Raw genomic sequence first — 115343 nt, forward strand, 5'->3', positions numbered from 1 at the left:
GCCCATAGCCCGGCTATGGGCCAGCGCCGCAACGCCGCAGACCGCCCGCACACGCCACTGCCCGAAGGGTTGGAGCGAAATCGGGCGATTGGACGCCTCCGATGCTTGCATGGGCACGGGCCCATGCGGCGCATCCGAGGCATCCACTCATCCCGATTGCGCTCCAACGCGACCCCTGCGAGATCGTGAACACGTTCTAAGGCATTGTGCGGCCCGCGTGTGAAGCGGCGGCAAAGCCCGCGTTTCCGCCCGCCAAAGCCGGCGCGGCTCATGGCGCCGCAGGAAACGGCGCGGTGACGATCCAGCCTTCGAGCGGGTCCAGGCCGGCGGGCAGGCCATAGAGCGCATCGCCCTCGGCGCGGCGCCGCGCGGCCCAGGCGGCCTGCACCATGCACAGCACGGCGTCGAGGCTATCTCCGCTCGCGTCGCCGGCCAGCGCGTCGCGCTGCGCGTGCGTGAGCGCCAGCCGCAGGGCGAGGCGCGTGGCACCGGCCTCCAGCCCGGCGATCAGGTCCTTGCGCGCGATGAAGCGCTCGGGGGTCTGCCGGGCGGCGTCGTCGCTCTTGTAGCTGCGCCGCCCCAGGATCTCGCGCGCCAGCAGGCCGGGATAGGCCTCCAGCGCCACGCGCGCCGCATCGCCCGCATGCAGGCCCGGCAGGTGCACGCCCGCGTCGATCAGCAGCGGCACGCCGGCATGCAGCATGTAGGCCACGGGCGGATTGACCCATTTCATCGACGGGCTGGAGCCCGCCGGCCCGTCGGTGGCGCGGTGCGCGAACTTCCCGCCCACCGGGCGCGCGGCGCAGAACGCGGCGAAGGCCTCGCGGATCTGCGGTCGGGCCAGGCCACGGTAATGCGCCATGCAGGCCCGCCATTCCAGGGGCCAGCCCAGCGCGGCCAGCAGTTCGCGCGGCAGGCCGAAGGGCAGGTCGAACCCGCCCACCCACGCGCCCGGCGAGGCCAGCCAGCGGCCGAAGGCGCCGAGCGTCTCGAAGCGCTCCAGCCCCGCGAGCACCACGCGCCCGGCGCGCTCATGGCCCCGGGCCAGCACGATGGGCTTGCGCCGTCCCGGGCTGCTGGAGAAGTCGCAGCCGACGAGCATCGGGCCGGCCGCAGCGGCCGTCACGGGGGGCGCCGCCATCGCCCTACCCCAGCGCCAGCGCCGCCACGCCGGCGGCGATCAGCACCGCGCCGGCGATGCGCGCCGCGCGGTCGCCCTCGCCCAGCAGATGCCCGCCGATCAGCGCGGCGAACAGCATCGAGACCTCGCGCGCGGGCGCCACGTGCGACATCGGCGCCTGCTGCATCGCGAACAGCACCAGCACGTAGGCCACCGGGCTCACCACCGCCACGACCACCGCGAAGCGCCACTGCGCGCTCCACAGGCGCCGCGCGGCGGGCACGTCGCGCAGCACGACGGGCGCGAGCAGCGCCACGCGCACGAAATTGCCCATGTAGTCCACGAGGATGGGCGACATCAGCAGCACCTTGACGGCATAGCCGTCCACCACGGTGTAGCTGGCGATGAAGGCGCCCGTGAGCAGGCCGTAGGCGATGCCCTGGTGCAGCCGGGCGCGCGCGGCCGGATCGTGCGGGGCGCGCAGCAGCGCCGGGCCGCCGGCGATCAGGAACACCCCGCCCACCACGCCCGCGATGCCGGCCACGCCCAGCGCGGTGATGCGCTCGCCCAGCAGCGCGATGGCCACGCACGAGGACAGCAGCGGCCCGGAGCCCCGCGCGATCGGATAGACCACGGTGAGGTCGGCCAGGCGGTAGCCGCGCAGCAGGATCACGTAGTACGCCACGTGCAGCACGCCGCTCGCGGCCACGAAGGCCCATTCCAGCACGCCCCAGCGGGGCACGGCGTCCCATCCCAGCCACGCGCCGAGCGGGGCCCACGCGACCATCATCACCGCCGCCGTGAAGAAGGCGAAGCGCGCGTCGCCCCCGGCCTTCTTGGCCACGATGTTCCAGCCCGCGTGGATCAGGCCGGCGAGCAGGATGAGGGCGAAGGCGGAGAGCGACATGCGGTGGCCGGGGTGGTGGAACGGGGAGCGGGGCAGCCCGGGCGGCCCTGAAAAACGCCGCAGCCCGCGAAAGGCGGGCTGCGGCGGGTGCACGGAGCGCGGAGAGTCAGGCGCGGCCGATGATCGATGCCGTGGCCATCAGCTCTTCCAGCAGCGCGAAGGAGACGCGGCCCGAGACCGAATAGGGGTCCAGCTCCGGCCTCTCGGAGTACTTGAGCAGGATGGAATGGTTGATCTTGCCGAGGTTCACCTGCCCCATCGTCCAGCCGCTGAAGCGCCGCGCCTCGATCTCCTCGAAGTGCAGCAGCTCCACGTCCTTGTGGCGGACGTCGCGCTGGATGTGGCCGTAGAGCTGGCTCACCGCGGAGCGCCCGCCCTCGATGGCCTGCAGGAACACGCCGCCGCCATAGCACAGCACGCCCGTGATGCCGCAGGCGGGGTTGTGCTGGCGCGACTGGCCGAGGATGGATTCGATGGCCGCGCTGGAAGTGTCCACCGCGCGGCTCGCGTAGAGCAGGCGTACGAGCATGTCAGCTCCTTCCGGGAATGAGCGAGAGGAATTCGCGGCGCAGCGCGGCATCCTTGAGGAACACGCCGCGCATCACCGAGTTCAGCATCTTGCTGTCCATCTCGCGCACCCCGCGCCAGGACATGCAGAAATGGCTGGCCTCCATCACGATGGCCAGGCCGTCGGGCTGGGTCTTCTCCATGATGAGGTCGGCTAGCTGCACCACGGCCTCTTCCTGGATCTGGGGGCGGCCCATGACCCAATCGACCAGGCGCGCGTATTTCGAGAGGCCGATCACGTTGGTGTGCTCGTTGGGCAGCACGCCGATCCAGATCTTGCCGATCACCGGGCAGAAATGGTGGCTGCAGGCGCTGCGCACGGTGATCGGGCCCACGATCATGAGCTCGTTCAGGTGCTCGGCATTGGGGAACTCGGTGATGGCCGGCGGCGTCGCGTAGCGGCCCTTGAACACCTCGTTGATGTACATCTTGGCCACGCGGCGGGCGGTGTTCCGGGTGTTGTGGTCGCCGGCCGTGTCGATGACCAGGCTGTCGAGCACGCCCTGCATCTTGGACTCGACCTCGTCGAGCAGCCGCTCCAGCTCGCCCGGCTGGAGGAATTCGGCGATGTTGTCATTGGCGTGGAACCGCTGGCGGGCAGCAAGCAGGCGCTCGCGGATCTTGGCCGAGACAGGCGCTCCCTCGGGGCTGGGAGCGGTGTTCGGATCGTCGGCAAGGTGTGTGAACATGCGCGCGATGGTACCAGCGAAGCCGCTTTCGGGTTTCACAAGGGTTTTGGCGGTCATGTCGGCGTCCCCGCTCACTGGACAGCTATTACTTTAATAGCAAACTCTCCGCCTGTGCGGGCCTTCGCGGCGTCTCAATACCGGCGGCCCGTGATCCACAGGGCCATGCGCATGAGGCCGAAGGCGATGCGGTCGCGCAGCCGCTGGCCCCAGGGGCGCGCCTCGTAGGACCGGGGGTCCAGGCGCTGGCCCGCGTGCTCCATCGCATCCACCAGCCGCGCGCGCAGGCCGGCGGCGAAGGCGGCGTCCTCGATCACGACGTTCGCCTCGCGCGCCAGCAGCATCGACAGCGGATCGAGGTTGGACGAGCCCACCGTGGCCCACGGGTGCTCGCCCCGCGCGTCGATCACCGCCACCTTGGCATGCAGGAAGCTGGGTGCGTATTCGTGGATCTCCACGCCGGCGGCCAGCAGCGCCCCGTACACAGGCCGGGCCGCGTGGTACTGCATGAAGTATTCGTAGCGCCCCTGCAGCAGCAGCCGCACGCGCACGCCGCGCCGCGCGGCCAGCACCAGCGCGCGCCGCAGCTTGCGGCCCGGCAGGAAATAGGCATTGGCGATGATGATCTCGTGGCGGGCATTGCCGATGGCGCGGCGGTAGGCACGCTCGATGCGGCTGCGGTTGCGCAGGTTGTCGCGCAGCAGCAGGCCGGCGCGCATGGCGTGCGCGCCGTGGCCCGGCCCGACCGCCGCCTCTCGGGCGCGGCGCTCGGCCTGGCGGGAGCGCGCGGCCTCCCGCAGGTCGCGCAGCAGATCGCCCAGGCGCCGCCGGCGCGCATCGCGCACGGCCTGCAGGCGCCACCAGACCTGCTCCATGGCCTCGCCCGCCTCCTCCACCAGGCGGCCTTCCACGCGCACGGCGAAATCGAAGCGCGGCGCCTCCAGGACGCCGTAGTTGGGGTCGTGCAGGTCGTCCAGCACATTGATGCCGCCGCAGAACAGCACGCAGCCATCCACCACGCACAGCTTGCGGTGCAGCCGCCGCCAGCGCCTGGGCAGCAGCAGCCCGAGCGGGCCCAGCGGCGAATAGACCTGCATGCGCACCCCGGCTTCCTCGAAGCGCGCGGGCCACGGAGAGGCCAGGCGGCCGGTGCCCACGCCGTCCACCACCAGGTGCACGCGCACCCCGCGCCGGGCCGCGCGCACCAGGGCCTCGGCGATGCCGGCCCCGGAGCCGGTGCAATCGAAGATGTAGGTTTCGAACTGGATGTCGGAGATCGCCGCATCCATCTCCTCCACCAGCGCGGCGAACAGTTCCGCCGAGCCCTGCAGCAGCCGCACGTGGTGGCCGCCGCCCAGCGCGGGCGCGGCGGATGCGCGGCGGCCGGGCAGCGGGAAGCGCCGGGGCGGCCGGCCGGGCGACAGTGCGGGGGGCGCGGCAGGGGCTCCGCGGCGGGTCACAGGCGGAATTCCGCGATCAGCGGCAGATGGTCGGACATGCGCCACCAGATGCGCCCGCGCGGCACGTGCAGCCCGATCGGCTCCAGCCTGCGCACGTACACGTGGTCGAGCTGCACCATCGGCAGGCGCGCGGGGTAGGTGAAGGCGCGCGGCGCGCCGTCGTACTCGTGCAGCCCGAAGGCCGCGAGCGCGCGCTTGATCTGCTGGCCCCAGTCGTTGAAATCGCCCGCCACCACCAGGGGCGCCTCGGGCGGCACCTCGCGCGCGATGAAGCGCTGCAGCTGCGCCACCTGGCGCACGCGGCTGCCGGGGATGAGCCCCAGGTGCACCACGATGGCGTGCACGCGGCGGCCCTGCAGCTCGATCTCCACGTGCAGCAGGCCGCGCTGCTCGAAGCGGTGGTCGGACATGTCCTCGTGCTGGTGGCCGATCACCGGCCAGCGCGTGAGCAGCGCGTTGCCGTGCTCGCCGTGGCGGGTGAACGCATTGGTGCGGTAGACCGCCTCGTAGCCCTCCGGGGCCAGGAACTCGGCCTGCGGCATCTCGGGCCAGCGGGCGAAGTGCTGCGCGCCGCGCCGGTGCACCTTGCGCACCTCCTGCAGGCAGACGATGTCGGCGTCGAGCTGCTCCACAGCATGGCCGAGGTTGTGGATTTCGAGCCGGCGCGCCGGGCCCAGGCCCTGCACGCCCTTGTGGATGTTGTAGGTGGCAACCCGCAGAATGCCGCCGTCGCCCGTGCCGTCCGATGGTTCCATGGCGCGATTGTGGCCCAGCCGCCGCCCCGGCCCGGCACGCCCCGGCTTTACCCGGCTCGCGCCGCGCACCGCAAAGCCCTACACTGGGCTCCACCTTCCCTCCTGGCCGCGCACCGCGCGCACGACATGTCCAGCGCCAAAGCCGCCGCTCCTCTTGAATTGCAGGCCCTGGTCATCGATGGCAATGCCACGTCGCGCAGCATCCTGGTGGCGCAGTTGCGCGAATACGGCATCTCGCGCGTCATCCAGTGCAGCCGGGTCCAGGATGCGCGTGCGCGGCTGGAACACACCGTCTTCGACTACGTGCTGTGCGAGCAGTACTTTCCCGAATCCGGCCAGTCGGGCCAGACGCTGCTCGACGACCTGCGGCGCGCGCAGATGCTGCCCTTCTCGACCGTGTTCTTCATGGTGACGGCCGAGGCTTCGTACGCCGCCGTCGCCGAGGCGGCCGAATCGGCGCTCGACGGCTATCTGCTCAAGCCCTTCACGCCCAGCGCGCTGTTCGAGCGCCTGTCCACCGCACGGCTGCGCAAGACGCACCTGCGCCCGATCTTCGACGCCATCGGCGAGGAAGACTTCGAAGGCGCGGCCCGGCTCTGCGTGGAGCGCTTCGAGGCGCGGCAGCCCTACTGGCTCTACGCTGCGCGCATCGGCAGCGAGCTGCTGCTGCGCCTGGGCCGCCACGACGAGGCCCGCACGCTCTTCGAGGCCGTGATCGAGGCGCGCGCCCTGCCCTGGGCCAAGCTGGGCGTGGCCCGCGCCCAGATCGAGGCGAGCCAGGCCCCCCGCGCGGTGACCACGCTGCAGGGCCTCATCGGCGAGGATGCCTCCTTCGCCGACGCCTACGACGTGCTGGGCCGCGCGCAGGTCGAGATGGGCCAGTTCGACGAGGCCCTCGCCACCTACCGCACGGCGGCGCAGCTCACGCCCGATTCCGTGGTGCGGCTGCAGAAGCTCGGCATGATGGCCCACTACATGGGCGACCGCGAGACCGCCGCGAAGATGCTGTCGCGCGCGGCGGTGCTGGGCATCGACTCCAAGCTGTTCGACTACCAGTCGCTGGTGCTGCTCGCGTTCAGCTACTTCGATGCCCCGGACCGCAAGGGCCTGGAGCGCTGCATCGCGGACTTTGTGCGCATCCGCGAGCGGCACCCGTCGAGCCAGCGCCTGCTGCGCTTCGAGAACGTCGTGCGCATGCTGCAGCTGATCCTGCAGCGGCAGTTCGCCCAGGCCGTCGCGGGCGTGCGCGCCATGGCGGCGGAGGCCCGCGCCCCGGATTTCGACTTCGAGGCGGCCTGCAATCTCTCGGGCCTGCTGGCCGTGCTCACCAACACCTCCATCGACCTCGCCGAGGCCCCCGCCTGGATCGATGCGCTGGGCATGCGCTACGCCAACACGCGCGGCCTGTGCGAGCTGATGGCCAATGCCTGCGGCGCGTGCCCCGACCACGCCGCGGCGGTGCGCGCGTGCCTGCCGCGCGTCAACCGCGCGGCCGAGGAAGCAATGGCCCAGAGCCTCGGCGGCGACCCGGCGGGTGCCGTGCGGCAGTTGCTGGAGCATGCCGAGGCCACGCTCAACACCAAGCTGCTGGACCTGGCGCAGCAGGTGCTGGCCCGCCACGCGGCCCGGCTGGAGGCCGCCCAGGTGGCCGAACAGCAGGACGCCATCGATGCGCTGCGGCAGCGCTGCGGCCATGCCGCGGCCCGGGCCATGCTGGGCCACGGCGGCGAACGCAAGCCCGGCGAGCTGGTGCTGCGCGGTGGCCGGGCCGCGCCCGGCGCCCCGGCGCCCCGGCGCAGGCGCCCATGCCGCCCGCCGCCCCGAACGGCAGCGGCGGCGCGGACTTCACCGGCGACTCCGACCCCGCCGGCATGCTGCGGCTGCGCCCCATATGACTACGGGCGCGAGCCCTGCGCGAAGCGCGGCAGCATCAGGCAGGCCTCGGCATTGGACGGCGAGAAGCAGGCCAGCGCGGCCTCGCGCCAGGGCAGCCAGCGCCACGCATCGTGCTCGCGGGGGCTGAGCACCACGGGGGTGCCTCCGGGCACGCAGAGGCCGAAGAGCCGTTCGCGGTTGCGCGCCACGCCCGGCGCATAGCGGTGCAGCCACTGCGGCCAGATGTCGTATTCGTTCTCCAGCAGCCAGTCCGTGAGCACATGCCCCGGCGCCCGCGCGTCGATGCCGGTCTCTTCCCGCACCTCGCGCACGGCCGTGGCCTCGAACGGCTCATCGGGCCAGTCCTTGCTGCCGGTGACCGACTGCCAGTGCTCCGCGCCGCCGCCCGCGCGGCGGATCAGCAGCACATCGAGGGCCGGTGTGTGGATGACCACAAGCACCGACTCGGGGATCTTGAAGCCGGCAGGGGCAGAAGGGGCGGAGGGATCGGTGGTGTGCATGGGCCGTCAGGCGGGGAGCGGAGTGGCGCGGCACGCCATGATCGCCGGGATGGCGAAGCCGTATCAATCGGAAGCCAGCAGGGCCGACATGTCCAGAGGCGCCACGGCGCCCAGCACCCCCATGGCGCACTGCCGCAGCCACGCCATGCCGATGCGGCAGAGCAGGCGCTTGGCTGGTTTCTCGGCGGCAACGGGCACGGAGAGGACCGCATCGATGAGCGGCGACGGCCCGTCGGCGCTGCCTGCCGCGCCCCACGCCACCGGCTGCAACTGCCGCCGGTCCACATCGAGCATGGGGCCGAGCGTGTCCACCCGCAACGCGAATTCGCCATGGCGGCCCGCCTCCAGCGGAATGCGCAGCACGACGAGCTGCCGGTTCGCATCGGCCGTGCGGGACACCTCGCCGCCCGCCCCGGCCCCCGCCACCAGGCTGCGCAGGTCCACCACCGGGCACACCCGCTCGCCGATCTGCGCCAGCCCGAGGAAAGGCGCGCGGACGCCGCCTGCGTGCAGGACCGTGGCATCGGGCGCGGCGGCCACGACCTCGGCCGCGTCGATGCCGAACCAGTGCGTGCCGGCCAGGAAGGTGGCCACCTGCAATCCGAAAGCGGCATCGACGCGCGCGGCGCCCGACTGCAGCGCGGGCATCTGCGCGCCGGCAGCGCCCTCCGCGATGCCGCACAGATGCCGCAGGGCCACGCAGCGCAGGCCATGGTCGTAGCCGTCCTGCGCGCGGAACTCGCGGTAGCCCTGGCCCCGGGCCACGCCGAGTCCGTAGCGGTGGTCCCCCACCACCGGCATGCGTTCGCCGGGCACGGCGCGCAGCGCCGCCATCGCCCCGGGCACGACCCCGTCGGCATCCGCCGTCCCCTGGCCTCCGGACCGCACCACGCCGCCGGCGGCGTCCACGAACGCCAGCATGTCGCGGGCCCCCAGCCCCACGGCACAGTCCGCGAGGATGGAATCGAGCTGGCTGGCCGCATCCCACACCACGGCGATGCCACCCAGCACCGCCGCCTCGCGCCCGCCCGCGGCGCCGCGGCCCGGCGCACGCACCGCCGCCGCGTAGATGAACGTGGGCCCCGGTGCATAGAAGCGGCTCCCGGCGTAGTCGCTCACGGTGTAGGCCTGCTCGGAGGGCAGCCGCAGGCAGCGGCCCACCCACGGCTCGTCCAGCACCTCGCCCACATGGTGCGCCTGGTCTGGCCGGGACACCGCGATCACCCGCCCCGAGCGGTCGAACAGCACCAGGCAGGCATAGACGGTGTAGAGCGCATTGATCTCCTGCAGCACGGCCGTCGCGGCGGCGCAGCCGGGCGCGTCCTGCTGCTCCAGCGTGCGCGCGAACTGCGGGGTGAGCGCCCACCAACGGCAATCGTTTGCGCGCTCGTAGAGATTGCGGTCCAGGATCTGCATTGCCAGCGCCGCCCGGCTCTGCGCGTCCCGCAGCAGGGAGCGCGTCACCACGCCGTAAAGGCCTTCGAGCGCGACGGCGAACGCGCGCGCCGTCTTGCGCGCGGTGGCGCCGATCTCGGAGAGCAGCGTGCGTGCGAAGAGCAGTTCGCGGGGCGCCACCTCCTCGCCGCCGATCTGGTTCAGGTCGAGCAACCCGTTCCACACCGAGCGCTCCAGCGCCGACTGGATCGCCGCGGAGCGCACGGGGATGCCGCGCAGCTCTTCCGACAGCAGGTCCGCATGCCCCGCCACGCCCGCAAGGTCTCCCGATGGGCCCATGCCCTCGTCGAAGGCGCCGTCCAGCGGCAACAGCGCCACGCCGCGCCAGCCCGGCCCGCCATAGCCCTGGAAACCCTGGGTGCGCCGCGCCGCGAGCAGGTAGCGGCGGCCCATGTGGCGCACCACCTGGCCGCCTTGCGGCGCGGAGTCGCCGGCCTCGGGCAGCCGCCAGCCCACCGGCAACTGCAGGACATCGCTCGATGCCAGGATGGCCCCCTCGCCATCGACCAGCGCGAGGACCGGGTCGATGTCCTGCGCCTCCTGCGTGCCCTGGACCGAGGCGAAGATCGCCGGCATCTCGTCGGCCAGCCGGAACTCCAGGCACAGCACGCCGGCGGCCCGTCCCTCCCAGTCCACCCGGTGCGCATACACCAGCGTCGGCGCCTCCTGGCCGCTGAAGCCGTGCCGGGCATAGTGCTCCACATAGGCGGCATCGCTGCCCAGCACCCCGCGCAGGAACGCCTGGTCCTGCGCCTGCCATGGGTCCGGCGGCGCGGGCTCGGCGCCCTCGCCCCCCGGCGCCGCGCCCCGCAGGCTCGCGCGCAGCCCGCCCTGTGCATCGAAGAGGAAGATGTTGCCGTACACGGTGTACTTGCCCGCGTAGGCGCGCAGGCGGGCCTCGATGTCCGCGCGCTCCGGCCCATGGCGGCCCTCGCCCAGATAGCGCGCCAGTTCGCCATCGGTGGCGAAGAATCCGATGTCCGCCGTGCGCTCGAACAGGTTGCGCACCAGCACGTCGATGCAGACTTGCGCGCGGGTGGCCAGATCGTCCAGGCGGTTGCGCAGCGCCTCGCCGGCCAGGCCGCGCATGAGTTCGCCCGACAGCGCGGCGAAATCCTTGCGCGCCCGCGCCAGGTCGCTCCCCGAGGACGCCTTGGCGGACAGCAGGGAGAGCGACGACAGCAGCGCCAGATGGTCCCACGCGCTTTCGACGAGCCGCAGCTCCTGCTTCTGCTGCTGCGCGGCGGGCATGTAGCGCAACCACTCTTCGGGGGATGACATCGGCGATGAGGACACGGTGCAAGGCTCCAGAAAGCCTCCCGGCACCGAATTCGGGCCGAAAGACCGACCCACTGTAAGCAAGTCCCGCGCCCAGATGCACTCGCGTCAACCCGGTGTTCTAGCGCTTTCCAGCGGCCGGAACACCACGCCTTGGCATGGGCTTGCCGCGGGTGAGCGCAGCCCGCCCCCGGGGCCCCGCGCTCAGTTGCCGGCAGTCTTCTTCACCGCCACCGGCGGGGGCAATTCCTTGGCCTGCAGCGCCCGGACCTGGGTCACGAGCTGGTTGTGCGCATCCAGGAAGGCCGCGGCGATCACCTTGCCTTCGTTGGTATTGCTCCAGCCCATGCCCGCGCCGCCGCCCAGCCGGCCCAGCACGAGGCCGCCCACGCCGAGGTCCGTGGTACGCGCCGCGCCCGTGGCGGCCGCCACCTGCTCCGTGGTCTCGTTGTCCGACAGCAGCAGCGCGGTCTGCGCCTCCTTGAACTTCACCTGCTCGGCCAGCCCGATGAGGCCCGCCATGTCGCGCAGCACGGGAATCATCGCGAGGATGCCGCCCAGGCCGCGCCCGGCATCCTGCTCGCTGAACGTGAGGCTGGGCGTGAGCGTGTACTGGGCTTCGTAGCCGTGCCCCTTCTGCACCGTGCCGTTCTTGCGCAGGATGCCGGCATCCTTCAATTCCTGCTCCTGCACCGTGCCGCGCAGCCCGGCGGCGCGGTCCACCACGCGGAAGCACCCGCTCTGCTGCGCCAGCAGCTTGACCAGCGGCACCGGCGAAGGCGGCAACTGGTAGCCCGAGCCCATGATGTAGCCATTGGGGTTCTCGGCCAGCGCCAGCGTGGCCACGGGCGCATCGCAGCGCACCAGCTCATGCGACGCGTTCTGCGCGCCCTGCGGCCCCGCCGAGCCGCGGACCGCCGAGCCACCCTGGCCCAGCTCGGTCTTCTTCTCGCCGCAGCCAGCCAGCAGGCCTGCTACGGACAGCACGGCCAACAACGTGATTCGGAGGTGGGACATCGCCGGATTCCTTCGGTGGAAAAAAGAAAAGCGGCAGGAGCCGTTCGCCCCTGCCGCCCCGTAGCGCCGCGGCCTGACGCCCGCGCGCTATGCCTCAGGCGGCCTTGACCGCATCGGGGTTGCGCAGGCGGATGTGCAGCTCGCGCAACTGCTTCTCGTCCACGGGGCTCGGCGCCTGCGTGAGCAGGCACTGCGCGCGCTGCGTCTTGGGGAAGGCGATCACGTCGCGGATCGATTCGGCGCGGGTCATCAGCGTCACGATGCGGTCCAGGCCGAAAGCCAGGCCGCCGTGCGGGGGCGCGCCGTACTGCAGCGCGTCCAGCAGGAAGCCGAACTTCTGCTGCGCTTCCTCGGGCGTGATGTTGAGGGCGTCGAACACCTTCTGCTGCACGTCGGCGCGGTGGATACGGACCGAGCCGCCCCCCATTTCCCAGCCGTTGAGCACCATGTCGTAGCCCTTGGAAATGCACTTCTCGGGCGCGGTGACCATCCAGTCCTCGTGGCCGTCCTTCGGGGCGGTGAAGGGGTGGTGCACGGCGGTGTAGCGCTGCGAATCCTCGTCGAACTCGAACATCGGGAAGTCCACCACCCACAGGGGCGCCCAGCGGTCCTCGAAGAGGCCGCTCTTCTTGCCGAACTCGCTGTGGCCGACCTTGATGCGCAGCGCGCCGATGGCGTCGTTGACGATCTTTTCCTTGTCAGCGCCGAAGAACAGCAGGTCGCCGTCCTGCGCACCCGAGCGCTTCAGGATCTCGGCGATGGCGGCGTCATGGATGTTCTTGACGATGGGCGACTGCAGGCCATCGCGGCCCTTGGCCAGTTCGTTGACCTTGATCCAGGCCAGCCCCTTGGCGCCGTAGATCTTCACGAACTCGGTGTAGCCGTCGATCTCGCCGCGCGAGAGGCCCGAGCCCTCCTTCGCGCCACCGGGCACGCGCAGCGCCACTACGCGGCCGCCCTTCATGTTGGCGGCGCCCGAGAACACCTTGAAGTCCACGTCCTTCATGACATCGGTGAGTTCGGTGAATTCGAGCTTCACGCGCAGGTCGGGCTTGTCGGAGCCGAAGCGGTAGGCGGCGTCCTGATAGGTCATGACCGGGAACTCGCCCAGGTCCACGCCCAGCGTGTTCTGGAACACCGTCTTGATCATGCCCTGGAACAGGTCGCGGATGTCCTCCTCGCCCAGGAAGGAGGTTTCGATATCGATCTGGGTGAACTCGGGCTGGCGGTCGGCGCGCAGGTCCTCGTCGCGGAAGCACTTCGTGATCTGGTAGTAGCGGTCGAAGCCCGCCACCATCAGCAGCTGCTTGAAGAGCTGGGGCGACTGCGGCAGCGCGAAGAACTGGCCGTCGTGCACGCGGCTGGGCACGAGGTAGTCGCGCGCGCCCTCGGGCGTGCTCTTGGTGAGCATCGGGGTCTCGATGTCGATGAAGCCGTTGGCGTCGAGGAACTTGCGCACTTCCATCGCCACGCGGTAGCGCAGCATCAGGTTGTTCTGCATGTACGGGCGACGCAGGTCCAGCACGCGGTGCGTGAGGCGCGTGGTCTCCGAGAGGTTGTCCTCGTCGAGCTGGAACGGGGGCGTGACGGAAGGGTTGAGCACGTTCAGCTCGTGGCACAGCACCTCGATCTTGCCGCTCTTGAGGCCTTCATTGGTCGTGCCCTCGGGACGCGCGCGCACCAGGCCCTTGACCTGCACGCAGAACTCGTTGCGCACGCCCTCGGCCGTCTTGAACATCTCGGCGCGGTCGGGGTCGCACACCACCTGCACGTAGCCTTCGCGGTCGCGCAGGTCGATGAAGATGACGCCGCCATGGTCGCGGCGGCGGTTCACCCAGCCCGCGAGGGTGACGGTTTGGCCCATCAGGGCTTCGGTGACGAGACCGCAATAGTGGGAACGCATGGCCATGGAGGTTCTTCCTGCGCCCTCGTGGGGCGCGATGAGGGTGAATATTCCACGCGCGCGCCAGGGCGCGGCGGCGATGGAGGGGTTACTTGGGGTCGGCGAGCGTGGGGTCGGGAGGCGCCACCACGCCCATCGAGACGATGTACTTCAGCGCGGCATCGACGCTCATGTCGAGCTCGATGCAGTCGCTCTTGCGCAGGATCACGAAATAGCCGCCGGTCGGGTTGGGCGTGGTCGGCACGTACACGCTGACGTATCCGTCACGCAGGTAGGCGGCCACCTCGCCGCTGGGGGTGCCGGTGATGAACGCCACGGTCCAGACGCCCTCGCGCGGCCACTGCACCAGCACCGCCGTGCGGAAGGCATTGCCGCTCTCGGAAAACAGCGTGTCGGACACCTGCTTGACGCTCGAATAGATCGAGCGCACCACGGGGATGCGGCTCACGAGCGCGTCGCCCCACTCCACCAGCTTGCGGCCGGCGAAGTTGCTCGCCAGCGCGCCCACGGAGAGCAGGATGGCGAGCGTGAGCAGCACGCCGAAGCCGGGGATGTGGAAGCCCAGCAGCCTGTCGGGCTGCCAGTTCTCCGGGAGGATCTGCAGCGTCTGGTCGAGCGTGCTGATGATCCAGTGCAGGACCCAGGCGGTGATCACGCCGGGCACGATCACCAGCAGACCCGTGAACAGCCATTTGCGCAAAGCGGACATCGAGGGGCGTTCAGCTCTTGGAAGAGGTTGAGGAGGTGGAGGGAGCCGCGGGCGCCGCAGCCGGTGCCGGCGCGCTGGCGGGGGCCGGCGCGGCCGCAGGGGACGAGGCACCGCCCGCGCCTTCGGCGGCCGGTGCGGCGGCAGGGGCGCCGCTGTTGCCGCCCCGGAAATCGGTCACGTACCAGCCCGAGCCCTTGAGCTGGAAGCCCGCGGCCGTGATCTGCTTGGAAAAGGCTTCGGCGCCACAGGCCGGGCAGACCGTCAGCGGGGCATCGGAGATCTTCTGCAGCACATCCTTGGCATGGCCGCAGGAGCCGCATTTATAGGCATAGATAGGCATTTTTGACCGGGCTTGGGTGACGCGAAGGAGGGTGTGCAAAACCTTCAATTATAGGCAAGCGGTTTTTGTGCCCCCGCCGGGGCGGTGCCTCATTCCACGTCCACGACGGGGTGGTGGGTGGCATGGCTGTTGGCCAGCCACTGGGGCGAAAGCGAACCGGCCAGCATCCCCGCCAGGGCGGCCAGCAGACCGGCCAGTTGCGCGGGGAACACGGCACCCACCGGCAGGGCGAGGAACGCCAGCCAGGTGCCCAGGCCCAGCACGATCGCGCACAGGGCGCCCTGCGTGGTCGCGCGCTTCCAGTAGAGGCCGAACACCAGCGGAACGAACGCGCCCACCAGCGGCACCTGGTAGGCACCGGACACCAGCTCGTAGATCGACGTGCCCTGCATGTGGATCGAGTAGGCCAGCACCAGCAGGCTGAAGACCAGCGTGCTGATGCGCATGGTGCGCAGGTGTTCGCGGTCGGACAGGGCCGGGCGGAACTGGCGCCAGATGTTCTCGGTGAAGGTGACGCTGGGCGCCAGCAGCGTGGCCGAGGCGGTGGACTTCAGCGCCGACAGCAGCGCACCGAAAAAGAGCACCTGCATCACGAACGGCATCTTCTCCAGCACCAGCGTGGGGAGCACCTTCTGCGGGTCGTCCTTGAGCAAGGCCGCCGTCTCGGCCGGCATGATGATGAGCACGCTGGCCACGAGGAACATCGGCACGAACGCGAACAGGATGTAGCAGATGCCGCCGATGACCGGGCCGCGCGTGGCGGCCTTCAGGTTGTTGGCGGACATCACGCGCTGGAACACGTCCTGCTGCGGGATCGAGCCGAACATCATCGTGATGGCTGCGGCGATGAAGAACGCCACGTCGTGGAACTTCGGCTCGGGCAGGAAGCGGAAGAGGTCCTTGCTGGCCGCAAGGTCGATCACCTTGTCGGCGCCGCCGGCCATCTGGCCCGCGAACACCGCGATCACGGCCAGCCCCACCACCAGGATGATCATCTGGATGAAATCGGTCACGGCCACCGACCACATGCCGCCGAAGAGCGTGTAGGCCAGGATGGACACCACGCCGATGGTCATGCCCATCGGGATGCTCACCGTCCCGCCCGAGAGCAGGTTGAACACCAGCCCCAGCGCCGTCACCTGCGCGGCCACCCAGCCCAGGTAGCTCAGCATGATGATGAGCGAGCAGATGATCTCCACCGCGCGGCCGTAGCGCTCGCGGTAGTAGTCGCTGATGGTCAGCAGCGTCATGCGGTAGAGCTTGGCGGCGAAGAAGATCCCCACGAGGATCAGGCAGAAGCCCGCACCGAACGGGTCCTCCACCACATTGCCCAGGCCGCCCTCGATGAACTTGGCGGGAATGCCCAGCACCGTCTCGGAGCCGAACCACGTCGCGAACGTGGTGGTGATGATCATGTAGAGCGGCAGGTGCCGCCCGGCGATGGCGAAATCCGCCGCGTTCTTGACGCGCTTGGCCGCCATCAGCCCGATGGCGATGGTGATCAGCAGATAGACGATGACCAGGGTCAGCAGCACGGCACGCTCCTCGATGTCGCGAAGTGATGAAGGGAGGGAAAACGAGAGAGAGAGAGAGAAAAGGGGAACCGGGGCCGCGGCGTCAGTAGAGCCGGAACCGGATCAGGAACTGCAGCAGGAGCAGCCCCAGTACGAAACCCACGCCACCGTAGATCAGGCCCTGCAAGAGGCGGTTGGTGCGCTTTTGCTCGGCGAGCAGTTCCAGCAGCTCGCGGCGGTGGTCGTGCGGCTTGTGGTTCAGGTAGTCGTGCAGCAGGCGGGGCAGCTCGGGCAGCATCTTGGCGAAGTGCGGCGCTTCGGCCTTCATCTCGCGCCAGAGGCGCTGCGGCCCCATCTGTTCGAGCATCCACTTCTCCAGGAACGGCTTGGCCGTGCTCCAGAGGTCCAGCTCGGGGTCGAGCTGGCGGCCCAGGCCCTCGATGTTGAGCAGCGTCTTCTGCAGCAGCACCAGTTGCGGCTGGATCTCGACGTGGAAGCGGCGCGAGGTCTGGAAGAGCCGCATGAGCACCATGCCCAGCGAGATCTCCTTGAGCGGCCGGTCGAAGTACGGCTCGCACACCGCGCGGATCGCCGACTCCAGCTCGTTGATGCGGGTGTCGGCGGGCACCCAGCCGCTTTCGACGTGCAGCTCGGCCACGCGCTTGTAGTCGCGCCGGAAGAAGGCGGTGAAGTTCTGCGCGAGGTATTCCTTGTCGAACTCCGTGAGCGAGCCGACGATGCCGAAATCCAGGGAGATGTAGCGCCCGAAGGAACCGGGCTCCAGGCTTACCTGGATGTTGCCCGGGTGCATGTCGGCATGGAAGAAACCGTCGCGGAACACCTGCGTGAAGAAGATGGTGACGCCGTCGCGCGCCAGTTGCCGGATGTCCACGCCGGCCGCGCGCAGCCGCTCGATCTGGCTGATCGGCACGCCCTTCATGCGCTCCATCACCAGCACGTCGGCGTGGCAGAAGTCCCAGAGGATCTCGGGGATGCGCACCAGGTCCAGCCCTTCCATGTTGCGGCGCAGCTGCGCGGCATTGGCGGCCTCGCGGATCAGGTCCAGCTCATCGTGCAGGTAGTTGTCGAACTCGGCCACCACCTGCCGGGGCTTGAGCCGCTTGCCGTCCGCCGAGAGACTCTCCACCCAGCCGGCCATCAGGCGCATCAGGCCCAGGTCGTTGTCGATCACGGGCAGCATGCCGGGCCGCAGCACCTTGACGGCGACCTCGCACTCCACGCCATGCCGGTCCCGCACGATCGCGAAATGCACCTGGGCGATGGATGCGCTGGCGATGGGCACGCGGTCGAACGACACGAACACCTGATCGAGCGGCCGGCGGAAGGCCCGCTCGATGGTCGCCACCGCCACGTCGGGATCGAAGGGCGGCACGCGGTCCTGCAGGAGCGCCAACTCGTTGGCGATGTCCGGCGGCAGCAGATCGCGCCGCGTGGACAGCACCTGCCCGAACTTCACGAAGATGGGCCCCAGCCGCTCCAGGGCCTCGCGCAGCCGCTGGCCGCGCGGGGCATCGAGATTGCGGCCGATGGAGACGATGCGCGCGAGCAGGCGCAGCCAGGGCTTCTGGAAACTCGTCAGTACCAGCCCGTCCAGCCCATAGCGCAGCACCACCCAGACGATGGTGATGCCACGGAACAACCGGCTCATGGCGCGCTGTGGTCCGGGCCCGGCGCCGTCCGCGCAGCCCCCGTGGCGGCGCGGCACCCGGCCACGCGCGTGCCGACGAACTGCCTCAGGGCCTGCGCCACGCGGCGCGCCGCCGTGCCGATCGCATGGGCGGCGGCATCGCCGAGCACGCGCGCCAGATCCTCTTCGAGATCCCAGCGCACGTGGTCCGCGAGCCACTGGATTTCCGCGGCGAGCTGCACGTCGCCTTCGATGCGGATGGCGGGCTTGTCGCCGCGCAGCGCCGCCTGGGCGAGCGCGAGGGGCGAGGTGTCGGTGATCTCGACGCGCAGGTCAGGGGTGGATTCCTCGCCGGCCAGATCGAAGAGGCCCGCCGGCGTCACGCGCAGCGCCATCGAATAGATCCGCCACTGCACCCGGGCCACGCTGCCGCGCTGCCGCACGAGCCGGTCCATGGCCTCGGGCTCCTGCATGAGCACATGGTTGATGAACAGCACGAGCCGGTGCTGCACCTCGTGCACCAGCCATTGCGGGGGCTGGGGGCCGCTGGCCAAACGCTCGAAGAGCCCGTCCAGAAACGAAAAAGGGGACTGTGGTGCTGCCATAAGTCCCCGATTATTCCCCGAACTGGCCGCGGCGCATGCAAGCTTGACCGCACGCACCGCACGCCATTGCGGAAAAACGCGGCCCGCGGGCCGCACCCTGCTTACTGGAGGGCCTGCACGCCGGCCACCAGCCAGCCGCTCGCGCCGCTCTTGGGCTTGGTCATGTTCCAGACCTCGCGGAAGGGGCTGGGGCCCGCCGAGGGTTCCTCGCGGATCATGCCGGAGAACTCCACGCTGGCCATGTAGCCGTCGCCCAGGTCCTCGATGCCCAGGAGCTGCGCCTCCAGCATCACCACGTCGGTGTGGTTGGGCTGGCTCGCGCCGCGCAGGGACTCGCGCTCGGCGAGCTGGGCGCGGATTTCACCCAGCATGCTGTCCGTCATCATGGCGCGCAGGGTGGCGATGTCCGAGCGGTCCCACGCGGCCTGCAGGGCGGTGAAGTTGCGCTTGGCCGCCGACAGGAAGCCCTCGGTGTCGAAGTCCGCCGGAACGCCCCAGTTCTGCGAGCCACCCAGGGCCGAGCCGATCACCACCCCGGAGCCGCCGCCCGCTGCGCGCGAGGCCTCGAAGGCCATGCCGCCGCGCTCGAAGGGGCGGGCCGATGCATCGTTGCCCACGTTCTGCGGGCTGTACTGGCGCGCGACCGGTGCCTCGGAGGGCGAGAGCGATCCGACGCCCGCGCCCTGCAGCGCGAAGGGGGAGCCACCGCCCGAAGATGCGGCCGGCTTGCGCGAGCGCATGACCATCCCGATCACGGCGACGGCGACCAGCGCGAGCAGCGCGATCAGCAGGAACTGGCCGAAGGCCTCGCCCAGGCCGAGCGAGTGGGCCAACCAGGCCAGTCCGAGGCCCGCCGCCAGGCCGCCCAGCATGGCGCCCCAGGGCTTCTTGGGCGCGGCGGCCGGTGCAGCGCTCGGCGCAGCGGCCGGCTTGGCGGCGGCCGCGCTGGTGGCATTGGCGCCGGTGGCGTTCTGCACGGGCGCGGCCGGAGTGGCCGGAGGATTGGCAGCCTCGCGCTGCGTCACGTTGCTCGACTGCTTGCCGACCGACTTGCCGCCGCCCATGCGGCGGGCATCGGCGTCCAGGTGGACCACCGCCAGCATCGCCACCAGGGCCACAGACCAGAGTTTCATCATGTCATCTCCATTCGTTATTGCGAGCTTTCCCAAGCTCAGCACTTGATTCCAACATGGAGCGCCACGATGCCGCCAGTCATATTGTGATAGTCCACATGCCCAAAGCCATTTTTTTGCATGAGGGCTTTGAGCTCTTCCTGGCCTGGATGCATGCGGATCGACTCGGCGAGATAGCGGTAGCTGGCGTCGTCGCCGGCCACGAGCTTGCCCAGGCGGGGCAGCACCTTGAAGGAGTACCAGTCGTAGGGCTTGCGCAGCGGCTCGGCCACCTGCGAGAACTCCAGCACCAGCAGCCGGCCGCGCGGCTTGAGCACGCGGCACATCTCGGCGATGGCCGCGTCCTTATGCGTCATGTTGCGCAGGCCGAAGGCCACGCTCACCACGTCGAAGTGGCCGTCGGGGAACGGCAGCCGCTCGGCGTCGCACACCAGCGTGGGCAGCACCGTGCCGCCGTCGATGAGGCGATCGCGCCCCACGCGCAGCATGGCTTCGTTGATGTCGGTGTGCACCACGAGGCCCGAAGGCCCGACCTTCTTCGCGAAGGCGCGCGCCAGGTCGCCCGTGCCGCCCGCGATGTCGAGCACGCGCTGGCCCTCGCGCAGGTTTGCGACCATCACGGTGTAGGCCTTCCATGCCCGGTGCATGCCGCCGGACATGAGGTCGTTCATGAGGTCGTATTTCGAGGCCACGGAGTCGAACACGCCGCGCACGCGGCGCGCCTTGTCCTGCTCATCGACCGACTGGAATCCGAAGTGGGTGGTGCTCATCCCGCGATGCTAGGCGCCGGCATGCCCGGCGTACAGCGACAACCCCGCATGCGCCTGGGGCATGTGTGGCGATTCGGACCACGCGGCGGGCGTCAATGGCCGCCGCAACCGCCGCCGTGCGCGGAGCCGCCGCGCCGCGGCGGCGGCATGGGCGCGTCGCGGTCCGCGCCCGCCTGCGCGAGGCGCTGCGCGTACTGCGCCCACAGCTCGGCCTCTCGCCGGCCCAGTTCGTAGAGGTAGTCCCAGGAGAAGATGCCGCTGTCGTGCCCGTCGGAGAAGGTGGGCCGGATCGCGTAGTGGCCCACGGGCTCGATGGCGGTGATGGACACGTCGCGCTTGCCGGTCTGCAGCACCTCCTGCCCCGGCCCGTGGCCCTGCACTTCCGCCGAGGGCGAATAGACCCGCATCAGCTCGAAGGGGATGCGGAACGCGGCGCCGTCGGAGAACGCCACCTCCAGCACGCGCGAGGCGCCGTGCGCGGTGAGCGATTGCGGCAGGGGGGTGTCGGGTTTCAGGCCAGCCATGCGGTCCTCGGCGTGTGCGGTGGGGGAAGGAAAGGCATGCGGATTGTCCCGCGCGCCGTGGCCGGCCCGATGGCCGCAGGGTTATCCGCGCTTCACGCGATGCGGTCCAGGTGCTCGCGGATCGCGGACTCCACCGTCGCCAACCGGGCCTCGACGGCCTCTTCCTGCGCGCCCTCGCGCCCGCGCACCGGCGCGGCCCACACCGGCGACGGGAAATGGCTGTCCCAGGCGAACCGCGCGATCACGTGCCAGTGCAGGTGCGGCACCATGTTGCCCAGCGCCGCGAGGTTGACCTTGTCGGGCTGCAGGTGCGCGCGCAGCGCCTGCTCCACGGCGGCCACGGCCTCCATGCACAGCAGGCGATCGGGCGCGGAGAGGTCGGAGAACTCCGCCACGTGCGCATTCCAGACCACGCGGTAGAACGCGGGAAAGCCCGCCTCGTCGGCGCGGATCACGCGCAGGCGCTCCCCGCGCCAGACCAGCGCGCCGCCATCGCCGCTGCACAGGGGGCAGGCCGTCGCCATCAGACCAGCACCCGCTCGATGCCGCCCGCGTTGGCGCGCTGCACGTACTCGGGCATCCAGTTCTCGCCCAGGATCTCGCGCGCCATCTCGACGACGATGTAGTCGGCCTCCAGCAGACCGTTCTGCAGATCGTCCTGATAGCGGTTCAGGCCCTGCAGGCAGCTCGGGCAACTGGTGAGGATCTTCACGTTGTCCTGCGGGCCCACGGCGCCGCTCGCGCGCAGCGCAGCCTCGCCCTTGAGGATCTCCTGCTCCTTGCGGAAACGCACCTGCGTGGAGATGTCGGGCCGCGTGACGCCCAGCGTGCCGGATTCGCCGCAGCAGCGATCGCTCTTGGTCACCTGCGGGCCGACGAGCGCCTTCACGGTCTTGACCGAGTCCTGCAGCTTCATCGGGTTGTGGCAGGGCTCGTGGTAGAGATAGGCGCCCTTGCCCTGCAGGGCGATGCCCTTCTCCAGCAGGTACTCGTGGATGTCGATGATGCGGCAGCCCGGGAAGATCTTGTCGAACTGGTAACCCTGGAGCTGGTCGTAGCAGGTGCCGCAGCTCACCACCACGGTCTTGATGTCCAGGTAGTTCAGCGTGTTGGCCACGCGGTGGAACAACACCCGGTTGTCGGTGATCATCTGCTCGGCGCGGTCGAACTGGCCGCTGCCGCGCTGCGGGTAGCCGCAGCACAGGTAGCCCGGCGGCAGCACGGTCTGCACGCCCGCATGCCACAGCATGGCCTGCGTGGCCAGGCCCACCTGGCTGAAAAGGCGCTCGGAGCCGCAACCGGGAAAGTAGAACACCGCCTCCGTCTCGGCCGTGGTGGTGGCCGGGTTGCGGATGATGGGCACGTAGTCCTTGTTCTCGATGTCCAGCAGCGCGCGCGCGGTCTTCTTGGGCAGGCCGCCGGGCAGCTTCTTGTTCACGAAGTGGATCACCTGCTCCTTGATGGGCGCGGTGCCCACCGTGGCCGGCGGGTGCGCCGTCTGCCGGCGCCCCACGGAGCGCGCGAGCTGCACCACGGCGCGCTGGGCCTTGAAGCCCACGCCCACCATGGCCGAGCGCATGAGCTTGATGGTGTCCGGGTTCGTGGCGTTGAGCATGGCCATCGCCAGCGCATTGCCGGGCCGGAAGGTCTTCTTGCCCATCTTGCGCAGCAGGTTGCGCATGTTCATGGTCACGTCGCCGAAGTCGATCTTGACCGGGCACGGGGTGTAGCACTTGTGGCAGACGGTGCAGTGGTCGGCCACGTCCTCGAACTCCTGCCAGTGCTTGATCGACACGCCGCGGCGCGTCTGCTCCTCGTACAGGAAGGCTTCCACCAGCAGCGAGGTGGCGAGGATCTTGTTGCGCGGGCTGTAGAGCAGGCTGGCGCGCGGCACGTGGGTGGAGCACACGGGCTTGCACTTGCCGCAGCGCAGGCAGTCCTTGACCGAGTCGGCGATGGCGCCGATGTCGCTCTGCTGCATGATGAGCGACTCGTGGCCCATGAGGCCGAAGCTCGGCGTGTAGGCGTTGGTCAGGTCGGCGGCGCGCAGCGCCTCGCGGGACGATTCAGGGGCAGTTTCGCCACCATGTCGCCGACTTTTCTGGGTTTTTTGCTCCTGATTTCGTAGCAGCTTGCCGCGATTGAAGCGACCCTCGGGGTCCACGCGGCGCTTGTAGTCGGCGAAGGGGCGCAGCTCGTCGTCGGTCAGGAATTCGAGCTTGGTGATGCCGATGCCGTGCTCGCCCGAGATCACGCCGCCCAGCCCGCGCGCCAGCACCATGATGCGCGCCACCGCCTCGTGGGCGGTCTGCAGCATCTGGTAGTCGTCGCTGTTGACGGGAAGGTTGGTGTGCACGTTGCCGTCGCCCGCGTGCATGTGCAGCGCCACCCAGACGCGGCCCTTGAGCACGCGCTGGTGCACGGCGACCGCCTCGGCCATGAGGGGCTGGAAGGCGGCGCCGGCGAAGATCTTGGCCAGCGGCTCGCGCAGCTGCGTCTTCCAACTGGCGCGCAGGGTGTGGTCCTGCAGTTGCGGGAACAGCGTCTCCACGTCCCGCAGCCAGCCGGCCCACTGATCGCGCACCCCGTCCACCAGGGCCACGGCCTGGGCCACGCGGTCTTCCAGCAGCTCGGCGGAGGCGATCTCGTGCGCATCGTCCTCGCGGCCCAGCGGCAGGTTGCCACGCAGGAAGAAGTCTTCCAGCGCGTCGCACAGCGCGAGCTTGTTGCGCAGCGACAGCTCGATGTTGATGCGCTCGATGCCGTCGGTGTACTCGGCCATGCGCGGCAGCGGGATCACCACGTCCTCGTTGATCTTGAAGGCGTTGGTGTGGCGGCTGATGGCGGCCGTGCGCTTGCGGTCCAGCCAGAACTTCTTGCGCGCCTCGGCGCTGATGGCGATGAAACCCTCGCCCGAGCGCGAGTTGGCGATGCGCACCACCTCGCTGGTCACGCGCGCCACGGCGTCGGCGTCATCGCCGGCGATGTCGCCGAACAGCACCATCTTGGGCAGGCCGCCGCCGTGCCGCTTGCTCTTGGTGGCGTAGCCCACGGCCTTGAGGTAGCGGTCGTCCAGGTGCTCCAGGCCGGCGAGCAGCACGCCGGAGCGCTTCTGCTCGGCGAACATGAAGTCCTTGATCTCGACGATGCTGGGCACCGCGTCCTTGGCGTTGCCGAAGAACTCCAGGCACACGGTGCGCGTGTGCTCGGGCATGCGGTGCACCACCCAGCGCGCGCTGGTGATGAGGCCGTCGCAGCCCTCCTTCTGGATGCCGGGCAGGCCGGAGAGGAACTTGTCCGTCACGTCCTTGCCCAGGCCCTCCTTGCGGAAGGTGCGGCCGGGGATGTCCAGGCGCTCGGTGCGCAGCGGCGTCCTGCCGTCGGCGGCGAAGTACTGCAGCTCGAAGCTGGCCACCTCGGCGTCGTGGATCTTGCCCAGGTTGTGGCCGATGCGCGTGACCTCCAGCCATTCGGCATCGGGCGTGACCATGCGCCAGGAGGCGAGGTTGTCCAGCGCCGTGCCCCAGAGCACGGCCTTCTTGCCGCCCGCGTTCATGGCGATGTTGCCGCCGATGCACGAGGCCTCGGCGCTGGTCGGATCGACGGCGAACACGAAGCCCGCGCGCTCGGCCGCGTCGGCCACGCGCTGGGTGACCACGCCGGCCTCGGTCCAGATGGTGGGCACCTCGTGGTCCAGGCCCGGCAGGCGGACCTTCTCCACCTCGGTCATGGATTCGAGCTTCTCGGTGTTGATGACCGCGCTGCGCCAGGTGAGCGGGATGGCGCCGCCCGTGTAGCCCGTGCCGCCCCCGCGCGGGATGATGGTGAGGCCCAGTTCGATGCAGGCCTGGACCAGCGCGGCCATCTCGGCCTCGGTGTCGGGCACGAGCACGACGAAGGGGTATTCGACGCGCCAGTCGGTCGCGTCGGTCACGTGGGAGACGCGCGAGAGGCCGTCGAACTTGATGTTGTCGCGGGCCGTGTGGCGCCCCAGGCGGCGCTGCACCTGGCGGCGCAGTTGGGCGGCCTCGACGAAGGTGGCGTCGAAGCGCGCGACCGCCGCGCGCGCGGCCTCCACGAGCTGGCCCACCAGCTGGTCGCGCCCGGCATCGTCACCGGGCGTGCGGCGCTTCTCGATCTCGGCCAGCCGGTGCTGCAGGGCTTCCACCAGCAGCTTGCGGCGGTCGGGGTTGTCCAGCAGGTCGTCCTGCAGGTAGGGGTTGCGCTGCACCACCCAGATGTCGCCCAGCACCTCGTAGAGCATGCGGGCGGAGCGGCCCGTGCGGCGCTCGCGGCGCAGCTGGTCGAGCACGTCCCAGGACGCGGAGCCCAGCAGGCGGATGACGATTTCCCGGTCGGAGAACGAGGTGTAGTTGTACGGGATCTCGCGCAGACGGGTCGGCTCGGCGGCCTGGGCCTGCTGCAGGGCGGCCAGCGCTATCGGAACATTCATGGGGTGGACCTGGCTCGGGCGCTGGCGGCGCGCCCTTGTTCGTCGGGGCCGGCGATTTTACGCCAGCGCCCGATATGCCGCAGGCCGCGGCCCCACGCCCCCCCGGCTCGGCCCGGGCATGCGCGCCCGGGCCGATCCACGTCAGAACAGCACGCGACTGCGGATGGTGCCCGGCACCTTCGCGAGCTTGTCCTGCGCCAGCTCGGAGGACTGGGCGTCGATGTCGATCACCACGTAGCCCACCTTGTCGTTGGTCTGCAGGTACTGCGCGGCGATGTTGATCTGGTTGTCCGAGAAGATCTGGTTGATCTGCGAGAGCACGCCCGGCACGTTGCGGTGGATGTGCAGCAGCCGGTGCTTGCCCGGGTGCGCGGGCAGCGCCACCTCGGGGAAGTTCACCGACGAGGTGGAGGTGCCGTTGTCGCTGTACTTGACGAGCTTCTCGGCCACTTCCAGCCCGATGTTGGCCTGCGCCTCCATGGTGGAGCCGCCGATGTGGGGAGTGAGGATGACGTTGTCCAGGCCGCGCAGGGGCGAGACGAACTCGTCCTTGTTGCTGCGCGGCTCGACGGGGAAGACGTCGATGGCCGCGCCCAGCAGCTTCTTCGCGCGGATGGCCTCGGCCAGCGCCTCGATGCGCACCACGGTGCCGCGCGCGGCGTTGATGAGGATCGCGCCCGGCTTCATGGCGGCGATCTCCTCGGGGCCGATCATCCACTGCGTGGAGGGCAGCTCGGGCACGTGCAGCGTGACGATGTCGCTCTGCTCCAGCAGGGCCTGCAGCGAGGGCGCCTGGCGCGCATTGCCCAGGGGCAGCTTGCTGACCACGTCGTGGAACACCACGTGCATGCCCAGCGCCTCGGCCAGCACCGAGAGCTGCGTGCCGATGGAGCCGTAGCCCACGATGCCCAGGGTCTTGCCGCGGATCTCGTAGGCGTTCTCGGCGCTCTTGAGCCAGCCGCCGCGGTGGGCCACGGCGTTCTTTTCGGGCACGCCGCGCAGCAGCAGGATGGCCTCGGCCAGCACCAGCTCGGCCACCGAGCGGGTGTTGGAGTACGGGGCGTTGAACACGGCGATGCCGCGCTCGCGGGCGGCGTCCAGGTCGATCTGGTTGGTGCCGATGCAGAAGGCGCCCACGGCCACCAGCTTGTGCGCGTGCTCGAACACGTCCGCCGTGAGCTGCGTGCGCGAGCGGATGCCCAGGAAATGCACGTCCGCGATCTTGCGCTTGAGCTCCTCTCCATCCAGCGCGCCCGTCAGGGCCTCGATCTGCGTGTAGCCCGCGCCGCGCAGCACCTCCAGCGCGGACGGGTGCACGCCCTCCAGCAACAGGAACTTGATCTTGCTTTTATCCAGGGAAGTCTTGGTCATGGAACAACAAAAGAAGAAGGGAGAAGGGCGGAAGTCGTTCTGCGGCGCGTGGCATGCCCGCCTCGCAGATCGCCCGGCATTGTGCAATGGGAAAAAACCCTGCTGCCGGGGCGACTTCAGTCCCGCGGGATGGAATCCACGTCACGCAGGCGACGCGCAGGCCCCGCCATGCACCACAGAATCGCCACAATCCCATCCTCCCGCGCGGGCGACCCGGGAAGTTCCCGATCGGCGGAAGCGCCCAGGCATGCGACAACGACATGCCGATGACACGAATGCTGCATAACATCGACCGTTTGTTTTCCGCATTCGCCATTCTTTGAGGAGTCTTCATGCAATTCAAGCACCTGGCCCTGACCGCCGTCATGGCCGCCTCCACCTGCCTGTCCGCACAGGCGCAGACCGAGATCCAGTGGTGGCATTCGATGACGGCCGTCAACGGTGAGTGGGTGAACGACCTGGCGCGCCAGTTCAACGAGAGCCAGAAGGACTACCGGATCGTGCCCACCTACAAGGGCTCGTACGATGAATCCATGACGGCCTCCATCGCCGCCTTCCGCGCCGGCAACGCCCCCCACATCCTGCAGGTGTTCGAGGTGGGCACGGCCACCATGATGGCCAGCAAGGGCGCCATCGTGCCCGTGGGCAAGGTGATGCAGGACGCGGGCGTGCCCTTCGACCCCAAGGTGTACATCCCTGCCGTGGCCGGCTACTACACGGCACCGAACGGCCAGATGCTGAGCTTCCCGTTCAACAGCTCCACCACCATCTTCTATTTCAACAAGGACGCCTTCAAGGCCGCCGGCCTGCCCACCGACAAGGCGCCCTCCACCTGGCCCGAGGTGGTCAACGCGGCCGCCAAGCTCAAGGCCTCGGGCCACAAGTGCCCGTTCACCACGGCCTGGCAGAACTGGACGCAGGTGGAGAGCTTCTCGGCCTGGCACAACGTGGAGTTCGCCTCCAAGTCGAACGGCCTGCAGGGCCTGGACGCGCGCCTGAAGGTCGATTCGCCGCTGCACGTGCGCCACATCGAGAACCTCGCCAACATGGCCAAGCAGGGCCTGTTCGTCTACAAGGGCCGCGGCAACGTGCCCGAGGCCAGCTTCGTCTCGGGCGAGTGCGCGATGATCAACACGTCCTCGGGCTTCTACGGCAACGTGGCCAAGAACGCCAAATTCGCCTACGGCCTCGCGCCCCTGCCCTACTACCCCGACGTGCCCGGCGCGCCGCAGAACACCGTCATCGGCGGCGCCAGCCTCTGGGTGATGGCCGGCAAGAAGCCCGCCGAGTACAAGGGCGTGGCCGCGTTCTTCAAGTTCATCTCCACGCCCGAGGTGCAATCGGCCAGCCACCAGCGCACGGGCTACCTGCCGGTGACCACGGCCGCCTACGAGCTGACCGAGAAATCCGGCTTCTACAAGGAACACCCGGGCACCGACGTGGCCGTGACGCAGATGGTCCGCAAGGTGACCGACAAGAGCCGCGGCATCCGCCTGGGCAACTACGTGCAGATCCGCGCCATCGAGGACGAGGAGCTGGAACAGGTCTGGTCCGGCAAGAAGACGGCCAAGGAAGCGCTGGATGCCATCGTCAAGCGCGGCAACGAGCAGCTGGAGCGGTTCCAGAAGGCGAACAAGGGCTGACCCCGACCGCCTGAGGCTGGCCTCCCGCCAGCGCCGGAAAAGCAGATGGACTCCATCTGCTTTTCCGCTTTAGAAACACCCCCATGGAAAAACGCGTCCGATTCCACTCCGCCTGGCTGCCCTGGCTGCTCATCGCCCCGCAGATCGCCATCATCGTGGTGTTCTTCTTCTGGCCCGCCAGCCAGGCCCTGGTGCAGTCGATGCAGCTGCAGGACGCCTTCGGCACCTCCACCGAATGGGTGGGGCTCGAAAACTTCCGGCGGCTCTTCGACGACCCGGGCTACGTGGACTCGTTCAAGACCACGGCCCTCTTCTCGGTGCTGGTGGCCGGCAGCGGCATCGTGCTCTCGCTGGTGCTCGCCGTGTTCGTCGACCGGGTGGTGCGCGGCGCGATGTTCTACAAGACCCTGCTCATCCTGCCCTACGCCGTGGCGCCCGCGGTGGCGGCCGTGCTCTGGGTGTTCATGTTCTCGCCCTCGCTGGGCGTCGTGGCCTACGCGCTCGGCAAGCTCGGCATCAACTGGAACCACCTGCTCGATTCCGGCCACGCGATGACGCTGATCGTGATGGCCTCGGTGTGGAAGCAGATCTCCTACAACTTCCTGTTCTTCCTCGCGGGGCTGCAGTCGATCCCGCGCTCGCTCATCGAGGCCGCCGCCATCGACGGCGCGGGGCCGCTGCGGCGCTTCTGGTCGGTGCAGTTCCCGCTGCTCTCGCCCACCACGTTCTTCCTGCTGGTGATCAACGTGGTGTACGCCTTCTTCGACACCTTCGCCATCGTCGATGCCGCCACCCAGGGCGGCCCCGGCAAGGACACGGCGATCCTGGTCTACAAGGTGTATTACGACGGCTTCAAGGCCATGGACCTCGGCGGATCGGCGGCGCAGTCGGTGGTGCTGATGCTGATCGTGGTGGCGCTCACGGTGGTGCAGTTCCGCTACGTCGAGAAAAAAGTGAACTACTGACAGGAAAGCCCCGCACCATGGTCGAACGCAGCCTCACGCGCGGCATCCTCGCGCACGCCATCATGATCCTGGGCGTCGTGATCGTCGCCTTCCCGCTCTACCTCGCCTTCGTGGCCTCCACCCACACCGCACAGGAGATCGTGCAGGCGCCCATGCCGCTGGTGCCCGGCGGCCACTTCTGGGACACCTACCGGGCCGCGCTCTTCGGCCGCGACCAGGGCGCGGGCTCCACCGCGCCCGTGGCCCGCATGATGTGGGTGAGCTTCGTCTCGGCCATCGTGATCACCGTCGGCAAGATCGCGATCTCGCTGCTCTCGGCGTTCGCCATCGTGTACTTCCGCTTCCCGTTCAAGGGCCTGTGCTTCTGGCTGATCTTCATCACGCTGATGCTGCCCGTGGAAGTGCGCATCGGCCCCACCTACCAGGTGGTGTCCGACCTGGGGATGCTCAACAGCTACGCGGGCCTCACCGTGCCGCTGATCGCCTCGGCCACGGCCACCTTCCTCTTCCGCCAGTTCTTCCTCACCGTGCCGGACGAACTGGTGGAGGCCGCGCGCATGGACGGCGCGGGCCCGATGCGGTTCTTCCGCGACATCCTCGTGCCGCTCTCGCGCACCTCCATCGCGGCGCTGTTCGTGATCCAGTTCATCTACGGCTGGAACCAGTACCTCTGGCCGCTGCTGGCCACCACCAGCGAGGACATGTACCCCGTGGTGATCGGCATCAAGCGCATGATCGCCGGCGGCGACGGGCAGAACGAGTGGAACATCGTCATGGCCACCGCCATCCTCGCGATGCTGCCGCCGGCCGCCGTGGTGGTGCTCATGCAGAAATGGTTCGTCAAGGGTCTGGTGGACACCGAGAAGTAAGCCGCCCGCGCCAACGCCCCCCACCTTCCCCGCACTACGCAGATATGGCATCCCTTTCGTTCCGCAACGTCATCAAGCGCTACGGCGCCGGCCCCAAGGCCAACCAGGTCATCCACGGCGTGAGCGCCGAGATCGCGGATGGCGAGTTCATCGTCATCGTCGGCCCCTCGGGCTGCGGCAAGTCCACGCTGCTGCGCATGGTGGCCGGGCTGGAGGAGGTCTCCGGCGGCGAGATCGCCATCGGCAGCCGGGTGGTGAACGACCTGGAGCCGTCGCAGCGCGACATCGCCATGGTGTTCCAGAACTACGCGCTCTACCCGCACATGACGAACTTCGAGAACATGGCCTACGGCCTGAAGATCGCCAAGGTGCCCAAGGAAGAGATCCGGGCGCGCGTGGACAAGGCCGCGAAGATCCTGGAGCTCGGCCACCTGCTGGACCGCAAGCCGCGCGAGCTCTCGGGCGGCCAGCGCCAGCGCGTGGCCATGGGCCGCGCCATCGTGCGCCAGCCGCAGGTGTTCCTCTTCGACGAGCCTCTGTCCAACCTCGACGCCAAGCTGCGCGCGCAGACCCGCCTGGAGATCCAGAAGCTGCACCGCGAGCTGGGCATCACCAGCCTTTTCGTCACGCACGACCAGGTCGAGGCCATGACGCTCGCGCAGCGCATGATCGTGATGAACGGCGGCGTGATGGAGCAGTTCGGCACGCCCGAAGAGGTCTACCACACGCCGGCCTCGACCTTCGTGGCGAGCTTCATCGGCTCGCCGCCGATGAACCTGCTGAAGAACGCCCCCGGCGGCCGGCAGGGCGCCATCCTGGGCATCCGGCCCGAGCACCTGGACGTCGCCGCGGACGGCGGCTGGGAAACCCGCGTGGAGACGGTCGAACTGCTGGGCGCCGAGCGGCTGGTATACGCCCGCCTGGGCGATGAGCCCCTCATCGTGCGCGTGGAGGAAGGCACGCACGCGCCCCAGCCCGGCGAGACGCTGCGCGTGGCGCCGCGCGCACCGCGCCTGCACTGGTTCGACGCCGCCACCGGCCAGCGGCTCTGAGCCGATGGAGGCGACCGCCACGCTCCACGCCACCATCCCCGTGCTGGCGTCCCTCGACCTGGACGAGAGCGCCGCGTTCTGCGCCGACCGCCTGGGCTTCGCCATCCACCTGCGCGCCGCTGACTACCTCATCGCCGCGCGCGACGGCTGCGAGCTGCATTTCTGGCTTTGCGACGACCGCCGCATCGCCGAGCACACTTCCTGCTACATCCGTGGCGACGTGCGCGCGCTGCATGCCGAATTCACGCGGCGCGGCCTGGCGCTGGAGCCCCCGGCGGAGCGCCCCTGGGGCATGCGCGAGCTGTACGTGATCGACCCGCACGGCAACCTGCTCAAGTTCGGAGAACCCACCCCATGACCCCATCCGCCCCGACGCCCTGGCCCTACCCCCGGTGGATCGCCCACCGCGGTGCCGGCAAGCTGGCCCCGGAGAACACGCTCGCCGCCTTCCGCATGGGCGCGCGCCACGGCTACCGCATGTTCGAGTGCGACGCCAAGCTGAGCAGCGACGGCGTGCCCTTCCTGCTGCACGACGCCACGCTGCAGCGCACCACGGACGGGCACGGCACGGCGGGCGAGCACCCCTGGAGCGAGCTGGCCCGGCTCGACGCCGGCGGCTGGCATTCCCGCCAGTGGGCTGGCGAGCCGATCCCCACACTGGAGGGCATCGCGCGTTTCTGCCTCGCCAACGGCCACCGGCTCAACATCGAGATCAAGCCCACGCCCGGCACCGAGGAGGAGACCGGCCGCGTGGTCGCCTCGCTCGCCGCGCGCCTGTGGCGGCATGCCGACGTGCCGCCGCTGCTCACCTCGTTCCAGGTGCCCGCGCTCGCCGGCGCGCGCGACGCGGCGCCGCTGCTGCCGCGCGGCCTGCTGCTCGACACGCTGGCGCCGGGATGGCTGGACACCGCCCGCCAGCTCGGCTGCGCGGCCATCGTCTGCAACCACGCGCTGTGGACGGCCGGGAACGTGGCCGAGGCGCATGCCTGCGGCCTGCGCGCGCTCAGCTACACGGTGAACGACGAGTGGGCCGCGCAGCGCCTCATCGACCTGGGCACCGACGGCATCATCACCGACCGCGTGGACCTCTTCAGTCCGGCGCGGTGATACCCTCGCGGGCCCACGCCACCGCCATGGACCCGATCGTTTCCTCCCCCCGCCCCACCCCGCCCTCCCCGTCCCCGGCACGCTGGCTGCGTGCCCTGCTCGCGGCCAGCGTGCTCTGGCTGCTGGCCGGCCCGCTGCCGGCAGCGTCCGCGCAGGACCGCGCCAGCGCCCCGGCCGCCGCCGGCAGCGCCGCGGCGGCGCGGGCCGCTGCCGCGGCGGCCATCGATCCGGACGTGCCGCTGCCCTCCGTGGACGAGCTGCGCAAGCGGCTCGACGCCATCCCCCGCAAGCTCGGCGACGAGGACGACGGCCGCAAGCTCTCCAACGAGGTGTACGCCATCGGCGCGGCGGCCAATCAGCTGGTGGCCCGCCGCACGGTCGATCTGGCCGACCTGGACAGCCGCCTCGCCGGGCTGGGCCCCACGCCCGAGAAAGGCGCCCCGGCCGACGCGCCCGACGTGGCGCAGCAGCGCACCGCCCTCGCCAAGCAGCGCGCCAGCGTCGATGCCGATCTGAAGCTCGCGCGCCTCATCGCCGTCGATGCCGACCAGCTCGGCGCCGACCTCGTGCGCCAGCGCCGCCAGCAGTTCCAGGCGGCGCTCACGGCGCGCGCCGACTCCCCGCTGGGCGCCGCCTTCTGGCGCAACCTGCGCGCGGCCTGGCCCACCGACACCGCGCGCCTGTCGGTGCTCGCCATCGAGGCCCGGCAGGCCGTGCAGCGCGCGCTGGAGCCCGAGCGGCGCGGCGCCTTCCTCGCCAGCCTGCTGGGCGCGCTGCTGCTGGCGGTGGTGGGCAACTGGGCCGGCGAGCGCCTGCTGGTGCGCATCGCGCCGGCCAAGCTGCCCTCCGGTCGGCTGCGGCGCTCGCTGCTGGCGACCGCATCGGTGGCGGCCAACGTGGTCTTCATCGGCATGGCGGCGCAGCTCCTGCTGAGCGGCCTGGACACGGGCGACAACCTCGGCGAGCGGCTGGACGGCCTCGCGCACTCCGCCGTCGGGCTGGCGGTGTTCGCAGCCTTCGCCATCGGGCTGGGCCACGCGCTGCTCTCGCGCAAGCGCAGCTCCTGGCGGCTGCCGTCCATCCCCGACGACCTCGCGCAGCGCCTGAGCCCCTACCCCTGGTGGATCGCCATCGTCGCGGCCCTGAGCGGCATGGTGACCGAGATCAACGCCGCCGTGAGCGCCAGCCTCGCGGCGGAGGTGAGCATCCAGGCGCTCTCCGCGCTGCTCGTGGCGGGCGTCGTCGCCGCCGCCGTGCGGCAGATGAACACCCCCGTGGCGGCGGCCTCGCCACCGGCCGCGGACGGCGAGGCCGCCGCGTCGCCCCCGCCGCGCCCGCTCTGGGTCGGGCTGCTCGTGGCCTGCGCGGGCATCGGCTCGCTGGCCATCGTGGTGCTGGTGGCCGTGGGCTTCATCGCGCTGGCCGGCGCGCTGGCGCGGCAGATGGTCTGGAGCGGCGCGGCCTTCGCCACGGCCTACCTGCTCTACCAGTTGGCGGACGACGCCTGCGACGCCGTGCTGTCGTCCAAGGGCAGCTTCGGCCGCCGGCTCAACGCCGGCATGGGCATCGACCCAGGCCTGCTCGACCAGGCCGCCGTCGTGGTCTCGGGCGTGCTGCGCATCGTGCTGTTCTTCTACCTCGTCATCGCGCTGCTCGCGCCCTTCGGCACCGGGCCGGACGAGCTGTTCCGCCGGGGCAGCGCGATGGACCAGAACCTCAGCGTGGGCAACTTCGCCCTGGCGCCGCAGGCGCTGCTCACGGCGCTGGGCGTGGTCGTGGCGGGCTTCATCGGCATCCGCGTGCTCAAGCGCTGGCTCAGCGACCGCTACTTCCCCAGCACCTCGCTGGAGCCGGGCATGCGCAGTTCCATCGCCACGCTGCTCGGCTACGTCGGCGGCGTGATGGTGGTGTCCGCCGCGCTGGCGGCGCTGGGCATCAGCGTGGAGCGCATCGCCTGGGTGGCGAGCGCGCTCTCGGTGGGCATCGGCTTCGGGCTGCAGGCCATCGTGCAGAACTTCATCTCGGGCCTGATCCTGCTGGCCGAGCGGCCCGTGAAGGTGGGCGACTGGGTCAAGCTGGGCGACACCGAGGGCGACATCCGCCGCATCAACGTGCGCGCCACCGAGATCCAGCTCGGCGACCACTCCACCGTGATCGTGCCCAACTCGGAATTCATCACCAAGACCGTGCGCAACATGACCCTGGGGGGCGCCCAGGGCCGCGTGCTGCTGCGCCTGCCCGCGCCGCTGGACACCGACGCGCAGCGCACGCGGCAGGTGATCCTGGAGGCCTTCCGGGCCCACCCGGACGTGCTGGAGACCCCCGCGCCCGTCGTGCAACTCGAAGGCATCGTGGACGGCACGCTCACCTTCCTGGCCATCGGCCACGTGAGCAACCCGCGCAACGCGGGCGGCGTGCGCAGCGACCTGCTGTTCTCCATCCTCGACACGCTGCGGCAGGCCGGGCTGGCGCTCTCCCCGCCCGCGAGCACCTCGGTGCCCGGCGCCACGCGCCAGGAGGCGGCGGCCGAGCCCGCGGGGCCCGCCGCCTGACACGGGCCGGCCCTATCGGCGGGATTGGAAATCGGTATCAGCGCCGCCAGCCGCGCTGCACGAGCCACTGGCTGGTGCCGCAGGCCACCACCAGGGCGGCGTAGGTGAGCATCCGCCCATCGCGCCCGCCCACCACGATACCCGCGCAGAGCACCGCCACCCCCACTACTGAATTGATAGCAAACTGTTGAGCAAATCCGGCGACGTGGGGGGATTTTCGGTAGAAAACCCGGCCCATGAGCGCCAGCAGCAGGCCCACGCCCAGCGCGGGCGCCGCGAAGTTCAGCAGGTGGTTGGCGGCGGAGAGAGGGTCCATGGCTCGGCGGGCATGACGCAGATCAAGGCCCGTGCGCAGGGGCAGCGCGGGCGCGGGCAGAAATTTTATAATCCGGCCATGGCAGTCTGGGCCCTGGGCATCAACCACACGACCGCGCCGCTCGATCTGCGCGGTCGTTTCGCGTTCGCGCTCGACCAGATTGCGCCCACGCTGCAGGGCCTGCGCCAGTCGCTCGGCAGCGCGGTGCGCCACCCGAGCGTGGAAACCGCCCTCATCTCCACCTGCAACCGCACCGAGATCTACTGCGCCGGCCAGGAGCCCGCGCTCGACCACACGCTCGACTGGCTGGCCCACAGCGGCGGCGTGAGCCCCGCGCTGCTGCGCTCGCACTCCTACACCCTCGAAGACGGCCTCGTCGCCCGCCATGCCTTCCGCGTGGCGAGCGGGCTCGACTCCATGGTGCTGGGCGAGGCCCAGATCCTCGGCCAGATGAAGGACGCGGTGCGCGCCGCCGAAACCGCCGGCGCGCTCGGCTCCACGCTCAACCAGCTCTTCCAGCGCAGCTTCGCCGTCGCCAAGGAAGTGCGCACCAGCACCGAGATCGGCGCGCACAGCATCAGCATGGCCGCCGCCGCCGTGCGGCTCGCGGGCCAGCTCTTCGAGGACCTCTCCGAGATCCGCGTGCTCTTCGTGGGCGCGGGCGAGATGATCGAGCTCGCCGCCACCCACTTCGCCGCCAAGAACCCCAAGAGCCTCGCCATCGCCAACCGCACGCTGGAGCGCGGCGAGAAGCTCGCCACGCGCTTCGGCGGCGAGGTCATGCGCCTGGCCGACCTGCCCGCGCGCCTGCACGAGTTCGACGCCGTGGTGAGCTGCACCGCCAGCAGCCTGCCCATCATCGGCCTGGGCGCGGTCGAGCGCGCGCTGAAAAAACGCCGCCACCGCCCCATGTTCATGGTCGATCTGGCCGTGCCGCGCGACATCGAGCCCGAGGTCAAGGCCCTGGAAGACATCTACCTCTACACCGTGGACGACCTCGCGAGCGTCGTGCAGACCGCCCAGGCGAGCCGGCAGGCCGCCGTGGCCCAGGCCGAGGCCATCATCGACGCGGGCGTGCAGAGCTTCATGCACTGGATGGACCAGCGCAGTCCCACCGGAGGCGTCGTGCCGCTCATCCAGCAACTCAACGCCCAGACCGACGAATGGCGCGCCCTGGAGATCGCGCGCGCCAAGAAGCTCCTCGCCCGGGGCGAAGACCTCGACACCGTGCTCGATGCGCTCTCGCGCGGCCTCACGCAGAAGATGCTGCACGGCACCCTGGCCGAGCTGCGCGCGGGCGATGCCGACACGCGCGCCCAGACGGCCCAGACCGTCTCGCGCCTCTTCCTGCGCGCGCAGAGCAAGAGCGGGCTCTAGCGCCACCGGCCTTCTCTCTCACGCCTTGCCCCGGCCCGCGCGCCCTCGATAATCGGGCCGCCATCGCTACCGAAACGGTAGCAAACCCCACCTCCCCGATGAAACCCTTCCTCAGAAGCCAGCTGGAGCGCCATGCCCAGCGCCTCGAAGAACTCGACTTCCTGCTCTCGCGCGAGGACATCATGTCCGACATGGCGCAGTACCGCGCCATCTCGCGCGAGCATGCCGAGGTGACCCAGGTCGCCGGCCGCTACGCCCGCTACCGCCAGCGCGAGGCCGATCTCGCCGGCGCGCGCGAGATGCTCGAAGACCCCGACATGGCCGAGATGGCGCACGAGGAAATCGCCTCGGCCGAGGCAGAGCTCGCGCAGCTGGAGGACGAGCTGCAGCGCCTGCTGCTGCCCCGCGACCCCGACGACGCGCGCAACGCCTTCCTGGAAATCCGCGCCGGCACGGGCGGCGACGAATCGGCCCTCTTCGCCGGCGACCTCGCGCGCATGTACACGCGCTACGCCGCCACCGTGGGCTGGAAGGTCGAGATCCTGAGCGCCAGCGAAAGCGAGCTCGGCGGCTACAAGGAAGTCGTGCTGCGCGTGGAGGGTGGGGCCGGTGACGGCCCCTCCGGGTCCGGCGCCTACGGCGCGCTGCGCTTCGAATCGGGCGGCCACCGCGTGCAGCGCGTGCCCGCCACCGAAACGCAGGGCCGCATCCACACCAGCGCCTGCACCGTGGCCGTGATGCCCGAGCCCGACGAGCAGCAGGCCATCACCCTCAACCCCGCCGACCTGCGCATCGACACCTTCCGCGCGAGCGGCGCGGGCGGCCAGCACATCAACAAGACCGACTCCGCCGTGCGCGTGGTGCACCTGCCCACCGGCATCGTGGCCGAATGCCAGGACGGCCGCAGCCAGCACAGCAACAAGGCCAAGGCGCTGCAGGTGCTGCAGGCGCGCATCCAGGAAAAGGAGCGCAGCGAGCGCGCCGCCAAGGAGGCCGCGCTGCGCAAGGGGCTGGTGGGCAGCGGCGACCGCTCCGACCGCATCCGCACCTACAACTTCCCGCAGGGCCGGCTCACCGACCACCGCATCAACCTCACGCTCTACAAGCTGCTCACCATCATGGAAGGCGATCTCGGCGAGGTATTGCAGGCGCTGGGCCACGCACGCGAGGCGGAACTGCTGGCCGAACTGGAATCCACCGCCTGAACACCGCTTCAAGCCCGGATTGCCTCCATGTCGCCGGAAAATCTACACACTTAGCTATTAAAAACATAGCGCCGCCATGAACCCGCCCCTGCCCAGCCCGCAGCCCCCCGCGCCATGGAGGCTCTCCCAGGCCCTGGCCCACGCCCAGGCCCTGGGCCTCGCGCGCATCGATGCCCAGATGCTGCTGCTGCATGCGCTGGGCCGGCCCGACGCCGGCCGCGCCTGGCTGCTGGCGCACGACACCGACGCGCTGCCCGAGGGCGCGCGGGCGGCATTCGCCGCGCTCTGCGCGCGCCGCCGGGCCGGCGAGCCCGTGGCCTACCTCACGGGCCGCAAGGAGTTCCATGGGCTGGCGCTGCAGGTGGATGCCCGCGTGCTCGACCCGCGCCCCGACACCGAAACCCTGGTGGACTGGGCGCTGGAGGTGCTGCGGCCCGTGGCGGCGCCGCGCGTGGCCGACCTGGGCACGGGCAGCGGCGCCATCGCCCTGGCGCTGCAGCACGAACGGCCCGATGCCCAGGTGCTGGCGGTGGACGCAAGCGCCGACGCCCTCGCCGTGGCGCAGGCCAACGCACGGCGGCTGGAGTTGCCCGTGCGCTTCGCCCACGCGCATTGGCTGGACGGCATCGGCGGCCCGTTCGACGCCATCGTCTCCAATCCGCCCTACATCGCGGCGGGCGACCCCCATCTGGCGGCGCTGGCGCACGAACCCCTGCAGGCCCTGGCGAGCGGCCCGGACGGCCTGGACGACATCCGCACCATCGTGGTGCAGTCCCCCGCACGCCTGGTGCCGGGCGGCTGGCTGCTGCTGGAGCACGGCTGGGACCAGTCCGGTGCCGTCCAGGCGCTGCTGCGCGAAGCCGGCTTCACCGAGGTGTGCAGCCGCGCCGACCTCGCTGGGCATGCCCGCTGCACCGGAGGGCGCCGGCCCTCGTGATCCCCGCCGCACTGCCCGGCCCCGCCGACGGTGAAATAATCCCACCCATTGCCGCCCGCGCGCGGCGCCCTTCAGCCAGGAGCAACCCATGAGCGACACCGCCCAGCAACGCATCGACACCCTCGTCAAATCCAACGAAATCCTGCTCTTCATGAAAGGCAGTGCGAGCTTTCCGATGTGCGGATTTTCGGGTCGTGCGATCCAGATCCTCAAGGCCTGCGGCGTGGACCCCAAGGCCCTCGCCACCGTGAACGTGCTGGACGACCCGGAGATCCGCCAGGGCATCAAGGAATACAGCAACTGGCCCACCATCCCGCAGCTCTACGTGAAGGGCGAGTTCATCGGCGGCTCCGACATCATGATGGAGATGTACGAATCGGGCGAGTTGCAGCAGGTGCTGGGCGGCGCGCCGGCCGCCTGAGCGGCACTTTTTTCGGCCTATTCCATGCACTGGAAGCCGCCCTCGGGCGGCTTCCACGCTTGTGCTTCGCAAGAAAGCAACTGGCATCGGTTGACCGGGTTTTTCCGCCATTGGGCGCCGGCATGTTGTGTGCTTGAATGGATGCGTGCCCTTCCATTCACACCTAGGAGCGCGCCATGACGACGACACACAGCCTTGTCCCGCAATCGCCTTCGTTGGGCCTGCCGGTGGCCCAGTTGCGCAACGTGTTCCGCCCCGGCGACGTCGAGCGCAAGCTCGCCCGGCTTCAGGACGCCGGCAGCCAGCGCGAATACGAAACCCTGCGCGCGGTCTATGAACGGATGCTCGAACGGGGGCCCGAGCGCTTCCAGGTCAAGCCCTCGGGCGTGCCCGACATGTCGGGGCTCTACGACCAGCTGCCCAACTTCACCGACGTGCTCGACGACGTGAAGCGCCACGTAGCCCTCGCGCAGGACAGCCGCGACGGCCTGGAGGTCACGCCCATGCTGCTGCTGGGCCCCCCCGGCATCGGCAAGACCCACTTCGCGCGCCAGCTCGCCGAACTGCTGGGCACCGGCATGAACCTCGTGCCCATGAGTTCGATGACGGCCGGCTGGCTGCTCTCGGGTTCGTCATCGCAATGGAAGGGCGCGCGCCCCGGCAAGGTCTTCGAGGCCCTGGTGGAAGGCGAATACGCCAACCCGGTCATCGTGGTGGACGAAATCGACAAGGCCGCCTCGGATGCGCAGTACGACCCGCTCGGCGCCCTCTACGGCCTGCTGGAGCACGACACCGCGCAGAGCTTCACCGACGAGTTCGCCGAGATCGCCATCGACGCCAGCCAGGTCATCTGGATCACCACCGCCAACGACGAGCGCGGCATCCCCGAGCCCATCCTGAACCGCATGAACGTCTTCGAGGTCCATGCCCCCTCCCCCGAGCAGGCCCGCACCATCGCGCGCAACCTCTACCAGGGCATCCGCTCCGGCCACGACTGGGGCCGCCGCCTCGACCCCGAGCCCCCGGCCGACGTGCTGGACGTGCTCGCGCAGATGCCCCCGCGCGAAATGCGCCGCGCCCTCATGACGGGCTTCGGCAACGCCCGGCTGCAGCACCGCTCCACCGTGGAGGTGGCCGACCTGCCGCGCAGCGCCTCGGCCAAGCCGCGCATCGGCTTCATGCAGTAAGCGGGGCGGCATTCCGCCACCGGGAGCGCGCCCCACCCAGGCCGCGCTCCCGGTGCGCCTCCACAGCCCGCCCCGCCGGGCCCACGCGCATTCCATCCTGCGCAACCACCGTCATCCTGCCCGCTTACACTGCGTGGGCTGGCGCACGGCCTTTCCCACACAACGACTCCATGGCGGCGCCCGCCCGTCCCATGACCCTGTCGCAAAGCCTCTTCCTCATCGGCCTCCTCATCGTGGCCAGCGCCTTCTTCTCCGTCGCCGAAATCTCCCTGGCCGCATCGCGCCGGCTGCGCCTGCGCCAGCTCGCGGACGAGGGAGAAGCCCGGGCGGAGAGCGTCATGCGCATGCAGGAGCAGCCGGGCGAATACTTCACGGTCGTCCAGATCGGCCAGAACGCGGTGGCCATCCTGGGCGGCATCGTCGGCGAGGGCGCGCTGACGCCGCATTTCACGACCCTGCTCCAGCTCTGGCTCAGCGACGCGCGGGCCGAGACCTTCGGGTTTCTCGCCTCCTTCACGGTCGTCACCTCCCTCTTCATCCTGTTCGCCGACCTCTTTCCCAAGCGGCTGGGCATGGTGAACTCCGAGCGGCTGGCCGTGAGGGTCGCCCGCCCCATGGCCGTGCTCATGGCCCTGCTGCACCCGGTCGTCTGGCTCTACAGCCGGGCCGCGGACCTGCTCTTTCGCCTGCTGGGCCTGTCCTCGCTGCGCGACGACCGCATCACCTCCGACGACATCCTGGCCATGATGGAAGCCGGCACCCGGGCCGGCGTGCTGGCCGCGCGCGAACAGCAGGTGATCGAGAACGTGTTCGAGCTGGACTCCCGCCCCGTGAGCAGCGCCATGTCGCCGCGCGACCGCATCGCCTTCTTCCTGCGCGACGACCCCGACCACCTCATCCGCGCGCGCATCGCCGCCGAACCGTTCTCCACCTACCCCGTGTGCGACGGCGACATCGACCACGTGGTCGGCTACGTGGACGCGAAGGACCTCTTCCAGCGCGTGCTCAACAACCAGCCCATCTCGCTCAAGGACGAAGGGCTGGTGCGCAAGGTCCTCATCGTGCCCGACCGGCTCTCGCTGGCCGAGGTGCTGGACCAGTTCCGGCAGGTGCACGAAGACTTCGCCGTCATCGTCAACGAATACAGCCTCATCGTCGGCGTCGTCACCCTCAACGACGTGATGAGCACGGTGATGGGCGATCTCATCGGCCCCGACGACGAGGAGCAGATCGTGCGGCGCGACGAAAACTCCTGGCTCATCGACGGCGTGACGCCCGTGGGCGACGTGCTGCGCGCCCTCCACCTCGACGAACTGCCCCACGCGGGCGAGTACGAGACCCTGGCCGGCTTCCTCATGGTGATGCTGCGCCGCGTGCCCCGGCGCACCGACAGCGTGAACTGGGGTGGCTACAAATTCGAAGTGCTGGACGTGGACAGCTACCGCATCGACCAGATCATGGTCTCGCGCCTGCAGGAAGGAAATCCGGGGGGCGGGGCCACGGGCACGCCCGCGCAAGCCTCCGCCGACACGTAGTACGGACTCCCATCTGCTGGCAGGCTCGGAAACTTGCAGAGGACACGGCAGCCCCGGCGACAGGCAGCCGAGGGCAGAGACCGGCATCGGAGCGCAGCAACGCGCCCCGGCCTCAAGCCGAGGTGATGCGGTCTGGGAAGGCCCAGCTGCGCTGGGCCGAGAACACGGCGTCCGGATAGGGCGCGCGGCCACGGCTGCCGTTGTACCGCCCCAGCGCCATGAACAGATCGCCCCGTTCCCGGTCCAGGTAGTGCCGCAGGATGACGCATCCGAAGCGCAGGTTCGTCTGCATGTGGAACAGCTTGCCCGGATCGCCGTCGCCGATGACGCGCGTCCAGAACGGCATCACCTGCATGTAGCCGCGCGCGCCCACGCTGGACACGGCGTACTTGCGGAAAGCGCTCTCCACCTGCACCAGCCCCATCACCAGCGAGACATCGAGGCCCGAGCGCTTGGACTCGTACCACACGGTCTGCAGAAAATCGCGCCGCACTTCCCAATCAGGCTTGCGCCGGCGCAGCCGGTCGCTCATGGTGCCCAGCCAGCGCAGGTAGTGGAGACGGGCTTCCGTGGTGGAGAAATCGGGCTCCGGTGGCGCCTGGTTGGCCACGGCGGAACTGAGCGCCGTGCGCACGGAATCCATCAAGGGCTCTTCCAGTTGCCCTCCCGCATGCGCGGTGCCGGGCGCACCCAGCCACCCGGTCAGCCCCGAAGAGACCCCCGCCAGCACATACGCCCGGCGCGAAACGCCTGAACCGTTCACGGCCACCTTGACCCCACCCGCGCTCATACGACGATACGGCCCTTCAAGAACGCGAAGATCTCGGCCGAGGCCACCTTGGTGGCCGCCGCATCACGGCGGTGCTGGTACTCGACCTGCCCCTCCTTGAGCCCCCGGTCGGAGAGCACCACCCGGTGCGGAACGCCGATGAGTTCCCAGTCCGCGAACATCGCGCCGGGGCGCTCGCCGCGATCGTCCAGGATCACATCCACCCCCGCCGCCAGCAGGTCGGCGTGCAGCGTTTCCGCCGCCACGCGCACCTCTTCGCTGCGGTCCATGCCGATCGGGCAGAGCACCACCGTGAACGGCGCGATCGCATCGGGCCAGATGATGCCGCGCTCATCGTGGTTCTGCTCGATGGCTGCCGCCGGCAGGCGCGTGACGCCGATGCCGTAGCAGCCCATCTCGAAGAACGCGGGCTTGCCATCCTCGCCCAGGAAGGTGGCGCCCATCGCCTTGCTGTACTTGGTGCCCAGATAGAAAACATGGCCCACCTCGATCCCGCGCTCGATCGCCAGTTCGCCCTTGCCGTCGGGCGAACGATCGCCGGCAACGACATTGCGCAGATCGGCCACCAGCGCCGGCTCGGGCAGGTCGCGGCCCCAGTTCACGCCGGTCATGTGGTGGTCCACCTCGTTGGCGCCGCAGATCCAGTCCGCCATCACCGCCACCTCGCGGTCCACCACCAGCCGGACCGGCTTGCGCAGGTTGAGCGGGCCGAGATAACCCGGCTTGCAGCCGAAATGGTCCTCGATCTCGCCCACCGTGGCGAAACGGAATCCCGCATCCAGACCGGGAACCTTGCCAGCCTTGATCTCGTTCATGTCATGGTCGCCGCGCAGCAGCAGGAGCCAGACCTGGCTCTTGACGATCTCGCCGGCGTCGTTGGTTTCGTCCGTCGCCAGCACGAGGGATTTCACCGTGGCCTGCAGCGGCACCGACAGCAGCTCGGCCACGTCGGGGCAGGTGCTTTTCGCGGGCGTAGGGGTCTTGGCCAGCGGCTGCGATGCCGCGGGACGCGGCCCCGGGGGAGGCAAGGCTTCCGCCTTCTCGATGTTCGCCGCGTAGTCGCTTTGCGGGCAATAGACGATTGCATCCTCGCCCGTGGCCGCGATCACCTGGAATTCCTCGCTCAGATCCCCGCCGATCGCCCCGCTGTCCGCAGCCACGGCGCGGTAGGTCAAACCAAAACGATCGAAGATGCGGCGGTAGGCCTGCGCCATCACCTGGTAGCTGGCCTTGGCGGCCGCCGGGTCGCGGTCGAAGGAATATGCATCCTTCATGATGAACTCGCGGCCCCGCATCAGGCCGAAGCGGGGGCGGCGCTCGTCCCGGAACTTCGTCTGTATCTGGTAGAAATTCTTGGGCAACTGCTTGTAGCTGCGCAATTCCTGGCGGGCAATGTCCGTGACCACTTCTTCGCTGGTGGGCTGGACCACGAAGTCCCGCCCGTGGCGATCCCGGATGCGCAAAAGCTCAGGCCCCATCTTCTCGAACCGCCCCGTCTCCTGCCAGAACTCCGCCGGCTGCACGACCGGCATCGTCACTTCCACGGCGCCGGCGCGGTTCATTTCTTCGCGCACGATGGCTTCCACCTTGCGAATGACGCGCAGGCCCATCGGCATATAGTTGTAGATGCCGGCCCCCAGCTTCTTGATGAGTCCGGCCCGCGTCATGAGCTTGTGGCTCATCACTTCGGCATCCGCCGGGGCTTCCTTGAGGGTCGAAACGAAAAATTGGGACGCTTTCATTGAAGGGGGTCTCGCCATCCTGGGCAACACGCTTGCCGCGCATCAGGGCCCGTGCATAATGGATACAGTTTAAAAAATTGGGGTTCGATTATGCTTGACCGGGACGGCTTTCGGCCGAACGTCGGCATCATCCTGCTCAACCAGAAAAACCAGGTGTTCTGGGGCAAGCGGATCCGCACCCACAGCTGGCAGTTTCCGCAAGGCGGCATTGACCGGGGCGAAACCCCTGAACAGGCCATGTACCGCGAACTGCACGAGGAAGTGGGCCTGCAGCCGTGCCACGTCCGCGTGGTGGCCCGCACACGGGATTGGTTGCGCTATGAGGTGCCTGACCGGTATATCCGCCGCGATGCACGCGGTCACTACAAGGGCCAAAAACAGATCTGGTTCCTGCTCCAGTTGCTTGGGCACGATTGGGACCTGAACCTGCGAGCCACCAATCATCCCGAATTCGATGCATGGCGGTGGAACGACTATTGGGTGCCATTGGATGTCGTGGTGGAGTTCAAGCGTGGCGTCTACGAGATGGCACTGACGGAGCTTGCTCGTTTTCTACCCCGCAACGAACAACGCAACCGCTATCTGCGCAGTGGCATGCGCCACCGGGAAGGTGGCGAAGGCAGTGCGCCATCCAGCGCACCGCAGCACCGCACTGCATCGCTTCTGGTGCATCCGGACATGGAGATGCCGCCCGGCGCCAGCTTCGATCCGGACCCCCGCACGGGAACGGCAACCATCTCGGTGACCATCGACACGGGCCTGCAGCCCAAACCCACCGCTTGAGGCCCATTTCCTTGAGGAAATGGGCTGCACGCCGGTTCTGCATGATCAAACCACCGGGTTCCTTTGTGCCGTCAGACGCCTGACAGCACCATATTGTCCCGGTGCACCATTTCAGGCTCGGCGGTGAAACCCAGCAGCCTCTCGAATTCGGCGGAAGGCTTGCGGCACAACAGTCGCGCCTCTGCGCTGGCGTAGTTGGCCAACCCCCTGGCGATCTCCACGCCAGCCATGTCGCGCACGGCGATCACATCGCCGCGCGAAAACTCGCCATCCACCGCCACCATGCCGATCGGCAACAGGCTCTTGCCATCCTCGCGCAGCTTCGTCGCAGCGCCAACATCCACCGTCACGGCACCGCGCAACTGCAGATGGTCCGCCATCCATTGCTTGCGCGCCTGCTTCTTGGGGGTCTGCGCCACCAGCAATGTTCCGATGGCCTCACCCCGGGTGAGACGCAACAGCACGTCCGGCTCGCGCCCCCAGGCAATCACCGTCGATGCCCCCGAACCGGCTGCACGCTTGGCAGCAATGATCTTGGTGATCATTCCTCCGCGACCAATGCTGGAGCCCACCCCTCCTGCCATGGCCTCTAATGCCACATCGCCGGCCGCCGCCTCATGCACGAATCTCGCCGAAGGGTCCTTTCGCGGGTCGGAGGTGTAGAGCCCCTTCTGGTCCGTCAGAATGACCAGAGCATCCGCCTCCACCAGATTCGCCACCAACGCCCCCAGGGTGTCGTTATCTCCGAACTTTATTTCATCGGTGACTACGGTGTCGTTCTCATTGATGACAGGCAGCACGCCCAATCGCAGCAAGGTCAGCAAGGTCGAGCGTGCATTCAAGTAACGCTCCCTGTCCGCAAGATCCGCATGTGTCAAAAGAACCTGCGCACTTCCAAGCCCTTGCTCGCGCAGCTTGGTTTCATACATTTGCGCGAGCCCCATTTGCCCCACGGCCGCCGCGGCCTGCAACTCATGGATCTCATGCGGGCGCACAGACCACCCCAACCGCTTCATGCCTTCCGCGATGGCACCGCTGGAAACCATGATCACCTCCCTGCGGGTGCCCACCTCTCCCTGCACCAGAGCAGCCATCTGGCGACTCCACTCGCTGATGGCAGCCTCATCAAGCCCACGCCCCTCGTTCGTTACCAAGCTGGAGCCCACCTTGACAACGATGCGACGCGCCTCACGCAATATGCTGGAAACCATGAATTCCTGTCTTTTCTGACCTTGAGCACCGCCACAGAGGCACATCACAGGCCATTCAAACGATCACGAGACCTCACTCCGAGGGCGACTCCCGCAAGAAGCGCGGATCCACCTCATGCACCGCCTGCTCTGCTTGCTGCAACCCTCGAACATGCTGGTAAATAGCCTGGATCAGCGGCTCGCACCCTTCGCGGGTGAGCGCAGAGATCTCGAACACCAGCCCTTTCCATTTGAGGCGCTTGACGAAGTCCTTGACCCGCGAAGCGCGCTCATCGGCCGGCACCATATCAAGTTTGTTGAGCACCAGCCACCGAGGCTTTTCGTAGAGTGCGGCATCGTACTTCTTGAGCTCTCCGACGATGGCCTTGGCCTGCGCGACCGGATCCACCGAATCGTCGAAAGGAGCAAGGTCCACGACATGAAGCAGCAAGCGCGTGCGCTGGAGGTGTCGCAGGAACTGGTGGCCCAATCCGGCGCCCTCCGACGCGCCCTCGATGAGACCCGGGATATCCGCCACCACGAAGCTCTGCTCCGGCCCCACCCGGACAACGCCAAGATTGGGATGCAGCGTGGTGAAAGGGTAATCAGCGATCTTGGGACGCGCATTCGAAACGGCCGCAATGAACGTGGATTTACCGGCATTGGGCATTCCCAGCAGACCCACATCCGCCAGCACTTTCAGTTCAAGCTTGAGATTTCGCCGCTCGCCAGGCCAGCCTGGTGTTTTCTGCCGCGGCGCCCGGTTGATCGCACTCTTGAAGCGCATGTTCCCGAACCCTCCATCCCCCCCCTTGGCAAGGGTGATGGTCTCACCGGGTTCAAGCAACTCAAACAGCACCTCTCCGGTATCAACATCCGAAATGATGGTGCCCACCGGCATCTTCAGGGTGATGTCATCGCCAGCGGCGCCGAACATGTCCGACCCCATGCCATGCTCGCCACGCTTGGCCTCATGGCGACGCGAGTAACGGAAATCCACCAGCGTGTTGAGACTCGGATCGCCCACGGCGAACACATGCCCACCTCGGCCACCATCCCCACCATTCGGCCCACCGAACTCCTTGTACTTTTCGTGCCGAAAAGACACACAGCCATTGCCACCATCACCGGCAGCAACGTCAATAAAGGCTTCGTCGACGAACTTCATGGAAGGAGTTTACAGAACGGCACCTCCATGATCCGTCCATGGGGCACTAGGTACATACACATGCGAGCATGCAGACATCAAAACGACAAAGCCCCGACGGATCGGGGCTTCGGATCATCGAGATGATGAAGAGAGAGAATCAGGCCGGCGTCACGTTGACCGTGTGCTTAGACATCGCACCTTTCGTGCCGAAAGACACGTGCCCATCGATGAGGGCAAACAGAGTGTGATCCTTGCCCACGCCCACGTTCGTCCCAGGATGGAATTTGGTGCCACGCTGGCGAACGATGATGGAACCCGCACTGATCAGTTCACCACCGAACGCCTTGACCCCCAGCATCTTGGGCTTGGAGTCGCGCCCGTTTCGCGTAGAGCCGCCGCCTTTTTTCTGTGCCATGGTGTCTGCTCCTTAAGCGGCGATAGCGCCAATCTGCAGTTCGGTGAACTGCTGGCGATGGCCCTGGCGTTTTTGATAGTGCTTGCGACGACGCATCTTGAAGATGCGCACTTTGTCGTGCTTGCCGTGAGCCACGACAGTGGCCTTCACGGTGGCGCCGGACACCAGGGGCGTGCCGACCTTGATCTCTGCGCCGTTGCCGACAGCGAGCACTTGGTCAATCACGATTTCCTGGCCTACGTCCGCAGCAATCTGTTCTACCTTAATTTTTTCGCCGGAAGCAACGCGATACTGCTTGCCACCGGTTTTTATGACCGCGTACATGTAAACCTCTATGAAGTATTCCGCAAAAGACACTCTACGGAACCTTCGATCATAACCGAATCGCCAAAGCGCAACAACCCGTACGAAGCCTCACCCCAAACCCAAGGACCACCGTGCTCGCAAAAAGCGAGCGGTCGCGCCGTGATTCCTATAATTCTCCTTTCACCTCGCTGCCCCATCCAACCCTTGTCCGCCCAGAACAACACCTCGGCCATCCTTGCCCTGATTGCAGACGACATGCATGAGGTAGACAAGGTCATAGGCCTTCGCCTGCAATCATCCGTTTCGCTCATCGGAGAGGTTGCCCGCTACATCATTTCCGCCGGCGGCAAGCGCCTGAGACCTGCGCTTCTGCTGCTGATGTCCGGCGCCCTGGGCTATCAAGGCACACAGCGCTTCAACTTGGCAGCGGTGGTCGAATTCATTCACACCGCCACACTCCTGCACGACGACGTCGTGGACGAATCCACCCTCAGACGAGGCCGCCCTACCGCCAACGAGAACTTCGGCAACCCCGCCAGCGTACTGGTAGGGGACTTCCTCCACTCCCGGGCTTTCCAGATGATGGTGGACGCGAACGACATGCGCGTCATGCAGATCCTCTCCGAGGCCACCAACATCATTGCGGAAGGAGAGGTTCAGCAACTCATCAACACCCACGATGCATCGCTGAACGAGCAGGGCTACCTGGAAGTCATACGCTCGAAAACGGCAAAGCTGTTCGAAGCCAGCGCCCGCCTTGCCGCGGTCCTGGCGCAAGCCAGTCCCGAAATCGAACGCGCATGCGCGACCTACGGACAAGCCCTGGGAACCGCATTCCAGGTGATCGACGATGTTCTGGACTACGACGGCGACAGCGCCGAGATGGGCAAGAACCTCGGCGATGACTTGCGCGAAGGCAAGGTGACACTGCCGCTGATCATCGCCATCCAGCGAGGCACCTCCGAGCAGCGCCAGCTCATCGAAAACGCGATCCTGCAAGGCTCGATTGCCGAACTCCCCGCCATTCTCGCCATCATCCGGGAGACAGGCTCGCTGGAAGCGACACGCGCAGCCGCAGCAGCACAAGCACAACTCGCCATTGAAGCATTGACCCGGCTACCTTTCAATAAGTACACCGAAGGTTTGCTACAATTGGCGTCTCAGCTACTGCATCGGCGCGTTTAAAAAACACGCGACCGATCGTCAATTACGGGGTGTAGCTTAGCCTGGTAGAGCGCTACGTTCGGGACGTAGAGGCCGGAGGTTCGAATCCTCTCACCCCGACCAATTTTCGAGAAAACACCAAGCCGCGTGGTTTCTCTGCACTCATCGATCTCCATGTAGCCTCCTGCCCTGGGGCGATGATAGGATGGTTTCCCTTCCATCCATATGATTCCGCTGGTTACATGGCCGCTGTTGATACCGCCCTGCGCGAGGGCAATGTGATCGTTTTGCCCGGCTTGGGGCGGGCTCTGATGTCCGCGGGCAAGCTGAGCCAGCAGGCTGCCGAGGAGATTTTCCGAAAATCCCGTGCAAGCAAGACGAGTTTCATTGCAGAACTGACAGGTTCAGGGGCGGTCTCCGCATCCGATCTGGCACACACGGTGTCGTCCGTGTTCGGTGCTCCGCTGCTTGACCTCGATGCGATCGATACGCAGAAGCTCCCCAAGGATCTGCTGGATGCGAAGATCTGCCAAGCCTACCGGGTCATCGCGCTCAACAAGCGCAACAACCGCCTGATCGTCGCGACGGCGGACCCCACCGATCAGGAAGCAGCCGAGAAGATCAAGTTCACCACCCAGATGGGCGTGGACTGGATCATTGCGGAATACGACAAGCTGAACAAACTGGTCGATGCCACGACGAAGTCCGTGGCAGAGTCCATGGAGAATCTGTCCGGAGGAGGAGACTTCGAGTTCGACGACGTCTCCGTGCAAGAAGCGCCGGACCCTGCAGACACCGGGGCCAATGACGTCGAAGACGCCCCCATCGTCAAGTTCCTCCACAAGATGCTTCTGGACGCCTTCAACATGCGGGCATCCGATTTGCACTTCGAGCCCTACGAACACAACTACCGGGTACGCTTCCGCATCGATGGCGAATTGCGGGAAATCGCATCGCCCCCCGTAGCCATCAAGGACAAGCTGGCCTCCCGCATCAAGGTGATCTCACGCCTGGACATCTCGGAAAAACGGGTGCCCCAAGACGGCAGGATGAAGCTCAAGGTCGGCCCGGACCGTGTCATCGATTTCCGCGTCAGCACGTTGCCAACGCTCTTTGGCGAGAAGATCGTGATCCGGATTCTGGATCCCAGCAGCGCGAAGCTGGGCATCGATGCGCTCGGATACGAGCCGGAAGAAAAAGAGCGCCTGATGAGCGCCATCGGGCGGCCTTACGGAATGATCCTGGTGACGGGGCCTACCGGCTCGGGCAAAACGGTGTCGCTCTATACCTGCCTGAACCTGCTCAACAAGGCGGGGGTCAACATTGCAACGGCGGAGGACCCCTCGGAAATCAACCTGCCCGGGGTCAATCAGGTCAATGTCAACGAAAAAGCCGGACTGACGTTCGCGGCGGCCCTGAAGTCGTTTCTCCGCCAGGATCCCGACATCATCATGGTGGGTGAAATCCGCGATCTCGAAACCGCGGACATCTCCATCAAGGCCGCCCAGACAGGCCATTTGGTCCTGTCCACGCTCCACACCAACGACGCACCCACGACGTTGACCCGGATGCGGAACATGGGCATCGCGCCCTTCAACATCGCTTCGAGCGTGATCCTGATCACGGCGCAGCGGCTGGCCCGCCGGCTCTGCCCCGTGTGCAAGGCACCCGCCGACATTCCTCACGAAACCTTGCTGGAAGCCGGGTACAAGGAAGAGGAGATCGACGGGACATGGGTCACCTACCGCCCCGTGGGCTGCTCGGCCTGCAACAACGGATACAAGGGCCGGGTAGGCATCTATCAGGTCATGCCGATCTCCGAGGAAACCCAGCGCATCATCCTGCGCGATGGCAGCGCCCTGGAGATTGCGAAACAGGCGCGTGAGGAAGGCGTGCGGTCGCTGCGTGAATCGGGGCTCTACAAAGCCAAGCTGGGGCTGACCTCGCTCGAAGAGGTGCTGGCCGTGACCAACGAATAACGACCTAACCCACCATTCAAGAGGCCACCATGGCAAGCGCCGCATCCAGGGACATCAAGGATTTCGTATTCGAGTGGGAAGGCAAGGATCGCAACGGCAAAATCGTGCGCGGCGAAGTACGGGCCGTGGGCGAGAACCAGGTGCAGGCGACGCTGCGGCGCCAAGGCGTGTTTCCGACCAAGATCAAAAAGCGGCGCATGCGCCGTGGCAAGAAGATCAAGCCGAAGGACATCGCGCTCTTCACCCGCCAGATGGCAACGATGATGAAAGCCGGCGTGCCCCTGCTGCAGGCTTTCGACATCGTGGGGCGCGGCAACACCAACGCCAGCGTAACCAAGCTGCTGAACGATATCCGTGCCGATGTCGAGACCGGCACATCGCTGAACGCCGCCTTCCGCAAGTACCCGATGTACTTCGACAGCCTCTATTGCAACCTCGTGGAGGCCGGCGAGGCTGCCGGTATCCTGGAAGCGCTGCTGGATCGCCTGGCGCTCTACATGGAAAAGACGGAAGCCATCAAGTCGAAGATCCGCTCGGCGCTGATGTACCCCACCGCCGTGATCATCGTTGCGTTCGTCGTGGTCACAGTGATCATGATCTTCGTGATCCCCGCCTTCAAGGAGGTGTTCACCTCCTTCGGCGCCGACCTCCCGGCCCCCACGCTGTTCGTGATGGCTGCCAGCGAGATCTTCGTCAAATGGTGGTGGCTGATCTTCGGCATACTCGGTGGCGGCGGCTTCTTCTTCATGCAGGCATGGCGCCGCAACGAGAAGGTGCAGAGATTCATGGACCGGCTGCTGCTGCGCGCTCCCATCTTCGGCGATCTCATCAATAAGTCCTGCGTGGCCCGCTGGACCCGGACTCTCTCCACGATGTTCGCCGCGGGCGTGCCGCTCGTGGAAGCCCTGGATTCCGTGGGAGGGGCATCGGGCAACTCGGTCTACGCCATCGCCACCGAAAAGATCCAGCAGGAAGTGTCCACGGGCACCAGCCTGACCGCAGCCATGGGCAATGCCAACGTGTTCCCCTCGATGGTGATCCAGATGTGCGCCATCGGCGAGGAATCGGGCTCCATCGACCACATGCTGGGCAAGGCGGCAGACTTCTATGAGCAGGAAGTGGACGAGATGGTCGCAGGCCTCTCCAGCCTGATGGAGCCGATCATCATCGTGTTCCTGGGAACGATCATCGGTGGCATCGTGGTGTCGATGTACCTGCCCATCTTCAAGCTGGGACAGGTGGTCTGATGGGCCTGGACCCCTGGCTGGAGGCCGCACTCTTCGGCCTTCTCGGGCTATTGATCGGCAGTTTTCTCAACGTCGTCATCCATCGCCTGCCGCGCATGATGGAGCGCCAGTGGGCGACCGAATGCGCGGAATATGTCCGCTCCCAGGACACGGCAGCCGGCAAGGGCGCCGCGCCGAGCCCGGAGCCTGCCCAACCCGAGCCATTCAACCTGTGGACGCCTCGATCGCGTTGCCCGGCATGCGGCCACGTGGTGAAGTGGCACGAGAACATTCCCGTGCTCGGTTATCTGCGCCTGGGTGGAAAGTGTTCTTCATGCAAGACCCGGATCAGCCCGCGCTATCCCGCAGTCGAGATGGCCACCGGTGCGCTGTTCGCCTTCTGTGCCTGGCGATGGGGGGCCACGGGCCCGGGCCTGGCATGGTGCGGATTCTCCGCGGCACTGCTTGCGCTGGCCTTCATCGATTGGGACACCACGCTGCTTCCCGACGACATCACCCTGCCGCTGCTGTGGGCGGGGTTGCTGGGCTCGGCATTCCACCTGACCACGGTCCCGCTGTTCTCCTCAGTGATGGGCGCGACCGGAGGGTATCTCTCCCTCTGGGCGATCTACTGGGCCTTCAAGCTGGCGACCGGCAAGGAGGGCATGGGCTATGGCGATTTCAAGCTGTTCGCCGCGCTGGGGGCATGGTTTGGCTGGCAGGCGCTGGTGCCGATCATCCTCATGGCCTCGGTGATCGGTGCCGTGGTCGGCATCGGCATGAAGCTCTTCAACGGACTGCGCGAAGGCGGCTACATCCCCTTCGGCCCCTTCCTGGTGGGTGCCGGGCTCACCGCGATGGTGTTCGGCCCTGATACCGTCCTGCGAGCCATCCTCGGAACGCTGGGGCTGTGATGGAGGCGGGCCGCCCCCCCGCTTCCGTGCGGCTGGGCGTCACGGGAGGGATCGGCAGCGGCAAGACCACGGTGGGACAGCTGCTGCAGACGTGCGGCGCGGTGCTGATCGATGCCGACCAGCTCGCCCGGGCGGCCACGGCGGTCCAGGGCGCCGCGATTCCCGCCATCCGCGCCGAATTCGGCGACCCCATGATCGGGACGGACGGCGCCATGGACCGAGCCCGCATGCGGGAGCTTGCCTTCCGCGATGCCGGCGCACGGCAGCGGCTGGAGGCCATCGTCCACCCCATCGTGGCCCAGGCCACGGAAGCGGCCGCGCGCCAGGCTGCCGCCGCAGGCACCCGCCTGATCGTGTTCGACATCCCCCTGCTGACCGAATCGGGACGATGGCCGCCGCGGCTGGACCGCATCCTGGTGGTGGACTGCTCCGAAAGCACCCAGGTGGCACGGGTGCAGGCCCGCAATGGTCTCGCGCGGGAGGTGATCGAATCCATCATCGCGTCGCAGGCGGCGCGCAGCGCGCGGCGCGCGATCGCGGACATGGTGCTCTACAACGACGGAATACCTCTTGAAACGCTGCAGTCGGAGGTACGGCGAATCGCCGATGGCTTCGGGCTATGATGCAGGCGACACCGGACGCGCGAAGCTGGCAGCGCCAGCCGTGCGCCCCCAGGAACCCTGCAGCGTGATCCTCTACGAATACCCTTTCAACGAACGCCTGAGAACGTACCTGCGGCTGGAACAACTCTTCCGGCGCCTGGGCGAGTTGATTCCGCGCCAGCACCCTCTGGACCACCACTTCGCGCTGGTGACCATTTTCGAGATCATGGATGTAGCGGCCCGGGCCGACCTGAAGTCCGACGTGCTCAAGGATCTGGAGAAGCACCGCCACCAACTCGACGGCTACCGCGGCAATCCATCGATCTCCGAGGCGGTGCTCGATCAGGTCATTGGCCAACTCGACCATTGCTTCGCGGCCCTGAACGCGCAGACGGGCAAGGCAGGCCAATCGCTGACCGAGAACGAGTGGCTGATGAGCATCCGCAGCCGCGTGGGCATCCCGGGCGGCACCTGCGGCTTCGACCTGCCGGCCTACTACGCATGGCAGCACCACTCTCCGGAGCGGCGCCAGGGCGACCTCGAAGGCTGGGCCAGCACGCTGGCGCCTCTGGCGGAATCGCTCTATGTGCTGCTCAAGCTGCTGCGCGACTCCGGAATCCCCCAGAAGGTCGCGGCCGACCACGGGCAGTTCCAGCAGACCCTGCCCCAGGGGCGAACGTTCCAGTTGCTGCGGTTGCGGATCGATCCGGCCTGGAATCTGGTGCCGGAGATCAGCGGCAACCGCCTGATCGTCTCCGTCCGCCTGATGCGGCAGGACACGGAAGGCAGGCTGCAGCCCGTGCACGAAGACGCGGCGTTCGAGCTCACGCTGTGCGCATGAGCGGCAGGGTACCGAACATGTCCTCGCCATCGAAAGACGACCCGAAAGACCCCGGTGCCCCGGCATCCCGGGTGCTCTGGGTGGACTGCCCCACGTGCGGCGGCAAGAGCCTCTACGCCCCGGAGAACCGCTTCCGGCCGTTCTGCAGCGAGCGTTGCCGGCAGATCGATCTGGGGGCCTGGGCGGCGGAAGACTTCCGCATGGGAACGGATGCCCCGCAGGACGAGGAAGGCTTCGGCGACCATCGATCGCAGCGCCCGCAGGAGCACTGACCCGCCCTTTCTGCGGATGGCCCCGTTGGGGGCACAGCGTGTGCACACCCCGGCACCGCACGCTCACCGCCCCACCCCGCTGGCGGATTCGACGTCAACCGCCTGGCGCCCGCCACCCTGCCGCCTCACCGTGCTGCGGCGCGGCACCGGCAGCCCGCCCCGCCTCCTGCTGGACGCCAGTCCTCGCCCAGTCGCGATGCAGGGCCTTTCATGCCCGGGGTCGCGGTGAAATCTGAAGACTTTGCTATTTTTTCAATAGCAGATCAGGATCGAAGGCGACGCCGCGCTCCTCCGCCAGCCACTCCAGCACCGGATAGGCCCCCGGAAGCACGGGCGAGACGTCCAGCGGCCAGTGCTGCCAGGCCATGGACTGGCCCTCGCGCATCTCGAAGTCGCCCGTCCATGCATGCACCTTGCACCAGTGCAGCCGCACCAGCGCATGGGGATAGTCGTGTTCGGTCACTTTCCAGACGGTGGCCGGCCCGATGGTGACGCCCAGCTCTTCGATCAGCTCGCGCCGCAGGGCCTCTTCCACCGTTTCGCCCGCCTCCAGCTTGCCGCCCGGAAACTCCCAGTAGCCCGCGTAGGGCTTGCCCGGGGGGCGGGTGGACAGCAGCATGGCACCGTCGGGCCGGAACAGGATACCCACGGCCACCTCGGTGTGGCGGCGCGCGGCGCCTTCGGAGGAGACGGGGGTATTGGCGGATGCCGGCTCAGCCATGGCCACGCCCCGCGAAGTCGCGCGCGAACTGGTAGGCCACCCGCCCGCTGCGGGAGCCGCGCTCCAGCGCCCAGACCAGGGCCTCGGGCCGCGCGGCCTCGATGGCACCGGCCGGCACGCCCAGCGCCGACAGCCACTGCGCCACGATGGCGAGGTATTCCTCCTGGCTGAAAGGGTAGAAGCTGATCCACAGCCCGAAGCGCTCGGAGAGGGAGATCTTCTCCTCCACCACCTCGCCGGGGTGGACTTCGCCGTCCTCGGTGTGCGTGTAGGTGAGGTTTTCCTTCAGGTATTCCGGCAGCAGGTGGCGCCGGTTGCTGGTGGCGTAGACCAGCACGTTGGGTGACGACGCAGCCACGGAGCCGTCGAGGATGGACTTCAGGGCCTTGTAGCCCGATTCGCCTTCTTCGAAGCTGAGGTCGTCGCAGTAGATGATGAATTTCTCGGGCCGGCCGGCCACGATGTCCACGATGTCGGGCAGGTCGGTGAGCTCGGCCTTGTCCACCTCGATGAGCCGCAAGCCCCGGCCGGCGTAGGTGCCCAGGCAGGCCTTGATGAGGGAGGACTTGCCGGTGCCGCGCGCGCCGGTCAGCAGCACGTTGTTGGCCGGTCGCCCTTCGACGAACTGCTCGGTGTTGCGCCGGATCTTGTCCTTCTGCGCATCGATCTCCTTGAGATCGTCCAGCGCGATGCCGGCCACGTGCCGCACGGGCTCCAGCACGCCGTGCCCGCCGCCGCGCCGGCGGTAGCGCCACGCCACGGAAGCGGACCAGTCGGGTGCGGCGAGGGGCCGGGGCAGCACCGACTCGATGCGGTCGATGAGCTGCTCGGCGCGCAGCAGGAGGTGTTCGAATCGATCGTTCATGGTGGTCCGGGCGGCCCCAGCGGGCTCAGGAGCGGTAATCGGCGTTGATCGTCACGTATTCGTGGCTCAGGTCGCAGGTCCACACCGTGTCGGCGGCCTCGCCCCGGCCCAGCACGACGCGCACGGTGATCTCGCTCTGCTTCATCACGCGCTGGCCATCCTCCTCGCGGTAGGCCGGATGCCGGCCGCCCTGCACGGCCACGTGGACGTCGTCCAGGTAGAGGTCGATGCGGGTCTGGTCGAGGTCTTCGATGCCCGCGTAGCCCACGGCGGCCAGGATGCGGCCCAGGTTCGGGTCACTGGCGAAGAAGGCCGTCTTCACGAGCGGCGAGTGGGCGATCGCGTAGCCGACCTTGCGGCATTCCTCCGCCGTCCGGCCGCCTTCCACGCGCACGGCGATGAACTTGGTGGCGCCCTCGCCGTCGCGCACGATGGCCTGGGCGAGCTTCTGGGCCACCTCCAGCAGCGCGGCGCGCAGGGCCTGGCCGTCGGCGCTGTCCAGCGACGCCACTACGGGATTGCCCGCCTGGTGGGTGGCCATGAGCACGAAGGAGTCGTTGGTGGAGGTGTCGCCGTCGATGGTGATACGGTTGAACGACTGGTCGGCCAGCTCCCGCACCAGGGGCTGCACCAGCTCGGGCGCAATGCGCGCATCGGTGGCCAGGAAGCCGAGCATGGTCGCCATGTTGGGGCGGATCATGCCGGCCCCCTTGGAGATGCCCGTGACCGTGACCGTGGCCCCACCGATCCGCACCTGCGTGCTGAAGGCCTTGGGCAGCGTGTCGGTGGTCATGATGCCCTCGGCGGCGCGGGCCCAGTGCTGCGGCTTCGCATCGGCGATCGCTGCGGGCAGGCCCGCAATGATGCGATCGTGGGGCAGCGGCTCCATGATGACGCCGGTCGAGAACGGCAGCACCTGGGTGGCCGCGATGCCCAGTTGCCCCGCCAGCGCATCGCAGGTGGCGCGCGCCCGCGCGAGGCCATCCGCACCCGTGCCGGCATTGGCGTTGCCAGTGTTGACCACGACGGCGCGGATCTGCCCGCCCTGCGCGAGGTGCTCGCGGCAGACCTGCACGGGCGCGGCGCAGAAACGGTTCTGCGTGAAGACGCCGGCCACCGTGGCGCCGTCGTCCAGCAGGAACACGGTCACGTCCTTGCGCCCCACCTTGCGGACGCCGGCTTCGGTGACGCCAATGCGGACACCTGCGACCGGGTGCAGGTCGGAGGCAACGGGAGCGGAGAGATTCACGGGCATGCGGAAGTCCTTGGAAAAAAGCAAGGCTGCATTCTGGAGAAGCAGCACTGCCGGGACGTGACATGGGCCGCCCTGCGGCGGCCCATGGGAACGGAGACGGGGCTCAGCGCGGTGTCAGGCCAGCTTGCCGTGGCACTGCTTGTACTTCTTGCCGCTGCCGCAGGGGCAGGGATCGTTGCGGCCCACGCGCACGCCTTCGGGCAGGCCCAGGCCGTCGCCGCCCGCCTGCTGGGTGCGCGGATCGAAGGTGGTCTCGACCTCGCCGTTTTCCGTCGGGGCGGTGTAGGTCACGTTGGCGATCTGCTCGGCGCGGCTTTCCAGGGCCTCGGCGGCCTGGTCGAGCTGCGTGGACGACTGGATCTGCACGGTCATGAGGACCCGGGTGACCTCGTTCTTGACCTGGTCGATGAGCTGGCGGAACAGCTCGAACGCCTCGCGCTTGTATTCCTGCTTGGGCTGCTTCTGTGCATAGCCGCGCAGGTGGATGCCCTGGCGCAGGTAGTCCAGCGCGGAGAGATGGTCGCGCCAGCTCGAATCGAAGTTCTGCAGCAGCACGGCGCGCTCGAACTGGTGGAAGTTCTCCTGGCCCACCTGCTCGACCTTCGACTGGAACGCCGCGTGGCCCGCGGCGATGATCTTGTCCAGGATCTCGCCGTCGGTGATGGCCTGCGCGCTCTCCACCTCCTGCTTCAGCGGCAGGTGGATGTGCCATTCATCGGCAAGGACCTTCTCCAGCACCGCCAGATCCCATTGCTCTTCCACCGACTCCTCGGGCACGTACTGGCGCACGACATCGGTCAGGCAGGATTCGCGCATGCCGGCGATCACGCCGGAGAGATCCGAGGCATCGAGGATCTCGTTGCGCTGCTGGTAGATGACCTTGCGCTGGTCGTTGGCCACGTCGTCGTATTCGAGCAGTTGCTTGCGGACGTCGAAATTGCGCGCCTCGACCTTGCGCTGCGCGGATTCGATGCTGCGCGTGACGATGCCGGCCTCGATCGCCTCGCCGTCGGGCATCTTGAGGCGGTCCATGATGGCCTTCACCCGATCGCCCGCGAAGATGCGCATCAGCGAATCGTCCAGGCTCAGGTAGAAGCGCGAGGAGCCCGGATCGCCCTGGCGGCCCGAGCGGCCGCGCAACTGGTTGTCGATGCGGCGGGACTCGTGGCGCTCGGTGGCGATGATGCGCAGGCCGCCCAGCGCCTTGACCTTCTCGTTGTCGCTCGCCCACTGGCTGCGCAGCGCGGCGATCTGGCTTTCGCGGGCGGCTGCGTCGAGCGACTCGTCGTCCTCGATCGCCGCGATTTCCTTCTCGATGTTGCCGCCCAGCACGATGTCGGTGCCGCGGCCCGCCATGTTGGTGGCGATGGTGATCATGCCGGCGCGACCGGCCTGCGCGACGATGTCGGCCTCGCGGGCGTGCTGCTTGGCATTGAGCACCTGGTGGGGCAGACCCTCTTTCTGCAGCAGCTGGTCGATGATCTCGGAGTTCTCGATGGAGGTCGTGCCCACCAGCACCGGCTGGCCGCGCTCGTGGCACTCGCGGATGTCCTTGATCGCCGCCTCGTACTTCTCGCGCGTGGTCTTGTACACGCGGTCGAGCTGGTCGTCGCGCTTGCTGGGCCGGTTGGGCGGAATGACCGTGGTTTCCAGGCCGTAGATTTCCTGGAATTCGTAGGCCTCGGTGTCGGCCGTCCCCGTCATGCCGGCCAGCTTGCCGTACAGGCGGAAGTAGTTCTGGAAGGTGATGGAGGCGAGCGTCTGGTTCTCGGCCTGGATCTCCACGCCCTCCTTGGCCTCCACGGCCTGGTGCAGGCCCTCGCTCCAGCGGCGGCCGGCCATCAGGCGGCCCGTGAACTCGTCCACGATCACGATCTCGCCGTTCTGCACGACGTAATGCTGGTCGCGGTGGTAGAGGTGGTTGGCCCGCAGCGCGGCGTACAGGTGGTGCACCAGCGTGATGTTGGTCGGGTCGTAGAGCGATGCGCCTTCGGCGATCAGCCCCTGGGCCGCCAGCAGACGCTCGGCCGTCTCGTGGCCCTGCTCGGTGAGGAAGGCCTGGTGGGTCTTCTCGTCGATCGTGAAGTCGCCGGGCTTGGTCACGCCCTCGCCGGTGCGGGGGTCGGCCTCGCCCTCCTGGCGCACCAGGACCGGCACGACCTTGTTCATGGCGACGTACATCGCCGTGTGGTCTTCGGCCTGGCCACTGATGATGAGGGGCGTGCGCGCCTCGTCGATGAGGATGGAGTCCACCTCGTCCACGATGGCGAAGTTCAGGCCGCGCTGCACCCGGTCGCGCGCCTCATACACCATGTTGTCGCGCAGGTAGTCGAAGCCGTATTCGTTGTTCGTGCCGTAGGTGATGTCGGCGGCATAGGCTTCCTGCTTTTCCTCGCGCGGCATCTGCGGCAGGTTGATGCCCACCGTGAGGCCCAGGAAGTTGTAGAGCCGCCCCATCCAGCGCGCATCGCGATTGGCCAGGTAGTCGTTGACGGTCACCACGTGCACGCCCTTGCCCGAGAGCGCATTCAGGTACACCGGCAGCGTGGCGGTGAGGGTCTTGCCCTCGCCCGTGCGCATTTCGGAGATCTTGCCATAGTGCAGCGCCATGCCACCCAGCAGCTGCACGTCGAAATGGCGCATCTTCATCACGCGCTTGGAGGCCTCGCGGACGACGGCGAAGGCTTCGGGCAGCAGACTGTCGAGCGCTTCTCCCTTGGCGACGCGGTCCTGGAACTCCTCCGTCTTGGCGCGCAGGGCATCGTCGCTCAGCTTCTCGTAGTCCGGCTCCATCGCATTGATGCGGGCCACCGTCTTGCGGTATTGCTTGAGGAGCCGGTCGTTGCGGCTACCGAATAGTTTGGTGAGGAAGTTGGAGGCCATGCGAACAGGACCGCGGCCCGCCCTGGAGCAGGCGACGCGACCCGAATCCCTAAAGAAGAAGTGGGTTCAGATGGGGCCACCGCCACCGCTTGCAAGTTGTGCAACCAGGGGCGGCGATTCCGGAGCGCGCGATTTTACCTGCGAGGCGCGGGCGCCCTCGCCGCCACGCGCAGGTCAGGATTGACGCCGGTGGCACCGGCGTTCAGGAATTTCTGCGGATCCTGGGGCACGCCCTGCACCAGCACCTCGAAGTGCAGGTGCGGCCCGGTGGAACGGCCGGTGGAGCCGACCTCGGCGATCTTCTGCCCGCGCCGCACCAGATCGCCGCGTTTGACGAATGTCCTGGAGGCATGCGCGTAGCGCGTCACCAGCTGGTTGCCGTGATCGACCTCGACCATGTTGCCGTAGGCCGGGTGGTATTCCTGCGCCACCACCACGCCGCCCGCGGCGGCCAGGATGGGCGTGCCGGTGTCGGCCTGGAAATCCAGCCCCGTGTGCAGGGCCGACTGGCCGGTGAAAGGGTCGATGCGCCAGCCGAAGGGAGAACCCGCCGATTTCCCCAGCACGGGCTCCTGCGTCGGCACCATGCTCTTGCGGATGTGCTGGTCGAAGAGGCGCGACTCGACCACGGTCAGCAGGTCCACGCGGCGGTCGGTGAGCTGCGCCAGCGCGTCCAGCGTGCCCTGCAGCTCTTCCATGTCCATCGGGCGGCCGGACACCAGGGCCCCGCCCTGCCCCGGCGGGCGGGTGAATTCCGCCGGGGACATGCCGGCGAGCCCCGAGACCCGCTCTCCCAGCGATTCGAGCTGCAGCATGCGCGCCTGCATCTCGCCGACCTTGCGGGCCATCGCATCGAGGTTCGCGCGCATGAACCGGTCGCGCTCCGCGATCTCGTCGCGTGCGGCCAACTGCCCCAGCGAGCCGACCACGGGCCAGCCTTCACGCGCCCCTTTCAGGAACACCCAGTGGTAGAGCAAGGCCGCCACCAGCATGACCAGGAACGACAGCAGGAGACCGGCCCCCGCCAGGCGCAGGCCCGAGAGATGAATGGCCCGGCTGCGCGCCAGCCAGGCGTCCGTGATAATCAACTGCACTTCGTATCTCCGCGCCGCGCGGCGCCTTTCCATGAACCGCCGTCACCACGCCGTCACGCTGCTGCAAGCCACCGAGGGCTCCCCCACGCTGGCCAAACTGGCGGCATTGACGCGCGACTCAAGCGAGCGGCTCAAGGCCATCGAGTTGCTGATTCCCGCCACCCTGCGGCCCGCCATTCAGGCCGGGCCGATCGAGGGCGCCACGTGGTGCCTGCTGGTCCGCAGCAATGCGGCCGCAGCCAAGGTGAGGCAACTGCTGCCTGCCTTGCAGGCGCATCTGCGCAGTCGGGGGTGGGAGGTTAACGCCATTCGCCTGAAAATCCAAACCTGAGCCCGGCAGGGGCCATTGGTTGCCAACGGCGGCGAATGGGAGAAAAAGATGGTGCCGATTATCGGAATCGAACTGATGACCTACCGCTTACAAGGCGGTTGCTCTACCAACTGAGCTAAATCGGCGAAGCGCGCATTCTACCGCGGCCCTTGACCCCGGGCCCGCGGCATGGCGCCTGGCGTGTCACTTGATGCGCTTGAGGGAAGGGCGGCCACCGCCCGAGGCCGGCCCGGGCCCGCGCGGCGGCTCGTCCGACGGCCCCGGCCCGCCCTCGGTGGGCACGAGCTGCACCACGCGCTCATCCTCCACGCCTTCCGGAGCCGGGCCTGGGCCTCCCACGGCATCGAGCAAGTTGGCAACGCCGCCCCTGATCGCGGCGCCATCGGATTCGAGCATGTCCACCGGCGGCGGGAACGCCATGCCCTGGCCGTTCTCGCGGGCATAGATGGCGATCACGCGCCCCACCGGCACCATGATGTCGCGCGGCTTGCCGCCGAAGCGGGCCTTGAACTCGATGAAATCATTGCCCATCTGCAGCGCGCTCGTGGCGTCGTAGCTGACGTTGAGCACGATCTCTCCGTCCTTCACGTACTCGCGGGGCACCTGGACCGAGTCGTCCACGCGCACAGCGATGTAAGGCGTGAAGCCGTTGTCGGTGCACCACTCGTACAGGGCCCGGATGAGATAGGGGCGCGTGGAAGTGGAGTCCTGGGCGTTCATCATGTCGGCATTTCGGAAATGGGGGCGTGAGCGGCGGCGCGGATGCGCTTACTTGCGCATGACCTTCTCGGACGGCGTCAGCGCCTCGATGTAGGCCGGGCGGGAGAAGATGCGCTCGGCGTACTTGAGCAGAGGGGCAGCGTTCTTGGACAGCTCGATGCCATAGTAGTCCAGGCGCCAGAGCAGCGGCGCGATGGCCACGTCGAGCATGGAGAAATTCTCGCCCAGCATGTACTTGTTCTTGAGGAACACGGGGGCGAGCTGCGTGAGGCGGTCGCGGATGTGGGCGCGGGCCTTCTCCAGGGCTTTCTCGTTGCCCTTGGTGGCGCGCGATTCGAGCACGTTCACGTGCACGAACAGTTCCTTCTCGAAATTCAGCAGGAACAGGCGCACGCGGGCACGGTCCACCGGGTCGCCGGGCATCAGCTGGGGATGCGGGAAGCGCTCGTCGATGTACTCGTTGATGATGTTCGACTCATACAGGATGAGGTCGCGCTCGACCAGGATCGGCACCTGGCCATAGGGGTTCATCACGCTGATGTCTTCGGGCTTGTTGTACAGGTCCACATCGCGGATCTCGAAATCCATGCCTTTTTCGAACAGAACGAAACGGCAACGATGGGAGAAGGGGCAAGTCGTGCCCGAATAAAGCACCATCATGGTGGGAAGCTCCTAAAAATCAAAAAGAGTGGGCGCGTGCGCGTCCACTCTGGAAAGCGAAATGCGCCGCAGGAGCGGCGCTGATGCGGGCGGAAGCTTACTTGACGTCCTTCCAGAACGCCGCGTTGAGTCTCCAGGCGATCACCGTGAAGATGCCGAGGAAGATCAACACCCACACGCCGACGCGAACCCGCGTATTTTGCGCTGGCTCGGCCATCCACTGCAGGTAGTTGACGAGATCACCCACGGCCTCGTCGTACTGGAGGGCCGACATCGTACCCGGAGTCAGCTGTTCCCACCCCTTGAAGACCTGGGTCTTGTGGCCGTGGCTCTCGTGTTCCTCGAAGACCGGACGGCGATCGCCCTGCAGTTGCCACAGCGCATGCGGCATGCCCACGCTCGGGAACGCGAGGTTGTTCCAGCCCGTGGCCTTGGTCTCGTCGCGGTAGAAAGTGCGCAGGAACGTGTAGAGGTAATCGGCGCCCGTGCCGTTGTGGCCGGCGCGCGAACGCGCGATCACCGTCAAGTCGGGCGGGTTGGCGCCGAACCAGTCCTTGGCCTGCTTCGGATCGATGGTGGCCTTCATCGTCTCGCCCACCTTGTCGGTGGTGAACAGCAGGTTGTCCTTGATCTGCTGGTCGGTGAGGCCGATGTCCTTCAGGCGGTTGAAGCGCATGAAGGCGGCGGAGTGGCAGCTCAGGCAGTAGTTGACGAAGATCTTGGCGCCGTTCTGCAGCGAGGCCGTGTCGTTGGTGCGCACCGGGGCCTTGTCCCAGGCGATGCCGCCTTCTGCGGCGTGCGCGCCCAGGGCAATGCCCAGGGTGGCGATCAGCGTGAGGATGATTTTTTTCATGGTCGTGGTTCCGGCTCGCTCAGTGCGCTGCGAAGGTCACGCGGTCGGGCACCGGCTTGGGCTCGCCCAGGCGGCTCCACCAGGGCATGAGCAGGAAGAAGCCGAAGTAGAACAGCGTGCCCACCTGCGAGACGCGCTCGCCGATCGGGGACGGCGGCTGCACGCCCAGGTACGCCAGGACCACGAAGTTGACCACGAAGATGCCGTAGAGGTATTTGTGCCAACCCGGACGGTAGCGGATGGATTTGACCGGGCTGTGGTCGAGCCAGGGCAGGAAGAACAGGATGATGACGGCACCGCCCATCACCACCACGCCCCAGAACTTGGCGTCGATGGAGAGCATCAGCGCGATGGCGACCACGGCCACGGCCACGATGGCGGCCTTGACGAAGGAAGGCAGCCGGCCCTTGATCACGCCGAAGCCCGCCGCCAGCGCCACGCAGGCGATGAGGGCATACATCATCTCGCTCGTGATGGCGCGCAGCATCGAATAGAACGGCGTGAAGTACCAGACGGGCGCGATGTGCGCGGGTGTCTTGAGCGGATCGGCCGGGATGAAGTTGTTGTACTCCAGGAAGTAGCCGCCGAACTCGGGCGCGAAGAACACCACGGCCGAGAAGATGAAGAGGAACACGCACACGCCGAAGATATCGTGCACCGTGTAGTAGGGATGGAACGGGATGCCGTCGAGCGGATGGCCGTGCTCGTCTTTGGGGGCATGAGGGCCCTTGATCTCGATGCCGTCGGGGTTGTTGGAGCCCACGTCGTGCAGGGCCAGCAGGTGGGCCACGACGAGGCCCAGCAGCACCAGCGGCACGGCGATCACGTGGAAGCTGAAGAAGCGGTTGAGCGTGGCGTCGCCCACCACGTAGTCGCCGCGGATCAGCAGCGCCAGATCGGGGCCGACGAAGGGGATGGCCGCGAACAGGTTCACGATCACCTGGGCGCCCCAGTACGACATCTGGCCCCAGGGCAGCAGGTAGCCCATGAAGGCTTCGGCCATGAGCGCGAGGAAGATCGCACAGCCGAAGATCCAGACCAGCTCGCGCGGCTTGCGGTAGGAGCCGTAGAGCAGCCCGCGGAACATGTGCAGGTACACCACCACGAAGAACGCCGAGGCGCCCGTGGAGTGCATGTAGCGGATGAGCCAGCCCCAGGGCACGTCGCGCATGATGTACTCGACCGACTCGAAGGCCTTGGCGACGTCGGGCTTGTAGTGCATCACGAGGAAGATGCCGGTGACGATCTGGATCACGAGCACCAGCAGCGCGAGCGAGCCGAAGATGTACCAGAAGTTGAAGTTCTTCGGAGCGTAGTACTCCGACATGTGCACGCGGTAGGCGTCGAAGGCCGTGGGGAAGCGGTTCTCGAACCAGTTCGTGACCTTGGCGCCCGTGGAGGCGTTGGGGGAGATTTCCTTGAATTCGCGGTAAGCCATGGCGTCCTCCCTCAGGCCTTCTTGTCTTCACCGATCAGGAGCCTGGTCTCCGACAGGTACATGTGGGGAGGCACTTCGAGGTTGTCCGGCGCGGGCTTGTTCTTGAACACGCGGCCGGCCATGTCGAAGGTGGAGCCGTGGCAGGGGCACAGGAAGCCGCCCTTCCAGTCGTCGGGCAGCGAGGGCTGCGCGCCGGGCACGAACTTGTCGCTGGGCGAGCAACCGAGGTGGGTGCAGATGCCCACGGCTACGAGGATCTCGGGCTTGATCGAGCGGGCCTCGTTGCGCGCGTATTCGGGGGTGAGTTCGGAGGGCTTGCGCTCGGATTTCGGGTCGGCGAGCTGGCCGTCCAGGCCGGGCAGGGCCGCGAGCTGCTCGGGCGTGCGTTTGATGATCCACACGGGTTTGCCGCGCCACTCCACCGTGATTTTCTCGCCGGTTTTCAAGCCGGAGATATCCACTTCCACGGCGGCCCCGGCGGCCTTGGCTTTTTCGGAAGGCTGGAAAGTGCTCACGAACGGCACGGCCGTCGCCACGCCGCCCACCGCACCAGCACAGCCCGACGCGATGAGCCACGTCCGCTTGCTGGAGTCGACTGGAGTTTCACTCATGGGGGTCCTCAAAGGTCTTCGCTTGGGATCAACCACAAATTGTAGCGGCGTGAATGTGGTTAATTCCAGGGGTTATCACCCCTCAAACTCGGCAATACTGCAAGGGTTTTCAGCTATATCAAGGAGAAGCGAAATGAGTATTGGAAAAGAGTTTCGAGAGTTTGCCGTCAAAGGAAATGTGATAGATCTCGCCGTGGGCGTGATCATCGGTGGCGCCTTCGGGAAGATCGTCGATTCGATGGTGAACGATCTCATCATGCCGCTGGTGGGGCTGGTATTCGGCAAGCTGGATTTTTCCAATCTCTTTCTCGTGCTCGGCTCCGTGCCGCCGGGCACTCCGGCCACGCTCGACGCCCTGCGCAAGGCCGGCGTGCCGGTGCTGGCTTATGGCAGTTTCATTACCGTGGCGGTGAATTTCCTGATTCTCGCTTTCATCATTTTCATGATGGTCAAGCAAATCAACCGGCTCAAGCGCGAAGCCCCGCCGGCACCGCCCGCCGCCCCCGCCGCGCCGCCCGAGGACATCGTGCTGCTGCGCGAGATCCGCGACAGCCTCAAGCGCTGAAACCGGCGCCCGCCAGCCGCCGGGCCATGCGCACGGCCTCGACGAGGCTCGCCGCATCGGCCACGCCGCGCCCGGCGATGTCGAACGCCGTGCCGTGGTCCGGGCTGGTGCGCACCAGCGGCAGCCCGAGCGTGACGTTCACGCCCTTGTCCACGCCCAGGTACTTGACGGGGATCAGGCCCTGGTCGTGGTACATGGCCAGCACCGCATCGAATTCACCCGCCCGCTCCGGCGTGCTGCGGGCGCGCATGAAGACCGTGTCGGGCGCGAAGGGGCCATGGGCATCGATGCCCTGCGCGCGCGCCGCCGCGATGGCTGGCGCGATCGCCTCGATCTCCTCGCGGCCGAAGAGCCCGCCCTCGCCCGCGTGCGGGTTGAGCCCCGCCACGCCGATGCGCGGGTCGCGCCCCAGGCTGCGCCGCAGGGCGGCATGTGCGATCTCCAGCGTGCGCAGCACATTGGCCGGCGTGACGGCCGCGATGGCGTCGCGCAGCGAGACGTGGATGCTGACCAGCACCGTGCGCAACTCGTCGCTGGCAAGCATCATGCGCACCGGCATCTCCTCGACCGGCACGCCGGCGTGCCGGGCGGCCTCGGCCTGCAGCAGTTCGGTGTGGCCGGGGTAGTGGACGCCGGCGGCCGCGAGCGCTTCCTTGTGCAGCGGCGCAGTGACCAGCCCCGCGATCTCTCCGCGCAGCGCGGACTGCGCCGCCCACACCACGCAATCCGCCGCGGCGCGGCCCGCGCCGGCATGCACGGCGCCGAACGGCGCGGGGCCGGGCAACCCCGGCAGCGGCAGCACCGGCAGGCAGCGCGGCGGCGCGGAATGCGCCTCGCCGGGTGCCCGCAGCACCGCCACGGGCAGTGACGGCTCGCCCGGCCGGGCGATGCAGCGCGCGGCGCGGCGCAGCGTCTCCAGTTCCCCGGCGACGAAGCAGCCGCGCAGGGCCTCGGGCGCATCGCGGAACGCCTTGGCGATGATCTCGGGGCCGATGCCCGCCGAATCGCCCTGGGTGATCGCCAGCAGCGGGAGGGGCGCGGCAGAACCTTCGGGGGATGGATTCATGGTCTTTCCGGCTCCATGTCGGCGTGTTTTCTACCCAGTCAGCTATTCATTTAATAGCAAATCACGCCATGCCCAGCGTGCCGGACACCAGCCGCACCACGCGGTCGCAGCGCGCCGCCAGGGTCTCGTCGTGGGTCACCAGGACGAAGGCCGTGCCCTGCTCGCGTGCCAGCCGCAGCATGAGCTGGAACACGGAATCGGCCGTGGCACGATCGAGGTTGCCCGTGGGTTCGTCGGCCAGCACGCAGGCCGGCCGCGTGACCAGGGCGCGCGCGATGGCCACGCGCTGGCGCTCGCCGCCCGAGAGTTCGGCGGGGCGGTGCTGCACCCGCTCGGCGAGCCCCACGGCAGCCAGCATGGCGTCGGCCTGCCGCAGGCATTCGGCGTACGGCTCGCGGCGGATGCGCAGCGGCATGGCGACGTTGTCGCGCGCGCTGAACTCCGGCAGCAGGTGGTGGAACTGGTAGATGAAGCCCAGGTGCGCATTGCGCAGCCGGCCCTGCTGCAGAGGCGAGAGCGTGTCGAAGGCCGCGCCCTGCAGCTGCACGCTGCCAGCCGAGGGCGCATCCAGCCCGCCCAGCAGGTGCAGCAGCGTGCTCTTGCCCGAGCCCGAGGCGCCCACGATGGCCAGCGTCTCGCCCACGTGCACGGACAGGTCCACGCCCTTGAGCACGGTGACGTCGAGCCTGCCCTCGGTGAAGCGCTTGGTGAGGCCCCGGGCCTGCAGCACTACGGGCATTTTTTCCGCGGATGTCGCCGTATCCATTGGACTTGTTGCTACATTATTCATAGCGAAGCGCCTCCGCGGGGTTCACGCGGCTGGCGCGCCAGCTCGGGTACAGCGTGGCCGCGAAGGCCAGCACGAGGGAGATGACGGCGATGGGCACGATGTCGCTGCTCTGCGGGTCGCTGGGCATCTTGCTGATGAGGTAGATGTCCTTGGGCAGGAAGCTCGCGTTGAGCGCGCGCTCGATGGCCGGCACGATGACGTCGATGTTGCACGCCACGAGCAGGCCCAGCCCCAGCCCGCAGACGGTGCCGATCACGCCCACCATGGCGCCCTGCACCACGAACACGCCCATGATGCTGCGCGGGCTCGCGCCCAGGGTGCGCAGGATGGCGATGTCGGCGCGCTTGTCGGTCACGGTCATCACCAGGGTGGACACGAGGTTGAATGCCGCCACCGCCACGATGAGCGTGAGGATGATGAACATCATGCGCTTTTCGAGCTGCACGGCTGCGAACCAGGTGCGGTTCTGCTGCGTCCAGTCGCGGATGAGCAGGTCGTCCGAGAGCGAGCGCGCGAGCTGCTGCGTCACGGCCGGCGCCTCGTGCAGGTCGCGCAGCTTGAGGCGGATGCCGGTGGGGCCCTCCAGGCGGAAGATGCGCTCGGCGTCGGCGTGGTGCAGCAGCACCAGCGCGGAGTCGTATTCGTAGTGGCCCGACTCGAACAGGCCCGAGACGGTCATCTGCTTGAGGCGCGGCACCACGCCCGCCGGCGTGACCTGCCCGCCCGGCGCGATGAGCGTGACCGCGTCGCCCACCCGCACACCCAGCGCGCGCGCCAGCTCGATGCCCAGCACCACGTGGAACTCGCCCGGCACCAGGGTCTGCACGGCGCTCGCGTTGCGCGAGGCCAGCTCGGTCACCTCGCCCTCGCGCGCCGGATCGATGCCGCGCACGAGCGCGCCCTTCATGTCCTCGCCGCGCGCGAGCAGCGCCTGCGAGGCCACGAACGGCGCGGCGCCCACCACGTTGGGGTTGGCGCGCGCCTCGGCCAGGGTGCGGTTCGGGTCGGGCAGCGCCGCGCCCTGCGGCGCGAAGATCTCGACGTGCGAGACCACGCTCAGCATGCGGTCGCGCACCTCCTTCTGGAAGCCGTTCATCACGCTGAGCACGATGATGAGCGCCGCCACGCCGAGCGCGATACCCAGCATCGACACGCTGGAGATGAACGAGATGAAGCCGTTGCGCCGCGTGGCGCGCCCGGCCCGGGTGTAGCGCCAGCCCAGGGCCAGTTCGTAGGGGAGTTGCATGTTCGGAGGAAGTGGCCCCGTGCCGCGCCGGAGTGGAGGCCCGAGGACGGCGCCGATTGTGGCATCCCGGACAATACGCCCCATGTCGGAGATTCACCATTTGCTCATTCCCCTGGCGGCCAGCACGGCGCCGGGGTGCCGGCAGGCCCTGCAGGACCTCGCCCTGCCCCACCTCGACCAGTTGCTCTCCCGCCTCTCGCCCGCCGGCGCCGATGCCGGCGAGGAGTCCGACTTCACGCCACCCCACGAACGCGCGCTGGCGCGCCACCTCGGCCTGCCCAACGCGGGCGACGGGGCCCTGCCCTGGGCCGCCTGGGCACAGCGCGCCCGCGGCGCAGACGAGGGCGCCGCGTGGGCCTGGGTGGCCCCCTGCCTGTGGCAGGTGGGCGCGGACCAGGTCGTGCTGGCGGACCCCGCCGCGCTCGGGCTGGACGAGGCCGCCTCGCGCGAGGTGCTGGAGATCGTGGCGCCCTGGTTCGCCGGCGACGGCATCGCGCTCGCCTACGACGCGCCCACGCGCTGGCTCGCACGCGGCGAGGTGTTCGACGGCCTGGCCACCGCGTCGCTCGACCGCGTGGTGCAGCGCGACGTGCGCGCCTGGATGCCGGACGCCTCCCGGGCTCGGCAGCTCCACCGCCTGCACAGCGAAATGCAGATGCTGCTCTACACCCACCCCTTCAACGACGCCCGCGCCGCGCGCGGCCTGCCGCCCGTGAACGCGTTCTGGATCCACGGTGCCGGCCGGCTGCCGGAGAGCGCCGCGCCCTCCGCCACCCCGCCGGAGATGCCCTGCGCGCTGCGGGATGCGGCGCTGCACGAGGACTGGCGCGCCTGGGCCGATGCCTGGCGGACGCTGGATGCCGGCCCGGTCGCGCAGCTGGCCGCCCGCGTAGCCGGCGGAGGCCGCGCGCGGCTCACGCTGTGCGGCGAGCGCGGCGCGCTGGCCTGGGAGAGCGGCGCCCCGGGCGGCCTGCTGGCGCGGCTGCGGCGGCGCCTGCGGCCCGTGCGCTTCACCGACGTGGCGGGGCAGCTATGAAGATCATCACCCGGGACATCCCCCCCCGCGCCGTCTGGGCGCTGGAGCAGGCGGGCGTGCACCCGCTGCTGGCGCGGCTCTATGCCGCGCGCGGCGTGACCGCCCACGACGAACTCGACGACGCGCTCGCGCGCCTGCTGCCGCCGCCCTCGCTGCTCGGCGCGCGCGAGGCGGCCGTGCTGCTGGCCGACGCCATCGCGCAGGACCGGCGCATCGTCGTCGTGGCCGACTACGACTGCGACGGCGCCACCGCCTGCGCCGTGGCGGTGCGCGGCCTGCGGCTGCTGGGCGCGCGGCGGGTGGACTACCTCGTGCCCGATCGCGTGGCCGACGGCTACGGCCTGAGCCCCGCCATCGCGCGCCGCGTGCACGAGCGCGGGGCCGACCTGCTGGTGACGGTGGACAACGGCATCGCCAGCGTGGACGGCGTGGCCGAGGCCCGGGCCCTGGGCCTCGCGGTGCTGGTCACCGACCACCACCTGCCCGGCCCCGCGCTACCGCAGGCCGACGCGATCGTGAACCCCAACCAGCCCGGCTGCGCGTTCGAGAGCAAATCCATCGCCGGCGTGGGCGTGATGTTCTACGTGCTGATGGCGCTGCGCGCCGAGCTGCGCGAGCGCGGCGTGTTCGACAAGGCCGGCCAGCCGAAGCTGGAGCCGCTGCTGCCGCTGGTCGCGCTGGGCACCGTGGCCGACGTGGTGCGGCTGGATGCCAACAACCGGCGCCTGGTCGCCCAGGGCCTCAAGCGCATCCGCGCGGGGCAGATGCCGGCCGGCATCGCGGCGCTCTTCAGCGCGGCGGGCCGCAAGGTGGCCGTGGCCACCACCTTCGACTTCGGGTTCGCGCTGGGGCCCCGCATCAACGCGGCCGGGCGGCTCGCCGACATGACGCTGGGCATCGAGTGCCTGCTCACCGACGACGCCGCGCACGCGGCGGAGCTGGCGCGCACGCTGGACGCCATCAACCGCGAGCGGCGCGAGATCGAGGGCGGTATGCGCGAGCAGGCGCTGCTCATGGCCGAGGGCCTGTTCGGCGAAGGCGATGCGCCGCCGCCCGCCATCAGCGTGTTCGACCCCGACTTCCACGAAGGCGTGGTCGGCATCGTGGCCTCGCGCATCAAGGACCGGCTGCACCGGCCCACCTTCGTGTTCGCGGCCAGCGGCGCGCCGGGCAAGGAGCACGAGATCAAGGGCTCGGGCCGCTCGATCCCGGGCTTTCACCTGCGCGACGCGCTCGACCTCGTGGCAAAGCGCCACCCGGAGGTGATCCTGAAGTTCGGCGGCCATGCGATGGCGGCCGGCTGCACGGTGGCCCGGGAGCACTTCCCCGTCTTCGAGCGCGCCTTCGCGCAGGTCGCGCAGGAATGGCTGGACGCTGCCACGCTGATGCGCCGGCTCGACACCGACGGCCCGCTCTCGCCCGAGTACTGCCGCGCCGAGCTGGTGGACACGCTGCACCGCGAGGTCTGGGGCCAGGGCTTCGCGCCCCCCACCTTCAGCGAGGAGGTGGAGATCGTCAGCCAGCGCCTCGTGGGCGAGGGCAAGAACCACCTCTCGCTCAAGCTGCTGCACCAGGGCCGCCCGGTGGACGGCATCTGGTTCGGCCACACCGACCCGCTGCCCGCGCGCGTGCTGCTCGCCTTCCGGCTGGACGTGAACGAATGGAAGGGCGAGCGGCGGGTGCAGTTCCTGGTGGAAGGCGCGCAGCTCTGACACGGGCAGCGGACGAGAGGCACGAAGCCCGGCCCGCGCCACGGCGCCCGCCGGAAGGTCAGAAGGTTTCCCAGTCGTCGTCCGCCGTGGCCACGGGCTTGCCGGCCGCGCGCGGAGCCGGCACCGCGGCGGGCGCGCCGGCCCGGGGCGATTCCGCGGCTTTCGGCGGCATCGCGGGCGGCCGGGCCGCCTTGGCGGCAGGCAGGGCCCGCGGCGGGGCCGCCGCGATGCGCGCCGCGGCGGCGGGCGCGCGGGAGGCCTCGGGCCGGGCGGTTGCCGGGGCCGGGGCCGGCACGCTGCGCACCGGCAGGCCTTGCGCGCCCACGTTGAACACGGCCACCGCCTCGGCCAGCCGGCGCGACTGGTCGCGCATGGCGCTGGCCGCCGCGCTCGACTGCTCCACCAGCGCCGCATTCTGCTGCGTCATCTGGTCCAGGTTGGCCACGGCCTGGTTCACCTGGGCGATGCCGTCGCGCTGCTCGGTGGACGAGGCGGTGATCTCCCCGATGAGGTCGGACACGCGCCGCACGCTGCCCACGATCTCGTCCATGCTCCGGCCCGCCTGCGCGACCTGCTGCGAGCCCGAATCGACGCTCTGCACCGACGCGCCGATCAGCTCCTTGATCTCCTTGGCGGCCGAGGCGCTGCGCTGCGCGAGGCTGCGCACCTCGCCGGCCACCACCGCGAAGCCCCGGCCCTGTTCGCCCGCGCGCGCGGCCTCCACGGCGGCGTTGAGCGCCAGGATGTTGGTCTGGAAGGCGATGCCGTCGATCACGCCGATGATGTCGCCGATCTTGCGCGAGCTCTCGGTGATCTGCTGCATGCTGGAGACCACCTGCCCCACCACCTCGCCGCCGCGCCCGGCCGCCTGCGCAGCCGTGGCGGCGAGCTGGTTGGCCTGGCGGGCCGTGTCGGCCGACTGGGTGACGGTGGCCGTGAGCTCCTCCATGCTGGCGGCCGTCTCCTCCAGATTGGCGGCCGTCTGCTCGGTGCGGGAGGACAGATCCTGGTTGCCCGTGGCGATCTCGGTGGACGCCGAGGACACCGATTCCACGCCCGAGCGCACCTCGGCCACCACGCCCCGCAGGCGCGCGGCCATGGCCGACAGAGAACGCAGCAGGCGGCCCAGCTCGTCGCGGCGGTCGTCCTCCGCGCCGACGGTCAGATCCCCCGCGGCGATCGCGTCGGCCATGCGCACCGCGCGGTCCAGCGGCTGCGTGATCGAGCGCACGATCGCCGCCGAGAGCCACACGCCCACCACCAGGATCGCCAGCACGGCCCCCGCCGCCATGGCGCGCACAGAGGAGCGCTGCGACCGCGCGTCGGCCAGCACGGTCTGGCGCTCTTTGCGCAGCAGCTCCACGAAGGCGTTCTGCTCGGCGAAATACGGCTTCATGGCCGGCGTGAGCTTGTCCTCCACATGCCTGCGCGCCTCCGGGGAGCCACGCAGCTTCTGCGCCTGCGCCACCAGCGCCAGGACCGTGCCGCGCTCCGCGGCCATGCGTTCGAGCTGGGCCTTTTCCTGCGGCGTGACGGACGCGGCCACCACCTGCTTCTGCAGTTCGCTCACGGCCTGGATGTCCTTGCCCACGCGGTCCTTGAGCGTGGCGGCCATGGCCTCGTCGGTGGTGAGCAGGCTGCCGAGCAGGCGGTCGAAGTTCTGCTCCACCAGATTGGTCCACTGCACGGACCAGCGGATGCGCTCGTCGATGGATTCCGCCTGGCGGGCGGTGGCCGTGTCGATGCGGTCCAGAGCCCACAGGACCGCGATGCCCAGCGCCAGCAGCAGGCCCACGAGCCCGGTCAAGGTCATCCACAGCTTGCGGTGCACGGAGAGGTGATTGAAGTGCATGGTCGGATGTCGGGCCGATGCGCCGCGATGCGGGCGCCGCCGGCATGAAGAAAGGAAAGGAAGAAAAGGAGCGAAGAAAAGAAACAGCGGACCAGCGGGGACCCTGCCGGCCCGCTACTTTTTATTACATCCGGGCCCGCGCGACAGTCTCGTTTTCACCCATGACGCCGATGCGTGCTCTGGCTGACATACCGCGCGGCGGCGGTTCTACAATGGCCCGGGTGTCCTCCATCCTCCTGAACGCCGACCTGCACTGCCACTCCGTGGTGTCCGACGGCACGCTCACGCCCGAGGCGCTGGCCGAGCGGGCCCATGCCAACGGCGTCGAGCTGTGGGCCCTCACCGACCACGACGAGGTGGGCGGCCAGCACCGCGCCATCGCCGCGGCGGCGGCCCGAGGCATGGCCTACCTGACGGGCGTGGAGATCTCGGTGACGTTCATCGGCACCACCGTGCACATCGTGGGCCTGGGCTTCGACCCGGACGACGCGCGGCTCGTGCAGGGCTTGGCCGAGACGCGCGGCGGCCGCGGCCAGCGCGCGCACGAGATGGCCCGGCAGCTCGCCCAGGCGGGCATCCCCGATGCCTACGAAGGCGCGCTGCGCTACGTGGGCAATCCGGAACTCATCTCGCGCACGCACTTCGCGCGCTTCCTCGTCGAGACCCGGGTCTGCCGGGACACACAGGAGGTCTTCCGCAAATTCCTCACCGAAGGCAAGCCCGGCTACGTGCCGCACCGCTGGGCCACGCTGGGCGACGCCGTGCGCTGGATCACCGAGGCCGGCGGCATGGCCGTGATCGCGCATCCGGCGCGCTACAAATTCACGGCGACGCAGGAATACGCGCTGTTTTCCGAATTCCGCCAGCACGGCGGGCGCGGCGTGGAGGTGGTCACCGGCAGCCACTCGGTCCCGGAATACGCCATCTACGCCGCCATGGCGAAAGAGTTCGATCTGGCCGCGTCGCGCGGCAGCGATTTCCACAGCCCCGAGGAATCGCACACCGACCTCGGAACCCTGCCGCCCCTGCCCGGAACCCTCACTCCCATCTGGGACCTGCTGGCCGACCGCATCCGGCGGCCGCATTGAAGGGGGCCCCGCGCCCCCCTCCCCACCGTCCCGGACGCATCGCGCCATGGCCCAGTATTTCGAAGTCCACCCCGACAACCCGCAGCCGCGGCTGCTCAAGCAGGCCGCGGCGCTGCTCGCGCGCGGCGCCGTGCTGGCCGTGCCCACCGACTCCAGCTATGCGCTGGTCTGCCAGCTCGACGACAAGGACGCGGTGGACCGCCTGCGCCGCATCCGGCAGGTCGATGACAGGCACCACCTGACCCTGCTGTGCCGCGACCTCTCGGAGGTGTCGAACTACGCGCGCGTGGACAACCGGCAGTACCGCCTCGTCAAGCAGGCGACGCCCGGCCCCTACACCTTCATCCTCGACGCCACCAAGGAAGTGCCGCGCCGCGTGAGCCACCCGCAGCGCAAGACCATCGGCCTGCGCGTGCCCGACCGCAAGGGCCTGCAACTGCTGCTGGAACTGCACGGCGCGCCGCTGCTGGCGACGACGCTGATCCCGCCGGGCGAGACCGAGCCCATGAACGACCCGGCCGAGATCCGCGCGCGCTTCGAGCACCAGATCGACGCCGTGGTGGACGCGGGCGCCTGCCCGCTGGAGCCCACGACGGTGGTGGACCTGACCGACATGGCCTCGGGCGGAGAGCCCCGCGTGGTGCGCGAGGGCCGGGGCAGCCTCGCCGCGCTGGGGCTCTGAGGCCGGCCGCGGCGGCCCGGAAAGCCCCCGCGAGCCATGCCGCGCGTCCTCGCCGCTCCCTGCGTTGCGGAGTCTCTCCGCTGCGCGATGGGAAAGGATGGCGCGTCCGGTCCGGCGCCAGCCCGGCTCAGTCCAGCTTGAACGCCCCCACCGCGCTCTGCAGATCGCGCGCGCGCTCGTTGAGCGCCGCCGCCGCGCGCGAGGCCTGCTGCACCAGGGCGGCGTTCTGCTGCGTGGCGCCGTCCATCTGGGCCACGGACTGGTTCACGTGGGCGATGCCCTCGCTCTGCTCCTGCAGGGCATGGGAGATCTCGCCCAGCAGCGTGGACACCTGCCCCACGGACTGCACGATCTCCTGCATGGTGCGGCCCGCCTCGCCCACCAGTTCGGCGCCGCTCTGCACCTGCTCCACCGAGGTGCCGATCAGCCCCTTGATCTCGCGCGCGGCCACGGCGCTGCGCTGCGCGAGGCTGCGCACCTCCGCCGCCACCACGGCGAAGCCCCGGCCCTGCTCGCCCGCGCGCGCGGCCTCCACGGCGGCGTTGAGCGCCAGGATGTTGGTCTGGAACGCGATGCCCTCGATCACCTGGATGATGTCCACGATCTGGTTGGAGCTGCCGCTGATGGCCTGCATGGTCTGCACCACCCGGCCCACCACGGCGCCCCCGCGCTCGGCCGTGCCCGAGGCCGTGACGGCCAGGCCGCTGGCCGACCGCGCCCGATCGGCGTTCTGGCGCACGGTGGCGGTGAGCTGCTCCATGCTCGCCGCGCTCTCGGCCAGGGACGACACCTGCTCTCCGGTGCGGCGCGCCAGATCCCCATTGCCCGCGTCGATCTCGCCCGCGCTGGTGCCGATGGCGTCGGTGGATTGCTGGATGCGCGCGACCAGCTCGGTCAGGGTGTCTTCCATGGTGCCCAGCGCGTTCAGCAGGCGGCCGAAGTCGCCCTGCAGGTCGGAGCTGAATTCCTGGCTCAGGTCGCCTGCCGCCACCGTCTCGGCGATCAGGATGGCCTGGTCGAGCGGCGCCACGATGCCCCGGCGCAGCAGCACGAAGGCCGCGCCCGCCACCACGAACACGGCGCAGCCCAGGCCCAGCAGCCATGCGCGCATGCCCGCCAGCTCGGATTGCGCGGACGCCATGGCGCGCTCGATGGGCGCACGCTGCGCGGCATCCGGCAGGCTGGCGGTGGCCTGCAACGCGGCGCGATGGGCCTCCTGCGCCCGGCCGATGTCGGCCAGCCCCACGCCCATGAGGGCGGCCACCAGCAGCGCGAGCGCGCCGAACGCCAGGACGAGCCGGGTCCCGGTCCGCAAGCCATCCCAAGCCATAAGCCGCGTCTCCTGCCGTGTGTTGTGTTCCGGGCGCCAGCGGCCCTTGTCGGCGTTGCATATCGCAACATTTGGTGCATGCTAACGCCTGTTTATGCCAACCGGCCCGAGGGGTTCCCCTGCCCGCGCGCCGCGCGCCATGGACGCCGCGCCCGCAGGAGCAGGCCCCTTCGCACCTTCTGAGACAATCCGCCGGTGGACTTCTCCAACCTCATCCAAACCGTACTCATCTACGCCCTGCCGGTGCTCTTCGCCATCACCGTGCACGAAGCGGCCCACGGCTATGCCGCACGGCATTTCGGGGACAACACCGCGCTGATGATGGGGCGCATCACGCTCAACCCGGTCAAGCACATCGACCCCGTCGGCACCATCCTGATGCCGCTGCTGCTGTACTTCGCCACGTCGGGCACGTTCCTCTTCGGCTATGCCAAGCCGGTGCCGGTCAATGTCGGCAACCTGCGCAACCCCAAGCGCGACATGGTCTGGGTGGCGCTGGCCGGGCCGGCATCGAACTTCGTGCAGGCCATCCTCTGGGCGGTGCTGCTGGTGGCGCTCGTGGGCTTCGGCGTGCAGGAGCGCTTCTTCTCCGAGATGGCGCGCGCAGGCGTGCTGGTGAACCTCGTGATGTGGGCCTTCAACCTCTTTCCGCTGCCGCCGCTCGACGGCGGGCGCATCCTGGTGGGCCTGCTGCCCTGGCGGCAGGCGCAGTGGCTCTCGCGCATCGAGCCCTACGGCTTCTTCATCGTGCTGGCGCTGGTGGTGGCGGGCATCGTGGGCACGCTGTGGCTGCGGCCGCTGATGGCGCTGGGCTATACGGTGATCAACCTGCTGCTCACACCCCTCACCGCGCTGCTGGGCTGAACCCCGAGGCGCTATCCGTTCCTTTTCCGAAGGGGCCGCACGGCTCCCCCTTCCGTCTCACCGCCTTCCGACGACCATGAGCACCACGCGCTTCCTCACCGGCATCACGACCACGGGCACGCCCCACCTGGGCAACTTCGTCGGCTCCATCCGCCCCTCGGTGGCGGCGAGCCTGCAGCCCGGCGTGCAAAGCTTCTACTTCCTGGCCGACTACCACGCGCTCATCAAGTGCGAAGACCCGGCGCGCATCCAGCGCTCCACGCTGGAGATCGCGGCCAGCTGGCTCGCGGCGGGCCTGGACCCGGAGCACGTGACGTTCTACCGCCAGTCCGACATTCCCGAGATTCCCGAGCTGAACTGGCTGCTGTCGTGCGTGACGGGCAAGGGCGTGCTCAACCGCGCGCATGCCTACAAGGCCGCGCAGGACAGGAACGAGGCCGCCGGCCGCGAGACGGACGACGGCGTGACGGCGGGGCTCTTCATGTACCCGGTGCTCATGGGCGCCGACATCCTGATGTTCAAGGCCCACAAGGTGCCCGTGGGGCGCGACCAGGTGCAGCACATCGAGATGGCGCGCGACATGGCGTCGAGCTTCAACCACCTGTACGGCGAGCGGTTCGTGCTGCCCGAGGCGGTGATCGACGAGCACGTGGCCACGCTGCCCGGCCTGGACGGCCGCAAGATGAGCAAGAGCTACGACAACACGATCCCGCTCTTCACGCCGCGCGACCAGCTGCGCAAGCTCATCGGCGGCATCCAGACCGACTCGCGCGCGCCCGGCGAGCCCAAGGACACCAAGGGCTCGGCCCTGTTCCAGATCTACCAGGCCTTCGCCACCGGGGCCGAGGCCGAGGCGCTGCGCCGGCAATATGCCGAGGGCATCGCCTGGGGCGACGCCAAGCAGATCCTCTTCGAGCGCGTGGACAGCGTGATCGGCCCGATGCGCGAACGCTACGAGGCGCTGATCGCCGACCCCGGCCGCATCGAGGACACGCTGCTGGCCGGCGCCGAGCGCGCCCGCGCGCTGGCCACGCCCTTCATCCGCGAGCTGCGCGGCGCCGTGGGGCTGCGCAGCCTGCGCGGCGGCGCGGCCCCGGCCGGCACGCCCAAGGCGACGGGCAAGGGCCCGGCGCTGCCCTCGTTCAAGCAGTACCGCGAGGCGGACGGCAAGTGCTACTTCAAGCTGGTGGCCGCCGACGGCCGCCTGCTGCTGCAGAGCACCGGTTTCGACGCCCCGCGCGACGCGGGCCAGGCCATCGCGCGGCTGCAGAAGGAGGCCGGCGCCCTGGCCGCGCTGGCCGACCGGCTGGCACCGGTGGAAGGGGTGGCGGCCGCCGACGTGGAGGCCGCGCTCCAGGCCCTGGCCGAAGCCGCTGCCTGACATCCGCCCGCCAAAGGCCCCGGAAGGGGCCGGGAGCGTATTTCAGGGTGAAACAGGCTCCATGTCGCCGTATTTTCTACATACTTCGCTATTAAATAGATAGCAAACGCCATGCGGCGATAGGCATCATCCGGCCTCGCCCGCCCACGGGGCGGGGCCCTGCACCCAGGCCAGGGCGGCCTCGTAGCCCGGCGGGGCCGGCAGCGCGCACGCCTGCACGGCGGCCCCCTGCAGCGCCCCGTCCAGCCGCACCCGCAGGCCCTCGGATGCTGCGGGCGCCGCGCCGGCAACCCGCTCCACCGTGACCGATCGCAGGTGCTCGGTGACCCCCAGCCCCAGGCACTTGAGCACGGCTTCCTTCACCGTCCAGATCGTGAAGAAATCCGGGCGCACCCCGGGGCCGGCCGCGATCTCGCCCGCGGACAGCACCAGCGCTTCGAGCGACGCGGTGTCCGCCCCGCGGGCGCTGTGCTCGACATCCACGCCCACCGCGAAGCCGCCCTCGGCGATCGCGATGAGCGCGCACTCGCCGGAGTGCGACACATTGAAATCCAGCCGACCCGGCGCCGCCAGCACCGGCCGCCCCCGGGTGGTGGCGGCCAGGGGCACGGCCTCGACCGGCAGCCCCAGGCGCGCGCCCAGCAGCCGGCGCAGCGCCGCACGGGTGCGGACCGAGCGCACGGCATCGGCGGGCCGCAGGAAGCGCCGCGCATGCGCGACCTCGCTGGCGGCCAGCACGGCCCAGTCCGCCGGCGGCGCCGGCTCATCCAGATCGAGCGGCACACGCCACACGCGCAGGCCCTCGGGCACGGTGGCGGGCAGGGGCCACTCCACAGGGGGCATCGTCATGGCGTGATGGAGGCAAGGGGCATGGGCGCGCATTGTCGCGCGCGCCACGGGCGGGCAGCGCCGCGCCCGCATCGGCCACCCCTTCTCATACGGGTTTGCCATCAAAGAGAGAACAAGGCGCGAAGCTGCAGACAGTGCAGCAGCACGGCAAAGCGAAGCAACGCCGTTATTTTTTTGATGGCGAAACCGTATCAGGCCACGTGCAGGCGCTCGCTCTCCTGGGCGCCGCCCAGGGCCAGCCCGTACGCCGCCGGCGCGCCGCCCCGGGTGCGGATCGGCTCGCGGCCCTGCGGCAGCGCGGCCAGCAGCGCGTGGCCGATCTCGCCCGTGCGCACGGCCGTCACCGACAGCAGCGTGTCGCTCAGGCCATGGCTGTCCTCGCAGGCGCCCTGCAGGAAGATGGCGGGTCGGAAGTCCGGCGCCGTCTGCAGGCGGTAGGAGCGGTCCACCGTGAAATCGCCCAGGTGGGCCGCCAGCGACCCGAGCACGCCGCGGTGCGCCTCGCGCTCGTAGCCCGTGGCCAGCACCACGGCGTCGTAGCGCACGGTCTGCTCCTCGCCCCCGTCGCAGTCGAAGAGGGTGAGGTAGACCCCCGAATCGTCGGCGCGCACGGCGCGCACCTCGTGCTGGCGCAGCATGCGCAGGCGGTTGCCGCGGGCCACCTTCTGCTCGTAGAACACCTTGAAGATCTGCTGGATCAGCTCCAGGTCCGCGACGGCGTAGTTGGTGTGCGCGTATTCCTTGAGCAGCGCCGCGCGCTCGCCCTCGGAGCGGCTGAAGATGTAGTCGGTGAAGTCGGCGTTGAACACCTCGTTGACGAACGGGCTGTCGTCCGAGGGGCGGATGGAGCGCGCGCGCATCACCAGGTCGATCTCGGGCGCGTTCGGGCGGCCCTGCAGGTCCATGAAGATCTCCGCCGCGCTCTGCCCGGCGCCGACGATGGCGATGCTGCGCGCCTCGCCATGGCGGGCGATGTCGCGCAGGTAGGTGTTCGAATGGAAGACGCGCGGGTCGTCCCGCAGGCCCCGGAACATCTCGGGCACGCGGGCGGTGCCGCCCACGCCCACGATCAGGTTGCGCGCGCGCCGCTCCTGCACGCGGCCGGCCTCGTTGCGCGAGCGCACGCGCAGCAGCTCCACCGCGCCATCCGCGCCCAGCTCGGGCAGCACCTCGAACACCTCCTCGCCGTACGCGCAGATACCGTCGAACTGGCGCGCCGCCCAGCCCAGGTAGTCGTTGAACTCGTGGCGGCTCGGGTAGAAGTTCTTGAGGTTGATGAAGTCCGGCAGGCGGCCCTGCTCGTGCAGGTAGTTCAGGAAGGTGAAGCGGCTCTGGGGGTTGCGCAGCGTGGCGAGGTCCTTGAGGAAGGAGATCTGCATGTGCGAATGGTCGAGCAGCATGTTCGGGTGCCACGCGAAGCGGGACTGCCGCTCGATGAAAAAGGCCTGGGCCGAGCGGCCCTGCGCCTCGCGGCGCTCTTCGAGCGCGATGGCCAGCGCGACGTTGGAAGGGCCGAAGCCGATACCGATCAGGTCATGGATGTTCTGCATGGAATGACAACTCCTTGGAAAAAGGGATGGGCCGGATGCGCCTCGGGCGTCAGGCGGCCAGGCTCTCGCGGTCCGCGCGGACCCGGTTCTCGGTGATGCGCCCCGCGCGCATCTGGACCACCCGGTCGGCCAGGTGGAAGTAGCGGTCGTCGTGCGAGATGACGACCAGCAGATGCCCCTTGGCGCGCAGCTCGGGCAGCAGCTCGGTGTAGAAGAGGTGGCGGAACGCCGGGTCCTGGTCGGCGGCCCATTCGTCGAAGACCATCACCGGGCGGCCTTCGAGATAGGCATGCACCAGCGCGAGCCGCTTGCGCTGGCCGGTGGAGAGGTCCACCGTGCTGAAGGCGCCGTCCTGCACGCGCACCTTGTGCGCGATCTCCAGGCGTTCGAGGTAGGGCCGTGCGGCCTCGGGCAGCGCGGCCATGCCGCCGCCCTCGCCGCCCGCGACGAGGTCCTCGAACAGGTAGAAGTCCGAGAGCACGGTGGTGAAGAGCTGCCGGTAGTCGTCGCGCGACTGCGCGGTGACGGGCTCGCCGTCGATCAGCACCTCGCCCTCCTGCGGCGCGTACAGGCCCAGCAGCAGCTTGATGAGCGTGGTCTTTCCGGAGCCGTTGTCGCCCACGACGAAGACCATCTCGCCGCGCCGCAGCTCCAGGTCCACGGGGCCCAGCGCGAAGGGCTCGGCGCCCTCCTGCGCTTCGAAGGTGTAGCGCACGCCGCGCAGCGAGATGCCCTGGGACAGCGCCGGCGCGGGCGCGGGGCGGTCCAGGTGCAGGTGCGGCTCGGGCGTGGCGAAGCGCGCGGAGAGATCGGCGATGCGCAGGAAGGCCACCTTCGCGCGGCCCACGTGCGGCAGCGTCATGGCGATCTGGTCGATCGGCCCCTTCAGGAACAGCAGCACCAGCACGAAGCCGCTGAGCACCGCCGGCTCGGTGGGCCGGAACGCGGCCCAGCCCATGATCAGCGCGATGATCAGGAAAAAGAGCGCCGCGCCGAACGCCGCCGCCACCACGTAGGTGTTGATGGCGCGGCTGTTGACGGTGCGGATCTGCGCCACGATGCGCTCGACCTGATCGCCCAGCATGCGGTTGCGGCGCTCGCGGTGCATGCGCAGCTCCTTGGCGCCCTCGCTGATGGCGCGGTAGGCCTTGTGCAGGCTGTCCTCGTGCTCGCGTGCCTTCCAGAAGCCTTTCTCGGCCCGCGTCTGCGCGGCGATCTGCAGGGTGGCGCCCACCACCAGCGCGACCAGCACCAGGGCGAACAGCGGCAGCGAGAGCCAGGCCAGGTAGAGCAGGCAGCCGAGCGCGATGGCGAACCCGATCAGGGCCGACGACAGCACGAAGGCGGCATCGCTGATCATGTCCACGTCCTGCGAGAGCACGGGCATGAGGCGGTGCGTGCGGTAGCGCTCCAGCGCATCGATGGGGGCCGAAAGGATCTTCTGCGCGAGGCTGATGCGCACCTGCGCCACCAGCCGCTGCCCCACGAAGTTGGTGGAGACGTCCGACACCAGGCGCCCGCCCAGGGCCGCCACGCACAGCGCGACGAAGGTCCCGAGCAAGGCCCCGGACATGCCGGCCTCCTGGTTCAGCGTGTCGTTGACGGTGCGCAGCAGCAGCACCGTGGCGATGCCGGAGGCGAGGCCGCAGACGGTGGAGAGCGCGATCCACGGGAAGAACGGCCGCAGGAGGCGCGCCACCTCAGAGGCTCGGCCGTTCGGGGCTGGGGTTGGTGTCATGCACGAAATCTCTTTCCGCCCATCGAAGGGCTGCTGAAGGCAAGTTACGGGGATGCCGCGGGCACTGCGCCGGGGCCGTGGCGGCAGGTCTGCGGCGGGCTGCGCCCGCGCCCGGCTCGGGCATCCGGCGGGGCGCTGCGTACCGCTCGCTTCCTGCAAAGACGCAATGGGCGGCCGCGATGTTCATCGGCGGGCCTGCGAAAGCCGGCGCGGCGCGCGGCCCCGTGAACATGCGCGGCGCCAACGCGTCTTCCTTGAATGCACCATGCATCTCCGTTTCACCCACCGGCCTCCGCAGCCCCGGAGGCCCGTCCGTGATCCCGCTCCTGCAACCCCTTTTCCAGGGCGATCTCGCGCCGTTCGGAGAGAGGCTGCAGTGCGCGGCGCAGCCGCCCGACGGCGCGGTGCCGGCGACCGGCCTGTGCGACCCGGCCACGCTCGGCGACCTGCTGCGGCGCTACGCGACCCACGTCTGGAAGCTGGATGCCGCCGCGCAGCAGGACCTGCGGCCCCTGGCCTCGACCTGGACGCTGCGCTACCTCGCCGCGCTGGTGCCGCCCGTGGCCGCGGCGGCCAGCGTGCTGGAACACGTGTTCCCGGTGGCGCTGGAGGATGTGTGGATCCGCTTCGACGCGCAGGGCCTCGTGGTGGATTTCCATCTGTGCGCCCTGGGCCACTCCGAGCCCGGCAGCAGCACGGCCACGCGCTACGCGCCGCTGATCCTGGGCCACTGCGCGCCGCTCTTCGCGGCGATGGAGCGGCACGCGCGCCTGCCCGCCAAGGTGTCGTGGAGCAATGCCGCGCGGCACCTCGAAGCGGTGCTGGAGCAGACCGCCGCGCTCGCGCCGCAGATGCCGGGCATCGCCCGCGACGCGGCCGCGCTGCTGCAGGCCCCGGAGTGGGCATCGCAGCCGCCCCGCGCCAACCCGATGTACCGGGAGCCGCGCGTGGTCCGCATCGCCCGGCAGGACGGCGGCTGCGACGACGTGCCGCTGCACCGCGAATGCTGCCTCTACCACCTGCTGCCCGGGGACGGCTACTGCGGCCGCTGCCCGCTGGACCCGCGCCACCGGCGCCCGCACCCGCAGGCGGCGCCCGCCGACGCCCTGCCGGCATCCGCCATGCCGTGACCCCTGGCGGCCCGTCCGGCGGAAATCGATCCGCCCCGCTGCCGCGCCCGGTCCATCCCCATCCGTTCCATCCCTTTTGCTTTTTTCCTTCCGACCCATGCCCCAGGCCAAGCTCGTCTACATCCTGTCCCTGCGCAACGCGGCCGCCGACCAGGCCGGCCGGCACATCGACTACCGGGGAGGGCGGCGCTACATGCGCTCTCCGCTCGAATACCTCGCCCACGCGCTGGACACCACGCCGCTGGGCGATGCGTACTCGCTGGAGGGCATCGTCTTCGACGACGACCCGCAATCCCCCCGCGACCAGGCGGCGCTGCGCGACTACGGCTTCGCGTGCGACCCCGCGCGGCCCTGGATCTTTCCGCACGACCTCACGGCGCAGGGCCGCCGGCTGGGGGACATGCTGCACGCGGTGCCCTCGGAATACCGGCGCCTGCCGATCGGGTCGCCGCAGCGGCCCGCCGGCAAGCAGGCCTTCGAACAGGCCCTGCTCGGCAAGCTGCGCGAGCTGGGCGCGGAGGTCGTCGTGCTCGACGGGCTGCTGGTCATCCTCGATGAACTGGTCCGGCCGGGAGCGCCCTTCCACCGCCGCATCGTCAACATCCATCCCGGCATCACGCGGCTCGAATCGCCCTTCCAGCGCCGGGGCGCCTACGCCACGCTGGATGCGCTGCACGGCGCGCGCGGCCTGCGCGTGACGGATTGGGCACGCATGGCGCAGGAGCCCGTGCCCACCGTGGCGCGCACAGGGGCGTCGCTGCACTACGTGGACAACGGCATCGACTCGGGCGAAGTCATCTTCGACGTGCTGGGCACCGACATCGCGCCCGAAGACACCATCCTGGAGCTGCGGTGGAACAACTTCCGCCAAAGCCTCTTCCCCGCGCTGCACCACGGCCTGATGCTGCTGGCGCCACACATAGCGCCCAACACCGCACCGGCCGCGGCGCCCGGCGCGCACGCGCTTCCAACGACACGAGCACAAGGAGACCTATGAAACACGCTGCCCCCCATGCCGAGGCCGCCGGCACCCGTGCCGCCGCCACGGCCCATCCGTTCATCTCCTATGCGGAGGGCCGGCCGCACACGGTGCACGCCGACGGCGATGCGCTCACCGTGGCCGATGCCCGGCACGGCACGCACTCGTCATGGCGCCTCGCGCGCACGGAAGGCGGTGGCCTGGCGCTCTCGCAGACCTCCCCCCCGGGCGGCGGGCACGACGCGGCCCACGCGCTGGCGGTGCTCGATGCCGCGTTCTCCGCCCACCCCGGGCAGCGCGAGATCGCGCTCGCGGGCACGGAGCCCCACGGCGCGCTGGCGGCCAGCGGCGTGCTGCTGCCCCGGGCCGAAGGCGGCTGGAACGCGTGCCGCGACACGCTCTGGCAGCAGCCCGGGCTGTGGCTGCCCGAGGCGCCCGCGGTGATGGCGCAGCGCTTCGCGCTCACGAACGGCAAATACCATCCGCGCCGCGCGCCCAAGCCCACGGGCCTGCTCTACCAGCGCTTCATTCCCTGGCTGGGCCAGACGTTCTCGTTCCGCTGCATCGACCGCGAGGCCGACCTGCCGCTCTTCCACCGCTGGATGAACGACCCGGACGTGGCCCTCATCTGGGAAGAGGAAGGCGACCTGGACCAGCACCGGGCCTACCTGGAAGGCATCGCCCGCGACCCGCACATGTACTCGATGATCGCGAGCCTGGACGGCGTGCCCTTCGCGTACTTCGAGATCTACTGGGCCAGGGAAAGCCGCATCGCGCCGTTCTACGACGTCCACGACTACGACCGGGGCTGGCACGTGCTGGTGGGCGACCCCGCGTACCGGGGCAAGGCCTTCGCCACCGCGTGGCTGACGGCGATCTCCCACTACATCTTCCTGTGCGATCCGCGCACCCAGCGCGCCATGGGCGAGCCCCGCATCGACCACCAGCAGCAGATCCGCAACCTCGACAAATCCGGCTACGCCAAGGTCAAGGAATTCGACCTGCCGCACAAGCGGGCCCAGTTGGTCATGCTCCTGCGGGAACACTACTTCTACGACGGACTGTGGATACCGCGCGCCTGAGAACGGCGGGAGAAAAAGGCTTCATCGCAGTCATAAATAAGAAACATTCTCATTACAATTCGCAACGTTCCACCGTTTGTTCCACATTCCATTTCCAGGGGAGTTGTTCGATGCGCCATTTGTCCGTCCCGAGAACCGCAAGGCAGCGGTTGCTGCAGGCCTCCATCACTGCGGCCTTCGGCGCCGCAGCCACCACGCTGTGCGGGCCCGTCGCCTGGGCCCAGCAGGGTGCCGGCGCGCAGACCACCCTGCCCGCCGTGACGGTGGTCGGCGATACGGAAGCCAGCGGTACCAGCCGGGTGACGGGCTATGTCGCCAAGCGCAGCGCCACCGGCAGCAAGACGGACACGCCGATCATCGAGACGCCGCAATCCCTCTCGGTCGTCACCGCCGACCGCATCGAGGCCATGGGCGCGCTCAACCTGAAGGACGCGCTGAGCTACACGCCCGGCGTCGGCATCGCCCCCTATGGCGCGGATTCGCGCTATGACTGGATCACCGTGCGCGGCTTCGACGCCTACAGCCCGGGCTTCTACCTGGACGGCCTGCCGCTGCGCAACAACGGCAACTTCGGCGTCTGGAAAACCGACAACTACGGCGCCGAGCGCATCGAGCTGCTGCGCGGCCCCGCCTCCGTGCTGTATGGCCAGGGCAATCCGGGCGGCGTGGTCAACGTCGTGAGCAAGCGCCCCACCGCGGAGCCCGTGCGCGAACTGCAGGTGCAGATCGGCACCCACCAGCGCCGGCAGGTCGCGGGCGACTTCTCGGGGGCCCTGAACAAGGAAGGCACCCTGCTCTACCGCCTCACCGGCGTCGTGCGCGATGCCGAGCTGCCCGCGGGCGGCATGCCGGACGACTACTACTACCTGGCCCCCTCGCTGACCTGGAAGCCGAGCAGCGACACCACCCTGACCCTGCTCTCGCAGTTCAGCCGCACGCGCGCCGGCGCCTACACGCGCACGCAGCCCGCCTACGGTTCCCTGCTGCCCACGGCCATCGGCACGCGCCTCTCGCCCGACCTCTACATCAGCGATCCGGAGTTCAACCGCTTCCACCACGATCAGCAAATGATCGGCTACCAGTTCGAGCACCGCATCAACCCCACCTGGACCGTGCGGCAGAACGTGCGGGCGGCGCATCTGGAGCTGGACTACCAGCAACTGAACCCCGGGCAGTTCGTGACGCGCAACGCCGCCAACCCGCTCGATCCGGCCAACTTCCGCTGGCTCTCGCGCTCGCCCTTCTCCAGCAAGGAAAGCATCTCGGCCTTCAACATCGACAACCAGGCCCAGGCCGACCTGCGCCTGGGCGACTGGCAGCACCAGGTGGTCTTCGGGCTGGACTACCAGCGCACGCGCATCGACCAGGTGAGCCGCAGCGGCGGCACCGCGCCCGACCTGGACACCGCCGCGCCCGTCTATGGCGTCGGCGGCATCCAGCTCGCGGCGCCCTACTTCGACGGCATCAGCACCCTCACGCAGACCGGCGTGTACGTGCAGGACCAGATCAAATGGCGCGACCGCTGGGTGTTCAACATCGGCGGGCGCTACGACGACGCCAAGGGCAAGCTGCGCGACCGCCTGAGCGGCATGGACATCGCCATGAACGACAGCAAGTTCACCGGCCGGGCGGGCGTGGTCCATCTCCTGCCCAATGGCTGGGCGCCCTACGCGAGCTACACGCAGTCGTTCCTGCCCACCAACACGGTCGATCCGGCCACCGGCACCCCCTTCGGCCCGGAAACGGCCCGGCAATACGAAGCCGGCGTGCGCTACCAGCCCGAGGGCCGCAAGCAGAGCTACAGCGCCGCCGTCTTCGACCTGCGCCGCAAGAACTACATCACCTACGACGCGGCCACCTTCATGCCCCACCAGCGGGGAGAGATCTCCGTGCGCGGCCTCGAACTGGAGGCCACCACCGAACTGCTGCCGCGCATGAACCTCACGGCTGCCTACAGCTACACGCAGCGCGCCATCGTCACCGAGAGCGTCAACGCGTCGGAAATCGGCAAGCAGGCCACGGCCGTGCCGCGCAACCGCTTCTCCGTGTGGGCCGACTACCGCTTCGAGAACGGCATCAAGGTGGGCCTGGGCGCGCGCTACACCGGCAGCACCCGGGGCGAGAACGAGGCATCGCCGGCACGGGTGCCCTCGGCCACGATCTACGACGCCATGGTGGGCTACGACTTCCAGCAATGGAGCCTGGCGCTCAACCTGCGCAACCTCACGGACAAGAACGCCCTCACCAACTGCGGCGCCACGGTGTGCTACTACGGCGCGCCCCGCTCGGTCATCGCCACGGCCACCTACCGGTTCTGACCGGCGCCCGCCGTCCAGGCGGGCCCATGCAAGAAAAAAGCCGAACGCATCGCGTTCGGCTTTTTTCATTGGGGCGGCGTACCCGCCAGAGGCGTGGCCCCTGGCCTGCGCCGATCACACCGCGTCCGCAGGCTCCACCGCGTCGGCCCGGGCTTCGTCCACCGCATCGATGTGCGCGCGCAGCCGCTGGCAGAACTGCGGATGGCCGATGATGGAGAGGTGGTCCGCTCCGGCGACGACGCCGCTCTCCACCACGCGGGCATGCGCATCCCAGCGCCGCAGCGCCGGGGTCCGGTGCAGCGAGGCCTCCGCCTGGAACACGTGCACCGGCAGATCCTGGGCCCCGAAGTGCATCCGGGCCTGCCACATGCGGCTGTCCAGCGTGGCCCAGAGCAGGTACTCGTGCGCGTCGTCGCCGCTGCCGTCGAGCGGGAACGCCCCGGCGGCCTCCAGCATGCGCTCGGCCACCCAATCGCGCTCCGCTGCGGTCATGCGCGCCAGGAGCGCCTCCCAGCGCCCGCGCATCGTCGAGCGCTCCAGCCACTGCCGCAGCGCCTCGGCCGCGCTGGCCCGCTCCGGCCCGGACAAGGCGCGCGCGGGCTGCATGGGCTCGCCTTCGAACACGTCCACCATGGCGCAGAACACGACCTCCACCCGGCCCTGCAGCTGCCGCGCCACCTCGTACGCGAGTTCGCCGCCGATGGACCAGCCCAGCAGGGCGCAGCGCCCGTCCCGGGCATGCGCGGCGATGAAATCCGCGTAGCGCGCCGCCAGGGCCGGAATGTCGAACCCCTGCCAGCGGTGGCGCGTATAGACATGGCTCACGAAACCGAAGACCGGCCGCAGCCCGCCCAGCGCCTGCGCGAGCGGCTGGAACTCCCGCGTGTTGACGACCAGCCCCGGCAGGCAAAAGAGCGGCACGCCGCTGCCGCCGGCCTGCAGGCAGACCGCATCGTGCGCTGGCGGCGCATCCTGGTCGCGCAGCCGCTGCGCCATGTCGAGCAGGTGCGCGGACTGCATCACGTCGGCCAGCCCGAAGCCCTCGGCCCCCGGAAACGCCTTGCGGATGCGGGCCAGCAACTGCAGGCACAGGAGCGAATCACCGCCCCGCTCGAAGAAATTGTCCTGCCCGCCCACGCTCGGCACCCGCAGCACCTCCTGCCACAGCCCCGCCAGACGGCGCGCCACCGGCTCGTCCGGCACGGCCTGCGCCTGGCCGTCCAGGGGCTCCGCCGGCGCGGGCAGGGCCTGCCGGTCCACCTTGCCGTTCGCGCTCAGCGGCAGCGCATCCAGCAAGGCGATGTCGCGCGGCACCATGTAGTCGGGCAGCGCCTGGGTCAGGCTCCGGCGCAGCGCCACGGGATCGACCACGCACCCTTCGCGCGGCACCACATAGCCCACCAGCCGCGTGCCCGTGGCGCCGTCCCGCGCCACCACCGCGGCCTCGCGCACCCCGGGCTGCGCGCAGATCTGCGCCTCGATCTCGCCCAGCTCCATGCGCAGGCCCCGGATCTTCACCTGATGGTCGATGCGGCCCAGGTACTCGATATGCCCCTGCGCGCTCCAGCGCACGAGATCGCCCGTGCGGTAGAGACGCCCGCCGCGCGGGTCCTGCGGATCGGCCACGAAGCGTTCGGCCGTGAGCCCGGGCCGGTTCAGGTAGCCCCGCGCCAGGCTGATGCCGCCGATGTAGAGCTCTCCCGGCACGCCGATGGGCGCGGGGTTCAGGTGCGCATCGAGCACGTGGGCACGGGTCCCGCTGATGGGGTTGCCGATCGGCACGGCGTTGCGCCCGTCGTCGCGGCAGGTCCACTGCGTGACGTGGATCGTGGTCTCCGTCGGACCGTAGAGGTTCTGCAGCGTGGCGCCCTGGAGCCGCCGCAGCGCCTCGCGCTGCGTCTGCACCGGCATCGCCTCGCCGCCGCAGATGATGTGCCGCAGCCCCGTGCGCTCCTCGATGCCGGGATGCGCCAGAAAGGCCTGCAGCATCGAGGGCACGAAGTTCAGCGTGGTCACGCGGTGGCGCTGGATCAGCTCGACGATGCGCTCCGGATCGCGGTGGTCTCCCGGGCGGGCCACGACGAGCCGGGCCCCCACGGTGAGCGGCCAGAACATCTCCCACACCGACACGTCGAAGCCGAAGGGGGCCTTGTGCAGCACGGCATCCTCCGGCGCAAGGCCATAGGTGCGCTGCATCCAGGCCATGCAACTGCCCAGGGCCGCATGCCGGACGGCCGCGCCCTTGGGCCGGCCGGTGGAGCCCGAGGTGTAGATCACGTAGGCCAGGTTCTCGCCGTGCACGGCCACGCCCGGATCGGCGGACGGCTCGCCGGAGAGGTCGAGCGCATCCACGTCCACCCATTCCACGCCGGCGGCCACCTCGAAACAGCCCCGCGTGGCGCCATGCGCCAGCACCCACCGCACGCCGCTGTCTTCGACCATATAGGCCAGCCGCTGCGGCGGATAGTCGGGATCGAGCGGCAGGTATGCGCCGCCCGCCTTGAGCACCGCGAGCCAGGACACCACCATCTCGGTGCTGCGCTCCATCGCGATACCCACCCGCACATCCGGCCCGACACCCAGCGCCCTCAGGCGGTGGGCCAGCCGGTTGGCCCGTTCATCCAGCGTCGCATAGTCGAGGGCCTCGTCGCCGAACAGCAGCGCCACCGCGCCGGGCCGCTCGCGCGCCTGCCGGGCAATGGCCTCGTGCACCCGCTCGTGGACCAGCTCTTCGCAGGGGTTGGCACTCCAGCGCCGCAGGGCCGCCCGGTCGCCCTCGCCGAGGATGCGGATGTCGCCCACCACGCCATCGATGTCCGCGGCCAGGGCCTGCAGGATCGCGGCATAGGCCTCCGCGAAGCGCGCCACGGTCTCCGGCAGGAAGCGCTCGGCGGCATACATGAACTGCACCTGCAGCCCGCCATCGGCCTCCTCGCGGGTGCCCAGCACCAGCTCGAACTGCGCCTCGGGCGCCGCCAGGGCGTACTCCTCGACCACGAGGCCGGGCAACCGCGACATGTCCACCGCCCGGGCCGGCGCGTGGTCGAACATCACCTGGAACAGCGGATTCACGCCGTCGGCCCGCTCCGGGCACAGCGCCTCCACCAGTTGCTCGAACGGCAGGTCCTGGCACGCCTGGGCGCCCAGCACGGCCTCCCTGGCGCGGGCCAGCACCCCGGAGAGCGGCGTGCGCCCCTCCATCACGTTGCGCTGCACCTGGGTGTTCACGCACAGGCCGATGACCCGCTCGACCTCGGGCCGCGCGCGGTTGGCCACCGGCACGCCGACACGGATGTCGCCCTCGCCCGTGAGCCGGTGCAGCAGTACCTGGAAGCCCGCCAGCAGCACGGTGAACAGGGTCGTGCCCGCGCCATGGGCGCGGTCCCGCAGAGGCCGGACCCGATCAGCCTGCAGGCGCACCGAGTGCTTCGCCACGCCGGGCCGCCCCCCCGGGCGGCGCGGCTGGTCGGCGGGCAGCTCCAGCACGGGCGTGGCCGGGCCCAGCTGCGCGGTCCAGTAGGCCAGCTGGCGATCCCGCTCGCCCGCCTCCAGCCAGTTCCTCTGCCAGGTGGCATAGTCGGCATAGCCCACGGCCGTGCGCTGCAAGAGGCTGGGCACGCCGCCCCGGTGCGCGCCGTAGAGCGCCATCAGATCCTCCACGAGGATCCGCATCGACCAGCCGTCGGAGATGATGTGGTGCATCGCCAGCACCAGCAGATGGTCCGAGGGCGCCATGCGGACCAGGCCCACGCGCAGCAGCGGCCCCCGCTCCAGATCGAAGGGCAACTGGCTGATCCGCCGGGCCTCCCGGTCGGCCCGCTCCAGCGCCCCCTCGGCCCCTTCTGCCGACACATCGACGGGGTGGAACTCCCAGCCTTCCCGGCCGCCTGCGTGCACGCGCGGCACGCACAGTCCGTCCTCATGCGCCTGGAACACGGTCCGCAAGGAATCGTGCTGCTCCAGCAGCCCGTCGATGCTGGCCTGCAGCGCGCCGGTGTCCACCTCCCCGCTCAGCCGCAGGGCGCCGATGATGTGGTAGGCCGCGCTGCCACGGTCCATCTGCCAGAGAAACCACTGGCGCCACTGCCCGTGGGACGCCACGGCGGCCGATCGGTCCTTCAGTGGAACGATCGGCAGCCGCGCGAAATCCACGCCCTGGCCCTGCAAGGCCTGCAGGAAGAGCCGCTGCTTCTCGGGCGGCAGTTGCGCGAAGCGTGCCGCGATCTCGTGCTTGTCCAGGCCCATTCTCATGCCTCCAATGCGTCGAGCAGCGCGGCCATGCGCAGCACGTCCGATGCCTCGTCGCGGGCCGCGGATTCACGGTGCGAATCCACCAGCGCCGCCACCGCGGCCAGGGTGGGATTCTCGAAATACGCCCGCAGCGGCAACTGCAGGCCCAGCCGCTGGTGCACCTGCGCCTGCACCGACAGCAAGGCCAGCGAATCGCCACCGCATTCGAAGAAGTGGTCCCGCCGCCCGATGCGGTCGGCATCCAGCCCCAGCACCTCGGCCCATATGCGTGCGATGGCCAGTTCGGTCTCTCCCCGCGCAGCCTCGAAGACCCTCTGCGCCCCCGCGCCCGGCGCCGGCAGCGCCTTGCGGTCCACCTTCCCGTTCGCGCTCAACGGCAGCGCATCCAGCACCACTATCCGCCCCGGCACCATGTACTCCGGCAGCCCCCGCGTCAGCTCCCCGCGCAGCCCCTCCACCTCCAACTGCACCCCCGCCCGCGCGCTGCAGTACGCCACCAGCGATGGCGAGCCCCCACCCGCCCCGGGCACCGCCACCACCACCGCCTCCCTCACCCCCGCGCTGCCCAGCAACGCCGCCTCTATCTCCCCCAGCTCTATCCGCAACCCGCGGATCTTCACCTGGTGGTCCAGCCTCCCCAGGTACTCCAGCACCCCGTCCTCCCTCCAGCGCACCAGATCCCCCGTCCTGTACAGCCTCTGCCCCGCCTGCCTCGGATCGGCCACGAACCTCTCCGCCGTCAACCCCGGCCTGCCCGCATACCCCCGCGCCAGCCCCACGCCCCCCAGGTACAGCTCTCCCGCCACACCCTGCGGCACCGGCTCCAGCCCCCCGTCCAGCACGTGCGTGCGCAGCCCCGCGATCGGCCTGCCTATCGGCACCGCCCCCCGGTCCTGCTCCCCGCAGCTCCAGTGCGTCACGTCGATCGCCGCCTCCGTCGGACCGTACAGGTTGTGCAGCCCCACTCCCTTGCGCCGCTCCAACACCTGCCGCACCGTCTGCTCCGCCAGCGCCTCCCCGCTGCACACGATGTGCCGCAGGCTCTCGCACGCCCCCAGGTCCGCATGCGCCAGGAACGCCTGCAGCATCGAGGGCACGAAGTGGATCGTGCTCACCCCGTGCCGCCGGATCAGCTCCTGCAGCTGCACCGGCTCACGGTGCGCTCCCGGCGGCGCCACCGCCAGCCTCGCCCCCACCGCCAGCGGCCAGAAGAACTCCCACACCGACACGTCGAAGCCGAACGGCGTCTTCTGCAGCACCGTGTCCCCCGCTCCCAGTCCATACGCCTGCTGCATCCACTCGATCCGGTTGGCCAGCGCCCCGTGCCGGTTCCCCGCCCCCTTGGGCCGCCCCGTCGAGCCCGACGTGTAGATCACGTAGGCCAGGCTCTCACCGTGCAGCTCCACCCGCGGGTCGCCTGCATCGCACACCTCCGCATCGCCTTGCAGCGGCAATTCCAGCACCGGCACCCCCTGCCCCTCTGGCAGGCAGTCCCTCGTCGCCTCGCTCGCCAGCACCAGCGCCGGCGCGCAGTCCCCCACCATGTACGCCAGCCGCTCCGTCGGCAGCTCCGGGTCCAGCGGCACGTATGCGCCTCCGGCCTTCATCACCCCCAGCAGCGCCACCACCAGCTCCACGCTCCGAGGCAGCAACACCCCCACCAGAACGTCCGGGCCCACACCCCTCTCGCGCAGCCGGTGCGCCAGGCGGTTCGCCCGCTCATTGAGCTGCCCGTACGTCAGGCTCTCGTCCCCGTACACCAGCGCCAGCGCATCCGCATGCCGCTGCACACACGCCTCGAACCTCCGGTGCACCAGCCCGCATCCCTGCAGTTGCTCGTCGTTGACCGACCACTTCCACAGCCCCTGCCGCTCCTCCTGCCCCAGCATCTGCACCTCCCCCACCGCCATCGCGCCGCCTGACGACAGCGCTTCCAGCAACCGCAGGTAGTGGCCCGCGAGGCGCGCGGCATCCTGCGCCTGCAGGCGGTCCGGTACATAGCGGAATGCGGCGCGCATGCCGCCGTCGGCGCGCTCCATGGTCTCCAGCGTCAACTCGAACGGCGCGGCACGCATCTCCAGATCCACCCGGCGCACGTCCAGACCCGTCCAGCCGCGCAGAGGCCGGTCGCCTTCCCCGAGGTGGTTGAACATCACCTGGAACAGGCCGGCACCTGCGGCGGAACGGTCCGGCCGCAGCACCTGGACCAGGTGTTCGAAGGGCAGGTCCTCATGGGCCCGGGCCTCCAGAGCGGTCGCATGGACCTGGGCCAGCAGTTCGGCCAACGTCAGCCCCGGATGCACGCGCGCCTGCATCACCACGGTGTTGATGAAGATGCCGGCCACACCGGCCGTCTCCGGCAGGTTGCGGCCCGCCACCGGCACGCCTACTCGCAGCGTTTCATGGCCCGAGTGGCGAAACAGCAGTGCCTGGAACGCGGCCAGCAGCGCGCAGAACACGGTGGTGCCCTGCGCGCGCGCCCGGCGCCGCAGCCCTTCGGCCAGCTCCGGGGAAATCTCCAGCAGGTGCTGCGCGGCTTGCGGCGCATCACCGGCCGTCGAGGCCCCCCGGCCCAGTTGCACCACAGGGGCATCGCCCCCGAGCTGCTGCGTCCAGTAGGCACGCTGCCGCTCGCCTTCAGGGCCCTGCAGCCATTGGCGCTGCCAGAGCGCGAAGTCCACGTACCGGATCTCGGGCTCCGGGAGGTCCGGCAGCCCGGCCCGCCCCTGCACGGCAGCCCCATAGGTCTGCGCCCATTCGTCGAGCACGCGCTCCACGGTCCAGGCGTCGGAGATGATGTGGTGCATCATCAGCAGCAAGCGGTGCGACTGGGGGCCCAGCCGCACGAGCGCGCAGCGCAGCAGCGGCCCCGCCCCGAGATCGAACGGTGCACGGCACACCTGGGCCGCCACGGCCTCCAGACGCGCATCGCGCCCGGCCGCGTCCAGCCCCGACAGATCGATGCGGGGCATCTCCAGCTCCAGTGCGGGCAACACGCGCTGCCAAGGCACGCCGTCGTCCGCGGCGCCGAACACGGTTCGCAGGGCCTCATGGCGGCGCACCAGCGCCTGCAGGGCCGCATCCAGGGCCTCGGGGTCCAGCGGACCGCTCAGTTCCAGTCCGCCCCCCACGTGGTAAGCCGTGTTGCCAGGATCCAGGCGCCACAGAAACCACTGGCCCTGCTGGGCCCAGGACATGGGCACTTCGGTGCCCGCGGGCGGTGCCATGCGCGGTACACGGGTCTCCGCCGAAGCGGTGGACTGCGGCGATCCGCCGGCATGGGGCGACTGCCCGCGCAGCCTCTGCTGCAGCAGCTTCTGCTGCTCGGGTGTGAGGCGCGCTCGGCGCTCGGAAAGAGAATTACCTTCGCTCATGGGATGCACTCAATCGGTGGTCAGGGGGACGGAGGACGACTGGCGTTCGATGTCCTCGATGAGCCGCAACTCCACGAGCTGCGCCAGCTCGGCGACGGTGGGCGCCTTGAAGAACGATGCGGGATGGATCTCCACGCCGTAGGCCTTGCGCACCCGCGACAGCAGCCGGATCGCCAGGAGCGAATCGCCGCCCAGCTCGAACAGGTTGTCATCCACGCCCACGCCGTCGATGCCCAGGGCATCGATCCAGAAGGCCGCCAGGGCCATTTCCAGTTCGTCCCCGGGAGCCCGGTAGGGCGTGGACAGCGGGGGACGCGGATGGCTGGTGCCGCGCGGCGCCGCCGAGGCCGCCGCCTCGCTGTCCAGCGCATCCACCAGCCCGTCCAACGGCCGCAGGCGCTCCGCCAGCGATCCGACCGAAACGATGGTCTGCGGCACTGCGGGGCCGTTCACGATCTGCTCGAAGGCCCGCACCCCGGCCTGCTCGTCCAGCCCCACGCCCTCGGGCATGTCCATGTCCACGGCGATGCCCACATCGCGCCAGGCATCCCAGTTGACCGAGAAGAGCGGGAACGCCCCGTACCGCCGCCAGGCAACGGCCATCGCGTCGAGGCAGGCATTGGCGGCGGCGTAATCGCTGCGCCCCAGGCCGCCGATCAGGCTGGCCACCGAGGAACACAGCAGCACGAAATCCAGCGGCTCGCCCCGCAGCGCGTCCAGCATCGCCAGCGTTCCCTGGATCTTGGGAGCGAAAGCGGCTTCCACCTGGGCCCGGGTACGGCCCGCCAGCATGCCCTGGCCGGGCTCCAGGACTGCATGGATCACGCCATTCACCGGGCCGAAGCGCCCGTGCACGGCCTCCAGCGCCGCGCGCCACTGGGCCGGATCGGTGGCATCGGCGGCCACGGCCATCCAGGCCACGCCCTGGTCGTCCAGGTCCTGCAGTTGCTCCAGCCGGCGGCGCTGCGCGGCGGGCAGGTCGGGCCGTGCCAGCAGTGCAGGCCAGTCCTCGCGCGCGGGCAGCGGCGTGCGGCCCATCAGCACCAGCCGCGCGCGGCAGGTGCGCCCCAGATGGCGCGCGAAAGCCAGGCCCACGCCGCCCAGCCCCCCGGTAATCAGATAGACCCCCTCCTCACGCAGCCTGCGCTCCTGCACGGGCGGTGTCGGAACGGGCTCGTAGGTCCGGACCCAGCGGTTCGCACCCCGCCACGCCACCAGGAACTCATCGCGCGGCTGCGCGGGTTCGTCGGCCAGAGCGGCGGCAAGCGCCACCTCCGACACGCTGCCCGGCGCGGGCAGGACGACATCCACCACGCGGCAGGCCAGCAGCGGCATTTCCTGCCCCATGACTTTGGCGATCCCCAGAACCGTGGCTTTCTCCGGCGCCAGCGCCTCGGTGCCGGCCACTTCCTCCAGCCGGTCCGTGACCACCGTGAGCGCCAGCGTGCCGCCGCCGCCCACGTCCTCCAGCCCCTGGGCGAATGCCATCAGGCTGAAGTAGCCACGGTCCCACACCTGCGCAAGGGATGCCGCGGGCTGGTTGCCATCCAGGCTCCCGAGATGGAACACATGGGATATCGGACCGGCTTCGCGCCACAGGGCGGCATGGTCGGCGCGCTCGGCCATGCGCATGCCGTAACGGCCCGGCGCCAGGCATTCGAACCGCCCGGCGGCACTGGCACGCACCACGCGCGCGCCGCGCGCCTCCAGAAGTGCCGCCAGCCGCCCGGTCAGAGACAACCCTTCGCCGTCCAACAGCAGCACGCCGTCGCCCGCCTTGGGAGCCTCGGCGGGCACGGTCGGATGCTCGGCCGCGCTGCGCCAGCCCGGCCGGTAGAACAGGCCTGGAGCCTGCGTGGGACCCGCCTGCCGAGTGCCCGCGAGGGTCGGCTGCACCCAGAAACGCTGGCGCTGGAAGGGATAGGTCGGCAGGGGCACGCGCCGGCGGCCCGCCCCATCCCGCAAGGCATCCCAATCGATCTCCACGCCGGCAGTCCACAGGCCGGCCACCGCCTGCACCCGTTGCGGATCGTGTCGCTCCTCCTGCTGCGGATGGGCCTGGCTGGACCACACGCCGGCCGCGCCCCGCGCACCGGCATGCTGGCGCGCAAGCCCCGCCAGGGCCTCTCCAGGGCCCACCTCCAGGACGGCACGCCCCGGCCGCGAGAAAACCACGCCCAGCCCCTCATGGAAGCGCACGGTGCCACGCAGATGCCGCCCCCAATAGGCGGGACTCGTGGCCTCCTGGTCCGTGATGAGAGCGCCCGTCACGTTGGAGAGGAACGGGATGCGCGGCGCGTGGCGTGGCACGGAGGCCACGCGGCGCTCCAGCTCCGCGACGATGGGATCCACCATCCAGGAGTGGCAGGCCACCGACACGTGCAGGCGGCGCGGCGAATGCCCGCGCTCGCGCAGCGCCTGCTCGGCCTCCTCGACGGCCTGCGGCGGGCCGGACAGCACGCTCAGGGCCTCGCCGTTGACGGCGGCCAGATCGCAGCCGTCGGCCAGCCAGGGCGCCACGTCCTGCCCGGAAAGCGCCACGGCGCTCATGGCCCCGGGCGGAAGCCCCGCCATGAGCTGGCTGCGCCACGCCACGATGCGCAGTGCATCATCGGGCGCGAAGACGCCCGCCAGGCAGGCCGCCACGTACTCGCCAAGGCTGTGCCCCAGCATCAAAGCGGGACGCACGCCGCACGACATCCACCATCGGGCCATGGCGTACTCGACCGCGAACAGTGCGGGTTGCGAGAACTCGATGCCCGCGAGCCGCTGCGCGGCCACGGTTTCCTGGTCCGGCGCGGGAAACAGCAGCGACAGCAAGTCCATGCCCACGGCCTGCTGCAACACGCCGGCGCATTGGTCCAGCGCCTCGCGGAAAACCTGGCTGCGGCGGTACAGCGACTCCGCCATGCGCACGTGCTGCGACCCCGCCCCCGGGAACAGGAACACCACTTCGGGCGGAGACGACGGCACCCGCACAGGCGCCGGCAACGGCGCCTCCAGCCGCTGGGCCGCAAGCCCGGGTTCATAGGCCACCACGGCCGTGCGCCAGGGCCAGGCCCGGCGCCCGCTCTGCAAGGTATGGGCCACGTCCTGCAACGGCAGCCCCGGCTGCCCGCGCAGGTGCGACGCCAGCCGTGCCCGGCTTTGCTCCAGCGCGGCCTCGCTGCGCGCGGACACGGGCAGCAGCTCCCAGGAGAGAGGCTCCCGCCGCGCGCCCTGCAGGGCAATGGCCGGCGCTTCCTCCAGCACCACGTGCACGTTGGTGCCGCCGATGCCGAAAGAGCTCACTCCGGCGCGGCGAGGAAAAGCGCCCTGCGGCCAGGGCTGGAGCGCGGTGTTGACATAGAACGGACTGGCCGCGAAATCGATCTGCGGGTGCGGCTTGCTCAGGTTCAGGCTGGGCGGCAATTCGGCACTCTTGAGCGCCATCGCGGCCTTGATGAGTCCCGCCACTCCGGCGGCCGCATCCAGGTGCCCGACATTGGTTTTCACCGATCCGACGGCGCAATAGCCGCGGCGCGCGGTATCGGCGCGGAAGGCCTGCGTGAGCGCAGCGATCTCGATGGGGTCGCCCAGGGCCGTTCCCGTACCGTGCGCCTCGACATAGCCGATGGTGTCGGCCGAGACGCCCGCGATGAGCTGGGCCGATCGGATCACCTCGGCCTGCCCATCCACGCTGGGCGCGGTGAACCCCACCTTGGCCGCGCCGTCGTTGTTGGCGGCGCTGCCCTTGATGACGGCATGGATGGTGTCGCCATCGCGCAGCGCATCGTCCAGGCGCTTGAGCGCCACCACACCAGCGCCGCTGCCGATCACGGTGCCTGCGGCATCGGCATCGAAGGCGCGGCAATGGCCATCCGGCGAAAGAATCGCTCCTGCCTGGTAGCGGTAGCCCCCCTGCTGGAGCAGGTTGAGCCACACGCCGCCGGCCAGCGCCATATCGCACTCATGGGCCAGCAGGGCCTGGCCGGCCATGTGCACGGCCATGAGCGAGGTCGAGCAGGCCGTCTGCACGCTCACGGCCGGCCCGCGCAGGTTCAGCTTGTAGGCCACCCGGGTGCAGAGCGAGCTGGAGGCATTGGCGCCCATGAGGCCGAGCACGTCCGCGATGCCCGCGCCCGCATCGAGCCCCGAGGAAGGCAGCAGGTTGCGCATCAGGTACACGTTGGGGCCTTCCCCCCCGTACACCCCCACCTTGCCGGGCCAGCGGGCAGGATCGCAGCCCGCATGCTCCAGCGACGACCAGGCACACTCCAGGAAAAGCCTCTGCTGCGGGTCCAGCAGCTCGGCTTCGCGGGGCGTGAAACCGAAGAATTCGGCATCGAAGCGGTCGTGGCCCTCCAGGGGCACGCCCGCCTTGACGTAATCCGGGTCGTCGCGCAGCGACGGCGGCACGCCAAGGGCATCGAGTTCGGCATCGCTGTAGTGCTTCACCGACTCCACGCCGTCGCGGATCCGCTGCCAGAACGTCTCCACGTCCGGCGCGCCGGGAAAACGGCAGGCCATGCCGACGATGGCGATCTCCAGGCCGGTGGGTTCGCTCGCAGTGGTGTTCATCCTTGGATTCCTTGGGTGAGGGCGCGGCGCTGCAGCAGGGCTGCGCGCTGGCGCAATGCGCGGTCGTCGGCCGCCTTCGCGGCAGAGGTGTCAGCCGCCTGCGCGCCATGCGCCGACTGCCGGTCGATATGGCTGGCAAGCGTCTCCACGGTGGGGTGCTGGAAAAGATCCACCAGCGGCAGCGTCCAGCCCCAGCGTTCCTGCAGCATCCGGTGGGCACGGATCAAGAGCAGGGAGTGCCCGCCCAGGTCGAAGAAGTTGTCGTTCATCCCCACCGGCTCGACGCCGAGCAGCTCGCTCCACAGCGCGGCCAGCTTCTGCGCCGTCGCGCCTTCGGGAGCGCGGTGGACACGGGTCGCAGCGATCCCGTCGGGCTCGGGCAGCGCCGCGCGATCCACCTTGCCGTTCGCATTCAGCGGCAAGGCCTCCAGGAGGGTGATGGCACGCGGCACCATGTAGTCGGGCAATTGCCGAACCAGCGCCTCCCTCAGGCGGGTGGCGTCGGCATCTCCCGCCACATAGGCCACGAGAACCTCCTCGCCGGCTTGGCCGCGGACCACCGCGACCGCATCCCTCACGCCGGCCTCGGACCGCAGCCGGGATTCGATCTCGCCCAGTTCGATGCGCAGCCCGCGCAGCTTGACCTGGTGGTCGATGCGCCCGAAGTATTCCAGCTGGCCCTCCGCATTCCAGCGCACCCAGTCCCCGGTGCGGTAGAGCCGCTGCCCCGCCGCATGCGGATGCGCCACGAAGCGCTCCGCCGTCAGGCCGGGCTGCCCCAGGTATCCACGGGCCAGCAGCGCCCCGCCGATGTACAGCTCGCCGGCCACCCCCTGGGGCGTGGGGTTCAGCCCCGTGTCGAGCACCCAGGCCTCGGTCTCGCTGATCGGCTGGCCGATGGGAACGGGCCCGCCCCTGTCGAGGCAGGTCCAGCGCGTCACGTGGATCGTCGTCTCGGTCGGTCCGTAGAGGTTCTGCAGGGTCGCGCCGGGCAAACGCCGCAAGGCCTCGCGCTGCAACGCTTCCGGCATCGCTTCTCCACCGCAGATGATGTGCCGCAGGCGGGTGCGCGACTCGATGCCGGGATGGTCGAGGAACGCCTGCAGCATCGACGGCACGAAGTTCAGCGTCGTGATCTGGTGGCGCTCGATGAGACCCACCAGTTGCTCCGGGTCGCGGTGCGCACCCGGTGGCGCCACTACCAGCCGCGCACCGGCGGTCAGTGGCCAGAAAATCTCCCAGCACGACACGTCGAAACCGAAAGGTGCCTTGTGCAGCACCGTGTCCGTGGATGCCAGGCCATAGGTGCTCTGCATCCACGCCATACAGGTGTGCAGCGCCGCATGCCGGACGGCAACGCCCTTGGGTCGGCCCGTGGAACCCGAGGTGTAGATCACATAGGCAAGCTGATCCCCGTGCACCGGGATATCCGGATTGCCCACCACTTCCTGCGGCTCCTGCCCGTTCGCGATGGCATCCACATCCACCACGCGCAACCCGTCCTGCCGGGGCACGGCATGCGATGCGGCCCCGTGCGTGAGCAGCATCACCAAGCCACTGTGCCGGGCCGTATAGGCCAGCCGGTCGGCGGGATAGTCCGGGTCCAGCGGCAGATAGGCCGCGCCAGCCTTCATGACCGCCAGCATGGCCACGATCATTTCCACCGACCGGTGCATGCACAAACCCACGACGGCGTGAGGGTGCAGCCCCTGGTGCCGCAGTTGGTGCGCCAGGCGGTTGGCACGGCGATTCAACTCCGCGTACGTGAGGGCCTGCTCGCCAAACAGCAGGGCCACGGCCTGCGGCTGCCGTGCGGCATGGGCTTCGAAGCTCTGGTGCACGGGCCGGTGCGCACTTTCGCGCAGGACGTTACGGCCCCAGGCTTCGAGGCGCTCACGCTCCCGGTGCGACAGCAGTTCCACCGCGCCCACCGCCTGCCCGGGTGCATGGGCCAAGGCCTCCAGCACGGCAAGGTAATGGGCCGCCAGGCGCTCGATGGTGTCGGGCTCGAAAAGCTCCCGCGCATACACCCACGTGAGGGAGATCGCCCCGTCCTCCCGCTCCCGCGCTTCCAGCACGAGTTCGAACTGGGCCTGCGGCCCCTGCAGCGGCTCGGCTTCCACGGTCAGCCCCGGAAGGGCCTGCACGGCCCGCGTGTCATCCACGAGGTGATTGAGCATGACCTGGAACAGCGGGCTCAGGCTGGCGCTGCGCTCGGGCCGCAATGCGTCCACGAGTTGGTCGAACGGCAGGTCCTGGTGGGCATGGGCCCCGAGCACGGTCTCGCGCGCCTGCTGCAACACCGCTTCGAGCGATGCGCGCCCGTCCACATTCGCGGGCAGCACCAGGGTGTTGACCAGCAGACCAATGAGGCGATCGCACTCGGGCCGCCCGCGATGGGCGATGGCCGCGCCGACCCGGACGCTGGCCTGCCCCGTGTAGCGATGCAACAGCATGTGCAAGGCTGCCAGCAGCACCATGAAGGACGTCGCGCCCAGGCGATGCCGCAGGGCCTGCAGCTTCTGAATCAGCGGCCGCGGAAGATCGAAGGCATGGCGCGACGCCGTATAGGCCGCCCGCGCCGCACGCGGATGATCCGTTCGCAGCTCGCAGGCGACAGGACGCTCGCCCAGCAAGTCCCGCCACCATGCCAGTTGCCGGGCTCCCTCGCCGGCATCCAGGCGCGACCGGGCCCATGCCGCATAGTCCACCACCTGCACCGCCGGCGCGCCCTCCTGCACGGTCAACCCCTGGCTGCGCGCGGCATAGGCCTCGATCCATTCCAATGCCCAGACCTGCAGGGACGCGCCATCGGACAGGATGTGGTGCATCACCACCGCGAGTACATGCCTGTCGGTATCCATGCGCACCAGCAGAACCCGCCAGGGATGACCGCGCAACAGATCGAAGGGCTCGGACTGCAGGCGCTGGAGCGTTTCATTCAGCAGGGATTCGCGCCGCGCTGCCGGTACCGCTTCCAGGTCGATGACCTCCAGGGCCGGCCATGGCGCATCGCTGATCTGCTGGAAAGGCGCTCCATCCGGGCCTTCTCCGAAGCACGTTCGCAAAGACTCGTGGCGGCGCGCGACGTCGTCCAGAGCGGCGCGCAGCGCATCGCTCTCCAGGGGCCCCGAAAGCCGCAGCGCCACGCCCACGTGGTAGGCGGCCTGGTTCGGGTCCATCTTCCAGAGGAACCATTGGCGGGCCTGCGCATGGGAGAGCGCAAGAGGCCCCTGCCGCAGGGCGTCCGGCAGCCGCTCCAGAGGAGGCGCGGACGGGCTTGCGGCATGGCCGCCCGCCCCCTGGGCCTGGGCCCGCTGCACGGCCTCGGCACAGTGCCGCAGTCGTGGATGCTCGAAGATGTCCCGTGGAGTGAATGCAATACCCCACTGCTGCCCGATGCGGGCCGCCGCCTGGGTGGCCGCCAGCGAATTGCCCCCCAGCACGAAGAAGTGGGCATCGGGGTCCAGCGGACGCGCGGCATCCAGGCGCAGCACATTGCGCCAGAGATCCGACAGGATTTGCTCCAGGGGGGTCAGGTCAGCGGCCTGCGACGGCATCCGCTGCGGACCGCCCCGGACGAAATCGCCCCATTCGTAGATGGCATAGGCATCGGGCGTGCGATCCTTCCAAGCGGCGCGGCAGGCGCTGCGTTGCAGCTTGCCGCTGGTGGTTTTGGGCAGGGTGCCGGGCTCCAGCAGCAGGACGACCGAGAGCGGCTCGCCCACGGCCTCGCTCACCGCAGCGCTCAGGACCTCCACGAGCTTCTCGGGCGGCACCAGCTTCTGCATGCCGCGCGACACCTCCACGGCCGCACCAATGCCCTCGGACTGAACGCCCTGCACGGGGAAGACCGCGACACGGCCCTTGCGCACGGCCTCGACCTCGGCTTCGATCGCCCGCTCCACGTCCTGCGGATACACGTTGTGCCCGCGCAGGATGATGAGGTCCTTCAAACGGCCCGTCACCACGAGCTGGTCTTCAAGGACGAAGCCCAGGTCGCCCGTGCGCAGCCAGCGCCGCCCATCGTGCTCCACGAAGGTCTGTGCGGTTTCGGCCTCCCGCCCCCAGTAGCCCGCAGCGATGCTGGGCCCACTGGCCCAGATCTCTCCGATGCTGCCCGGCTCCACGGGCACGAGCGACTGCACGTCCATCACCGCCACGGCATGGTCCGCCGCGGCCTTCCCGCAGCCCACGAGCAGCGGGCCCTGCCCGTCCGCAGTGGCGGCGCCCACCGCCAGCGCATCGGCGGAGAATCCACGCGCCCACAGGCCCTGCCCCCGTCCCCCTCCGGTGACGTAGAGCGTGGCTTCCGCCAGCCCGTAGCAGGCATACACCGCACCCGCATCGAAGCCGGCCGGGGCCACATGCCTTGCGAAGTCAGCCATCGTGTCCGCGCGCACGGGCTCCGCGCCGCTATAGGCCACGCGCCAGTGCGAGAGATCCAATGCCGCCAGTTGCGCTTCGCTGATGCGCTCCAGGCAAAGCCGGTACGCGAAATCGGGGCCGCCACTGACCGTTGCGCGATGGCGGCTCACTTGTTCGAGCCAGCGCACAGGCCGCTCCAGGAAATAGCGGGGCGACATGAGCACCAGCGATGCGCCACTGTAGAGCGGCTGCAGCAGGCCGCCAATGAGCCCCATGTCGTGGTACAGCGGTGCCCAGGACACGAAGCGGTCTTCCGCTCCCAGGCCCATGCCGGCCTGGATGCAGCGCTCGTTGGCCATCAGATTGCCGTGCGTGACCATCACGCCCTTGGGATTTCCCGTGGAACCCGAGGTGTACTGCAGAAAGGCAATATCCTGCGCAGCAGGGTCGAACGGCCGCCAGGACTGCGCGAGCGCCTCATCCAGCGCATCCACGGCAATGGTTTCCAGGCCATCGAATGCAGCACGGCACAAGGATGTCCATGCACTGGCCGTGAGCACGCATTCCGCCCCGCTATCCCGGCGAATGCCCTGCAAGCGCGCCAGATGCTGCGGCCGCTGGGACTCGGGCGGAAACACCGGCACGGCGATGACCCCGCTGTAGAAGCAGGCCAGCATGCTGACGGCATAGTGTTCATCGTTGTCCAGCAGCACGAGTGCACGCGCACCGACGGCGAACCGGCTCTGGAGCTTTGCCGCCAGCGAGCGCACGCGCTGCTCGAATTCACCATAGGTGAGCGTGATTTCACGGCGCTGGCCCTGGACTTCATCCACCACGGTCAGCCATGGCACATCCGGCCGCTGCGCAGCCAGTGCCTGCAGATGCTCGACAAAATTGCGCGGAAGCACAGATGGAGATGCCGGCGCGGCATCGGGCAGGGAAATCGACTGCATGTGTATGTCCTCCTTCCCGGGCCTCATGGCTGCCGCTCCAGGTTGCCGTGTAACTGCGCCATGGCCATGACGACCTCGCGCTCCCCCTTGAACGCAGACTGCCCATGGGCTGTCAGCATGTTGTCGAGCATCAGCACATCCCCTTCCTGCCACGGGAAGGAAACGGTCTCCGCATCCAGCACGGCACGCACCTCGGCAAGCACCTCGTCATTCATGAGAGAGCCATCGGCGAAGTACGCACGGCACGGCGGCTGGCCGATGCCCGCGAGCGCCCCGGGCTGCACCTGCGCAGGGCTTGCGCACGCGTGAAAGAGATGCGCATGGTTGAACCAGACGCGCTCGCCCGTCACAGGATGGGTCTCGATGGCCGGGCACCATTGCCAGGTGCGCAATCCCCCTCCCTCCATCCAGTCACAGGAAATGCCGGACTGCCGGCACAGCGCGCCGCCCCTGGAACGGCTTTCGGTGCTGAACGCCTTCTGCCAGCACGCCTCCGTACCCCCGTAACTGCGCATGTAAAGCACGCCAGGATCGAAGAGGCGCCGGATACGTTCCGGCATCCGTCGATAGACGGCACGGCTGTCCGCAATCGGTGTCTCCCCACCCTCTCGCGCGGCCTTCACGCAATGGAACCATATCTTCATCGGCCACTCGCGATGGCAAGCCTGCTCGTTGCGCAGCGCCATGCCCTGGCGAGCTGGCTCGCCAACCGGAGCACATGCGCCCACGCCGATCACGGGCATGGAGTCACGCTTGAGCCAGGGCTGCCCGAACAACGCAGCGAACTGCTGAAAGGTCTCGACCGCAGGTACGGCAAATCCGCGGAGCAGCACGCCCCCCACGCGCAGCAATGCCTCCTCGATGCGCGGCCGCAAGCGCTCTGCGGCATCCCTCAGTCCCTCTCCCACCCGGCTGGGCAGGATCAGCATGGGAAGCTCGGCCCCCGCCGGCGCATGGCGCCTGAATTGCATCGGCATGTCATTCATAGGAACTCCTTGTGCACCGCATGGCGCGGCCTGCCCGCCAACCTGCACGCAGGCGGGAAATCAACGGATCAGTGGGAACGCCGTCAGGCGGGAGACGCGAGCAACGCGGCGTCCGAAACCTTCCGGCGAGGCGACAGCCGGCGCACCAGCGTGTCGAGGAAAGCGGCTTCGTGTTCACGGATGAAGAAGTGGCCACCGTCGAGCCAGTCGGTGGAAAACACATTTCGCGTTTCCTGGCCCCACGCATCCACATCCGGCGCACGGATCCTGTCAGCCCGCCCCGCAATCGCATGGATGGGGCACGACAGGAGATCGCCCCCCGTCGGCCGCTCGAAACCATGGCATATGCGGTAGTCCGCGCGCAGCACATCCAGGGTGAGGCGCAGCAACTCCGGTTCGGAGAACACTCCGGAAGGCGTGCCGTTCTGTTCGCGCAGGTCGGCCACCAGGCGTTCATCGCTCAGCGGCTCCGCATAGCGGACCGCATCCCGGCGCGTGGGGGCGGCACAGGCGGATACGACCAGCGCCACGGGCGATACTTCGCCCACCTCCTGCAAGCGTCGTGCAACACCATAGGCCAGCAAGCCTCCCATGCTGTGCCCCAGCAGCGCGAAAGGCCGACCACCTGCGGCGTGCAGGCAGGGCCCGGTCAGTTGCTGCACCAACGTCCCATAGTCGGGGGCAAAAGGCTCGTGCATGCGGGCACCCCGCCCCGGCAGCTCCACGGGCACCACGCCGATGCCAGCGGACGCCAGTGCCCTACGCCAGCGCAGATACATGGTGGCGCTGCTCCCTGCACAAGGAAGGCACAGCAGCGCGAGAACGGCATCAGCCCCCATGAAGACCTACACCGCCGCCGAGGCCACAGCCGGCGCCGATGCCGCCTCCTGCGACTGCATCCACTCGCGCAGCGACCGGGGCCGCATGTCCGTCCATGCACCATCCACGTAGGCCACCACGGTCTTCTTGTCGCCACGGACACCCTCGACCGCCCGCCAGCCCTCCGGCACGCTCTTCCAGTGCGGCCAGATCGAATACTGTTCCTCGTGGTTGATCAGAACGATGAAGGTTTCGTCTTCGCGATCGAAGCAGCTCGTAGACATCGGTGCATCCTTGTGCGGTTGAACAAACGGCCGCCGGAGCCCCCATGCTGCGGGAGCGAAAGCCATGTGGCGGGCCTGCCTTCACATGACGGTTCTGGCGCCGATCTGTTCATCGCATGCAGCCAACGGTGCATGCCACGCGGCTGGCATGCACATGCACAGCCGCCCCATCGCCCACATCAAGGCTCGGATTTGGATCCGGGATCTGTCTTTATCGAGGACTCAGGCTGTGCGGGCCCGACATCCTGCTGAATGCTCCTGCGAGGCACCATGCCCGCCAGCATCCACAGATGGGCCGCTTCGTCGTAGCGCTGGCGGTGCAGCGGATCGGCCAGCAGCCAGGCCGTCATTTGCGCGCGCGCCTCGTCATCGAAGCGTTCACAGTCGTATTCGCGCTGGACCCATGCCCATGCGGCTTCCCAAACGGGATCCTCGTCGTACGGTGGATTCATGCGTCAAGCCTGTTGCGTCCCAACGCACATTCTCGCGGCAAACCGCGATCCCCCCCGCCCACGGCCCCGCGCGGAAACCGACGATCCGATCAATGCCCCGGCATCATGTGAACGCGACAGCTGGCCACGGCGCGGGCCGCCTCCGCGATCAGGCCGTTCACGAGCCCCAGGGCACAGCCCAGCCGCTCCGCGATCTGCCGCTGGGTGAGCCCTTCGATACGGTAGAGCTCGAAGACCAACCGCGTCCGCGAAGGCAGCCGGGCGAGCACTTCATCGATGGCCTGGATCACCTGCTGCTCGCACATCGTGCGATCGGGGGATCGATGGCATGGCACGTCGATCGTTTCCACGTCCACGTCGAACGTACGGTAGGTCGCTTCGACCCGGTGGCGGCGGCAGTAATCCAGCGCCAGGTTGCGCACCACCTGACAGCAATAGCCGACGGGACGCTCCGCGGTCCTCGTGCTCGGCCCTTCCACCAGCTTCAAGTAGGCGTCCTGAATCACGTCGTCCGCAAGATCCCCCGTGTTCACGATCTGCCGCGCCACGCGCCAGAGTTGCGCCCGGTGGGCGACGAACACTTCAGCCAAGGAGGGCTCGGACAACGGCAAGGACATAGGCATCGCTTTCCTGGAACTGCCGGAAAAGGTTCCGGCGAATGGAATGCGATGATACAAACAAAATCGCGAATGCGAATTATTTGTATTTGTTTTACTTGATCTGATCGATGGAAATCTTCCGGCGCAGGTGAAGGTGCCCTGGCAGCGTGCGGACAGGAAAAAAGGGGAAGTAGATCCTGGAAAGTGAGACGCACTGTCAAGTCCTCGCGCGGCCACATACCAAAATCGCCACTGCTCTCCAACGCCATCGGCCCGTGCTCGCGAACGCGGCATGCAGAGCGATTTGCGCCTCCAGCGCTTACAGGGGAATCGCCAGAAGCTGTCAAATAAATAGCGAATAGACCCATTCGATATGCAGCATCCATCACCACGTGCCTTGCGTGCCCGCATTGGCGTGCGCATGAACACGCCTCGGCAGCCACCACGCTTTGCTGCGCATGCAACAACACCAAGCACTCCCACGAAGAGAGCCGGCCAACGGATTCGCCACCACGGCTCCGTGCTGTTGGCGCCCGCCCTGGCCACCGCAGCCCTCACCATCGTCACGGCTGCGCCTTCGGCGGGCTCTGCCACCATCACCCTCAACTCCAGCAGCGCAGCCACTGGTCACCTGACGCTGCTGCACGCAGGGCGAACACGATGCTGTTGAGAGCATGCTCGTGCTTCAGGCGCGGCCTGCAGCCCGCGGGCGACGGCTTTACGACGGGCAGTGAAAACTCGATTCCTTGATGCAGCGTTGCACGGACTTCCTTGCCTCTCTGTCTTGCCGCATACCGTCAAACGACTACCGAGATTGCGTCTCTCAAGTCGCTCTACCTCAACGCCGACCAAGCACCCAGAATAAATTTCTCAGGGGATAGCCATGCACACTGATCTACCCATCACCCCAACACCACACTCCGAGGCGCGGGACCAAGGCAGCAACGCTGACACGCCCTTCTGTGCAGCCGACGCCGCAGTGGTGAACATAGCCGTGCTTGCCGACCCCTCGGGACCGACCGCAGGCACGCTCACTGTGCACGACACGCAAGGCCGCGCGTTGGCGCAAACCGATTTTTCGAGCAATGCTGTCATCCCTATTTCGCCAGCGGCAACCGACTTTCGCCTGCTACTCGAATTACCCGACGGCGCCCTGTTCCCCGGCTCCCTCAGCACGGGCAACTTTTTGTCGGCAGCCGTGTCCGACTACCAAGACGGACAGTACATCGCACTGTCGCCACTTACCACGCTGGTGGATGCCTACATGCAGGCACACCCCGGTGTGACGCAGCCGCTGGCTCTGGAAAAGGTATTGACCTGCCTGGGCTTGCCAGACACCACCAAGACCAATGGCTTCATGTTCGATACGGAACATGAGCTGTTTGATTCGCACCATTTCTACGCGGCTGTCGATGCCGCAGGCGGCATGGCCGCACTCGCAGACTTGGTGATCGCGAACATCGACGGCGGCGTTGGTCACTCGTTCGGCAAACCCCGCCATGACCACCTGATGAACACCACACTTCTGGGTGCCAGCATGGTGGATGACCTCACCAGCAGCTTGACCAGTTGGGCAGGCGGCAAAGTCAAAGGCTGGTTGATGGAGGCGACGGGTGTCAACAACTTGCTGAAGGAACTCGGGCTGTTTGATGACGACAAAGCCGTCAAACAATTGGCTGCACTGACAGAAGCGATCAACGCCCTCGCTGCGCAAGTCACGGCACTGCCCGACGCAGTGACTTACAGCAATCGCCTCATGGAACTTGAGGGGTTGCGCTCCGTCATGGCGGAATGGAATACCTTTTTGGTCACCAATACCGAGTCAACCCCTGCAGAGCCCGAAGATCTTGCGGAATGGAGTGCCAAGGTGCTCTCCAGCACGATCTTGACCAACCTGCACGACTTGGAAGTGGGCAGTGGCGAGAAGGCCAAGGGCCTGATTGACCTGCTGGCAAAGGAAACCCCCCAGTACTACGACGGCAGGCCCGAGACGCCGTACACCAAACCATTCTTCACCCAATTCAATGCGCATCGCCAAGTGCAAGAGTTGGCGCTGAATTACAAGATCGAGGCCACCCATGCCAGGGCTGCGCCCAACCTGGCCGCAGCAGAGTTGATGATTGACGCGCACCACATCCACATCAAGCAGCAGCGTCAGGCCTATCCGGCAGCGCTGAGTGCCATGAATGGAGTGCTGGACCGCAGCACAGGCCTGATCTGGGCACGGCAAATGATCGTGGTCGATGGCTACACCAACATTGCTGCCGTCCTTCGGAATACGCCCTACCGGCTCCCCACCATCGCCGAACTGCAGTCAGTGATTCCCACGGCGCAGGCGCGGGCGGCGCTATCGATCGATGCGTCAGAGCACACGCCGCAAATCATGCATCAGTTTGGTTTTGAACCAGATCGCTACCTCGACGGCAGCTACAAGGACTTTGGAGATCTGAGAGAAAAAGGATCACAGCACCCCCATGGCTACGTGTTCTCGTCCGAATGTTGGGCGGATCGGCGTTACGGTGTGGCAAAAGTCCTGAACCTCTATGACGGCAGTACCAAAAGAGTCGATTACAACGTGCCAGGTGGCATAGACCGAACCTCGCGAACCCAAGTTCCGCTGATGTTGGTGAGAAAAGACCTTGGCGCGAACCCGCTGTATGCCTACCTGAGCCACTACGACCCGGAGACCCGCACCGCGCAGATGGAGGCCATCCTCAATTTCAAGGATGGCCGTCGTTGGGATGCGACCAAGGACGTGATCTGGAAAATTGCCGGCAGCAGTCCAGAAACCGTGCATATCTCCAACGGGCCAACCGACAGCGGCAAGATTCAGTTTCGTACGCCAGAAAAGCCTGCGGAGGCTTGGACCGTCACGGGTGAAATCAGCTATTGGGGATCGAACCTGCCACACCAATCGTACCAATTCAAGGAAACCGTCAAGGTGTTTGAAACCGGCGGAAAAGTGTATCCCCACACCGCAGCCATCGTGTTGGCCCCCGCGCAGCAAAAGGCCAAGCGCTACCCCTTCAGCTACGATCTGAAGGTGTACAGAACAGAGAATACTGGCCGCGTAGTTGCCAGCAATGACTACAGCGCGCTCCAGTGGTCATGCAGCGACCCTTCGGTGGTGATTGACAAGTCGGGCCGCATAACGGTGGCGAAAGCGCCAGCGAAAAAGAAGGAAATTCAGATCAAAGTGCGGGTTGGCAATGTTGAAGGCGTTGCCTACCTGATCTTGGCTTGAAGCACCCTCGATTTCCTGAACTGAAGCCAGGTGCTAATGTGCACGGGCACAACCAGCCGCATGTACCAGATGCCGTTGGCACCCTTGGAAAGATGGGTTGCACCGAGACATGGTGCCCACCCCGAACACCTCGTGGCCACAGCGCCAGAGTTGCTGCGCGCTTCGTTCGGATCGCAGGCGGAGGATCCAGACCACACCAAGAAAAAAGCCCTTGAAAATCAAGGGCTTAGTTCATTTTGGCGGAGAGGGTGGGACAGAGTTTCCCAGCCCAAAAAACCCATGCAAATCAACTACTTAGGTAGTAGCTGCGTCAAAAATCTTGCTACTAGCATTGCTACCAGTGGCGTGGGTATCCCTTATACCACATCAGACGCGCCGCATTTTTCGGCACTTCTCTGTTGTGAATTCCTCGTCAATCCTGCCCACCTGACGCAGGCGCAATCTTGGGCTCGTCCAGCAACTTGAAGAATTCAGAGGGGTTCATGCCAAGGGCCTTGACAATTTTCTCGATGTTCACCAGCGCAAGGTTGCGCTCACCACGCTCCACGCATCCCATGTAAGAACGGTCGATTCCACAGCGGTCAGCGAACGCCTCTTGGGAGAACCCTTGGGCCTTACGGGCCTGCCGCACAGCCCGCCCAAAAGCAAGCAGCACAGGGGGCCGCTCTTCAAGAGGTGGAGGTACTCGGGGCATGTCTGATAGTCGATTGACCAAGGCAAAAACACCACGGAACAAGCGCATACGGAACAACCAAACACGGAACATAAGAACCATTCTGAGATACGATTCCTTTCTGGTCGCGGCGTTGTGCCGCCATCACCAATCGAAAGGCATCACTCATGAAATTGGTAGCTCTTGCCGTCGCCCTCGCGCTTTCGGCTTGCTCATCCGTGCGAGAAGCACCGGACGCCCCGTCGTTCGCAATCCACAACCCCGCTATCTACGCGACGCAGCAACCATTGGTCGATGACAACGGCATGCCGCTGGCCGTCGTGGCGACGGATACGGCTCAGGTTGCCACCCCCTCGGCGAAAGACCCGTTCCCATGGGCCAGTGGCACCAGCCGCGTGGCTGACTGATGCGCAGGGGTAAGACATGACCAAAACCAGCATGCTCAAACTCGGGGCTTCCACACTGTTCGCGTTGTGGCTCGTCTTCGGCGATGCCAAGCTCACACACAAGGCCACACTGGTCGTGGCGGTCGTGGTGATCTACCAAGCCGTCAGCCGTGTCAGTGGGCAGCACAAGCTCCAAGAGGACGCCCGGCAGGGCATGGCGAATCTCATCGCCCAAAACAACTTCAAGGCCGACTACCAACACTTTTTTTCGGATGGCAATCAGGTGTCCGGCGTCGCCATTGCCAAGGATGACCCGCGCATCGTCCTGGCATCGGCGGCAGCGCCTGCCAAGCTTTTCGACCGTAGCAATGTGCTGTCCGTAATGTCAGAGACGGGCAAAGAGAAGGACGTTCAGTTCAAAGCGCTGTCAATGACGGGGGCCGGAGATAAGCAAGTTACGAAAGTGGTCCATGTGGTAGACGTTTCGGTGCGAGACCTCGATAACCCGCGCTACAAGCTTTATTTCCAAAATGCCGATGAAATGCGGCAATGGG

General features: G+C 68.6%; 92 protein-coding genes, 2 tRNA genes and 1 pseudogene (1 of these 95 running past the window's edge). 38 read left to right on the top strand and 57 right to left on the bottom strand.

Annotated elements, in window-relative coordinates:
* Nucleotides 1–268: 268 nt before the first annotated feature.
* The 6 genes from AX018_RS07960 to AX018_RS07985 form a co-directional block, all read right to left on the bottom strand.
* Nucleotides 269–1141 (bottom strand): DUF429 domain-containing protein, encoded by an 873-nt coding sequence (locus AX018_RS07960; protein WP_111876767.1) that lies wholly within the window; start codon nucleotides 1139–1141, stop codon nucleotides 269–271.
* A 4-nt stretch (nucleotides 1142–1145) separates the two neighbouring features.
* Nucleotides 1146–2027 (bottom strand): EamA family transporter, encoded by an 882-nt coding sequence (locus AX018_RS07965; RefSeq protein WP_111876768.1) that lies wholly within the window; start codon nucleotides 2025–2027, stop codon nucleotides 1146–1148.
* A 106-nt stretch (nucleotides 2028–2133) separates the two neighbouring features.
* The gene (locus tag AX018_RS07970) at nucleotides 2134–2556 is read right to left on the bottom strand and encodes a BLUF domain-containing protein (RefSeq protein ID WP_111876769.1); all 423 of its coding nucleotides are present in this window, start codon (nucleotides 2554–2556) and stop codon (nucleotides 2134–2136) included.
* A gap of 1 nt (nucleotide 2557) precedes the next feature.
* Complete coding sequence (folE, locus tag AX018_RS07975) at nucleotides 2558–3283, bottom strand: GTP cyclohydrolase I (protein ID WP_111876848.1); 726 nt, start codon at nucleotides 3281–3283, stop codon at nucleotides 2558–2560.
* A gap of 131 nt (nucleotides 3284–3414) precedes the next feature.
* Nucleotides 3415–4671, bottom strand: coding sequence for a cardiolipin synthase ClsB (clsB, locus tag AX018_RS07980; protein ID WP_211322397.1), 1257 nt, complete (start codon nucleotides 4669–4671; stop codon nucleotides 3415–3417).
* A 65-nt stretch (nucleotides 4672–4736) separates the two neighbouring features.
* Nucleotides 4737–5495, bottom strand: coding sequence for an endonuclease/exonuclease/phosphatase family protein (locus AX018_RS07985; protein WP_111876770.1), 759 nt, complete (start codon nucleotides 5493–5495; stop codon nucleotides 4737–4739).
* A 126-nt stretch (nucleotides 5496–5621) separates the two neighbouring features.
* Between AX018_RS07985 and AX018_RS26085 the strand changes: the two are divergent.
* Nucleotides 5622–6383 (top strand): annotated as a pseudogene (locus AX018_RS26085) (response regulator); the annotation flags it as partial.
* A 1007-nt stretch (nucleotides 6384–7390) separates the two neighbouring features.
* Here AX018_RS26085 and nudB read toward each other — a convergent pair.
* The 15 genes from nudB to serA form a co-directional block, all read right to left on the bottom strand.
* Nucleotides 7391–7891 carry a dihydroneopterin triphosphate diphosphatase gene (gene nudB / locus AX018_RS07995; RefSeq protein WP_111876771.1) on the bottom strand — a complete coding sequence of 167 codons (501 nt, stop codon included), beginning with the start codon at nucleotides 7889–7891 and terminating at the stop codon, nucleotides 7391–7393.
* Nucleotides 7892–7954: 63 nt separating this feature from the next.
* Nucleotides 7955–10627: a chemotaxis protein CheW gene (locus AX018_RS08000; protein WP_245951479.1), complete on the bottom strand. Its 2673-nt coding sequence runs from the start codon at nucleotides 10625–10627 to the stop codon at nucleotides 7955–7957.
* 201 nt (nucleotides 10628–10828) lie between these two features.
* Nucleotides 10829–11641: a CsgG/HfaB family protein gene (locus AX018_RS08005; protein WP_111876773.1), complete on the bottom strand. Its 813-nt coding sequence runs from the start codon at nucleotides 11639–11641 to the stop codon at nucleotides 10829–10831.
* 94 nt (nucleotides 11642–11735) lie between these two features.
* The gene (aspS, locus tag AX018_RS08010; protein ID WP_111876774.1) at nucleotides 11736–13550 is read right to left on the bottom strand and encodes an aspartate--tRNA ligase; all 1815 of its coding nucleotides are present in this window, start codon (nucleotides 13548–13550) and stop codon (nucleotides 11736–11738) included.
* An 82-nt stretch (nucleotides 13551–13632) separates the two neighbouring features.
* Nucleotides 13633–14253 (bottom strand): DUF502 domain-containing protein, encoded by a 621-nt coding sequence (locus AX018_RS08015; RefSeq protein ID WP_111876775.1) that lies wholly within the window; start codon nucleotides 14251–14253, stop codon nucleotides 13633–13635.
* Between the two features lie 10 nt (nucleotides 14254–14263).
* Nucleotides 14264–14593 (bottom strand): FmdB family zinc ribbon protein, encoded by a 330-nt coding sequence (locus AX018_RS08020; protein WP_111876776.1) that lies wholly within the window; start codon nucleotides 14591–14593, stop codon nucleotides 14264–14266.
* 89 nt (nucleotides 14594–14682) lie between these two features.
* Nucleotides 14683–16128, bottom strand: coding sequence for a high affinity choline transporter 1 (locus AX018_RS08025; protein WP_111876777.1), 1446 nt, complete (start codon nucleotides 16126–16128; stop codon nucleotides 14683–14685).
* An 82-nt stretch (nucleotides 16129–16210) separates the two neighbouring features.
* Nucleotides 16211–17776 (bottom strand): ubiquinone biosynthesis regulatory protein kinase UbiB, encoded by a 1566-nt coding sequence (gene ubiB / locus AX018_RS08030; RefSeq protein WP_111876850.1) that lies wholly within the window; start codon nucleotides 17774–17776, stop codon nucleotides 16211–16213.
* Nucleotides 17773–18360, bottom strand: coding sequence for a hypothetical protein (locus AX018_RS08035; RefSeq protein ID WP_111876778.1), 588 nt, complete (start codon nucleotides 18358–18360; stop codon nucleotides 17773–17775). The genes ubiB and AX018_RS08035 overlap by 4 nt, the downstream gene beginning before the upstream one ends.
* A gap of 101 nt (nucleotides 18361–18461) precedes the next feature.
* Entirely contained in the window at nucleotides 18462–19496 is a 1035-nt protein-coding gene (locus AX018_RS08040) for a Tim44 domain-containing protein (RefSeq protein WP_111876779.1), read from the bottom strand.
* A gap of 35 nt (nucleotides 19497–19531) precedes the next feature.
* Nucleotides 19532–20263, bottom strand: a complete 732-nt coding sequence (gene ubiE, locus AX018_RS08045) for a bifunctional demethylmenaquinone methyltransferase/2-methoxy-6-polyprenyl-1,4-benzoquinol methylase UbiE (RefSeq protein ID WP_111876780.1) — start codon at nucleotides 20261–20263, stop codon at nucleotides 19532–19534.
* Nucleotides 20264–20355: 92 nt separating this feature from the next.
* Entirely contained in the window at nucleotides 20356–20787 is a 432-nt protein-coding gene (locus AX018_RS08050) for a gamma-butyrobetaine hydroxylase family protein (protein ID WP_111876781.1), read from the bottom strand.
* 92 nt (nucleotides 20788–20879) lie between these two features.
* Entirely contained in the window at nucleotides 20880–21311 is a 432-nt protein-coding gene (locus tag AX018_RS08055) for an HIT family protein (RefSeq protein ID WP_111876782.1), read from the bottom strand.
* Nucleotides 21311–25240 carry a DUF3683 domain-containing protein gene (locus tag AX018_RS08060; protein WP_111876783.1) on the bottom strand — a complete coding sequence of 1310 codons (3930 nt, stop codon included), beginning with the start codon at nucleotides 25238–25240 and terminating at the stop codon, nucleotides 21311–21313. The genes AX018_RS08055 and AX018_RS08060 overlap by 1 nt, the downstream gene beginning before the upstream one ends.
* Nucleotides 25241–25381: 141 nt before the next feature.
* A complete protein-coding gene (serA, locus tag AX018_RS08065; protein ID WP_111876784.1) occupies nucleotides 25382–26611 on the bottom strand; it encodes a phosphoglycerate dehydrogenase in 1230 nt (409 codons plus the stop codon).
* Between the two features lie 332 nt (nucleotides 26612–26943).
* Here serA and ugpB point away from each other — a divergent pair, with 332 nt between their 5' ends.
* From ugpB to AX018_RS08100, 7 genes are all read left to right on the top strand, one after another.
* Nucleotides 26944–28254, top strand: coding sequence for a sn-glycerol-3-phosphate ABC transporter substrate-binding protein UgpB (gene ugpB, locus AX018_RS08070; RefSeq protein WP_111876785.1), 1311 nt, complete (start codon nucleotides 26944–26946; stop codon nucleotides 28252–28254).
* A gap of 83 nt (nucleotides 28255–28337) precedes the next feature.
* Nucleotides 28338–29219 carry a sn-glycerol-3-phosphate ABC transporter permease UgpA gene (gene ugpA / locus AX018_RS08075; RefSeq protein ID WP_111876786.1) on the top strand — a complete coding sequence of 294 codons (882 nt, stop codon included), beginning with the start codon at nucleotides 28338–28340 and terminating at the stop codon, nucleotides 29217–29219.
* 17 nt (nucleotides 29220–29236) lie between these two features.
* Complete coding sequence (gene ugpE, locus AX018_RS08080; protein WP_111876787.1) at nucleotides 29237–30088, top strand: sn-glycerol-3-phosphate ABC transporter permease UgpE; 852 nt, start codon at nucleotides 29237–29239, stop codon at nucleotides 30086–30088.
* Between the two features lie 44 nt (nucleotides 30089–30132).
* Entirely contained in the window at nucleotides 30133–31140 is a 1008-nt protein-coding gene (locus AX018_RS08085) for a sn-glycerol-3-phosphate import ATP-binding protein UgpC (RefSeq protein WP_111876788.1), read from the top strand.
* A gap of 4 nt (nucleotides 31141–31144) precedes the next feature.
* Entirely contained in the window at nucleotides 31145–31498 is a 354-nt protein-coding gene (locus AX018_RS08090; protein ID WP_111876789.1) for a bleomycin resistance protein, read from the top strand.
* Nucleotides 31495–32247, top strand: coding sequence for a glycerophosphodiester phosphodiesterase (gene ugpQ / locus AX018_RS08095; RefSeq protein WP_111876790.1), 753 nt, complete (start codon nucleotides 31495–31497; stop codon nucleotides 32245–32247). Before AX018_RS08090 ends, ugpQ begins: the two co-directional genes overlap by 4 nt.
* 26 nt (nucleotides 32248–32273) lie before the next feature.
* Nucleotides 32274–34799, top strand: a complete 2526-nt coding sequence (locus AX018_RS08100; protein ID WP_111876791.1) for a DUF3772 domain-containing protein — start codon at nucleotides 32274–32276, stop codon at nucleotides 34797–34799.
* Between the two features lie 37 nt (nucleotides 34800–34836).
* On the opposite strand, the gene AX018_RS08105 is transcribed toward AX018_RS08100, so the two are convergent.
* Nucleotides 34837–35115, bottom strand: coding sequence for a hypothetical protein (locus AX018_RS08105; RefSeq protein WP_111876792.1), 279 nt, complete (start codon nucleotides 35113–35115; stop codon nucleotides 34837–34839).
* A 78-nt stretch (nucleotides 35116–35193) separates the two neighbouring features.
* Between AX018_RS08105 and hemA the strand changes: the two genes are divergently transcribed.
* The 6 genes from hemA (at nucleotide 35194) to paeA (ending at nucleotide 41777) form a co-directional block, all read left to right on the top strand.
* Entirely contained in the window at nucleotides 35194–36492 is a 1299-nt protein-coding gene (gene hemA / locus AX018_RS08110) for a glutamyl-tRNA reductase (RefSeq protein WP_111876851.1), read from the top strand.
* A 98-nt stretch (nucleotides 36493–36590) separates the two neighbouring features.
* Nucleotides 36591–37697, top strand: a complete 1107-nt coding sequence (prfA, locus tag AX018_RS08115) for a peptide chain release factor 1 (RefSeq protein ID WP_111876793.1) — start codon at nucleotides 36591–36593, stop codon at nucleotides 37695–37697.
* 76 nt (nucleotides 37698–37773) lie between these two features.
* A complete protein-coding gene (prmC, locus tag AX018_RS08120) occupies nucleotides 37774–38634 on the top strand; it encodes a peptide chain release factor N(5)-glutamine methyltransferase (protein WP_111876794.1) in 861 nt (286 codons plus the stop codon).
* Between the two features lie 88 nt (nucleotides 38635–38722).
* Complete coding sequence (gene grxD, locus AX018_RS08125; protein WP_111876795.1) at nucleotides 38723–39055, top strand: Grx4 family monothiol glutaredoxin; 333 nt, start codon at nucleotides 38723–38725, stop codon at nucleotides 39053–39055.
* Between the two features lie 176 nt (nucleotides 39056–39231).
* Nucleotides 39232–40242, top strand: a complete 1011-nt coding sequence (locus tag AX018_RS08130; protein WP_111876796.1) for an AAA family ATPase — start codon at nucleotides 39232–39234, stop codon at nucleotides 40240–40242.
* A gap of 191 nt (nucleotides 40243–40433) precedes the next feature.
* Nucleotides 40434–41777, top strand: coding sequence for a polyamine export protein PaeA (gene paeA, locus AX018_RS08135; protein WP_170146212.1), 1344 nt, complete (start codon nucleotides 40434–40436; stop codon nucleotides 41775–41777).
* Between the two features lie 112 nt (nucleotides 41778–41889).
* On the opposite strand, the gene AX018_RS08140 is transcribed toward paeA, so the two are convergent.
* Together AX018_RS08140 and AX018_RS08145 are read right to left on the bottom strand one after the other, a co-directional pair.
* Nucleotides 41890–42567, bottom strand: a complete 678-nt coding sequence (locus tag AX018_RS08140; protein ID WP_111876798.1) for a lytic transglycosylase domain-containing protein — start codon at nucleotides 42565–42567, stop codon at nucleotides 41890–41892.
* A complete protein-coding gene (locus tag AX018_RS08145; protein ID WP_111876799.1) occupies nucleotides 42564–44309 on the bottom strand; it encodes a proline--tRNA ligase in 1746 nt (581 codons plus the stop codon). Before AX018_RS08145 ends, AX018_RS08140 begins: the two co-directional genes overlap by 4 nt.
* 90 nt (nucleotides 44310–44399) lie before the next feature.
* On the opposite strand from AX018_RS08145, the gene AX018_RS08150 reads away from it, so the two are divergent.
* Nucleotides 44400–45092: an RNA pyrophosphohydrolase gene (locus AX018_RS08150; protein WP_111876800.1), complete on the top strand. Its 693-nt coding sequence runs from the start codon at nucleotides 44400–44402 to the stop codon at nucleotides 45090–45092.
* Between the two features lie 71 nt (nucleotides 45093–45163).
* On the opposite strand, the gene proB is transcribed toward AX018_RS08150, so the two are convergent.
* The 4 genes from proB to rplU all read right to left on the bottom strand — a co-directional run bounded on the left by proB (nucleotide 45164) and on the right by rplU (nucleotide 48171).
* Complete coding sequence (gene proB / locus AX018_RS08155; RefSeq protein WP_111876801.1) at nucleotides 45164–46303, bottom strand: glutamate 5-kinase; 1140 nt, start codon at nucleotides 46301–46303, stop codon at nucleotides 45164–45166.
* Between the two features lie 73 nt (nucleotides 46304–46376).
* On the bottom strand, nucleotides 46377–47450 hold the full coding sequence (gene cgtA / locus AX018_RS08160; protein WP_111876802.1) for an Obg family GTPase CgtA: 1074 nt from the start codon (nucleotides 47448–47450) through the stop codon (nucleotides 46377–46379).
* A 139-nt stretch (nucleotides 47451–47589) separates the two neighbouring features.
* Nucleotides 47590–47847 (bottom strand): 50S ribosomal protein L27, encoded by a 258-nt coding sequence (rpmA, locus tag AX018_RS08165; protein WP_111876803.1) that lies wholly within the window; start codon nucleotides 47845–47847, stop codon nucleotides 47590–47592.
* A 12-nt stretch (nucleotides 47848–47859) separates the two neighbouring features.
* Nucleotides 47860–48171 carry a 50S ribosomal protein L21 gene (rplU, locus tag AX018_RS08170; RefSeq protein ID WP_111876852.1) on the bottom strand — a complete coding sequence of 104 codons (312 nt, stop codon included), beginning with the start codon at nucleotides 48169–48171 and terminating at the stop codon, nucleotides 47860–47862.
* Between the two features lie 186 nt (nucleotides 48172–48357).
* On the opposite strand from rplU, the gene AX018_RS08175 reads away from it, so the two are divergent.
* From AX018_RS08175 to AX018_RS08210, 8 genes are all read left to right on the top strand, one after another.
* Nucleotides 48358–49338, top strand: a complete 981-nt coding sequence (locus AX018_RS08175; RefSeq protein ID WP_111876804.1) for a polyprenyl synthetase family protein — start codon at nucleotides 48358–48360, stop codon at nucleotides 49336–49338.
* Between the two features lie 25 nt (nucleotides 49339–49363).
* A tRNA-Pro gene (locus tag AX018_RS08180) sits at nucleotides 49364–49440 on the top strand.
* 119 nt (nucleotides 49441–49559) lie between these two features.
* Complete coding sequence (pilB, locus tag AX018_RS08185; protein WP_111876805.1) at nucleotides 49560–51296, top strand: type IV-A pilus assembly ATPase PilB; 1737 nt, start codon at nucleotides 49560–49562, stop codon at nucleotides 51294–51296.
* Nucleotides 51297–51325: 29 nt separating this feature from the next.
* Nucleotides 51326–52543 carry a type II secretion system F family protein gene (locus tag AX018_RS08190; RefSeq protein ID WP_111876806.1) on the top strand — a complete coding sequence of 406 codons (1218 nt, stop codon included), beginning with the start codon at nucleotides 51326–51328 and terminating at the stop codon, nucleotides 52541–52543.
* Nucleotides 52543–53436, top strand: coding sequence for a prepilin peptidase (locus AX018_RS08195; RefSeq protein WP_111876807.1), 894 nt, complete (start codon nucleotides 52543–52545; stop codon nucleotides 53434–53436). Before AX018_RS08190 ends, AX018_RS08195 begins: the two co-directional genes overlap by 1 nt.
* Entirely contained in the window at nucleotides 53436–54059 is a 624-nt protein-coding gene (coaE, locus tag AX018_RS08200; protein WP_111876808.1) for a dephospho-CoA kinase, read from the top strand. The genes AX018_RS08195 and coaE overlap by 1 nt, the downstream gene beginning before the upstream one ends.
* Nucleotides 54060–54123: 64 nt before the next feature.
* A complete protein-coding gene (gene zapD, locus AX018_RS08205; protein WP_111876853.1) occupies nucleotides 54124–54879 on the top strand; it encodes a cell division protein ZapD in 756 nt (251 codons plus the stop codon).
* Nucleotides 54880–54896: 17 nt separating this feature from the next.
* The gene (locus tag AX018_RS08210) at nucleotides 54897–55151 is read left to right on the top strand and encodes a DNA gyrase inhibitor YacG (protein WP_111876809.1); all 255 of its coding nucleotides are present in this window, start codon (nucleotides 54897–54899) and stop codon (nucleotides 55149–55151) included.
* 244 nt (nucleotides 55152–55395) lie between these two features.
* On the opposite strand, the gene AX018_RS08215 is transcribed toward AX018_RS08210, so the two are convergent.
* From AX018_RS08215 to AX018_RS08235, 5 genes are all read right to left on the bottom strand, one after another.
* The gene (locus AX018_RS08215; RefSeq protein WP_111876810.1) at nucleotides 55396–55872 is read right to left on the bottom strand and encodes an NUDIX domain-containing protein; all 477 of its coding nucleotides are present in this window, start codon (nucleotides 55870–55872) and stop codon (nucleotides 55396–55398) included.
* Nucleotides 55865–56737 (bottom strand): ATP-binding protein, encoded by an 873-nt coding sequence (locus AX018_RS08220; protein ID WP_111876811.1) that lies wholly within the window; start codon nucleotides 56735–56737, stop codon nucleotides 55865–55867. The genes AX018_RS08215 and AX018_RS08220 overlap by 8 nt, the downstream gene beginning before the upstream one ends.
* Before the next feature lie 25 nt (nucleotides 56738–56762).
* A complete protein-coding gene (argJ, locus tag AX018_RS08225; RefSeq protein WP_111876812.1) occupies nucleotides 56763–57992 on the bottom strand; it encodes a bifunctional glutamate N-acetyltransferase/amino-acid acetyltransferase ArgJ in 1230 nt (409 codons plus the stop codon).
* Between the two features lie 114 nt (nucleotides 57993–58106).
* Nucleotides 58107–60875: a preprotein translocase subunit SecA gene (gene secA / locus AX018_RS08230; protein WP_111876813.1), complete on the bottom strand. Its 2769-nt coding sequence runs from the start codon at nucleotides 60873–60875 to the stop codon at nucleotides 58107–58109.
* A 134-nt stretch (nucleotides 60876–61009) separates the two neighbouring features.
* Complete coding sequence (locus AX018_RS08235) at nucleotides 61010–61969, bottom strand: M23 family metallopeptidase (RefSeq protein ID WP_245951480.1); 960 nt, start codon at nucleotides 61967–61969, stop codon at nucleotides 61010–61012.
* 31 nt (nucleotides 61970–62000) lie between these two features.
* Here AX018_RS08235 and AX018_RS08240 point away from each other — a divergent pair, with 31 nt between their 5' ends.
* Entirely contained in the window at nucleotides 62001–62300 is a 300-nt protein-coding gene (locus tag AX018_RS08240) for a hypothetical protein (protein WP_111876815.1), read from the top strand.
* A 49-nt stretch (nucleotides 62301–62349) separates the two neighbouring features.
* Here the strand turns inward: AX018_RS08240 and AX018_RS08245 are convergent.
* The 6 genes from AX018_RS08245 to petA all read right to left on the bottom strand — a co-directional run bounded on the left by AX018_RS08245 (nucleotide 62350) and on the right by petA (nucleotide 66582).
* Nucleotides 62350–62425 (bottom strand) — tRNA-Thr (locus AX018_RS08245).
* 58 nt (nucleotides 62426–62483) lie between these two features.
* Complete coding sequence (locus tag AX018_RS08250; RefSeq protein WP_211322398.1) at nucleotides 62484–63020, bottom strand: ClpXP protease specificity-enhancing factor; 537 nt, start codon at nucleotides 63018–63020, stop codon at nucleotides 62484–62486.
* Nucleotides 63021–63068: 48 nt separating this feature from the next.
* A complete protein-coding gene (locus AX018_RS08255) occupies nucleotides 63069–63680 on the bottom strand; it encodes a glutathione S-transferase N-terminal domain-containing protein (protein ID WP_111876817.1) in 612 nt (203 codons plus the stop codon).
* A gap of 97 nt (nucleotides 63681–63777) precedes the next feature.
* A complete protein-coding gene (locus AX018_RS08260) occupies nucleotides 63778–64533 on the bottom strand; it encodes a cytochrome c1 (RefSeq protein ID WP_111876818.1) in 756 nt (251 codons plus the stop codon).
* Between the two features lie 19 nt (nucleotides 64534–64552).
* On the bottom strand, nucleotides 64553–65971 hold the full coding sequence (locus tag AX018_RS08265) for a cytochrome b (protein WP_111876819.1): 1419 nt from the start codon (nucleotides 65969–65971) through the stop codon (nucleotides 64553–64555).
* A gap of 11 nt (nucleotides 65972–65982) precedes the next feature.
* A complete protein-coding gene (petA, locus tag AX018_RS08270) occupies nucleotides 65983–66582 on the bottom strand; it encodes a ubiquinol-cytochrome c reductase iron-sulfur subunit (RefSeq protein WP_111876820.1) in 600 nt (199 codons plus the stop codon).
* A gap of 133 nt (nucleotides 66583–66715) precedes the next feature.
* Here petA and mscL point away from each other — a divergent pair, with 133 nt between their 5' ends.
* Nucleotides 66716–67147, top strand: a complete 432-nt coding sequence (gene mscL / locus AX018_RS08275; RefSeq protein WP_111876821.1) for a large conductance mechanosensitive channel protein MscL — start codon at nucleotides 66716–66718, stop codon at nucleotides 67145–67147.
* On the opposite strand, the gene pdxA is transcribed toward mscL, so the two are convergent.
* The 3 genes from pdxA to AX018_RS08290 all read right to left on the bottom strand — a co-directional run bounded on the left by pdxA (nucleotide 67137) and on the right by AX018_RS08290 (nucleotide 70249).
* The gene (gene pdxA, locus AX018_RS08280; RefSeq protein WP_111876822.1) at nucleotides 67137–68213 is read right to left on the bottom strand and encodes a 4-hydroxythreonine-4-phosphate dehydrogenase PdxA; all 1077 of its coding nucleotides are present in this window, start codon (nucleotides 68211–68213) and stop codon (nucleotides 67137–67139) included. The genes mscL and pdxA overlap by 11 nt on opposite strands.
* A gap of 61 nt (nucleotides 68214–68274) precedes the next feature.
* The gene (gene lolD / locus AX018_RS08285) at nucleotides 68275–68952 is read right to left on the bottom strand and encodes a lipoprotein-releasing ABC transporter ATP-binding protein LolD (protein WP_415842112.1); all 678 of its coding nucleotides are present in this window, start codon (nucleotides 68950–68952) and stop codon (nucleotides 68275–68277) included.
* Between the two features lie 43 nt (nucleotides 68953–68995).
* On the bottom strand, nucleotides 68996–70249 hold the full coding sequence (locus tag AX018_RS08290; RefSeq protein WP_111876824.1) for a lipoprotein-releasing ABC transporter permease subunit: 1254 nt from the start codon (nucleotides 70247–70249) through the stop codon (nucleotides 68996–68998).
* Between the two features lie 82 nt (nucleotides 70250–70331).
* On the opposite strand from AX018_RS08290, the gene AX018_RS08295 reads away from it, so the two are divergent.
* Nucleotides 70332–71285, top strand: coding sequence for a phosphoglycerate mutase (locus AX018_RS08295; protein ID WP_111876825.1), 954 nt, complete (start codon nucleotides 70332–70334; stop codon nucleotides 71283–71285).
* Nucleotides 71282–72997 carry a single-stranded-DNA-specific exonuclease RecJ gene (gene recJ / locus AX018_RS08300; protein ID WP_111876826.1) on the top strand — a complete coding sequence of 572 codons (1716 nt, stop codon included), beginning with the start codon at nucleotides 71282–71284 and terminating at the stop codon, nucleotides 72995–72997. The genes AX018_RS08295 and recJ overlap by 4 nt, the downstream gene beginning before the upstream one ends.
* A gap of 58 nt (nucleotides 72998–73055) precedes the next feature.
* Here recJ and AX018_RS08305 read toward each other — a convergent pair whose 3' ends face one another.
* On the bottom strand, nucleotides 73056–74849 hold the full coding sequence (locus AX018_RS08305; RefSeq protein ID WP_111876827.1) for a methyl-accepting chemotaxis protein: 1794 nt from the start codon (nucleotides 74847–74849) through the stop codon (nucleotides 73056–73058).
* A gap of 221 nt (nucleotides 74850–75070) precedes the next feature.
* On the opposite strand from AX018_RS08305, the gene AX018_RS08310 reads away from it, so the two are divergent.
* Nucleotides 75071–75937: a 3',5'-nucleoside bisphosphate phosphatase gene (locus AX018_RS08310; protein WP_415842111.1), complete on the top strand. Its 867-nt coding sequence runs from the start codon at nucleotides 75071–75073 to the stop codon at nucleotides 75935–75937.
* 46 nt (nucleotides 75938–75983) lie between these two features.
* Nucleotides 75984–76619, top strand: coding sequence for an L-threonylcarbamoyladenylate synthase (locus AX018_RS08315; RefSeq protein WP_111876829.1), 636 nt, complete (start codon nucleotides 75984–75986; stop codon nucleotides 76617–76619).
* A 127-nt stretch (nucleotides 76620–76746) separates the two neighbouring features.
* Here the strand turns inward: AX018_RS08315 and AX018_RS08320 are convergent, their stop codons facing one another.
* Nucleotides 76747–77949 (bottom strand): methyl-accepting chemotaxis protein, encoded by a 1203-nt coding sequence (locus AX018_RS08320; RefSeq protein ID WP_111876830.1) that lies wholly within the window; start codon nucleotides 77947–77949, stop codon nucleotides 76747–76749.
* A gap of 195 nt (nucleotides 77950–78144) precedes the next feature.
* Here AX018_RS08320 and AX018_RS08325 point away from each other — a divergent pair, with 195 nt between their 5' ends.
* Both AX018_RS08325 and AX018_RS08330 read left to right on the top strand, forming a co-directional pair.
* The gene (locus tag AX018_RS08325; RefSeq protein ID WP_111876831.1) at nucleotides 78145–78813 is read left to right on the top strand and encodes a site-2 protease family protein; all 669 of its coding nucleotides are present in this window, start codon (nucleotides 78145–78147) and stop codon (nucleotides 78811–78813) included.
* Between the two features lie 76 nt (nucleotides 78814–78889).
* Complete coding sequence (locus AX018_RS08330; protein ID WP_111876832.1) at nucleotides 78890–80194, top strand: tryptophan--tRNA ligase; 1305 nt, start codon at nucleotides 78890–78892, stop codon at nucleotides 80192–80194.
* A 126-nt stretch (nucleotides 80195–80320) separates the two neighbouring features.
* Here AX018_RS08330 and AX018_RS08335 read toward each other — a convergent pair whose 3' ends face one another.
* From AX018_RS08335 to AX018_RS08345, 3 genes are all read right to left on the bottom strand, one after another.
* On the bottom strand, nucleotides 80321–81043 hold the full coding sequence (locus AX018_RS08335) for a 4'-phosphopantetheinyl transferase family protein (protein ID WP_245951481.1): 723 nt from the start codon (nucleotides 81041–81043) through the stop codon (nucleotides 80321–80323).
* Between the two features lie 191 nt (nucleotides 81044–81234).
* Nucleotides 81235–82593 carry a lysine N(6)-hydroxylase/L-ornithine N(5)-oxygenase family protein gene (locus AX018_RS08340; protein WP_111876833.1) on the bottom strand — a complete coding sequence of 453 codons (1359 nt, stop codon included), beginning with the start codon at nucleotides 82591–82593 and terminating at the stop codon, nucleotides 81235–81237.
* A 49-nt stretch (nucleotides 82594–82642) separates the two neighbouring features.
* On the bottom strand, nucleotides 82643–84331 hold the full coding sequence (locus tag AX018_RS08345) for a cyclic peptide export ABC transporter (protein ID WP_111876834.1): 1689 nt from the start codon (nucleotides 84329–84331) through the stop codon (nucleotides 82643–82645).
* A 314-nt stretch (nucleotides 84332–84645) separates the two neighbouring features.
* Here AX018_RS08345 and fhuF point away from each other — a divergent pair, with 314 nt between their 5' ends.
* The 4 genes from fhuF to AX018_RS08365 all read left to right on the top strand — a co-directional run bounded on the left by fhuF (nucleotide 84646) and on the right by AX018_RS08365 (nucleotide 89840).
* Complete coding sequence (gene fhuF, locus AX018_RS08350; protein ID WP_111876855.1) at nucleotides 84646–85461, top strand: siderophore-iron reductase FhuF; 816 nt, start codon at nucleotides 84646–84648, stop codon at nucleotides 85459–85461.
* Between the two features lie 97 nt (nucleotides 85462–85558).
* Nucleotides 85559–86458: a formyltransferase family protein gene (locus AX018_RS08355; protein WP_111876835.1), complete on the top strand. Its 900-nt coding sequence runs from the start codon at nucleotides 85559–85561 to the stop codon at nucleotides 86456–86458.
* Nucleotides 86455–87522, top strand: coding sequence for a GNAT family N-acetyltransferase (locus tag AX018_RS08360; protein WP_111876836.1), 1068 nt, complete (start codon nucleotides 86455–86457; stop codon nucleotides 87520–87522). Before AX018_RS08355 ends, AX018_RS08360 begins: the two co-directional genes overlap by 4 nt.
* 110 nt (nucleotides 87523–87632) lie before the next feature.
* Complete coding sequence (locus tag AX018_RS08365; protein ID WP_111876837.1) at nucleotides 87633–89840, top strand: TonB-dependent siderophore receptor; 2208 nt, start codon at nucleotides 87633–87635, stop codon at nucleotides 89838–89840.
* A gap of 114 nt (nucleotides 89841–89954) precedes the next feature.
* Here AX018_RS08365 and AX018_RS08370 read toward each other — a convergent pair whose 3' ends face one another.
* From AX018_RS08370 to AX018_RS08410, 9 genes are all read right to left on the bottom strand, one after another.
* Nucleotides 89955–94085, bottom strand: a complete 4131-nt coding sequence (locus AX018_RS08370; RefSeq protein WP_170146209.1) for a non-ribosomal peptide synthetase — start codon at nucleotides 94083–94085, stop codon at nucleotides 89955–89957.
* 2 nt (nucleotides 94086–94087) lie between these two features.
* Entirely contained in the window at nucleotides 94088–97465 is a 3378-nt protein-coding gene (locus AX018_RS08375; protein ID WP_111876839.1) for a non-ribosomal peptide synthetase, read from the bottom strand.
* Nucleotides 97466–97474: 9 nt separating this feature from the next.
* Nucleotides 97475–102025, bottom strand: coding sequence for a type I polyketide synthase (locus AX018_RS08380; RefSeq protein ID WP_111876840.1), 4551 nt, complete (start codon nucleotides 102023–102025; stop codon nucleotides 97475–97477).
* Entirely contained in the window at nucleotides 102022–107346 is a 5325-nt protein-coding gene (locus AX018_RS08385) for a non-ribosomal peptide synthetase (RefSeq protein ID WP_170146210.1), read from the bottom strand. The genes AX018_RS08380 and AX018_RS08385 overlap by 4 nt, the downstream gene beginning before the upstream one ends.
* A 23-nt stretch (nucleotides 107347–107369) precedes the next feature.
* Nucleotides 107370–108332, bottom strand: coding sequence for a TauD/TfdA family dioxygenase (locus tag AX018_RS08390; RefSeq protein WP_111876841.1), 963 nt, complete (start codon nucleotides 108330–108332; stop codon nucleotides 107370–107372).
* An 83-nt stretch (nucleotides 108333–108415) separates the two neighbouring features.
* Nucleotides 108416–109171, bottom strand: a complete 756-nt coding sequence (locus tag AX018_RS08395) for a thioesterase II family protein (protein WP_111876842.1) — start codon at nucleotides 109169–109171, stop codon at nucleotides 108416–108418.
* Nucleotides 109172–109177: 6 nt separating this feature from the next.
* Complete coding sequence (locus AX018_RS08400; RefSeq protein ID WP_111876843.1) at nucleotides 109178–109435, bottom strand: MbtH family protein; 258 nt, start codon at nucleotides 109433–109435, stop codon at nucleotides 109178–109180.
* A 179-nt stretch (nucleotides 109436–109614) separates the two neighbouring features.
* On the bottom strand, nucleotides 109615–109887 hold the full coding sequence (locus AX018_RS08405) for a DUF4880 domain-containing protein (RefSeq protein ID WP_245951482.1): 273 nt from the start codon (nucleotides 109885–109887) through the stop codon (nucleotides 109615–109617).
* An 89-nt stretch (nucleotides 109888–109976) separates the two neighbouring features.
* Nucleotides 109977–110504 carry a sigma-70 family RNA polymerase sigma factor gene (locus tag AX018_RS08410; protein WP_415842159.1) on the bottom strand — a complete coding sequence of 176 codons (528 nt, stop codon included), beginning with the start codon at nucleotides 110502–110504 and terminating at the stop codon, nucleotides 109977–109979.
* A gap of 865 nt (nucleotides 110505–111369) precedes the next feature.
* On the opposite strand from AX018_RS08410, the gene AX018_RS08415 reads away from it, so the two are divergent.
* Nucleotides 111370–113730, top strand: coding sequence for an Lcl C-terminal domain-containing protein (locus tag AX018_RS08415; RefSeq protein WP_146749259.1), 2361 nt, complete (start codon nucleotides 111370–111372; stop codon nucleotides 113728–113730).
* A gap of 412 nt (nucleotides 113731–114142) precedes the next feature.
* Here the strand turns inward: AX018_RS08415 and AX018_RS08420 are convergent, their stop codons facing one another.
* Entirely contained in the window at nucleotides 114143–114385 is a 243-nt protein-coding gene (locus tag AX018_RS08420; RefSeq protein WP_245951483.1) for a helix-turn-helix domain-containing protein, read from the bottom strand.
* A 185-nt stretch (nucleotides 114386–114570) separates the two neighbouring features.
* Here AX018_RS08420 and AX018_RS24700 point away from each other — a divergent pair, with 185 nt between their 5' ends.
* Nucleotides 114571–114810: a hypothetical protein gene (locus tag AX018_RS24700; RefSeq protein WP_146749260.1), complete on the top strand. Its 240-nt coding sequence runs from the start codon at nucleotides 114571–114573 to the stop codon at nucleotides 114808–114810.
* Between the two features lie 16 nt (nucleotides 114811–114826).
* Nucleotides 114827–115343, top strand: partial view of a hypothetical protein gene (locus tag AX018_RS08425; RefSeq protein ID WP_111876847.1) — the 5' portion only. 41 nt of this gene lie beyond the right edge of the window; the window shows 517 of its 558 coding nt (coding positions 1–517); its start codon is at nucleotides 114827–114829; the stop codon falls past the right edge of the window.

This window comes from Paracidovorax anthurii (assembly GCF_003269065.1).
GTDB classification, from domain to species: domain Bacteria; phylum Pseudomonadota; class Gammaproteobacteria; order Burkholderiales; family Burkholderiaceae_C; genus Paracidovorax; species Paracidovorax anthurii.

Excerpts from the sequence above, each read along its gene's own strand:
- AX018_RS08400 (WP_111876843.1), bottom strand. The coding sequence starts at position 109,435 with ATGTCTACGAGCTGCTTCGATCGCGAAGACGAAACCTTCATCGTTCTG.
- AX018_RS08375 (WP_111876839.1), bottom strand. The coding sequence starts at position 97,465 with ATGAGCGAAGGTAATTCTCTTTCCGAGCGCCGAGCGCGCCTCACACCC.
- AX018_RS08340 (WP_111876833.1), bottom strand. The coding sequence starts at position 82,593 with ATGCAGAACATCCATGACCTGATCGGTATCGGCTTCGGCCCTTCCAAC.
- AX018_RS08335 (WP_245951481.1), bottom strand. The coding sequence starts at position 81,043 with ATGACGATGCCCCCTGTGGAGTGGCCCCTGCCCGCCACCGTGCCCGAG.
- ugpQ (WP_111876790.1), top strand. The coding sequence starts at position 31,495 with ATGACCCCATCCGCCCCGACGCCCTGGCCCTACCCCCGGTGGATCGCC.
- ugpB (WP_111876785.1), top strand. The coding sequence starts at position 26,944 with ATGCAATTCAAGCACCTGGCCCTGACCGCCGTCATGGCCGCCTCCACC.
- nudB (WP_111876771.1), bottom strand. The coding sequence starts at position 7,891 with ATGCACACCACCGATCCCTCCGCCCCTTCTGCCCCTGCCGGCTTCAAG.
- AX018_RS08255 (WP_111876817.1), bottom strand. The coding sequence starts at position 63,680 with ATGATGGTGCTTTATTCGGGCACGACTTGCCCCTTCTCCCATCGTTGC.
- AX018_RS07960 (WP_111876767.1), bottom strand. The coding sequence starts at position 1,141 with ATGGCGGCGCCCCCCGTGACGGCCGCTGCGGCCGGCCCGATGCTCGTC.
- AX018_RS08360 (WP_111876836.1), top strand. The coding sequence starts at position 86,455 with ATGAAACACGCTGCCCCCCATGCCGAGGCCGCCGGCACCCGTGCCGCC.
- AX018_RS08005 (WP_111876773.1), bottom strand. The coding sequence starts at position 11,641 with ATGTCCCACCTCCGAATCACGTTGTTGGCCGTGCTGTCCGTAGCAGGC.
- AX018_RS08090 (WP_111876789.1), top strand. The coding sequence starts at position 31,145 with ATGGAGGCGACCGCCACGCTCCACGCCACCATCCCCGTGCTGGCGTCC.
- secA (WP_111876813.1), bottom strand. The coding sequence starts at position 60,875 with ATGGCCTCCAACTTCCTCACCAAACTATTCGGTAGCCGCAACGACCGG.
- AX018_RS08250 (WP_211322398.1), bottom strand. The coding sequence starts at position 63,020 with ATGAACGCCCAGGACTCCACTTCCACGCGCCCCTATCTCATCCGGGCC.
- AX018_RS08345 (WP_111876834.1), bottom strand. The coding sequence starts at position 84,331 with ATGACACCAACCCCAGCCCCGAACGGCCGAGCCTCTGAGGTGGCGCGC.
- folE (WP_111876848.1), bottom strand. The coding sequence starts at position 3,283 with ATGTTCACACACCTTGCCGACGATCCGAACACCGCTCCCAGCCCCGAG.
- AX018_RS08315 (WP_111876829.1), top strand. The coding sequence starts at position 75,984 with ATGGCCCAGTATTTCGAAGTCCACCCCGACAACCCGCAGCCGCGGCTG.
- AX018_RS08410 (WP_415842159.1), bottom strand. The coding sequence starts at position 110,504 with ATGTCCTTGCCGTTGTCCGAGCCCTCCTTGGCTGAAGTGTTCGTCGCC.
- AX018_RS08140 (WP_111876798.1), bottom strand. The coding sequence starts at position 42,567 with ATGAGCGCGGGTGGGGTCAAGGTGGCCGTGAACGGTTCAGGCGTTTCG.
- ugpA (WP_111876786.1), top strand. The coding sequence starts at position 28,338 with ATGGAAAAACGCGTCCGATTCCACTCCGCCTGGCTGCCCTGGCTGCTC.
- AX018_RS08145 (WP_111876799.1), bottom strand. The coding sequence starts at position 44,309 with ATGAAAGCGTCCCAATTTTTCGTTTCGACCCTCAAGGAAGCCCCGGCG.
- AX018_RS07970 (WP_111876769.1), bottom strand. The coding sequence starts at position 2,556 with ATGCTCGTACGCCTGCTCTACGCGAGCCGCGCGGTGGACACTTCCAGC.
- lolD (WP_415842112.1), bottom strand. The coding sequence starts at position 68,952 with ATGCCCGTAGTGCTGCAGGCCCGGGGCCTCACCAAGCGCTTCACCGAG.
- AX018_RS08085 (WP_111876788.1), top strand. The coding sequence starts at position 30,133 with ATGGCATCCCTTTCGTTCCGCAACGTCATCAAGCGCTACGGCGCCGGC.
- grxD (WP_111876795.1), top strand. The coding sequence starts at position 38,723 with ATGAGCGACACCGCCCAGCAACGCATCGACACCCTCGTCAAATCCAAC.
- AX018_RS08365 (WP_111876837.1), top strand. The coding sequence starts at position 87,633 with ATGCGCCATTTGTCCGTCCCGAGAACCGCAAGGCAGCGGTTGCTGCAG.
- AX018_RS08020 (WP_111876776.1), bottom strand. The coding sequence starts at position 14,593 with ATGCCTATCTATGCCTATAAATGCGGCTCCTGCGGCCATGCCAAGGAT.
- AX018_RS08100 (WP_111876791.1), top strand. The coding sequence starts at position 32,274 with ATGGACCCGATCGTTTCCTCCCCCCGCCCCACCCCGCCCTCCCCGTCC.
- pilB (WP_111876805.1), top strand. The coding sequence starts at position 49,560 with ATGGCCGCTGTTGATACCGCCCTGCGCGAGGGCAATGTGATCGTTTTG.
- AX018_RS08355 (WP_111876835.1), top strand. The coding sequence starts at position 85,559 with ATGCCCCAGGCCAAGCTCGTCTACATCCTGTCCCTGCGCAACGCGGCC.
- AX018_RS08035 (WP_111876778.1), bottom strand. The coding sequence starts at position 18,360 with ATGGCAGCACCACAGTCCCCTTTTTCGTTTCTGGACGGGCTCTTCGAG.
- mscL (WP_111876821.1), top strand. The coding sequence starts at position 66,716 with ATGAGTATTGGAAAAGAGTTTCGAGAGTTTGCCGTCAAAGGAAATGTG.
- AX018_RS08240 (WP_111876815.1), top strand. The coding sequence starts at position 62,001 with ATGAACCGCCGTCACCACGCCGTCACGCTGCTGCAAGCCACCGAGGGC.
- AX018_RS08150 (WP_111876800.1), top strand. The coding sequence starts at position 44,400 with ATGCTTGACCGGGACGGCTTTCGGCCGAACGTCGGCATCATCCTGCTC.
- AX018_RS08015 (WP_111876775.1), bottom strand. The coding sequence starts at position 14,253 with ATGTCCGCTTTGCGCAAATGGCTGTTCACGGGTCTGCTGGTGATCGTG.
- AX018_RS08260 (WP_111876818.1), bottom strand. The coding sequence starts at position 64,533 with ATGAAAAAAATCATCCTCACGCTGATCGCCACCCTGGGCATTGCCCTG.
- aspS (WP_111876774.1), bottom strand. The coding sequence starts at position 13,550 with ATGGCCATGCGTTCCCACTATTGCGGTCTCGTCACCGAAGCCCTGATG.
- AX018_RS07965 (WP_111876768.1), bottom strand. The coding sequence starts at position 2,027 with ATGTCGCTCTCCGCCTTCGCCCTCATCCTGCTCGCCGGCCTGATCCAC.
- hemA (WP_111876851.1), top strand. The coding sequence starts at position 35,194 with ATGGCAGTCTGGGCCCTGGGCATCAACCACACGACCGCGCCGCTCGAT.
- AX018_RS08390 (WP_111876841.1), bottom strand. The coding sequence starts at position 108,332 with ATGAATGACATGCCGATGCAATTCAGGCGCCATGCGCCGGCGGGGGCC.
- AX018_RS08265 (WP_111876819.1), bottom strand. The coding sequence starts at position 65,971 with ATGGCTTACCGCGAATTCAAGGAAATCTCCCCCAACGCCTCCACGGGC.
- AX018_RS08000 (WP_245951479.1), bottom strand. The coding sequence starts at position 10,627 with ATGTCATCCCCCGAAGAGTGGTTGCGCTACATGCCCGCCGCGCAGCAG.
- AX018_RS08215 (WP_111876810.1), bottom strand. The coding sequence starts at position 55,872 with ATGGCTGAGCCGGCATCCGCCAATACCCCCGTCTCCTCCGAAGGCGCC.
- proB (WP_111876801.1), bottom strand. The coding sequence starts at position 46,303 with ATGGTTTCCAGCATATTGCGTGAGGCGCGTCGCATCGTTGTCAAGGTG.
- AX018_RS08060 (WP_111876783.1), bottom strand. The coding sequence starts at position 25,240 with ATGAATGTTCCGATAGCGCTGGCCGCCCTGCAGCAGGCCCAGGCCGCC.
- AX018_RS08415 (WP_146749259.1), top strand. The coding sequence starts at position 111,370 with ATGCACACTGATCTACCCATCACCCCAACACCACACTCCGAGGCGCGG.
- AX018_RS08385 (WP_170146210.1), bottom strand. The coding sequence starts at position 107,346 with ATGCAGTCGATTTCCCTGCCCGATGCCGCGCCGGCATCTCCATCTGTG.
- AX018_RS08130 (WP_111876796.1), top strand. The coding sequence starts at position 39,232 with ATGACGACGACACACAGCCTTGTCCCGCAATCGCCTTCGTTGGGCCTG.
- AX018_RS08320 (WP_111876830.1), bottom strand. The coding sequence starts at position 77,949 with ATGGCTTGGGATGGCTTGCGGACCGGGACCCGGCTCGTCCTGGCGTTC.
- AX018_RS08050 (WP_111876781.1), bottom strand. The coding sequence starts at position 20,787 with ATGGCTGGCCTGAAACCCGACACCCCCCTGCCGCAATCGCTCACCGCG.
- AX018_RS08395 (WP_111876842.1), bottom strand. The coding sequence starts at position 109,171 with ATGGGGGCTGATGCCGTTCTCGCGCTGCTGTGCCTTCCTTGTGCAGGG.
- ubiB (WP_111876850.1), bottom strand. The coding sequence starts at position 17,776 with ATGAGCCGGTTGTTCCGTGGCATCACCATCGTCTGGGTGGTGCTGCGC.
- AX018_RS08190 (WP_111876806.1), top strand. The coding sequence starts at position 51,326 with ATGGCAAGCGCCGCATCCAGGGACATCAAGGATTTCGTATTCGAGTGG.
- AX018_RS08405 (WP_245951482.1), bottom strand. The coding sequence starts at position 109,887 with ATGAATCCACCGTACGACGAGGATCCCGTTTGGGAAGCCGCATGGGCA.
- argJ (WP_111876812.1), bottom strand. The coding sequence starts at position 57,992 with ATGCCCGTGAATCTCTCCGCTCCCGTTGCCTCCGACCTGCACCCGGTC.
- rplU (WP_111876852.1), bottom strand. The coding sequence starts at position 48,171 with ATGTACGCGGTCATAAAAACCGGTGGCAAGCAGTATCGCGTTGCTTCC.
- AX018_RS08305 (WP_111876827.1), bottom strand. The coding sequence starts at position 74,849 with ATGCACTTCAATCACCTCTCCGTGCACCGCAAGCTGTGGATGACCTTG.
- AX018_RS08220 (WP_111876811.1), bottom strand. The coding sequence starts at position 56,737 with ATGAACGATCGATTCGAACACCTCCTGCTGCGCGCCGAGCAGCTCATC.
- serA (WP_111876784.1), bottom strand. The coding sequence starts at position 26,611 with ATGACCAAGACTTCCCTGGATAAAAGCAAGATCAAGTTCCTGTTGCTG.
- AX018_RS08195 (WP_111876807.1), top strand. The coding sequence starts at position 52,543 with ATGGGCCTGGACCCCTGGCTGGAGGCCGCACTCTTCGGCCTTCTCGGG.
- AX018_RS08370 (WP_170146209.1), bottom strand. The coding sequence starts at position 94,085 with ATGGGCCTGGACAAGCACGAGATCGCGGCACGCTTCGCGCAACTGCCG.
- AX018_RS08210 (WP_111876809.1), top strand. The coding sequence starts at position 54,897 with ATGTCCTCGCCATCGAAAGACGACCCGAAAGACCCCGGTGCCCCGGCA.
- prmC (WP_111876794.1), top strand. The coding sequence starts at position 37,774 with ATGAACCCGCCCCTGCCCAGCCCGCAGCCCCCCGCGCCATGGAGGCTC.
- AX018_RS08290 (WP_111876824.1), bottom strand. The coding sequence starts at position 70,249 with ATGCAACTCCCCTACGAACTGGCCCTGGGCTGGCGCTACACCCGGGCC.
- AX018_RS08105 (WP_111876792.1), bottom strand. The coding sequence starts at position 35,115 with ATGGACCCTCTCTCCGCCGCCAACCACCTGCTGAACTTCGCGGCGCCC.
- cgtA (WP_111876802.1), bottom strand. The coding sequence starts at position 47,450 with ATGAAGTTCGTCGACGAAGCCTTTATTGACGTTGCTGCCGGTGATGGT.
- AX018_RS08380 (WP_111876840.1), bottom strand. The coding sequence starts at position 102,025 with ATGAACACCACTGCGAGCGAACCCACCGGCCTGGAGATCGCCATCGTC.
- prfA (WP_111876793.1), top strand. The coding sequence starts at position 36,591 with ATGAAACCCTTCCTCAGAAGCCAGCTGGAGCGCCATGCCCAGCGCCTC.
- ugpE (WP_111876787.1), top strand. The coding sequence starts at position 29,237 with ATGGTCGAACGCAGCCTCACGCGCGGCATCCTCGCGCACGCCATCATG.
- AX018_RS07985 (WP_111876770.1), bottom strand. The coding sequence starts at position 5,495 with ATGGAACCATCGGACGGCACGGGCGACGGCGGCATTCTGCGGGTTGCC.
- coaE (WP_111876808.1), top strand. The coding sequence starts at position 53,436 with ATGGAGGCGGGCCGCCCCCCCGCTTCCGTGCGGCTGGGCGTCACGGGA.
- ubiE (WP_111876780.1), bottom strand. The coding sequence starts at position 20,263 with ATGAGCACCACCCACTTCGGATTCCAGTCGGTCGATGAGCAGGACAAG.
- rpmA (WP_111876803.1), bottom strand. The coding sequence starts at position 47,847 with ATGGCACAGAAAAAAGGCGGCGGCTCTACGCGAAACGGGCGCGACTCC.
- AX018_RS08040 (WP_111876779.1), bottom strand. The coding sequence starts at position 19,496 with ATGATGAAACTCTGGTCTGTGGCCCTGGTGGCGATGCTGGCGGTGGTC.
- pdxA (WP_111876822.1), bottom strand. The coding sequence starts at position 68,213 with ATGAATCCATCCCCCGAAGGTTCTGCCGCGCCCCTCCCGCTGCTGGCG.
- AX018_RS08295 (WP_111876825.1), top strand. The coding sequence starts at position 70,332 with ATGTCGGAGATTCACCATTTGCTCATTCCCCTGGCGGCCAGCACGGCG.
- petA (WP_111876820.1), bottom strand. The coding sequence starts at position 66,582 with ATGAGTGAAACTCCAGTCGACTCCAGCAAGCGGACGTGGCTCATCGCG.
- AX018_RS08055 (WP_111876782.1), bottom strand. The coding sequence starts at position 21,311 with ATGGCGACGGCCTGCCCCCTGTGCAGCGGCGATGGCGGCGCGCTGGTC.
- paeA (WP_170146212.1), top strand. The coding sequence starts at position 40,434 with ATGACCCTGTCGCAAAGCCTCTTCCTCATCGGCCTCCTCATCGTGGCC.
- AX018_RS24700 (WP_146749260.1), top strand. The coding sequence starts at position 114,571 with ATGAAATTGGTAGCTCTTGCCGTCGCCCTCGCGCTTTCGGCTTGCTCA.
- recJ (WP_111876826.1), top strand. The coding sequence starts at position 71,282 with ATGAAGATCATCACCCGGGACATCCCCCCCCGCGCCGTCTGGGCGCTG.
- AX018_RS08330 (WP_111876832.1), top strand. The coding sequence starts at position 78,890 with ATGAGCACCACGCGCTTCCTCACCGGCATCACGACCACGGGCACGCCC.